This window comes from Paenibacillus oryzisoli (assembly GCF_001653565.1).
GTDB classification, from domain to species: domain Bacteria; phylum Bacillota; class Bacilli; order Paenibacillales; family NBRC-103111; genus Paenibacillus_E; species Paenibacillus_E oryzisoli.
The window spans coordinates 115343-230685 of sequence record NZ_LYPB01000048.1 but is presented as its reverse complement, the minus strand read 5'-3'; the positions used below and the strand labels follow the sequence as shown (position 1 = coordinate 230685).

The 115343-nt window shown below is 41.6% G+C and carries 117 protein-coding genes (1 of these 117 cut by a window edge); 114 read left to right on the top strand and 3 right to left on the bottom strand.

What is annotated here, in order from left to right:
* Nucleotides 1-137 precede the first annotated feature (137 nt).
* From hslV to A8708_RS05500, 99 genes are all read left to right on the top strand, one after another.
* On the top strand, nt 138-692 hold the full coding sequence (gene hslV, locus A8708_RS05990; RefSeq protein ID WP_057315711.1) for an ATP-dependent protease subunit HslV: 555 nt from the start codon (nt 138-140) through the stop codon (nt 690-692).
* Between the two features lie 88 nt (nt 693-780).
* Nucleotides 781-2178: an ATP-dependent protease ATPase subunit HslU gene (gene hslU, locus A8708_RS05985; RefSeq protein WP_068662585.1), complete on the top strand. Its 1398-nt coding sequence runs from the start codon at nt 781-783 to the stop codon at nt 2176-2178.
* 35 nt (nt 2179-2213) lie between these two features.
* Entirely contained in the window at nt 2214-2999 is a 786-nt protein-coding gene (gene codY, locus A8708_RS05980) for a GTP-sensing pleiotropic transcriptional regulator CodY (RefSeq protein WP_068662584.1), read from the top strand.
* 225 nt (nt 3000-3224) lie between these two features.
* Nucleotides 3225-3632: a flagellar basal body rod protein FlgB gene (flgB, locus tag A8708_RS05975; protein ID WP_068662583.1), complete on the top strand. Its 408-nt coding sequence runs from the start codon at nt 3225-3227 to the stop codon at nt 3630-3632.
* A gap of 6 nt (nt 3633-3638) precedes the next feature.
* Entirely contained in the window at nt 3639-4088 is a 450-nt protein-coding gene (flgC, locus tag A8708_RS05970) for a flagellar basal body rod protein FlgC (RefSeq protein ID WP_068662582.1), read from the top strand.
* An 11-nt stretch (nt 4089-4099) separates the two neighbouring features.
* The gene (gene fliE / locus A8708_RS05965; RefSeq protein ID WP_239696557.1) at nt 4100-4408 is read left to right on the top strand and encodes a flagellar hook-basal body complex protein FliE; all 309 of its coding nucleotides are present in this window, start codon (nt 4100-4102) and stop codon (nt 4406-4408) included.
* Between the two features lie 41 nt (nt 4409-4449).
* Entirely contained in the window at nt 4450-6021 is a 1572-nt protein-coding gene (gene fliF, locus A8708_RS05960; RefSeq protein ID WP_068662581.1) for a flagellar basal-body MS-ring/collar protein FliF, read from the top strand.
* A 12-nt stretch (nt 6022-6033) separates the two neighbouring features.
* Complete coding sequence (gene fliG, locus A8708_RS05955; protein WP_068662580.1) at nt 6034-7050, top strand: flagellar motor switch protein FliG; 1017 nt, start codon at nt 6034-6036, stop codon at nt 7048-7050.
* On the top strand, nt 7043-7864 hold the full coding sequence (locus A8708_RS05950) for a FliH/SctL family protein (protein WP_068662579.1): 822 nt from the start codon (nt 7043-7045) through the stop codon (nt 7862-7864). Before fliG ends, A8708_RS05950 begins: the two co-directional genes overlap by 8 nt.
* Nucleotides 7864-9192: a flagellar protein export ATPase FliI gene (gene fliI, locus A8708_RS05945; protein WP_068662578.1), complete on the top strand. Its 1329-nt coding sequence runs from the start codon at nt 7864-7866 to the stop codon at nt 9190-9192. The genes A8708_RS05950 and fliI overlap by 1 nt, the downstream gene beginning before the upstream one ends.
* Nucleotides 9193-9201: 9 nt before the next feature.
* On the top strand, nt 9202-9645 hold the full coding sequence (gene fliJ / locus A8708_RS05940) for a flagellar export protein FliJ (protein ID WP_068662577.1): 444 nt from the start codon (nt 9202-9204) through the stop codon (nt 9643-9645).
* 23 nt (nt 9646-9668) lie between these two features.
* A complete protein-coding gene (locus A8708_RS05935; protein ID WP_068662576.1) occupies nt 9669-10586 on the top strand; it encodes a MotE family protein in 918 nt (305 codons plus the stop codon).
* Between the two features lie 32 nt (nt 10587-10618).
* The gene (locus A8708_RS05930) at nt 10619-12055 is read left to right on the top strand and encodes a flagellar hook-length control protein FliK (protein ID WP_068662575.1); all 1437 of its coding nucleotides are present in this window, start codon (nt 10619-10621) and stop codon (nt 12053-12055) included.
* A 32-nt stretch (nt 12056-12087) separates the two neighbouring features.
* Nucleotides 12088-12531 carry a flagellar hook assembly protein FlgD gene (gene flgD, locus A8708_RS05925; RefSeq protein WP_068662574.1) on the top strand — a complete coding sequence of 148 codons (444 nt, stop codon included), beginning with the start codon at nt 12088-12090 and terminating at the stop codon, nt 12529-12531.
* Nucleotides 12528-12917: a TIGR02530 family flagellar biosynthesis protein gene (locus A8708_RS05920; RefSeq protein ID WP_068662573.1), complete on the top strand. Its 390-nt coding sequence runs from the start codon at nt 12528-12530 to the stop codon at nt 12915-12917. Before flgD ends, A8708_RS05920 begins: the two co-directional genes overlap by 4 nt.
* 101 nt (nt 12918-13018) lie before the next feature.
* Nucleotides 13019-13840 carry a flagellar basal body rod protein FlgG gene (gene flgG / locus A8708_RS05915; RefSeq protein ID WP_068662572.1) on the top strand — a complete coding sequence of 274 codons (822 nt, stop codon included), beginning with the start codon at nt 13019-13021 and terminating at the stop codon, nt 13838-13840.
* 62 nt (nt 13841-13902) lie between these two features.
* Nucleotides 13903-14124 (top strand): flagellar FlbD family protein, encoded by a 222-nt coding sequence (locus tag A8708_RS05910; protein WP_068662571.1) that lies wholly within the window; start codon nt 13903-13905, stop codon nt 14122-14124.
* Nucleotides 14125-14610, top strand: a complete 486-nt coding sequence (locus tag A8708_RS05905) for a flagellar basal body-associated FliL family protein (RefSeq protein WP_068662570.1) — start codon at nt 14125-14127, stop codon at nt 14608-14610.
* 35 nt (nt 14611-14645) lie between these two features.
* On the top strand, nt 14646-15644 hold the full coding sequence (gene fliM / locus A8708_RS05900) for a flagellar motor switch protein FliM (protein ID WP_057315694.1): 999 nt from the start codon (nt 14646-14648) through the stop codon (nt 15642-15644).
* Entirely contained in the window at nt 15637-16884 is a 1248-nt protein-coding gene (fliY, locus tag A8708_RS05895; protein ID WP_068662607.1) for a flagellar motor switch phosphatase FliY, read from the top strand. Before fliM ends, fliY begins: the two co-directional genes overlap by 8 nt.
* A 24-nt stretch (nt 16885-16908) precedes the next feature.
* On the top strand, nt 16909-17271 hold the full coding sequence (locus A8708_RS05890) for a response regulator (protein ID WP_028558282.1): 363 nt from the start codon (nt 16909-16911) through the stop codon (nt 17269-17271).
* 48 nt (nt 17272-17319) lie between these two features.
* Entirely contained in the window at nt 17320-17952 is a 633-nt protein-coding gene (locus tag A8708_RS05885) for a flagellar biosynthetic protein FliO (RefSeq protein WP_068662569.1), read from the top strand.
* Nucleotides 17949-18722, top strand: a complete 774-nt coding sequence (gene fliP, locus A8708_RS05880; protein WP_068662568.1) for a flagellar type III secretion system pore protein FliP — start codon at nt 17949-17951, stop codon at nt 18720-18722. Before A8708_RS05885 ends, fliP begins: the two co-directional genes overlap by 4 nt.
* A gap of 26 nt (nt 18723-18748) precedes the next feature.
* Nucleotides 18749-19018, top strand: coding sequence for a flagellar biosynthesis protein FliQ (gene fliQ, locus A8708_RS05875; protein ID WP_068662567.1), 270 nt, complete (start codon nt 18749-18751; stop codon nt 19016-19018).
* A gap of 12 nt (nt 19019-19030) precedes the next feature.
* Nucleotides 19031-19831, top strand: coding sequence for a flagellar biosynthetic protein FliR (gene fliR, locus A8708_RS05870; RefSeq protein ID WP_068662566.1), 801 nt, complete (start codon nt 19031-19033; stop codon nt 19829-19831).
* Nucleotides 19832-19841: 10 nt separating this feature from the next.
* Nucleotides 19842-20936, top strand: coding sequence for a flagellar biosynthesis protein FlhB (gene flhB / locus A8708_RS05865; RefSeq protein ID WP_068662565.1), 1095 nt, complete (start codon nt 19842-19844; stop codon nt 20934-20936).
* 21 nt (nt 20937-20957) lie between these two features.
* On the top strand, nt 20958-22991 hold the full coding sequence (flhA, locus tag A8708_RS05860) for a flagellar biosynthesis protein FlhA (RefSeq protein ID WP_068662564.1): 2034 nt from the start codon (nt 20958-20960) through the stop codon (nt 22989-22991).
* The gene (gene flhF, locus A8708_RS05855; protein WP_068662563.1) at nt 22988-24292 is read left to right on the top strand and encodes a flagellar biosynthesis protein FlhF; all 1305 of its coding nucleotides are present in this window, start codon (nt 22988-22990) and stop codon (nt 24290-24292) included. Before flhA ends, flhF begins: the two co-directional genes overlap by 4 nt.
* Nucleotides 24289-25158, top strand: a complete 870-nt coding sequence (locus A8708_RS05850) for a MinD/ParA family protein (RefSeq protein WP_068662562.1) — start codon at nt 24289-24291, stop codon at nt 25156-25158. The genes flhF and A8708_RS05850 overlap by 4 nt, the downstream gene beginning before the upstream one ends.
* A 47-nt stretch (nt 25159-25205) precedes the next feature.
* A complete protein-coding gene (locus tag A8708_RS05845) occupies nt 25206-26330 on the top strand; it encodes a protein-glutamate methylesterase/protein-glutamine glutaminase (RefSeq protein WP_157264555.1) in 1125 nt (374 codons plus the stop codon).
* A gap of 44 nt (nt 26331-26374) precedes the next feature.
* Nucleotides 26375-28447 (top strand): chemotaxis protein CheA, encoded by a 2073-nt coding sequence (locus A8708_RS05840; protein ID WP_068662560.1) that lies wholly within the window; start codon nt 26375-26377, stop codon nt 28445-28447.
* 71 nt (nt 28448-28518) lie between these two features.
* Nucleotides 28519-28980 carry a chemotaxis protein CheW gene (locus A8708_RS05835; RefSeq protein WP_057315684.1) on the top strand — a complete coding sequence of 154 codons (462 nt, stop codon included), beginning with the start codon at nt 28519-28521 and terminating at the stop codon, nt 28978-28980.
* A gap of 3 nt (nt 28981-28983) precedes the next feature.
* The gene (locus A8708_RS05830) at nt 28984-29604 is read left to right on the top strand and encodes a chemotaxis protein CheC (RefSeq protein ID WP_068662559.1); all 621 of its coding nucleotides are present in this window, start codon (nt 28984-28986) and stop codon (nt 29602-29604) included.
* A complete protein-coding gene (locus A8708_RS05825; protein ID WP_068662558.1) occupies nt 29601-30095 on the top strand; it encodes a chemotaxis protein CheD in 495 nt (164 codons plus the stop codon). Before A8708_RS05830 ends, A8708_RS05825 begins: the two co-directional genes overlap by 4 nt.
* A complete protein-coding gene (locus A8708_RS05820; protein ID WP_082927289.1) occupies nt 30095-30517 on the top strand; it encodes a hypothetical protein in 423 nt (140 codons plus the stop codon). Before A8708_RS05825 ends, A8708_RS05820 begins: the two co-directional genes overlap by 1 nt.
* 19 nt (nt 30518-30536) lie before the next feature.
* On the top strand, nt 30537-31325 hold the full coding sequence (locus A8708_RS05815) for a FliA/WhiG family RNA polymerase sigma factor (protein ID WP_068662557.1): 789 nt from the start codon (nt 30537-30539) through the stop codon (nt 31323-31325).
* 27 nt (nt 31326-31352) lie between these two features.
* A complete protein-coding gene (locus A8708_RS05810; protein ID WP_068662556.1) occupies nt 31353-32768 on the top strand; it encodes a FapA family protein in 1416 nt (471 codons plus the stop codon).
* Nucleotides 32769-32787: 19 nt separating this feature from the next.
* The gene (locus A8708_RS05805) at nt 32788-33108 is read left to right on the top strand and encodes a hypothetical protein (protein ID WP_068662555.1); all 321 of its coding nucleotides are present in this window, start codon (nt 32788-32790) and stop codon (nt 33106-33108) included.
* Between the two features lie 31 nt (nt 33109-33139).
* A complete protein-coding gene (locus tag A8708_RS05800; RefSeq protein WP_068662605.1) occupies nt 33140-33715 on the top strand; it encodes a hypothetical protein in 576 nt (191 codons plus the stop codon).
* Nucleotides 33708-34226 (top strand): hypothetical protein, encoded by a 519-nt coding sequence (locus A8708_RS05795; protein ID WP_068662554.1) that lies wholly within the window; start codon nt 33708-33710, stop codon nt 34224-34226. Before A8708_RS05800 ends, A8708_RS05795 begins: the two co-directional genes overlap by 8 nt.
* 247 nt (nt 34227-34473) lie before the next feature.
* A complete protein-coding gene (gene rpsB / locus A8708_RS05790; protein ID WP_056625008.1) occupies nt 34474-35172 on the top strand; it encodes a 30S ribosomal protein S2 in 699 nt (232 codons plus the stop codon).
* A 117-nt stretch (nt 35173-35289) separates the two neighbouring features.
* On the top strand, nt 35290-35940 hold the full coding sequence (gene tsf / locus A8708_RS05785; RefSeq protein ID WP_057315674.1) for a translation elongation factor Ts: 651 nt from the start codon (nt 35290-35292) through the stop codon (nt 35938-35940).
* A 92-nt stretch (nt 35941-36032) separates the two neighbouring features.
* A complete protein-coding gene (gene pyrH / locus A8708_RS05780; protein ID WP_068662553.1) occupies nt 36033-36758 on the top strand; it encodes a UMP kinase in 726 nt (241 codons plus the stop codon).
* 3 nt (nt 36759-36761) lie between these two features.
* A complete protein-coding gene (gene frr, locus A8708_RS05775) occupies nt 36762-37316 on the top strand; it encodes a ribosome recycling factor (protein ID WP_057315673.1) in 555 nt (184 codons plus the stop codon).
* A gap of 68 nt (nt 37317-37384) precedes the next feature.
* Nucleotides 37385-38158: an isoprenyl transferase gene (locus tag A8708_RS05770; protein ID WP_068662552.1), complete on the top strand. Its 774-nt coding sequence runs from the start codon at nt 37385-37387 to the stop codon at nt 38156-38158.
* Between the two features lie 74 nt (nt 38159-38232).
* The gene (locus tag A8708_RS05765) at nt 38233-39027 is read left to right on the top strand and encodes a phosphatidate cytidylyltransferase (protein ID WP_068662551.1); all 795 of its coding nucleotides are present in this window, start codon (nt 38233-38235) and stop codon (nt 39025-39027) included.
* A 27-nt stretch (nt 39028-39054) separates the two neighbouring features.
* Nucleotides 39055-40200 (top strand): 1-deoxy-D-xylulose-5-phosphate reductoisomerase, encoded by a 1146-nt coding sequence (locus tag A8708_RS05760; RefSeq protein ID WP_068662550.1) that lies wholly within the window; start codon nt 39055-39057, stop codon nt 40198-40200.
* Between the two features lie 273 nt (nt 40201-40473).
* The gene (rseP, locus tag A8708_RS05755; protein WP_068662549.1) at nt 40474-41733 is read left to right on the top strand and encodes an RIP metalloprotease RseP; all 1260 of its coding nucleotides are present in this window, start codon (nt 40474-40476) and stop codon (nt 41731-41733) included.
* A gap of 21 nt (nt 41734-41754) precedes the next feature.
* Nucleotides 41755-43203: a proline--tRNA ligase gene (gene proS, locus A8708_RS05750; protein ID WP_068662548.1), complete on the top strand. Its 1449-nt coding sequence runs from the start codon at nt 41755-41757 to the stop codon at nt 43201-43203.
* 66 nt (nt 43204-43269) lie between these two features.
* Nucleotides 43270-47580, top strand: coding sequence for a PolC-type DNA polymerase III (locus A8708_RS05745; RefSeq protein ID WP_068662547.1), 4311 nt, complete (start codon nt 43270-43272; stop codon nt 47578-47580).
* A 231-nt stretch (nt 47581-47811) separates the two neighbouring features.
* Nucleotides 47812-48276, top strand: a complete 465-nt coding sequence (rimP, locus tag A8708_RS05740; protein ID WP_275667871.1) for a ribosome maturation factor RimP — start codon at nt 47812-47814, stop codon at nt 48274-48276.
* 36 nt (nt 48277-48312) lie between these two features.
* Nucleotides 48313-49410, top strand: a complete 1098-nt coding sequence (nusA, locus tag A8708_RS05735; RefSeq protein WP_068662546.1) for a transcription termination factor NusA — start codon at nt 48313-48315, stop codon at nt 49408-49410.
* Between the two features lie 29 nt (nt 49411-49439).
* Entirely contained in the window at nt 49440-49757 is a 318-nt protein-coding gene (gene rnpM / locus A8708_RS05730; RefSeq protein WP_056625035.1) for an RNase P modulator RnpM, read from the top strand.
* Nucleotides 49747-50076 carry a L7Ae/L30e/S12e/Gadd45 family ribosomal protein gene (locus A8708_RS05725; protein ID WP_239696555.1) on the top strand — a complete coding sequence of 110 codons (330 nt, stop codon included), beginning with the start codon at nt 49747-49749 and terminating at the stop codon, nt 50074-50076. The genes rnpM and A8708_RS05725 overlap by 11 nt, the downstream gene beginning before the upstream one ends.
* A gap of 52 nt (nt 50077-50128) precedes the next feature.
* The gene (infB, locus tag A8708_RS05720) at nt 50129-52990 is read left to right on the top strand and encodes a translation initiation factor IF-2 (protein WP_420848534.1); all 2862 of its coding nucleotides are present in this window, start codon (nt 50129-50131) and stop codon (nt 52988-52990) included.
* 6 nt (nt 52991-52996) lie between these two features.
* Complete coding sequence (gene rbfA, locus A8708_RS05715; RefSeq protein WP_056625044.1) at nt 52997-53356, top strand: 30S ribosome-binding factor RbfA; 360 nt, start codon at nt 52997-52999, stop codon at nt 53354-53356.
* Complete coding sequence (locus A8708_RS05710; RefSeq protein ID WP_239696554.1) at nt 53353-54354, top strand: DHH family phosphoesterase; 1002 nt, start codon at nt 53353-53355, stop codon at nt 54352-54354. The genes rbfA and A8708_RS05710 overlap by 4 nt, the downstream gene beginning before the upstream one ends.
* Nucleotides 54351-55265 (top strand): tRNA pseudouridine(55) synthase TruB, encoded by a 915-nt coding sequence (gene truB, locus A8708_RS05705; protein WP_068662543.1) that lies wholly within the window; start codon nt 54351-54353, stop codon nt 55263-55265. The genes A8708_RS05710 and truB overlap by 4 nt, the downstream gene beginning before the upstream one ends.
* A 74-nt stretch (nt 55266-55339) precedes the next feature.
* Complete coding sequence (locus A8708_RS05700; RefSeq protein ID WP_239696553.1) at nt 55340-56260, top strand: bifunctional riboflavin kinase/FAD synthetase; 921 nt, start codon at nt 55340-55342, stop codon at nt 56258-56260.
* A gap of 155 nt (nt 56261-56415) precedes the next feature.
* Nucleotides 56416-56685: a 30S ribosomal protein S15 gene (gene rpsO / locus A8708_RS05695; protein ID WP_028558319.1), complete on the top strand. Its 270-nt coding sequence runs from the start codon at nt 56416-56418 to the stop codon at nt 56683-56685.
* Nucleotides 56686-56952: 267 nt separating this feature from the next.
* Nucleotides 56953-59055: a polyribonucleotide nucleotidyltransferase gene (pnp, locus tag A8708_RS05690; protein ID WP_068662541.1), complete on the top strand. Its 2103-nt coding sequence runs from the start codon at nt 56953-56955 to the stop codon at nt 59053-59055.
* Nucleotides 59056-59291: 236 nt separating this feature from the next.
* Nucleotides 59292-60284, top strand: a complete 993-nt coding sequence (locus A8708_RS05685) for a polysaccharide deacetylase family protein (RefSeq protein WP_239696552.1) — start codon at nt 59292-59294, stop codon at nt 60282-60284.
* Nucleotides 60285-60392: 108 nt separating this feature from the next.
* Nucleotides 60393-61649, top strand: coding sequence for a M16 family metallopeptidase (locus A8708_RS05680; protein WP_068662539.1), 1257 nt, complete (start codon nt 60393-60395; stop codon nt 61647-61649).
* Nucleotides 61636-62091: a dUTP diphosphatase gene (gene dut / locus A8708_RS05675; RefSeq protein WP_275667870.1), complete on the top strand. Its 456-nt coding sequence runs from the start codon at nt 61636-61638 to the stop codon at nt 62089-62091. Before A8708_RS05680 ends, dut begins: the two co-directional genes overlap by 14 nt.
* Before the next feature lie 151 nt (nt 62092-62242).
* Nucleotides 62243-63142: a dipicolinate synthase subunit DpsA gene (gene dpsA, locus A8708_RS05670; protein WP_068662537.1), complete on the top strand. Its 900-nt coding sequence runs from the start codon at nt 62243-62245 to the stop codon at nt 63140-63142.
* Nucleotides 63139-63732, top strand: a complete 594-nt coding sequence (locus A8708_RS05665) for a dipicolinate synthase subunit B (protein ID WP_068662536.1) — start codon at nt 63139-63141, stop codon at nt 63730-63732. Before dpsA ends, A8708_RS05665 begins: the two co-directional genes overlap by 4 nt.
* Before the next feature lie 36 nt (nt 63733-63768).
* Nucleotides 63769-64809: an aspartate-semialdehyde dehydrogenase gene (locus A8708_RS05660; RefSeq protein WP_068662535.1), complete on the top strand. Its 1041-nt coding sequence runs from the start codon at nt 63769-63771 to the stop codon at nt 64807-64809.
* A 41-nt stretch (nt 64810-64850) separates the two neighbouring features.
* Complete coding sequence (gene dapG / locus A8708_RS05655; RefSeq protein ID WP_068662534.1) at nt 64851-66068, top strand: aspartate kinase; 1218 nt, start codon at nt 64851-64853, stop codon at nt 66066-66068.
* 26 nt (nt 66069-66094) lie between these two features.
* A complete protein-coding gene (gene dapA / locus A8708_RS05650) occupies nt 66095-66958 on the top strand; it encodes a 4-hydroxy-tetrahydrodipicolinate synthase (protein WP_068662533.1) in 864 nt (287 codons plus the stop codon).
* 171 nt (nt 66959-67129) lie between these two features.
* Complete coding sequence (locus A8708_RS05645; protein WP_068662532.1) at nt 67130-68806, top strand: ribonuclease J; 1677 nt, start codon at nt 67130-67132, stop codon at nt 68804-68806.
* Between the two features lie 173 nt (nt 68807-68979).
* Nucleotides 68980-69714 (top strand): ClpP family protease, encoded by a 735-nt coding sequence (locus tag A8708_RS05640; protein ID WP_068662531.1) that lies wholly within the window; start codon nt 68980-68982, stop codon nt 69712-69714.
* Entirely contained in the window at nt 69711-69950 is a 240-nt protein-coding gene (locus A8708_RS05635) for a YlzJ-like family protein (protein ID WP_068662530.1), read from the top strand. The genes A8708_RS05640 and A8708_RS05635 overlap by 4 nt, the downstream gene beginning before the upstream one ends.
* Nucleotides 69951-70013: 63 nt before the next feature.
* Nucleotides 70014-72569, top strand: coding sequence for a DNA translocase FtsK (locus A8708_RS05630; protein ID WP_068662529.1), 2556 nt, complete (start codon nt 70014-70016; stop codon nt 72567-72569).
* Nucleotides 72570-72684: 115 nt separating this feature from the next.
* Nucleotides 72685-73464 (top strand): spore cortex-lytic enzyme, encoded by a 780-nt coding sequence (sleB, locus tag A8708_RS05625; RefSeq protein ID WP_068662528.1) that lies wholly within the window; start codon nt 72685-72687, stop codon nt 73462-73464.
* A gap of 95 nt (nt 73465-73559) precedes the next feature.
* On the top strand, nt 73560-74840 hold the full coding sequence (gene yfmF / locus A8708_RS05620; RefSeq protein ID WP_068662527.1) for an EF-P 5-aminopentanol modification-associated protein YfmF: 1281 nt from the start codon (nt 73560-73562) through the stop codon (nt 74838-74840).
* A gap of 3 nt (nt 74841-74843) precedes the next feature.
* Nucleotides 74844-76133, top strand: coding sequence for an EF-P 5-aminopentanol modification-associated protein YfmH (gene yfmH / locus A8708_RS05615; protein WP_068662526.1), 1290 nt, complete (start codon nt 74844-74846; stop codon nt 76131-76133).
* The gene (gene ymfI, locus A8708_RS05610) at nt 76130-76885 is read left to right on the top strand and encodes an elongation factor P 5-aminopentanone reductase (protein WP_068662525.1); all 756 of its coding nucleotides are present in this window, start codon (nt 76130-76132) and stop codon (nt 76883-76885) included. The genes yfmH and ymfI overlap by 4 nt, the downstream gene beginning before the upstream one ends.
* A 97-nt stretch (nt 76886-76982) precedes the next feature.
* Entirely contained in the window at nt 76983-77234 is a 252-nt protein-coding gene (locus A8708_RS05605) for a DUF3243 domain-containing protein (RefSeq protein ID WP_068662524.1), read from the top strand.
* Between the two features lie 92 nt (nt 77235-77326).
* Nucleotides 77327-78178, top strand: coding sequence for a hypothetical protein (locus tag A8708_RS05600; protein ID WP_068662523.1), 852 nt, complete (start codon nt 77327-77329; stop codon nt 78176-78178).
* Between the two features lie 143 nt (nt 78179-78321).
* A complete protein-coding gene (locus A8708_RS05595; RefSeq protein ID WP_420848533.1) occupies nt 78322-79065 on the top strand; it encodes a DUF3388 domain-containing protein in 744 nt (247 codons plus the stop codon).
* Nucleotides 79066-79116: 51 nt separating this feature from the next.
* Nucleotides 79117-79992 carry a helix-turn-helix domain-containing protein gene (locus A8708_RS05590; RefSeq protein ID WP_068662521.1) on the top strand — a complete coding sequence of 292 codons (876 nt, stop codon included), beginning with the start codon at nt 79117-79119 and terminating at the stop codon, nt 79990-79992.
* A 145-nt stretch (nt 79993-80137) separates the two neighbouring features.
* Nucleotides 80138-80629 (top strand): YajQ family cyclic di-GMP-binding protein, encoded by a 492-nt coding sequence (locus A8708_RS05585; RefSeq protein WP_056625112.1) that lies wholly within the window; start codon nt 80138-80140, stop codon nt 80627-80629.
* A gap of 128 nt (nt 80630-80757) precedes the next feature.
* Nucleotides 80758-82086, top strand: coding sequence for a 30S ribosomal protein S12 methylthiotransferase RimO (rimO, locus tag A8708_RS05580; RefSeq protein WP_068662520.1), 1329 nt, complete (start codon nt 80758-80760; stop codon nt 82084-82086).
* Complete coding sequence (gene pgsA / locus A8708_RS05575; protein WP_056625118.1) at nt 82083-82667, top strand: CDP-diacylglycerol--glycerol-3-phosphate 3-phosphatidyltransferase; 585 nt, start codon at nt 82083-82085, stop codon at nt 82665-82667. The genes rimO and pgsA overlap by 4 nt, the downstream gene beginning before the upstream one ends.
* 85 nt (nt 82668-82752) lie before the next feature.
* The gene (locus A8708_RS05570) at nt 82753-84003 is read left to right on the top strand and encodes a competence/damage-inducible protein A (RefSeq protein ID WP_068662519.1); all 1251 of its coding nucleotides are present in this window, start codon (nt 82753-82755) and stop codon (nt 84001-84003) included.
* 170 nt (nt 84004-84173) lie between these two features.
* Nucleotides 84174-85217 carry a recombinase RecA gene (gene recA / locus A8708_RS05565; RefSeq protein ID WP_068662518.1) on the top strand — a complete coding sequence of 348 codons (1044 nt, stop codon included), beginning with the start codon at nt 84174-84176 and terminating at the stop codon, nt 85215-85217.
* A gap of 75 nt (nt 85218-85292) precedes the next feature.
* Nucleotides 85293-85985 (top strand): regulatory protein RecX, encoded by a 693-nt coding sequence (locus A8708_RS05560; RefSeq protein ID WP_068662517.1) that lies wholly within the window; start codon nt 85293-85295, stop codon nt 85983-85985.
* Nucleotides 85986-86364: 379 nt separating this feature from the next.
* Nucleotides 86365-87906, top strand: coding sequence for a ribonuclease Y (gene rny, locus A8708_RS05555; protein ID WP_056625130.1), 1542 nt, complete (start codon nt 86365-86367; stop codon nt 87904-87906).
* Between the two features lie 100 nt (nt 87907-88006).
* Complete coding sequence (locus tag A8708_RS05550; protein ID WP_068662516.1) at nt 88007-88801, top strand: TIGR00282 family metallophosphoesterase; 795 nt, start codon at nt 88007-88009, stop codon at nt 88799-88801.
* A gap of 118 nt (nt 88802-88919) precedes the next feature.
* On the top strand, nt 88920-89180 hold the full coding sequence (locus tag A8708_RS05545; RefSeq protein ID WP_028558349.1) for a stage V sporulation protein S: 261 nt from the start codon (nt 88920-88922) through the stop codon (nt 89178-89180).
* Nucleotides 89181-89326: 146 nt separating this feature from the next.
* Nucleotides 89327-90268 (top strand): dipeptidase, encoded by a 942-nt coding sequence (locus A8708_RS05540; protein ID WP_068662515.1) that lies wholly within the window; start codon nt 89327-89329, stop codon nt 90266-90268.
* Nucleotides 90269-90476: 208 nt separating this feature from the next.
* A complete protein-coding gene (locus A8708_RS05535) occupies nt 90477-92225 on the top strand; it encodes a 2-oxoacid:acceptor oxidoreductase subunit alpha (RefSeq protein ID WP_068662514.1) in 1749 nt (582 codons plus the stop codon).
* Complete coding sequence (locus tag A8708_RS05530; protein WP_068662513.1) at nt 92213-93079, top strand: 2-oxoacid:ferredoxin oxidoreductase subunit beta; 867 nt, start codon at nt 92213-92215, stop codon at nt 93077-93079. The genes A8708_RS05535 and A8708_RS05530 overlap by 13 nt, the downstream gene beginning before the upstream one ends.
* Before the next feature lie 97 nt (nt 93080-93176).
* Nucleotides 93177-93746, top strand: coding sequence for a phosphate propanoyltransferase (gene pduL / locus A8708_RS05525; RefSeq protein ID WP_068662602.1), 570 nt, complete (start codon nt 93177-93179; stop codon nt 93744-93746).
* Nucleotides 93747-94029: 283 nt separating this feature from the next.
* On the top strand, nt 94030-96468 hold the full coding sequence (locus A8708_RS05520; protein ID WP_068662512.1) for a bifunctional diguanylate cyclase/phosphodiesterase: 2439 nt from the start codon (nt 94030-94032) through the stop codon (nt 96466-96468).
* A 148-nt stretch (nt 96469-96616) separates the two neighbouring features.
* Entirely contained in the window at nt 96617-98203 is a 1587-nt protein-coding gene (miaB, locus tag A8708_RS05515; RefSeq protein WP_068662511.1) for a tRNA (N6-isopentenyl adenosine(37)-C2)-methylthiotransferase MiaB, read from the top strand.
* Between the two features lie 35 nt (nt 98204-98238).
* Nucleotides 98239-98703 carry a YlbF/YmcA family competence regulator gene (locus A8708_RS05510; RefSeq protein WP_068662510.1) on the top strand — a complete coding sequence of 155 codons (465 nt, stop codon included), beginning with the start codon at nt 98239-98241 and terminating at the stop codon, nt 98701-98703.
* A gap of 117 nt (nt 98704-98820) precedes the next feature.
* Nucleotides 98821-99555: a phosphonate ABC transporter ATP-binding protein gene (locus tag A8708_RS05505; RefSeq protein WP_068662509.1), complete on the top strand. Its 735-nt coding sequence runs from the start codon at nt 98821-98823 to the stop codon at nt 99553-99555.
* Nucleotides 99552-100040 carry a low molecular weight protein-tyrosine-phosphatase gene (locus tag A8708_RS05500; RefSeq protein WP_068662508.1) on the top strand — a complete coding sequence of 163 codons (489 nt, stop codon included), beginning with the start codon at nt 99552-99554 and terminating at the stop codon, nt 100038-100040. The genes A8708_RS05505 and A8708_RS05500 overlap by 4 nt, the downstream gene beginning before the upstream one ends.
* Nucleotides 100041-100111: 71 nt before the next feature.
* Here the strand turns inward: A8708_RS05500 and A8708_RS05495 are convergent, their stop codons facing one another.
* Entirely contained in the window at nt 100112-101359 is a 1248-nt protein-coding gene (locus tag A8708_RS05495; RefSeq protein WP_068662507.1) for a sensor histidine kinase, read from the bottom strand.
* Between the two features lie 212 nt (nt 101360-101571).
* On the opposite strand from A8708_RS05495, the gene A8708_RS35255 reads away from it, so the two are divergent.
* The 9 genes from A8708_RS35255 (at nt 101572) to mgrA (ending at nt 110281) form a co-directional block, all read left to right on the top strand.
* On the top strand, nt 101572-101739 hold the full coding sequence (locus A8708_RS35255) for a hypothetical protein (RefSeq protein WP_157264553.1): 168 nt from the start codon (nt 101572-101574) through the stop codon (nt 101737-101739).
* Between the two features lie 113 nt (nt 101740-101852).
* Nucleotides 101853-102863: a 2-oxoacid:acceptor oxidoreductase family protein gene (locus A8708_RS05490; RefSeq protein ID WP_068662506.1), complete on the top strand. Its 1011-nt coding sequence runs from the start codon at nt 101853-101855 to the stop codon at nt 102861-102863.
* Between the two features lie 34 nt (nt 102864-102897).
* Nucleotides 102898-105201 carry a thiamine pyrophosphate-dependent enzyme gene (locus A8708_RS05485; RefSeq protein ID WP_068662505.1) on the top strand — a complete coding sequence of 768 codons (2304 nt, stop codon included), beginning with the start codon at nt 102898-102900 and terminating at the stop codon, nt 105199-105201.
* 92 nt (nt 105202-105293) lie between these two features.
* The gene (locus A8708_RS05480; RefSeq protein ID WP_068662504.1) at nt 105294-105590 is read left to right on the top strand and encodes a hypothetical protein; all 297 of its coding nucleotides are present in this window, start codon (nt 105294-105296) and stop codon (nt 105588-105590) included.
* A 140-nt stretch (nt 105591-105730) separates the two neighbouring features.
* Entirely contained in the window at nt 105731-106690 is a 960-nt protein-coding gene (locus tag A8708_RS05475; protein ID WP_068662503.1) for a C40 family peptidase, read from the top strand.
* An 82-nt stretch (nt 106691-106772) separates the two neighbouring features.
* Nucleotides 106773-107390, top strand: coding sequence for a ribonuclease H-like YkuK family protein (locus A8708_RS05470; RefSeq protein WP_082927286.1), 618 nt, complete (start codon nt 106773-106775; stop codon nt 107388-107390).
* A 160-nt stretch (nt 107391-107550) separates the two neighbouring features.
* Nucleotides 107551-108057 (top strand): ADP-heptose synthase, encoded by a 507-nt coding sequence (locus A8708_RS05465; RefSeq protein ID WP_068662502.1) that lies wholly within the window; start codon nt 107551-107553, stop codon nt 108055-108057.
* A 24-nt stretch (nt 108058-108081) separates the two neighbouring features.
* Nucleotides 108082-109110 (top strand): phosphotransferase, encoded by a 1029-nt coding sequence (locus A8708_RS05460; protein WP_068662501.1) that lies wholly within the window; start codon nt 108082-108084, stop codon nt 109108-109110.
* Between the two features lie 181 nt (nt 109111-109291).
* Nucleotides 109292-110281 (top strand): L-glyceraldehyde 3-phosphate reductase, encoded by a 990-nt coding sequence (mgrA, locus tag A8708_RS05455; protein ID WP_068662500.1) that lies wholly within the window; start codon nt 109292-109294, stop codon nt 110279-110281.
* Between the two features lie 104 nt (nt 110282-110385).
* On the opposite strand, the gene A8708_RS36970 is transcribed toward mgrA, so the two are convergent.
* A complete protein-coding gene (locus A8708_RS36970) occupies nt 110386-110736 on the bottom strand; it encodes a hypothetical protein (RefSeq protein WP_338044181.1) in 351 nt (116 codons plus the stop codon).
* Between A8708_RS36970 and A8708_RS36965 the strand changes: the two genes are divergently transcribed.
* From A8708_RS36965 to A8708_RS05435, 4 genes are all read left to right on the top strand, one after another.
* Nucleotides 110720-111130: a YjgB family protein gene (locus tag A8708_RS36965; protein WP_338044180.1), complete on the top strand. Its 411-nt coding sequence runs from the start codon at nt 110720-110722 to the stop codon at nt 111128-111130. The genes A8708_RS36970 and A8708_RS36965 overlap by 17 nt on opposite strands.
* 99 nt (nt 111131-111229) lie before the next feature.
* Nucleotides 111230-111793: a TetR/AcrR family transcriptional regulator gene (locus tag A8708_RS05445; RefSeq protein ID WP_068662498.1), complete on the top strand. Its 564-nt coding sequence runs from the start codon at nt 111230-111232 to the stop codon at nt 111791-111793.
* Nucleotides 111794-112069: 276 nt separating this feature from the next.
* On the top strand, nt 112070-112963 hold the full coding sequence (locus tag A8708_RS05440) for an oxidoreductase (RefSeq protein WP_068662497.1): 894 nt from the start codon (nt 112070-112072) through the stop codon (nt 112961-112963).
* A 71-nt stretch (nt 112964-113034) separates the two neighbouring features.
* Nucleotides 113035-113364, top strand: coding sequence for an antibiotic biosynthesis monooxygenase family protein (locus A8708_RS05435; RefSeq protein WP_204787472.1), 330 nt, complete (start codon nt 113035-113037; stop codon nt 113362-113364).
* Nucleotides 113365-113368: 4 nt separating this feature from the next.
* On the opposite strand, the gene xerS is transcribed toward A8708_RS05435, so the two are convergent.
* On the bottom strand, nt 113369-114451 hold the full coding sequence (gene xerS, locus A8708_RS05430; RefSeq protein ID WP_068662496.1) for a tyrosine recombinase XerS: 1083 nt from the start codon (nt 114449-114451) through the stop codon (nt 113369-113371).
* 156 nt (nt 114452-114607) lie between these two features.
* On the opposite strand from xerS, the gene A8708_RS05425 reads away from it, so the two are divergent.
* Together A8708_RS05425 and rsiV are read left to right on the top strand one after the other, a co-directional pair.
* Complete coding sequence (locus tag A8708_RS05425) at nt 114608-115117, top strand: RNA polymerase sigma factor (RefSeq protein WP_068662495.1); 510 nt, start codon at nt 114608-114610, stop codon at nt 115115-115117.
* A gap of 2 nt (nt 115118-115119) precedes the next feature.
* Nucleotides 115120-115343: the beginning of an anti-sigma-V factor RsiV gene (rsiV, locus tag A8708_RS05420; RefSeq protein WP_068662494.1), read on the top strand. 664 nt of this gene lie beyond the right edge of the window; the window shows 224 of its 888 coding nt (coding positions 1-224); it begins with the start codon at nt 115120-115122; the stop codon falls past the right edge of the window.

Here is a 115343-nt window from a genome sequence, read left to right as displayed (position 1 = left end):
GTTTGATCATACATTTACCTCTAGATGCGGTCTGCTCAACCTTTAGACCTCGCTAGAGGTTTCTCTCATTTTTGCGACTCAACTGCAAAGGAGAGAACTCTTTAACGGAATTAATTCTTATAGAGGGGTGAATCGAAATGGAGCCCAATCAAGCAACGTTTCACGCAACAACCATATTCGCAATTCGTCATCAAGGTAAGGGAGCTATAGCCGGTGATGGTCAAGTGACATTTGGCAATAGTATGATTATGAAGAGTACGGCCAAAAAAGTGCGGCGTTTACATAGAGGGAAAGTCATTGCTGGATTCGCCGGTTCTGTTGCTGATGCAATAACACTCTTTGAGAAGTTTGAAGGAAAACTGGAAGAGCACCATGGTAATCTTCAACGTGCCGCGGTTGAGTTAACGAAAGATTGGCGGCAAGACCGTGTGCTTCGTAGATTAGAGGCGATGATGATTGTTATGGATGCATCAGGCCTATTGTTGCTTTCTGGCAATGGAGAAGTCATTGAACCAGATGATGGCATTTTGGCAATTGGTTCTGGCGGAAGTTTTGCACTATCAGCAGGAAGAGCGTTGCACCGTCACGCACCTCAACTTAGTGCAAAGGAAATTGCCCATGCGGCGTTGACGACAGCGGCAGAAATTTGTGTGTTTACCAACCATAATATTATTGTTGAAGAGATTGAATAGACTAGAACGTATGTTTACATAGAAACACTAGCACACGCTCTCAATTGATCAATTAACTTTAGCCTACATTATAAGGAGGGTATCACAAATGGCAAACAGCTCTCTTACCCCTAAGCAAATTGTCCATGAACTGGATCGCTACATTGTGGGGCAGAAAAAAGCGAAGAAATCCGTTGCAATTGCACTGCGTAATCGGTATCGGAGAAATCTCGTTGAGGAAAGCATGAGAGATGAAATTGTGCCCAAAAACATCCTCATGATTGGACCTACCGGTGTTGGGAAAACGGAAATTGCGCGGAGACTTGCGAAGTTAGTTGGCGCACCTTTTATTAAAGTTGAAGCAACGAAATTCACTGAAGTTGGTTATGTGGGTCGTGATGTAGAATCAATGGTCCGTGATTTAGTTGAGACATCTGTACGTATGGTCAAAGCAGAGCGAATGGAAAAGGTCAAGGATCGTGCAGAGAAGCTCGCTAATGAGCGTTTAGTTACTTTGCTGGCACCAAGTCCTACTCGTGCCAAAACACAGCGTAATCCGCTTGAGATGTTGTTTGGCGGGCAAAATAAAGATGAGCAAGAAGAAATGCCGCCTGATTCAAATCTGGCTTCTAGAAGAGCTCAAGTCGCCGAACAATTATCCAATGGTAAATTAGAAAATGATCATGTGGAAATTGAAGTGGAAGACGCAACACCTTCCATGCTCGATATGCTAGGTGGTCAGGGTAATGAACAAGCAGGAATGAATATGCAAGAAATGTTCGGCAGTTTGCTGCCCAAAAAGATGAAAAAACGTAAATTGCTTGTGAAAGAAGCTAGAAAAGTTTTAACACAAGAAGAGGCACAGAAATTAATTGATATGGATGATGTCATCCAGGAGTCGATTAACCGCGCTGAACAAAGTGGGATTATTTTTATTGATGAAATTGATAAAATAGCAAGCAGCAGCCGCGGCGGAAGTGGGCCAGATATCTCGCGCGAGGGCGTTCAAAGAGATATTTTACCTATTGTCGAAGGATCTACTGTAGTGACGAAGTACGGTCCTGTTAAGACAGACTATGTATTGTTTATCGGGGCAGGAGCATTTCATATTGCAAAGCCATCAGATCTTATTCCGGAGCTACAGGGCAGATTCCCAATTCGTGTCGAGTTAAGTGATTTAACGTTAGAAGACTTTGTTTCGATTCTAACAGAGCCTAAGAATGCTTTAACTAAACAGTATACAGCCTTATTGCAAACTGAAGGTATAACAGTTGAATTTGCAGACGAAGCTATTCATGAAATTGCTCGTATTGCTGTTGAAGTTAATCAACAAACAGAGAACATTGGAGCTCGTCGTTTACATACAATTTTAGAGAAATTGTTGGAAGATTTATCTTTTGAAGCGCCAGAAATCACATTAGAGTCACTTGTGATTAATCCAGCTTATGTACGCGAGAAACTAAGCAGTATTGTTCAAAATAGAGATTTAAGTCAGTATATCTTATAAGAAATAAGCAGGTGCAGGTAGTAGGAGGCAGTTAGATGAGTTTATTAAATAAAACAAGAAGGCTGAATCGTTTGCTCCAAAAAGAAGCGGGCAATGCGGTTAGCTTTATGGATATGGCAGAAGTACTTAGAGATGTCGTAATTGCAAATATATATGTAGTTAGCCGTAAGGGTAAAATTTTGGGCTACGCAGTTACGAATGATCCTGTTTCTCCAGAAATGAATCAAACAATTCTAATCGAGCGCAGATTTCCAATTGAATCTAATAATTTATTGTTAAAAATTGAGGAGACATCATCTACATCGGAACCTGACAGCCCATATTTTTACTATACCGATCAGATGAAAGATATGTTTCCAGCGACGCATACAACATTAGTCCCAATTATTGGTGGAGGCGATCGCTTGGGCACTTTGATTCTCAGTCGAAGTGAAGGTCACTTTATTGATGATGATTTGGTTCTTGCAGAATATGGATCAACGGTTATTGCAATGGAGATATTAAGAGAGCGCGCAGAAGAAATTGAAGAGGAAGCACGCAGCAAAGCTGTTGTTCAAGTCGCCATTGGCTCATTGTCTTTCAGTGAGATGGAAGCTGTTGAGCATATATTTGAAGAGTTGGATGGCAAGGAAGGATTACTGGTGGCGAGTAAAATTGCAGATCGCGTGGGGATAACTCGTTCAGTTATTGTAAATGCGCTGCGTAAACTGGAAAGTGCTGGCGTGATTGAAACGCGATCACTTGGTATGAAAGGCACTTATATCCGTATTCTAAACGAACAGCTTATGCAAAGTATTGAACAAATGAAGTCCAAAATGTAAAAAAATATGGCAAAGCCCTATCTGGTAAAAAGATAGGGCTTTTTTCTTATTGAAACTTATCGTAATATCTTAGATGATAAAGAGTATAAGTCAAAGGTTTACATAATTCTACATATAGAACTATTTTGTATCGGAAATTGAGAATTATGTCGAAACAAGAAGGAATCATTTCTTCCGATGTTGAAATAGTAACTGAATATTTTTATGTGTGAAGGGGAATCGTTTATGTCTTTATTAGACAAGCCTAGTTGGAATATGATGGAGCGTTCGCTGGATGCATCGACGCTAAGACAAAAAGTAGTAGCGAATAATATTGCCAATGTGGATACTCCTAACTTTAAACGTGCTGATGTTGTGTTTGAAGAGCTATTGCAAAATCAGTTGAGTTCGAGAACACCGGCTATATCAGGATATCGCACAGACCCAAGACATTTCGTTATAGGTAATTCTTCAAAGTTACCGTATTCCGAGGTGAAAACAGACGAATCGACAGCAATCAACATAAACATGAACAATGTCGATATGGACTATGAAATGTCATTAATGGCTAAAAACCAACTTAAATACAATGCAATGATTCAACAATTGAACAGTGACTTCAAAAAAATGCACACAGTCTTAGGGGGTAAGTGATAAGGAATGAGACTTACTAACGGATTTGACATTAGTTCATCAGCATTAACTGCACAACGACTCCGCATGGACGTTGTCTCCTCCAATATAGCTAATGCCGATACTACGAGAGCGAAATTTGTAGATGGGAAATGGGTGCCATATACGAGGAAGCTAGTCTCATTTGAAACAAAGTCACAACCCAGTTTCGCGCAATCGCTTAACTCTGCTATGGCGGATGGAACGGGCGAAGGTGTCAGAGTAAAAAAAATATTTGAAGATAATTCTCCAGTTAAGCAAGTTTATAATCCTTCACATCCCGATGCAGATACGAATGGCTTTGTTTATATGCCAAATGTGGATATTACCAAAGAAATGGTTGATATGATCTCGGCTACGCGATCTTATGAAGCCAATGTAACAGCACTAAATGCAAGTAAAGCCATGATTACCAAAGCATTGGAAATTGGTAGATAGGAGGTTATGGAGTGATTGATAAAATTAGTTATAGTCCGTTAAATATTATGAGTTCCATTCAACCAAAGGATAATACGGGTGAGGGCGCAGATGATCTTGGTAAGAAATTTGGTTCGTTTCTGAATGATGCCATGACTAATCTGAATGCGCAGCAAAAGCAGGTTGATCAGTTGAACGAAAGCTTCATTAAAGGGGAACTTTCCGATGTTCATCAATTGACAATTGCCTCTGAAAAAGCTTCATTGGGACTTGAGCTTACTGTTCAAGTTAGAAATAAAGTTTTAGAGGCGTACCAAGAAATTATGAGAATGCAGCTTTAAGTATAGAGATGCTGCTAAATTTGGGTCAATGAGGTGACAGAGTGAACGAGAACCTGCTCCAGTACTGGGAAAAGGTGAAGCAATACTGGAATCGTTATAATCGAACGACGAAAATAATTTTTATAGCTACTGTGTTCCTTCTGGTCCTGACAGCCGCCATTATTAGTGTGAATTTATCCAAGACTGATTATTCACTGGCTTATACAGAACTTCAGCCAAGTGATGCAGCTAATATTAAATCATATCTGGATACAGCGAAAATTCCCTATCATTTAAGCGCGGACGGTAAAAGCATCGAAGTGCCGACTAGTGAAGTCGCTAATGTAAAGCTTGCTGTTGAGTCGCAAGGATTGAATAAAAACGGCTCCTTAGGCTTTGAAGCTTTTAGCGGCAGTAGTTCATTCGGTATCACAGATAATGAATTTAAAGTAAAATATTTGAGTGCCATTCAAGGAGAGCTTCAACAGCTTATTAATGCGAACCAAGCTATCTCAAGCTCTAAAGTGAATATTTCACTTCCAGAGGAAGGTCCATTTTTACAACAACAAGCAGAGAAAGCTACAGCCTCAGTAGTACTACAAGTAAAACAGGGGTACTCACTAGATCAAGCTAAAGTGGACACGATTTATAATTTAGTATCACATAGTATTAAGAATCTACCGATTGAGAATATTTCCATTTCTGATCAAAATTTACTCTCCTATAAGTTTAGTGGAGAATCAAGTAATGGGCAGATTGGAAATACGGACATTAATACGCAGTTCCGAAATGACTTGCAGAAGAACATCAACTCCATGCTAGGAACGATGTTTGGACGCGATAAAGTGAGTGTCAGTGTATTTACAACCTTGAATTTTGATCAGAAGAAAACGAAGGAGCAACTTGTAAGGGCCCCAAATCAAGTTGATCAAAAGGGAATTGAAATATCCCTGCAAGAAGCGAATGAGTCTTATCAAAATAAAGGCACCGAAACAGGCGGTGTGCCTGGTACTGGCGAAACGGATGTGCCTGGCTATCCAGGAGCCTCTAACAATGGGAATTCCACATCAGAGAAAAATAGCAAAACAGTCAATTATGAAGTGGACCGCATTACCAATGACATTATTTCAACGCCATATGTAGTAAAAGATGTCAGTATTAATGTCGGAATTGAGCCCCCTGTAAGAGATGATCCAAACTCATTAACTGCAGAAACGAAAACAGCTATTCAGAATGCGCTAGTGAATATCGTGAGAACAGCGCTAGCTGATAATAAGACAACTTATACAGACGAAGATTTACAGAAAAAAGTTACGGTTTTTGCTCATTCATTTGCAAGAACTTCCGATGCGGGTACAACGAAGACGTCTACTTACTTGACGTATGGTGCACTTGCGTTAGCGGCGCTAGCAATTGGTGCTTTGATTGGATTCGTTATTAGAAAACGTAAGAAGGCAGCGCAACAATTACTAGACCAGGAAGTGAACCTTGCATCTCAAAAGGCAGAGCTTCCGACGATTGATATTGAAAATGTAACGAATGACAATCAAGTGCGTAAGCAACTCGAAACGCTTGCAAAAAAACGGCCGGAAGAATTTGTGAACTTGCTGCGTACTTGGTTAGTAGACGAATAGAGGTGCACCTGTATGGCCAGAGCCGCATTACAAGGGTTGACCGGACGACAAAAGGCAGCCATTCTTTTGATCAGTTTAGGGCCTGAGGTTTCTGCACAAATTTTCAAACATTTACGGGAAGAAGAGATTGAGCAACTAACGCTTGAGATAGCGAATGTGCGTAAAGTAGATACCCTAGAAAAAGATTCAATTCTAGCCGAGTTTCATCAAATTTGTTTGGCGCAAGAATTTATCTCTCAAGGTGGTATTGCCTATGCCAAAGATATTTTGGAGAAGGCACTAGGTTCTCAAAAAGCGCTGGATATTATCAATCGATTGACAGCTACGCTTCAAGTAAGACCCTTTGACTTTGCACGGAAAGCGGACCCTGCGCAAATTCTCAACTTTATTCAGAATGAGAATTCACAGACAATTGCACTAGTTTTGTCCTATCTGCAAGCTGAACAAGCGTCTATCATTCTGTCTTCACTCCCTCAGGAGAAACAAGCTGATGTTGCTAAACGGATTGCACTTATGGATAGCACATCACCAGAAGTTATTTCACAGGTTGAACGGGTACTAGAACAGAAGCTTTCTTCGACTGTTACGCAAGATTACACGAATGCTGGTGGTATCGCATCTATCGTTCAAATCTTGAATGGTGTCGATCGTGGAACTGAACGTACAATTCTCGACTCTTTAGAAATCCAAGATCCAGAACTTGCTGAAGAAATTAAGAAACGGATGTTCGTGTTTGAAGATATTGTTAATATCGATAATCGTTCCATTCAACGAATAATTCGCGATATTGAAAATGCAGATTTGCAGCTTGCTCTTAAAGTTGCGAGTGAAGAAGTACGCGATGTTTTGTTCAAAAACATGTCTAAGCGTATGGCGGAAACTTTCAAAGAAGAAATGGAATTCATGGGACCCGTTCGATTGCGTGATGTTGAAGAAGCACAAACCCGGATCGTGGCTACGATTCGTCGTTTAGAAGAGTCGGGTGAAATCATCATCGCACGTGGTGGAGGAGATGATATTATTGTCTAATGTCATTAAATCATTTGCATATTATCCTCTTGAAGATAAGAAGATTGTTGAAACGCTTTTAGCATTTTCATCACAAACTACGAACTCACCAACTGTTGATGAAGGTATTTCTGTGGAAATGCAATCGGAGATTAATGATGCAACCTCACTAAAGAATCAAATAATCGAGGATGCAGAAGCGTTTGCCAGCGAACAGATCGAGGAAGCCAAACGTGAATGTGCTCTAATCCGTGAAGAAACGGAACGAGATATTGCAAGTTGGTGGGAAAGTAAGCGAGCTGACGATGTAGAGGTAGTAAACGCATCTATGCAGACGGGATATGAGGATGGATATCGTCAAGGTCTAGATCAAGCGGAAAGTACCCTTCGTAAAGAATATGAAGATATGCTCACAGAAGCTCGTTCCATTCTTGAACAATCCTACAAACTTAAGCAACAAATCATTCAGGAGTCAGAGCCTTTTCTTATTGATTTAAGCACCTCAATTGCAGAGAAAATTATTGCGCGGCAACTTTCTCTCGAACCTGGTTGGGTGATTGAGTTCATTCAAAAAGTACTTGCTCGTAGACGGGAAAAAGGAATTATTACTTTATGCGTAGCTCCTTCTCAATTTGCATATATCCAAGATGCGAGAGAAGAATTGATCACTTCAATTGATTCACAGGCTGAACTCGAAATCATTCCTGATTCCTCAGTGCAAGATCAAGGCTGCGTAATTCGGTCTTCGTACGGAAGCATTGATGCTAGACTCGATACGCAACTGAAAGAAATTAAGTCAGCGCTGCAACTGGCCTTACAAAGTGAGGAAGCATAATGGAACCGATATCGATCCCGAAGGTGGATAAATACAAGGAAGTTCTACAAACGATTGATCCAATTAGGGTAAACGGTAAAGTGACGCAAGTCATTGGACTTACAGTTGAATCTGAAGGTCCTGATGTAAGTATAGGTGATCTCTGTTACATCTATCCGCATAAGTCAAATAAACCATTAAAAGCAGAAGTAGTCGGTTTCCGAAGCAACAAAGTTATTCTTATGCCACTTGGTGATCTCGATGCCATTGGCCCTGGTTGTGATGTTGTTGGCACAGGTAAACCGTTAACCGTTCAGGTAGGACATGAGCTATTGGGGAAAGTCCTAGATGGTCTAGGTCAACCATTGGACGGCTCATATCTGCCATCTAGGATGGCGCAATATTCGACAAATAATTTACCGAGTAATCCCTTATCGCGGCCCCGTGTACTCCATCCAATTTCAGTTGGTGTTCGGTGTATTGATGGATTATTGACAATTGGTAAAGGTCAACGTGTAGGTATTTTTGCTGGCTCTGGTGTTGGTAAAAGTACGCTGATGGGGATGATTGCCCGTAATACTTCAGCCGATGTCAATGTGATTGCACTCATTGGAGAGCGTGGTAGAGAAGTTCTCGATTTCATTGAACGTGATTTAGGACCAGAAGGTTTGGCTCGATCGGTAGTTATTGTGGCGACTTCTGACCAACCTGCTTTAATTCGGATTAAAGGCGCAATGATAGCGACTAGTATTGCTGAGTATTTTAGAGACCGCGGCTTAAATGTCATGATGATGATGGATTCTGTAACACGATTTGCTATGGCACAACGTGAAGTCGGGCTGGCTGTTGGTGAACCACCAGCGACACGTGGTTATACACCATCTGTATTCGCAATGCTGCCTAGGCTGCTGGAGAGATCCGGGACAGGTGCTAAGGGCTCTATTACAGCGTTTTACACGGTACTTGTAGATGGTGATGATATGAACGAACCCATAGCTGATGCGGTCCGTGGTATCCTGGATGGCCACATCGTCTTGAATCGTAGTATTGCAAACAAGGGCCATTATCCTGCGATCGATGTTTTATCAAGTGTAAGCCGCGTTATGAAAGAAATAGTACCGTCAGAGCATATGGAAGCTGCCGATCAACTTAAGCGTCTTCTCTCTATTTATAAAGATTCGGAAGATCTTATCAATATCGGGGCGTATCAAAAAGGTTCTAATCCAAATATTGATATTGCAATGGATAACATCGAAGCAATTTGGAATTTTACGAAACAACGAACAAGTGAAAAGCTCACCTACGAAGAAGCTCAAGCGCGATTAATTCAAGAATTTTATAAGGGATGAGGGTCCTAGATGAGTTTTCGCTATTCTTTCCAGCAAATTGTCGATTTGAAGAACAATGAGCGAACACAAGCAGAGTGGATTTTATCTGAGGCAATGGGGCAGTTAAGGATTGAAGAAACGAGCTTAAATGGATTATTCGAGCAGAAGGAAAACTTACACAATGAAATGATTCAAGCAACTAGCGATTCTGTGTCGATATCGAACATGCTTCTCATGCAGAGCTATATGAATCATGTGGATAAACAAATAGCACGCAAACATCAAGATGTTAAACATGCTATGCATATCGTTACGGAGAAACAAGAACATTTATCTGTGAAAATGATCGATGAAAAAGTGTGGACCAAGGCTAGAGAGAAAGCACATAACCAATTCCAGGTTATGATCGCAAAAAAAGAGCAGGATGCACTCGATGAAATGGCTACAAATCGTTTCAGACGTTTATCGTATTAAGCTAGAAAAGGAGGGACGAAGAGATGGCCGATACAAGCGTAGAGGGTGCATCTTATAGTGCACTGGAGCGGTTTTTAATATGGTTTGTCATCCCCTTTGTGTTTACGGCGGTTCTACTCTTCGTGCTGCTTTCCATTTTTGATTATGATATCAAAAGTAGTATTCAAAAAGCATTGCACAATACACCTGTCGTTGGATTAATAGTGCCAGCTCCAAAAGAAACTGCACCTGTTACAACAGAAGGTAAAGCTGTGACTTCTGAGCAAAGTGTGAAATTGAAAGAAGATGAAATTGCAAAGTTGAATGCCAGAGTAAATGAATTGACAACAGCATTACAAAAAGCGGATTCGACGACTGAGAGTAAGGACACTTCGCTTAAGGCTGCAGTAGCTAAGGTTACCGAACTTGAGGAGAAGTTAAAAGACAAAACGCAATCAGAAGAAGAGTACACGAATCAAATTACACAGCTAGCCAATATGTATGCCAAAATGACGCCTAGTAAAGTTGCTCCAATCATTGAAGCATTAACGCCAAATGAAATGGTACTAGTGTTCTCAATGATGAAAGCAGATAATCGTGGAGCAATTCTTGAGAAGATGGATGCTGCTAAAGCAGCGGCTGCTTCTATTGGTTTGAAAGATATCGTACCCGTTCGTGATAAACAAATAGCAGCATTACAAGAAAGATTAGCTACGAATAATACGGCGGATGCCAAAGCAGCGACAAGTACGGTAAGCACTTCTGATCTTGGACAAACTTTTGCCAATATGACACCAAAAAGTGCTTCTAACGTTCTGTTAGAGATGAATAAATCTAACCCTGCAAAAGTGTTATCTATATTAAGTGGTATGGATAATTCATCTCGTTCTAAGGTAATGTCGGCGCTATCAGATGCGAATAAGGAAATTGCTGCTTCAATTGCTGCAAAGCTTGTACCGTAATTTGTAGTGAATTTAGGAAGGGAGGTGAAATAATGGACGTACAGATGACTTCATTACCAGTCGCTCAACAAGGAGCAACAGTTGCAGGTAAAGGGACTTCCAAAGGAGCAGGAACGACGGATAGCTTCTCAGCACTTCTTTCTGGCCAAACCACACAAGAAAATGCACCCTTGATTGAAGGGCAACCGTCAGAAACTGAGCTTTCCATGAGTATGATGTTACAAATGCTTCAAAGTTTGGTTATGCCAGTTCAAACGGATGCCGTTCAAAAATCAAAAGTGTCTACGTCGGATGATACTTTACCAGAATTACTTATTGAAGCTATGAATAGCAATTCGGAACTTGCTGACAAATTACTGCAAGAACCTAAAGTGAAAAAATGGTTTGAAGATGCAGAAGATATTTTGGCTGCTCTAAGTAACACGTCAAACCCACTCGCGGCAGGTAATCTTGCAATGTGGCAACAACCAACAAGCAATTCACTGAATCTGAAAGCACAGAATACTTTGTTAACACTGTCTACTTTATCCAAGCAGCAGCCTGACAATTCGATTCTAAACTTCTTGAATTCAGAGCTTGCCAGCACAATTCAACCCTTACTTCCAGATCTTCTAGCAGAAGTAGGAAAAGCTCAGAAGCTTACTCTCTCTGATGTTGCTGCTGCAATTGAGACTACTGTACCTTTGACTGGAGCGAAGGAGCACATTTCATCGAATGGAAGACTTAATTCCACTAAGTACATAAACAAACGTGATAATGACCCATTAGATAATAATCTTTCCCTAAATCTTCAATCACTGCAGCCAAAACAAGAGAAATTTGCAATTAAGCACATTCCATTAGTTGTTAGTGAGCTGTCAAGTAACTTGTCGGAAAAGACAACTGGACCACTGGTTGATCTGCCGATTGAGCCAGCTACAGGAACGAATTCGATCGTTACGATAGGTGATCTACAGAAGTCACAGCAGTTGACGAATGCAGCAGATAAAACACAAGCACCTGTTCTAACTTCCGCTAACTTCGCGGATGAGATGACAACGCACGTTCTCAAAAACATGAAAATTACGATGTCTGAAGGATTCTCTGAGGCTAAGTTATCCTTGTTTCCTAAGAATTTAGGACATGTAGATGTGAAAATTTCTATGCATGACGGACAACTCTTTGCCCAGTTTGCAGCTGATACCTTAGCAGGTAAACAAATGTTAGAAAGCCAGTTGCCTCAATTACGTCAAGCACTCCTTATGCAGGGTTTACAAGTTGAGAAACTAGAAGTTACGCAAAGCCAAAATATGTCTTCGAACATGTTCCAAGAACAACGTCAACCGCAAACCTTCAATCAATCACAACAACAATCCAAGAATCGATCAAGTGAAATTGAAGTGGATGCTATTGAACTTAAAGAAGATATGGAACAAATCACACAGATACGCAATCATACAGACGGTAATTCCTTCGATGTCATTGCCTAAACTGAGTTGAATGAAGTGGTGGAGGTGAACGTATGGCTACAAATCCAATCGTTGGCAATGTTGCTGACCTGATCAATCAAGGGACAAACGCGAAATCCAAGGAGAAGAACAGCACTACCCTAGGTAAGGATGATTTCCTTAAAATTTTGATCACACAGCTTCAGAATCAGGACCCTACACAGCCTTTGCAAGATAAAGAGTTTATCGCTCAAATGGCTCAATTTACATCCGTTGAGCAATTGACGAATATGGCAAGTGAAATGAAGCTGATGAGACAATCTTTAGGTTTCGTATCAGGATTAATTGGTAAGTCAATTTCATGGACTGGAACAGATGCATCAGGGGGTTCAACTGAGATGTCTGGCGTAGTAGATTCGATAACTTTCAAAGATGGAAATCAATTTGCCACTGTGAATGGTGTGGAAGTTTCCCTTGATAAGTTAAAGAAAATTGAAAACGCTGGAGAACCAAAATGACAGAGCGAGTATCCATAGGACAACTTTATCCGAATCCAGTTTCTCCAACGAGAAGAACTACATCCCAACAGGTACTGGTTACAGGGAATGTAAATCCAAATCCTACTTTTCAGAAACTTTTCCAAGATCAATTTGTGAAGTTTAGTCATCATGCTGAAGTCAGATTGAAAGAACGAGGCATTCAACTCAAACCTGAGCAAATTGAGAAAATGAACAATGCCATTGATAAAGCTGCATCCAAAGGTGCCAAAGACGCACTTCTGATCTTAGCAGGGAATGGATATATCGTAAATGTACCCAATCGAACTGTAGTGACTGCGCTAGATGGCCAAGCTATGAATGATCATGTGTTTACACAGATCGATAGCGCAATGATAATATCATAGATTTATAGGGCTCGACCGTTTAGGAAGCCTGGAGTTGTGGATCGATAGAAGCAGCTCACATTCAAATTCATATTCTTACATCCGATTTAGGAGGCCATTTCATGTTAAGATCTTTGTACTCAGGCGTTTCAGGTATGCGTGGTTTTCAAACAAAGTTAGACGTTATTGGTAATAATATCGCTAACGTTAATACCATCGGATTTAAAGGTAGCCGTGTTATGTTTAAAGACATTCTTAGCCAGACGGTCGCTGGCGTTAGTGCGCCAGACGAAAACCGAGGTGGCGTGAATGCACAGCAAGTTGGTTTGGGTGTTAGTTTAGCTGCTATCGATACTGTGCACACAGCTGGTAGTGCAATGACAACTAACGTTCCAACTGATTTACGTGTAAATGGCGATGGATTTTTCGCAGTGGGAACTCTCGATCAGGTTGATGCTCCATTTTTGACAAGAGCTGGTAACTTCACAGTAGATCCGACTCGGAATCTGGTAAATGCTGAAGGGCTTCATGTTATGGGCGCTGATAATGCAGGACCCATCGTAATTCCAGATGATATCGTCTCTTTTTCGATTTCACAAAATGGTGACATTATTGGTGTAAATGCAGATGGTGAAACGGTTAATACCGGGCAAAAGATTGGCGTTGTTAAAGTAGTTAATCCAGCTGGTCTTGAAAAAATCGGTGGTAATTTGTATCAAATGACCGCTAACGCTAATCCTGAGCCTGAGATTGTAGTTGGCGCTCCTGGTGATCCCGAAACGGGAACGGGAACACTTGTTTCAGGACAACTAGAAATGTCGAATGTTGACTTAACTGGTGAATTCACTGAAATGATTATTGCACAACGTGGTTTCCAAGCGAACTCCAGAATTATCACAACTTCAGATCAAATCCTGCAAGAGGTTGTAAATCTTAAACAGTAATAAGTAATTGAATGAATGATGGGGGAGCATAGCTCCCCTTACCCTGATTCAGGAGGAGAATGATGATTTCTCTCACTCGTTTGAATGGCAAACCACTTATCTTAAATGCCATATTAATTGAGCTTATCGAAGAAACTCCGGATACGATGATTACATTGACAACAGGCAAGAAAATCACAGTTCTCGAAAAGGCAGAGGTTGTGGTAAGCTTAGTGCGGACCTACATGCAAGAAATTGGTTCCGTCCGAGCGACAATACAGTCCAGGGATACGGAGGGTTCATAAGTGTTTAAGAACAAAATATTTATACTCATTGTTTCCATCCTTATTGCGATCACACTAATTCTTACTGCAGCTTTCGTGTTGTGGAACTTTATGGAGAAAAATAATGAATCCACAGATCCAGCTGTGAAAGCTCAGGATGCTGTAGCGAGTGTGAAACCGACGAAAGCACCTTCAGCGGAAACCGTTAAGGCGAATACTTCAATCATTAAGGACATTTTAACTAACTTATCAGGCAGCCAGAATTTCATTAAAATAAGTTTTGCTTTCGAAATGGAAAATTCTAAAGCTAAAGTTGAATTCGATAGTTTGCTCGATTCTGCCGTTAAGGGAACGATTGTCCAGATTCTTGGTGACATGACGAAGGAGCAAATTGAAGGAAGCAAAGGTTCAGATAGTTTAACTTCTACAATAATGAACAAACTAAACCCATTATTGCATGAAGGTAAAATTAAACAAATTTGGATAACTGATAAAGTGCTTCAGTAACTCATAAATGATTTTGCTTAAAGGAGGTGACTCGAATGGTTGATGTTTTATCGCAAAATGAGATCGATGCCTTACTGGCTGCGTTGTCCTCTGGGGAAATGGATGCAGATGAACTTAAGAAGGAGGATACTCAGAAGAAGGTAAGGGCTTATGACTTCAAGAGAGCAGTACGTTTCTCGAAGGATCATATTCGTAGCTTAACTCGGATTCATGAAAATTTCGCACGGTTTCTAACGACATATTTCTCAGCGCAGCTGCGTACTTTCGTGCAAATCAGTGTAGTTCAGGTTGAACAATTGCCCTATGATGAATTTATTCGTTCGATCCCGAAAATGACCATTTTGAACATCTTTGAAGCAGAGCCTTTAGAGGGTCGAATGGTACTTGAGGTACATCCCAATGTTGCCTTTGCTATGTTGGATCGATTACTAGGCGGAGCAGGAACGACGCCAACCAAAATTAACGCATTAACCGAGATTGAAACGATTGTTATGGAGCGTATTTTTAGTCGAGCATTTGATAGCTTACAAGAAGCATGGAAGACTGTTATCGATATTCAACCTCGTTTAGAGGCACTAGAGACGAATCCGCAGTTTATGCAAATTGTTTCTCCCAATGAAACGATTGCATTAATATCGCTGAGTACCAAAATCGGGGACACAACAGGAATGATCAACTTATGTATTCCTCATGTTGTTATTGAACCAATCATGCCTCGGCTTTCTGTTCATCACTGGTTTGTTTCCCAGAAGAAGACGAGAGCACCTGAAGAAGTGGAAGCACTTCAATCCCGCTTGGAGAAAACCAAGCTACCTCTCATTGCAGAATTGGGATCGTCTGAGATTTCAATCCGTGATTTCTTAGGATTAACAATAGGCGATGTAATCCCACTGCATAAATCCGTCGAAGATTCGCTTCAAGTCAAAGTGGGCGAGAAGCTGAAATATCTCGGAAGCCCTGGTACCGTAAAAGGGAAGATGGCTGTACAAATTACAGAAATCGTGAATGAAGGAGAAGAAGAATATGATGAATAACAGAGATTATTTGTCGCAGGAAGAGATCGACGCTTTATTGAGACAATCATCTGAAGAAAGTTCTGTCTCTTCATTTCATGGGCCTCCGCAAGTAGAAGATTTTTTATCCCCGTTAGAACAGGATGCACTTGGGGAAATCGGTAATATTACATTCGGTAGCGCGGCGACAGCGTTATCGACTCTATTGGGTAAGAAAGTAGATATAACAACTCCTAAGGTGTCTGTTATTGGCAAAGAAGAATTGGAAGAACAATTTCCAAGGCCTCATGTTGCCGTCCACGTAAATTATGTTGATGGATTCGATGGTATTAATTTGCTTGTTATCCAAACCAAAGATGCTCAAGTTATTGCTGATCTAATGATGGGTGGAGACGGCACCGGCGGTGATGAAAATCTTAGTGAAATTCATATCAGCGCAGTGCAAGAAGCTATGAATCAGATGATGGGTTCATCTGCAACATCCATGTCTACTATCTTTAATCGATTTGTCAATATCTCTCCACCAGGAATCGACATATTAAATTTGTCGAAAGGAGAAGGAAAACTGCCTGATGAGGACGTATTTATAAAGATATCGTTCCGACTTGCCATTGGTGATCTTATTGATTCCAATATTATGCAGTTGTTACCTGTTCCTTTCGCCAAAGAAATGGTATCGATCTTAATGGGTGGTGGTGATACTGAATCAGCAATGGAAGCTGCACCGGCGGCACAAGCACCTCCTGTGGTAGCTCCACCAGTACAAGAAGCTCCTATTTCGCAACCTGCACCAGTATATGAGCAACCTGTTTACCAACAACCGATGTATGAGCAGCCGATGTATCAGCAGCCTCCAATGGGTCAGCCGATGTATCCACCGCAGCAACCTATGTACCAGCAACAGCCTCCAGCTGCGTTTGGAGGGATGCCAAATCGTAATGTGAATGTTCAACCGGTTCAGTTTGGTAATTTACAATCAGGCTCGTACGCGCAAGCTGATGATACAAACCTGAATTTACTTCTCGACATACCACTCAAGGTAACCGTAGAATTAGGCAGAACGAATAAGGTGATTAAAGACATCTTAGAACTGTCTCAGGGGTCCATTATCGAATTGGACAAGCTTGCTGGTGAACCGGTAGACATCTTGGTGAATAATAAGTTGATTGCCAAAGGTGAAGTTGTAGTTATCGATGAAAATTTTGGGGTTCGCGTAACTGACATTGTTAATCAATGGGAACGAATTCAAAAATTACAATAATTTAATTTTAGGGGGATATTTTCAATGGCTAACCGTATTCTAATTGTGGATGATGCAGCTTTTATGAGAATGATGATTCGTGATATTTTATCTAAAAATGGGTACGAAGTATGTGGCGAGGCGAATGATGGAGCGCAAGCTATTGAAAAATATAAAGAGTTAAAACCAGATCTAATTACGATGGATATTACGATGCCTGAAATGGACGGAATTCAAGCGTTAAAAGAAATTAAGAAAATTGAACCTAACGCGAAAGTGATTATGTGTTCTGCGATGGGTCAACAAGCAATGGTTATTGATGCCATTCAAGCAGGAGCGAAAGACTTCATTGTTAAACCATTCCAAGCTGACCGTGTTATCGAAGCTATCAAAAAGACTCTAGGTTAAACCGTACGGATTCGGTTGAGTCTTACATAAACCGAAAGGGTTGTTCTTATGAAAAGATTTCAATCGAATAAAGCATTCTTACCAATTTTCACTTTTTTGGTCATGCTAAACACAAGTATAGTTGTAAATGCCGAAACGGAATCTACGAATAACGATTCATTATCTGATTACCCAGGTTCCCTGAGCTCAGGGGACTCCTTATTTATGGTTGTTAAGGTGATAGCAGTTCTTGCGTTTATCATTATTCTTTTTTATGTGTTGATGAAATATGTGGCAAAGAAAAACAAAGGCTCATTGTTCGGGAACTCAATTCGTTCTTTAGGTGGAGTTCCCCTGGGTCAAAACAAATCTATACAGATTGTAGAGATTGGGCATTCGCTCTTCGTTGTTGGCGTTGGTGAGAATATTCAACTACTGGATAAAATCATTGACGCCGATGAAGTGGCCTATATCACTGAACTTCTACAGTCATCTCAGGATGATCGAATGGGATTTGGTACACTTAGTAAGTGGATCAATAAGCTACCCAAAAAGAAAAGCGATATTGAAGAGGAAGTAGAGCTTACTTCTTCATTTCAACAAGTTTTCCATGATAAATTAAAGCGTGTAACAGACCGAAACAAGCATGTAGAAGAATGGTTGTCTGATAAAAAACAAACAGATCGGTTGAATGAAGAATGAAAAGAAACAAGTTCATCGGCATACTGCTACTCATTGTGATATCTATGTTCCTACTGTCATTGACCGCTTATGCTGCCGAAACGGATGTTACAAATCCGATTCCAGGATTAAATGTTAATATTGGGACAAGCACGGCATCTGGGGGATCATCGAATACCGTAACTCTTCTTTTGTTGCTAACGGTATTAAGTTTAGCCCCATCTTTTCTTATACTAATGACTAGTTTCACGCGAATCGTTATTGTTTTGGGTTTTGTTCGAACATCATTAGGAACTCAACAAATGCCACCTAATCAGGTTTTAATCGGACTCGCTCTGTTTTTAACCTTTTTTATTATGTCTCCAACTTTAGGGGAAGTTAATCAAACAGCACTTCAGCCTTACTTAAAAGGTGAAATCAATCAAACGCAGGCTTTTCAGTCAGCATCACTGCCCATGAAGAAATTTATGTTTAAACATACGAGGCAGAAGGATTTGAAACTGTTTCTTGACTATTCCAAGGCCAAAGCACCTACAGGTGTTGAAGATATACCGCTTACTTCACTCGTGCCTGCCTATGCCATAAGTGAATTGAAATCAGCTTTCCAAATGGGATTCATGATATTTATTCCATTCCTGGTTATAGACATGGTGGTTTCTAGCACGTTAATGGCAATGGGGATGATGATGCTCCCGCCCGTGATGATTTCACTTCCATTCAAAATCCTTCTTTTTATTCTGGTAGATGGTTGGTATCTTGTGGTGAGATCGTTACTCTTAAGCTACGGTTAATAACCAAGATATCGGAGGGAATCTAGATGGGTTCGGAATTTGTAATACGAATTGCTGGCGAGGCCGTATATACCGTTCTTAAAGCTAGTGCGCCAATGCTAATTATTGGATTAATCGTTGGTTTAGCCATTAGTATTTTTCAAGCAACTACACAGATTCAAGAGCAGACCCTTGCTTTTGTTCCCAAAATCGTTGCCGTATTGCTTTCGATCCTTATCTTCGGATCATGGATAATGAATACTTTAGTTGATTTTACCTTTAATCTACTCAACAATCTTTACAAATTCGTTGGTTAGGTTGTGAGTGAAATGCCAACATTTATTCAAATGATCCCTGTTTTCCTGCTTATTTTTTGTCGAATTACATCATTTTTTGTCGTGGTGCCCATTCTATCTTCGAGAAATATACCAATGGTATTCAAGGTGGGACTATCCATTTTTATATCATTGATCATTTTCGCGACGCTGGGGATGGATAAGTCCATGCCGATTGATGGTGTTTACTTGCTGTTAATTATTCGTGAAATGCTCATTGGGATCATATTAGGTTTTATCGCTTATCTATTTTTTACTGTTGTTCAAACAGCGGGTTCATTCATGGATATGCAGATTGGATTTAGTATGGCAAGCGTAATTGATCCGTTGACAGGTGCTTCAACACCGATGCTTGGTAATTTAAAATATATGATTGCTGTTCTCTTGTTTCTCACTTTTGACGGTCATCATTATTTACTAAGAGCGATCATTGATAGTTACAAATGGGTGCCAATTGATAATGCATTATTCAGCCGCATTTATGAAGGACAAATTTCAGATTTTTTATTTAAATCGCTGTCCAAAATGTTTTACTTGTCATTCCAACTCGCTGCTCCCATCGTAGTTGCCTTGTTTCTAACAGATTTAGGTTTAGGATTACTGACAAGGGTCGCACCGCAATTCAATATTTTTGTTATTGGTGCACCACTTAAAATGATACTTGGATTTTTCCTCCTTGTTATTGTGTTCCCTGAGTTAATTTCACAATTTCAGCAATTGTTCGGAACAATGTTTGATTATATGGAGAAAATGTTGCATATCATGGGCGTTTCGCCGCAGACAACACCTAAGTAGGAGGAGAACCGTGTCCCAACACCTTCGTTTACATCTTGATTTACAATGGTTTGCTGGGGAAAAAACGGAGCCTGCTACTCCTAAGAAAAGACAGGAGGCCAGAAAAAAGGGTCAAGTTGCAAAAAGTATGGACTTGCCCGCGGCTTCCATTTTACTTTTTTCTTTCGTGGCTTTTCTAATGTTTGGTTCTTTTATGAAAGGAAGGATAGTTCATATCTTTCGCAATGTCTATGAGAATCAATTACGTATGGATTTAACTATAGGCAATATACAAGTATTATTCACAGATTTAACGGTACAAGGTTTGATTATATTGGCTCCAATCTTTCTGTTGGTCGTTCTGATTGCTTTTATTGCGAATTATGCGCAAATAGGTTTTATGTTTATCGGTGAACCCTTGATGATGAAGTTCGACAAGATCAATCCAATCAGTGGGTTTAAACGGATTTTTTCGATGAGAACCTTTGTGGATTTTCTAAAGTCGACTTTGAAAATGTTGATCATTGGTTACGCTGTATACACAACATTGATGGGACAAAAAGCACGATTGTTGGGTTTAGGGCATACACCCTTGGAAAATACTTTTTCCTTTGTTGCCTCCGTAACTTTAGGTTTAGGGGTCAAAATAGGCGCTATTCTAATCGTTTTGGCTATTTTTGATTATATTTATCAAAAGTATGAACATGAAAAAAGTCTCAAAATGTCCAAACAAGATGTTAAGGATGAATATAAGAAAAGTGAGGGCGATCCTCTCATTAAAGGCAAGATTCGTGCCAAACAACGGCAAATGGCCATGCAACGTATGATGCAGGAAGTTCCAAAAGCTGATGTCATTATTACAAATCCAACTCACTTTGCAGTTGCTTTGAAATATGATGCCTCTAATATGCAGGCTCCTACGGTAATAGCAAAAGGGGCAGATTATGTTGCACTGAAAATTAAGGAAGTCGCCAAACAGAATGGCGTCATGACGATGGAAAATAAGCCGCTTGCTCGAGCGATTTTTGCACAGGTGGAAATTGGTGATGCCATTCCAGCGGATCTGTTCCAAGCTGTAGCAGAAGTACTAGCGTATGTATATAAGATGAAGGGTAAGACGAATTAATGTAGAGGGAGGTGCAATCTGATGAAAATTAAAGATTTAGTTGTTCTAATTGGTATTATTGGCATCGTGTTGATGATGATTGTACCGATTCCGATCCCTTTGCTAGACTTTTTGCTAATTATTAATATTTCCATAGCACTAATGATTATCTTGGTTGCTATGAATACACAAGAAGCACTCCAGTTCTCCATTTTCCCTTCTTTGCTATTGATCACAACCCTTTTTCGATTAGCGTTGAACGTGTCAACAACTCGTAATATTTTGGCACATGCGGAAGCAGGCGACGTGGTCAGAACTTTTGGTTCATTTGTTGCTCAGGGCAATATCGTCGTGGGATTCGTTGTGTTTCTCATCCTTGTCTTAGTTCAATTTATAGTTATTACCAAAGGTTCTGAGCGCGTGGCCGAGGTAGCAGCAAGATTTACATTAGATGCTATGCCCGGGAAGCAAATGAGTATTGATGCCGATTTGAATGCTGGCTTGATTAATGAGGTTCAAGCGAGAGAAAGACGTCAAAAAATTGAACGTGAGGCAGATTTCTATGGTGCTATGGATGGTGCCAGTAAATTTGTCAAAGGTGATGCGATTGCCGGGATTATTATCCTCGTCATCAATTTGATTGGTGGATTTATTATTGGGATGACAATGAAGGGGATGGATTTTCCTGAAGCATTGCAAACGTTCTCGATTCTGACAATTGGGGATGGATTGGTCAGTCAGATTCCAGCTCTACTAATTTCTACTGCCGCGGGTATTATAGTAACGCGAGCATCGTCTGAAGGAAACCTTGGACACGATATTACGAAACAATTAACAGCTCAACCTAAGTTACTGTACATTGTTGCAGGTACATTAGTCGTACTTGGTACTTTTACACCGATCCATTGGTTTACGACGTATCCGATCGCTGCTTTGTTGGTGTATGCAGCATTCAAAATGCAAAAGAATTTGGAAAAAGAAGCAATTAAAGAAGAACAATTGGTTGAAGAGCAGCAGATCGAGGAAGTTCGCAGTCCTGAAAGTGTCATTTCCTTGCTACAAGTTGATCCAATTGAGTTTGAGTTTGGTTATGGACTAATCCCACTTGCAGATACACAGCAGGGAGGCGATTTATTAGATCGGATTATTTTAATACGTCGTCAATGCGCTCTAGAGCTTGGTGTTGTAGTTCCTGTCATTCGTATTCGCGACAACATCCAATTAAGACCAAATGAGTATATCATCAAAATTAAAGGCAATACGGTTGCACGCGGCGAACTCCTTTTAAATCACTATCTGGCTATGAGTCCAGGCTTTGATGATGATTCCATTTCAGGGATTGAAACAACAGAGCCAGCATTCGGGTTACCCGCAATCTGGATAGATGAAGCAAACAAAGAGAGAGCTGAGTTGTCCGGTTATACGGTTGTAGATCCTCCTTCTGTAGTCGCAACACATTTAACAGAAATTATTAAGAAGCACATTCATGAGCTGTTGGGACGTCAGGAAACGAAGGCACTTATCGAGAATGTAAGAGAGTCCTACCCTGCTCTTGTCGATGATCTAATTCCTTCCGTGCTTGCAATCGGAGATATACAGAAAGTTTTATCTAAGCTTCTTCGTGAGAAAATATCTGTTCGCGATCTAGTCACTATTTTAGAAACACTTGCAGATTATGGTACGTATACGAAAGACCCTGAGATACTAACCGAGTATGTGAGGCAGTCATTATCTCGACAAATCACACAGCAGTTCACTTCTCATGGGGATTCACTTAAAGTTATAACAGTTGGACCATCCGTAGAGAAGAAAATTGCCGATTCTGTACAACAATCAGATCAAGGAAGTTATTTGGCTTTAGATCCTTCATCATCACAAATTATTTATCATCGTGTAACGGAACAAGTTACGAAATTGATTCAATCAGGACAGCAACCAGTCATTCTAACATCGCCAACGATTCGGATGTATGTGAGACAGCTTCTAGAACGTACATTGCAAGATATACCCGTACTTTCGTATAGCGAATTAGAGCCTAGCGTTGAAATCCAAAGCATGGGGGTAGTCAATTTATGAGAGTAAAAAGATATGTTGTTGATTCCATGCCAGACGCTTTGCAAAAAATTCGTACGGATCTTGGCAAGGATGCGGTAATTCTGAATACGAAAGAAATTCGAACAGGTGGATTTTTAGGGATGTTTGGAAAGAAAAAGATAGAAGTCATTGCCGCTATTGATGCTAGTAATGCCAAACCTGCACCTGTTCAGCAAAAAGTAGCACCACAGCCACCAGTGCAAACCAAATTGAGCAACCAGGTTGCTCAAATTAAAACTAATTATCAATCTGATTTTCCAGATGTTCCTGATGTACTAGCACAAGTAGCAATGAAGAGTGAGCCAGTAGCGGTAACCGCGGCTCCCCAACAAGTGAAAGCAATGAATTCTGCGGTGCATCAAGCCTATTCACCTAATACTGTGCAGTCATCAGCTAAGGCGTCGGTAAAAGATGAACAAGTGATGGACGAACTCAAACAAATGAAAGAAATGATGAAGAAGCTTACACAAGCGAATGACGGGGATAAGCTTCCGGAATCGTTACAGAAGCTTGAGCAGAGACTCTATGATCAAGAAGTGAATCCAACACTCGTGAGACAGATCATGGATGATGTTATGGCAGATTTCCAACTTGCAGATGAACCTGTTACAGAAGAAGCCGCTCATCAACTTGTCCGTTCAAAATTAGGTGAGATTTTTCAAACAGATCATAGTAAACATATTTCAACACAAACACGAGTTGTTCATTTCGTTGGACCCACTGGTGTTGGCAAAACCACGACGATAGCGAAGTTGGCCGCGGAGCAAGTGTTGAAATACCATCGTAAGGTGGGATTCATTACATCTGATACGTATCGGATTGCTGCTATTGAACAGCTCAAAACATATGCAACTATTTTGAATGTGCCACTGGAAGTTGTCTTTTCACCGCAGGATTTGACGAAAGCCTTTCAAAATCTTGCTCATTGCGACATAATTTTCATGGATACTGCCGGACGTAATTTCCGAAACGAAATGTATGTTTCCGAACTGAATTCGCTACTGAAAACGCAGGGGAGTAGTGAAACTATTCTTGTTCTAAGCTTAACAACAAAGTATCGAGATTTGAGGGCTATCACGAATAATTTCAGTAAGTTCAAATTAGATAAAGTTCTCTTTACCAAAATGGATGAGACGGATTCTTATGGTGCCATTCTGAATGTTGTTCATGAGTTTTCCTTAAAGCTTTCTTATGTGACAACAGGACAAAGTGTACCCGATGATATTGCAGAAATGAACGAGTGGCAAATCATTGATTTGTTATTGGAGGAGCCTAGATCATGAAGGATCAAGCAGAAGGGTTGCGGAATCTGGTTCAGACGCAAGGTGATAAAGGCACAAGAACAACCAGGATTATTACCGTAACCAGTGGAAAAGGCGGTGTAGGTAAATCCAATTTCACGCTAAACTTCGCTTTATCCCTGCAATCTTTGGGTTACAAGGTGCTTGTATTCGATGCTGATATTGGGCTCGCGAACATTGATGTATTGATGGGTGTATCTTCAACGTATAGTCTATATCACCTCTTAAAGAAAGATAAGACGATTTGGGAAATCATCCAAAAAGGATCGAATGATTTAGAGTTCATCGCAGGTGGTTCTGGTTTTAATGATCTACTACGATTAACGGAAGAAGAATTAGATTATTTTGCAGAACAAGTCATGCAATTGAACGGTTATGTGGATTTTATTATTTTCGATACTGGTGCTGGACTATCCAAAGAAACACTCAAATTCATACTTGCGGCTGAAGAAGCCATCGTGGTTACGACCCCTGAGCCCACATCAATTACCGACGCCTATGCGATTATCAAAATGGTGAATTCAATGGGCCATGATGTTTCATTTAAACTCGTTATCAATCGTGTCACTGATGCACGAGAAGGCAAACAAACAGCTGATAAAATTTCTCTAGTAGCTCAACAATTTTTGAATATTCAAATTCCTACCCTAGGGTTTGTTGATGATGATCCTGTTGTTTCGAAAGCAGTGAAGCGGCAAATTCCATTCTCAATTGCATTTCCATATTCAACGGCAACGAAGAGTATCAAAACACTTACGGACAATTACATCAAAGGATATCGTGTAATTGAAAAGCCCTCCACTGGTGTCAAGAGCTTTTTAAATAAAATGTTGAAACTTTTGAAATAGGAATTTTGAAAAACATGTCGAATAAGCACATAGAGGAGGGAAGCAACTTGGCAATATATAACATTCTTGTCGTAGATGACTCCGTCTTTATGCGAAAAATAGTAAGTGATTTAATATCAGAGAATCCGCAGTTTAAAATCATTGGTACTGCTAAGAATGGTCAAGAAGCAATCGAACAAGTTAAGTTGCTTCGGCCGGATGCTGTAACAATGGATATCGAAATGCCTGTTATGAATGGGTTGGATGCGCTTAAGCACATTATGGAAGAGCAACCTACTCCCGTTATCATGCTGAGTTCTTTAACGCAAGAGGGTGCTTCTGAGACGATTAGAGCTTTGGAGCTCGGGGCAGTAGACTTTATTCGAAAGCCGTCGGGGTCAATCTCACTCGATTTGTATAAAGTAAAGTTATTACTGCAAGAGAAGTTACAAATGGCTGTACGGTCAAAAATGAGCGTTACCCAGCCTTCTAATGCACAATCGTCAGTAGTAAAGGCTAATCCGTTGTCTTTGAGATCCAAGATGCTGAAAGACAATTTGAAACAATCAGATTCAGTTGCTCAGACGATCCCAAGTACGACACACTTTACTCATCTAGTTGCGATCGGGACATCAACTGGTGGTCCAAGAGCATTGCATCAAGTTATCTCCAATATTCCTGCAGGATTTCCAGCACCGATTCTAATTGTTCAACATATGCCGCCTAACTTCACTAAATCACTTGCTCAGCGTTTGAATGATATTTCTCAAATTCGAGTTGTGGAAGCTGCTGATGGTGAAGTACTTCAAACAGCGACTGCATATGTGGCTCCGGGTGGCTGGCATATGGTTGTACAGAAAGACGGAAACCGAACTTATAAGATTAGATTAACTAAAGATGAACCTGTTTCTGGTCATCGACCCTCGGTAGACGTAATGTTTGAATCCTTACTAAGCTTGAGTGAGTTAAAGCGACATGTCGTCTTGATGACTGGTATGGGAAGTGATGGAGCCAAAGGGATGCTTGCTTTAAAACAATCGGGGGCTATAACAACTATTGCGGAAGCGGAAGAAACTTGCGTCGTATATGGGATGCCAAGAGCCGCTGTAGAAAATCAAGCTGCAATGCATGTGTTACCTCAGCAGGAAATTGCAGTTCGTTTATCAAGGTGCGTACAGAATGAACTGAATTGAAGCAAACATTGGGTACTGGATGATTCTATTGGAGGTGTGTGGAAGTGGAACTTAGTCAATATTTATCGATGTTTATCGATGAATCAAAAGAGCATTTGCAATCATTGAATGAAAATCTTCTTAATTTAGAAAGTAATCCGAAAGATATAAGCATTGTACATAACATTTTTCGTTCAGCTCATACGTTAAAAGGGATGTCTGCAACAATGGGCTTCGAGGACATCGCAGCACTAACGCATGATATGGAAAATGTGCTCGACCTTGTTCGTAATAGCAAGATTGATATGGATTCTTACATATTTGATTGTATTTTCAAAAGTTTGGACTCCTTGGAATCTATGGTTGAAGATATTATTCAAGGCGGTACAGGTAAGGCGGACGTAAGTCCAATCGTTGCCTCGCTAAGATCCATCGTGACAGGTGATTACAAAAAAGGCCCAGTAGCTGCAACGACAGTAGCCGTAAAAGAACCTGCTAAAGGCATTGAAGTGGATGAGTTTCAATATTCGATTCTTCAACAGTCAATTGATTCTGGCTTTCTCGTTTTTTATATCGAAGTTAGCGTGAATGAAAACTGTGTGTTAAAAGCTGCACGTGCTTATATGGTGTTTGATGCGATGGAAAGAATGGGCGAAATTATTAAGTCGACGCCTTCCGTACAAGAAATCGAACAAGAGAAGTTTGATCGCTCATTTTCATTGTATTTTATCTCACAAGTTGATCAAGCAACGCTTGAGAAAGAAATTTTAAATGTTTCAGAAATTGCTTCTGCAGTTATTATAACCGTAGATACAGAGTCTCTTTCAGAATTATCGCGTCCGATCACAGAAGTTGAAACAGCTCGTCAAGAAATTGCAGCTGCTGTTGCAGCTGCAGTTCCAAACCTTGAAGTAGCTGCACCTAAAGCTTCAGAATCAGCTGCGAATGCAGGTGTTGCTAAACCAGTTGCAGGTGGAGCCCCTGTTGCTAGCCGAACGATTCGTGTCGATATTGAGCGTCTAGATACACTGATGAATCTATTCAGTGAGCTACTAATTGATCGTGTTCGACTAGAGCAATTAGCAAGTGAAGTGAAACGGAATGATTTAACTGAAACTGTCGAACATATGTCCCGTGTCAGCAGTGATTTGCAAAATATCGTTCTGAAACTTCGCATGGTTCCTGTGGATTCAGTATTCAACAGATTCCCGCGGATGATTAGAGATCTTGCTAAATCCCTAGATAAAAAAGTGGACCTTGTGATTACAGGTGCTGATACAGAACTTGATCGAACTGTTATTGATGAAATTGGTGATCCACTAGTCCATTTATTACGTAATGCTGTTGATCACGGCATTGAATCGATTAGTGACCGTATAGCAGTAGGTAAACCAGAACAAGGTACAATTCAACTTCGTGCATTCCACAGTGGGAATCATGTTTTTATTGAAATTGAAGAAGATGGTAAAGGGATATACAGAGATAGAGTTTTGAAAACTGCATTGAAAAATGGTCTGGTTACGGCAGAACAGGCAGCTAAATTAACCGATCATGAAGTGTATAACTTACTCTTTGCATCAGGATTCAGTACAGCGGAGAAGATCTCCGACATTTCTGGTCGTGGCGTAGGCTTAGATGTCGTGAAAACAAAAATTCAAATGCTTGGCGGACATGTACAAGTGGATTCAAAGCCAGGCTTTGGAAGTAAGTTTTCCGTACAGCTGCCTCTAACACTCTCCATTATTTCGGCAATGTTAGTACGTTTAGGCAATGAGAAATACGCAATTCCATTATCTTCTATTGTTGAAACTTCTGCTATTCAGAAGTCGCAAATTCGCAACATTCAAGGTAGTAAAATGATCGATTATCGCAAAACGGTCATTCCTTTGTTGTCCTTAAGCACATTATTCCAAGTGCCTGATTTTAATGAGGATTTGGAAGAAGAGACAGAAATCGTTGTTGTGCGTAAAGGTGATAAGCAAGTAGCTCTTATGGTGGACGAATTTATTGGACAACAAGAAATCGTATTAAAAACACTAGGTAAATATTTAACGGGTATTTTTGCAATATCTGGAGCAACCATTCTTGGTGATGGACAAGTTGCTTTGATCATTGATCCTAATGCATTGATTAAATAAACCATATTCGAATTAAAGCTGATGCTTACGAAGTCAGTTTTCTGACGAAAACTTTGAGGAGGATTTGAACAATGGGAGAAGAAAAGAAAGTAATTGTCTTCGCACTTGGATCGGAAGAGTATGGTGTTGAAGTAGAAAAGGTTAGAACGATTGAAAGAATGCAACCAATGACACGTGTTCCTAAAGCGCCCGAATTTATTAAAGGTGTAATTAATTTGCGTGGTATTGTTATTCCAATTATCGATCTTCGTGCTAGATTTGGACTTGAAGAGGTAGCAAGTACAGATGCAACTCGTATCATTATCGTGTCAGCAGCTGAGTTTGAAGTAGGATTAATTGTTGATTCGGCAAATGACGTTATCGATGTTGATACGGATAACATTAATACACCTCCAGAAGTTGTTGGTGGCATTAAAGCGAAATACTTAGATGGCATCGCGCGTGTAGGCGAGAGTCGACTTCTGGTACTCCTAAACCTTGAGCAAGTTTTGAATCGTAGTGAAATTCAGCAGCTTGAAAGATTTGAGGAATAGCTTGTGGACGTTTTTAGCCAATTAGAGGATTTTCAATTAGATGTGCTTAAGGAAGTAGGGAACATTGGCGCAGGGCATGCAGCGACTGCGCTTTCTACCTTACTGGATAAGCCGATTGATATGTTGGTTCCAAAAGTAAGAATGCTGCCTTTCGAAGAAATCTGTGAAAGTGTCGGCGGGGCTGAGACAGTCGTACTCGCCATCTTCTTACGAGTTGAAGGGGATGCCCCGGGAAATATGTTTTTTATTCTTGATTTGGATGCCGCCAAAAACATGCTTCATGACTTAGTTGGTTTATCCATTGCTGATCAAGAAGAGTATTCCGAGTTAGAATTATCGGCTCTGAATGAAATAGGAAACATACTTGCCGGTTCTTATTTATCCTCACTTGCTGATTTTACGAATTTAAATATGCAGCCGACGGTTCCAGCGCTGGCGATCGACATGGCTGGTGCAATTCTAAGCTATGGTTTATTGCAATTTGGTCAAATGGGAGACCAGGCTCTTCTCATTGATACTAAATTTTTGGAAGGGGAGAATGAAGTGCAAGGGCACTTTTTCTTAATCCCTGATCCGGAATCGTTTGGTAAAATCTTTTCGGCATTAGGGGTAGTCTCTCCATGACGCTAGAAAACTTAATTAAAGTAGGAATGGCTGATTTGAATGTTGCTCATCAAATTGGTGTTTTGAAGACAACAGGATTAGGTTCATGTGTAGGGGTTACCTTATACGACAGCCGATCAAAAGTAGCAGGAATGGCTCACGTCATGCTGCCTTCATCTGAAATAGCAAGAGAAGGTTCATTGAACATAGCTAAGTACGCAGACACGGCGATTCCAGAGCTTATAGCAAGGATGGAGAAGCTAGGAGCCAATATAAGTAAGCTTGAAGCTAAGCTGGCTGGTGGTGCTCAAATGTTTGCATTTGCCGGAAATAATGATACGATGAGAATCGGACCGAGAAATGTAGAATCTTGTAAAGAAATGTTGAATCGGTACAAGATCCCAATTCTGGCAGAGGATACAGGAGCTAATTATGGTCGCACGATCGAGTTCTTTAGTGCGACAGGAATCCTCCAGATTCGTAGTGTTCAATTAGGAGTAAAGGAAATTTAATGATGATTGGAACTATACGAATAAATCTCATCGTAGCTCTGTTAGCTGGTATTTTCACGTTTGCTTTATCGATAGGCAACAATTTGTTTTTGTCATCCTGTATCAAAGCAGGATATAGTTTTCTTATTTTATTCGTTGTAACTTTTGGATTTAGATGGGTCTTAGGCTTATTGATTGGTCCTGTTTCCTCAGTTGAGGCTTCTTCACTCGAGAATTCCTCATCCGCGGTAGGTCAAAACTTAGATTTAAGTACACCGGATGAGGATGAAGAAACACGCCAATTAATGAGATCGAATCACGCAAAAGATGCACATTCCAATGATATGCAATTTTCACCATTGAATCCACCTAAGCTAGTCACCAAGAATAATTTGGACCCTGAACAACTGGCGGGTGCCTTGAGGCGAATGTCTGAAGATTAAGGATGGTGTATCATTAATTATGATTGAACAAAAGCAAGCTCAGCTTGCAAATATTGAGTTGTGGAAACAATGGAAAGAGCAAGGTGTTATTTCAGCAAGACAAGCACTGATTGAGAACTATTTGCCATTAGTGGAATATGTCTCAGGTAGGTTAGCCATTGGTCTTCCCAAAAGTGTTTCCAAAGATGATTTGTCAAGTTTCGGTGTAATGGGATTAATTGATGCCATCGAGAAGTTCGATTATGCAAGAGGATTACAATTTGAGACGTATGCTTCATGGAGAATTCGGGGCTCAATCATTGATGGTTTACGTCAAGGAGATTGGGTTCCAAGGTCTGTCAGAGAAAAAGCTAAAAAAGTCGAAGACGCTTATCAAAAGCTTGAACAACAGTTTCTTCGATCTGTTACTGATTCGGAGATAAGCTCATTTTTACAAATAAGTGAACAAGATTTTCAACAAATGTTACAGGATATTTCTGTTACAACGATTTGTTCGATTGATGATCCTATACGAGAAGAAGAATCAGAGACAAGATTATCACTTATTGTTGATGAGAAAGCCAAGAACCCAGAGTCTCAAGTTAACGAGTTTTATCTGAAGGAATCATTGGCCAAAGCAATAGATCGCTTGACAGAAAAGGAACGAACGGTTGTTTCACTTTTTTATTTCGAAGAGTTATCTTTAAGTGAAATTGCAGAAGTTATGTGTTTATCACCATCACGTATTTCTCAATTGCATTCCAAAGCAATCTTAAGACTTAAAGGTGTACTAGGTCGATTTAAAAATCAACTTTTTCAAGATAATTAACTCAATCTGAAAGTATGGAAAGGTGGTATGTCCGTGAGTGAAGGGAACATGCCTTTAGATTTCTTCATTGATATTACTGTATCGGATGATAAGTTATCAGCTCATCTTCTCATCAGTAATACGGATGATTCGTTTAAAGTCTCGGTTGGCCAATTGTTAGACTTAGTTCAAAAGAATCGTATTATTCATGGAGTTAATCAAGTAGTACTAGCAGAAATTGCAGCAAACCCAAAATCGTTTTCAAACAAAAAGACATTAATTGCAACGGGAACAAATCAGATTGATGGTCAAAATGGGTATATTAAATTATCCTTTGACTTCGATGACATTGAAAAAAAACCCTTGGAGCTAGAGGACGGCCGGGTCAATTATAAAGAAGTCGTATCTATTCATAATGTTCGTAAAGGTCAATTGATTGGCCAAAGATTTTTAGCTACAGCAGGCACTCCTGGTCGTGCAGTTACGGGTGAAACGCTCTTTTCCAAATCAGGCAAAGAAGCTAGATTCAAAGTAGGCAAAAATGTTGTAACGGATGCTGAACAGATGGGGTTATACGCAACGATTGATGGCATGGTAGTCCGAACGGATCGAGATAAGATCAATGTATTCCCCGTTTACGAAATAAATGGTGATGTGGATTACAACATAGGTAACATTGATTTTATCGGAACAGTTGTTGTTCGAGGAAACGTTTTGCCTGGTTTTAAAATTCGTGCATCTGGAGACATTCGTGTAATCGGTGGCGTTGAAGCCGCGGAGCTAGAAGCAGAAGGGTCGGTAGAAATTTCGGCTGGAATTGTTGGTCAGAATAAAGCATTGATTAAAGCTGGTAAGAATGTAAAGAGTTCATTCATCCAAGATGCTACAATTGAAGTTTCTGGGGAGTTAATTGTCTCGCAAAGTATTATGCACTCCACCGTGAGGGCTGGAAAAAGCGTTAACTGTATAGGGGCAAAAGGCTTGATCGTAGGTGGGACCATTCAAGCTGGAGAGCGTGTTACGGCTAGAACTATTGGGAATTCTATGTCAACGGCTACTATTATTGAAGTTGGCGTTCTGCCGGAATTGCGCAATGAAATGATTCAACTTCGTAATCAACTTAAGTCACTGTATGAGAATATGGAGAAAACGAGTAAAGCGCTTACTTTGTTGGATCAACTAGCTGCTGCAGGTCAATTAAGTCCAGATAAACTTGCCATGCGTATCAAACTTAATAATACAAAAAAGCAATCGGTTGATGAACAAGTGTTGATTAAGGATCGAATTCTAGACATTGAGAAGTCACTGGAGGATTCTGAAAACGCTAAGGTTCAAGTGATTTCGACGATTTATGGGGGCACCAAAATTGTCATTGGTCGTTACACGAAATTTATTAAAGATCCAACGAACCGAATGACATTCCACTTAAATGAAGGCGACATTGTCATGAGTGCAAATGTGTAAGTGTGGGAGGGAGTAGACGATGAGTTTTAAAGCCATCGATTTACAATTCGCTGTACACAAGAACGATGAGGCTGGTATTAAGCAGAATCAATTAATGCAGAAGCCGCGGCAAGATGGCACGATACTTGAGAATCAAGCTGTACAAACGACGGAACGTGATCGAGGAAGAGCTAATAAACTCGAAGAGAGTGCACGCGCTGATATTTTGGATCGTCGTGATCAGAAAACAACGCAAATAGGTAAAAGTAAGAAAAGAGGACAAGTAAATAATCTTTCTAAGGAGCCGGAACATCAACCGGAACATCCATATAAAGGTCATTATATTGACTTCTCCCTCTAACTTGCTATAGGAAAAGGTGAACTTTATGGTTATGCAGCCGGTACTATATGTCATCCTTCTCGGTCTTGTGATGATTGTTTACGCTAGATTCATACCGAAGGACCAAACGACGGCTTCATCCGCAAACGCTACAGTTGTGCAAGAAATCGAAGATACAATAGAACACTTCGCCGCTGAGATGGATGAACAGAATCAAGCGATGCTTGATCTATTTTCAAAGACAAAGCAAGATTATGAAGTGGAGCTAGCTAAATTAGCCGGACGTTTGGAAACTTTGGAGAAACAGAAGCACGAACTGTCCAAAGAACTTACGACACTTCATGTGACGCAGCAACAAGCTCTTTCACCCGCTGAAATGCTTAGTGCGCTAAACACACCTAATCATGGGCTTTCTACACCTGTAAACGTAATCGAAGATACTCCTGATCCTCTTCCTGAGGAGCCACTGTATGCCGGATTAAGTATGAAGAGCAGATATGCAGAATTATTTAGCTTACATGATCAAGGGAAAAGCGTGGAGGCAATTGCCAAAAAGCTAAGCATGAATAAAGGCGAGGTCAGTTTGATCCTTCAGCTTTCAAGACAGGAGGAACGGACTCGTGTTTAAAAATAGAGCTTTAATTACTGGTATTGGGGCAGGTATTATTGTTGGCGCTTTGCTTCTTCAAGTGATGCTGATTCGTCCTAGCAGTCCAAGTAATTCAGGTATATCTCTGGAGGAGATGGATCCTCAGAAACTTAAGGACGAGGCCTCTAAATACTATTTAGTGCTTGAGAAAAACGTGAAAATGTACACGCAAGCGGAATTAGATGCAGCCATCCAGAAGAGACTAAAAGAAGAATCTGATAAGTTGGCAGCAGCGCAACCACAAGACCAGCCTAAATCATCACCTCCTCCTGTAGCTTTATCTAAGATTGTCATTTATGTTCAGCCAAACTTAGACGCTACGGCAGTAGCTGAGTTACTGTATCGGGCTAGTGTAATTTCGGATCGTAAGGCATTTGTTACTGAACTAAACAAACAAGGTGGTAATTACAAAATACAAGTCGGATACCATGAGTTTGAAGGTAACTTGGACATGGCAACAATTGTGACGAATCTTATTACAGCACAATAGATACTGGGCAAAAGGATCTTTATAAAGAGATCTTTTTTTGTTTGTTTACACATAAACGTTCCAATTCAAGGGAAGAATGACTTTCAGGATTAAAGGTTGCACCTTGTTTTCAGTTGTGGTATATTTATTCACGGTGTTAAAAACTCACGCCCGTCAATTTGCATAATGGTGCTTACTTTGGTAAGTTTTATGCGAAGATGCGAGGGGCGGCGGATACCAAATAAACCATTTAGAGGAGGGATTGGGGATGGCAGTTATCTCCATGAAACAGCTTTTAGAAGCTGGCGTACATTTCGGTCACCAAACACGTCGTTGGAACCCGAAAATGGACAAGTATATCTTTACTGAAAGAAACGGTATTTACATCATCGATCTTCAAAAAACAGTTAAAAAAGTTGAGGAAGCTTACAACTTTGTTAAATCTGTATCTGAAGACAATGGTACAATCCTTTTCGTAGGAACTAAGAAACAAGCACAAGATTCCGTTGCTGAAGAAGCAGAACGTTGTGGCATGTACTTCATCAACCAACGTTGGTTGGGTGGTACATTGACTAACTTCCAAACTATTCAAAAACGTATCGATCGCTTGAAAACTCTTGAAAGATGGGAAGAGGATGGCACTTTCGAAGTTCTTCCTAAGAAAGAAGTTATCATTCTTCGCAAAGAGAAAGAGCGTCTTGAGAAATTCCTAGGCGGAATCAAGAACATGAAAGGTTTGCCAAGTGCACTTTTCATTATCGATCCTCGTAAAGAGCGTATTGCTGTAGCAGAAGCTCGTAAATTGGGTATCCCAATCGTTGGTATCGTAGATACAAACTGTGATCCAGACGAAATCGATTACGTGATTCCTGGTAACGATGATGCAATCCGCGCGGTTAAATTGTTAACAGCGAAAATTGCTGATGCAGTTATCGAAGCACACCAAGGCGAGCAAACAACAGCTTAAATTATAGCAATGTGAAAAGGGTGGTTGGAAGGTGTAACAGCCTGTCACCACCCTTTTTTTAGAGAATAAACTAGTGTTACATATAAACAATAAACATTTAACAGGAGGTTTCTTCTAATGGCAGTTACAGCAGCACAAGTAAAAGAATTACGTGAAAAAACAGGTGCAGGTATGTTAGATTGCAAAAAAGCACTTGAAGAAGCAAACGGCGATATCACGAAAGCAGGCGAACTTCTTCGAGAGAAAGGCCTTTCCGCAGCAGCTAACAAAGCTGGACGTATTGCTACAGAAGGCGCTGTAGAATCTTACATTCACGCTGGTGGTAAAGTTGGCGTTCTTGTTGAAATTAACTGTGAAACTGACTTCGTTGGTAAAACAGAGCAATTCAGAACATTCTGCAGAGACATTGCTATGCACATCGCTGCAGCAAACCCATCTTATGTTCGTCGTGAAGAAGTTCCAACAGAAGCTTTGGAAAAAGAAAAAGAAATACTTCGTAACCAAGCTTTGAACGAAGGTAAACCAGAGAAAATTATCGATAAAATGGTTGAAGGTCGTATTGGTAAATACTATGAAGAGTTCTGTCTAATGGAGCAAGCATTTATTAAAGATCCAGACAAAACAATTGACCAATTGTTGAATGAGAAAATCGCTGCTATCGGCGAGAACATTTCCATTCGTCGTTTCGTTCGTTTCGGTCTTGGTGAAGGTCTTGAGAAAAAACAAGAAAACTTTGCGGAAGAAGTTATGTCCCAAGTTAAACTATAATATATGTTCAAAAAAAGTTGGAACACTTGGTGTTCCTTCTTTTTTAGCCCTTAAAGATTTGGATTTACGCATGGAAACGGAGGTCATACAAGTTGGGTCAACCTTATTATAAAAGAATAGTGCTTAAATTGAGCGGCGAGGCTTTAGCCGGACAACAGGGATATGGCATTGATTCAGAAGTGATTACCTCCATTGCTCAACAAGTGAAGGATGTTGTAGAGTTAAATGTTGAAGTTGCTATCGTTGTTGGTGGCGGAAATATATGGCGTGGTATTGCTGGTAGCGAGAAGGGAATGGATCGCGCAACAGCGGATTACATGGGAATGCTAGCTACTGTCATGAATTCACTTGCGTTGCAGGATGCATTGGAAAACATTGAGGTACCAACAAGAGTGCAGTCTTCCATTACGATGCAACAAGTTGCTGAACCTTACATACGTAGGAGAGCTATGCGCCATCTCGAGAAGGGTAGAGTAGTTATTTTCGCTGCGGGAACAGGTAATCCTTATTTCTCCACGGATACGACGGCTGCCTTGAGAGCTGCAGAAATTGAAGCTGAAGTTATTCTAATGGCCAAGAATAAAGTGGATGGTGTCTATTCAGCTGATCCATTCAAAGATCCAACAGCGAAGAAATTCGAAACGTTAACCTATATGGAAGTTATAAGCAATAATCTTGGTGTCATGGACTCCACTGCATCTTCCCTTTGTATGGATAACAACATTCCGTTGGTTGTGTTTAATATCACGGAAAAAGGGAATATCAAACGAGTGGTCCTTGGCGATAAAATTGGGACTACAGTTAAAGGGAGCGTATAAACCATGCCTCAATCAGTGAAAAAGAATGCAGAAGATCGGATGGACAAAGCAATCGGAGCGCTAAGAAGAGATTTGACTTCTCTTCGTGCCGGTCGTGCAACGCCATCGTTGTTAGACCGAATTCAAGTGGAATATTATGGCGCTATGACGCCTGTTAATCAATTAGCTAACTTGACAACGCCAGATTCACGTACCCTTCTTATTCAACCATGGGATAAGAGCTCTATGTCTTCTATTGAGAAGGCGATTATGAAGTCGGATTTAGGCTTAACACCATCGAATGACGGTATCGTTATTCGTATTGTTATCCCTGCCTTAACAGAAGAACGTCGTAATGATTTGGTAAAAATGACTAAGAAATTTGGCGAAGAAGCCAAAATTGCGATTCGTAATATTCGCCGTGATGCGAATGACGAAATCAAAAAGCTTGAGAAAGCTGGTATTTCTGAGGATGAGTCCCGTAAACACCAGGAGGACATTCAGAAATTTACAGATAAATTTGTGGCTGAAGTTGAGAAAGTTTTGGCTGCTAAAGAAAAAGAAATCATGGAAGTATAAGATAGATATGCCCCCGGGTATTCATTTGCTGGGGGTTTTTCATCTTTCCCTAGTTGGGAGGAACAACTGTGCTCAAGCTATTTAAGAAATGGTTAAATCCAACAAATAAGCCTGTAAAGACATCAGCAGCTGAGATAGAGCTGGACAAAGTACCTGCACACGTTGCGATTATTATGGATGGAAATGGTCGATGGGCCAAACAAAGAGGCTTGCCTCGGGTAGCTGGACACCATTCGGGCATGAAAAATGTAAAGAAAATAACAATGGCAGCCAATGATATTGGTGTCAAAGTATTAACGATGTATGCTTTCTCAACGGAAAATTGGAAACGACCTAAAGAAGAAGTTGATTTTCTAATGAAGCTTCCACAAGAGTTTTTTCCTTTGGAAATTGAAGAATTAATTCAGAACAATGTGCGTATTCGAATGACCGGTTGGAAAGATGGTCTACCTGACTATACGCTGAAAGCTATAGAAGGTGCGATCGAGCGAACAAAAGATAACACGGGTCTTATTTTGAATTTTGCATTAAATTATGGCGGACGTAAGGAAATCATTGCTGGTGTTCAGGATATGATGAAGGACCTGCAAAACGGAAACCTAAACCCGGATGAGTTGGACGAATCACTCTTTTCATCCTATATGCTAACGTCAGATTTGCCTGACCCTGATTTGCTGATTCGTACGAGTGGAGAATTGCGATTGAGCAACTTTTTACTATGGCAATTAGCTTATTCGGAACTATGGTTTACAGATGCCTATTGGCCCGAATTCACAGAGGACTTATTTATGCAAGCCATTGCTGAATATCAGCGCCGCGGAAGAAGATACGGTGGTATTTAACATCCCATTGTGTAATCGTTTTTCACTAAAAGGATGGTTTAGAGATAAACGTTGTTCATCTAGGGGGATTCAACTTGAAACAAAGGATCATAACAGGCGTTATAGCTGGTCTTGCTTTTATTACACTTCTCGTACTTGGTGATTTATGGTATGCGGGTTTAATTGTACTCGTTTCAATTATTGGATATCGTGAGTACCTACAAATGAATGGCTATATGCCATTTAAACTCACAGCAGTAGCCGGACTTTTAGCCCTATTATGTTTGACGATCCCTTGGGGTTTGTTAGGCATAACTTGGTCATTTTCGTTTACCGCTGTGATATGGTTTGTCATGTTTTTGCTACTTTTCATTACGGTAGCTTCTAAGAACAAAATAACGATTGATCAAGTTTCTGTGATTTTACTTGGTGTCGTATACATTGGATTAGGCTTCAATTATATGATTGAGGCACGATTGGCGGATAATGGATTGTTTTGGTCGATTATGGTGTTTGTATGTATATGGGCATCCGATGCAGGTGCTTATTTTGTCGGATCGAAATTAGGCAAGCATCCTCTATGGCCCCAAATAAGTCCCAAAAAGTCGATTGAGGGCGCAATAGGTGGCGTTGTTATTGCAATGATATTGGCAGTCTGTTTCGCTTTGTATGAGCCAGATCTCTTAGGTGTAGGGAAGGCACTGTTATTAGGATTTGTTATTGCTGTAGTAGGTCAAATTGGTGATTTAATACAATCCGCCTATAAGCGTGTGAAAGGAATTAAAGACACGGGAACTCTGCTGCCAGGACATGGTGGCGTACTCGATCGGATGGATAGTTGGTTAATCGTATTTCCTTTTATCTATCTATTGAACTTGATTCCTAACTAATTCTCATGAGCGGGGGATACAGGATATATGAAGAAAATTGCCATTTTGGGGTCGACAGGATCCATTGGTACGCAGACTTTGGACCTTGTGAAGCATTCACCAGAAAAGTTTCAAGTTGAGGCGATCTCGGCAGGATATAACAGCGATCTTGTTATTGAACAAGCGAAACAATTTCAACCTAAACTTGTATCTGTTGCAACAAAGGAATTGGCTGAAACAGTTGCTAGTCAGCTACCATCAAACATAAAAGTTCTATATGGTGATGCCGGATTGTTGGAAGTTGCAGCTGCCACAGACGCGGATTTGTTAGTAAGTGCATTAGTTGGGAGCCAAGGTCTAAGACCGACACTAGCTGCGATTGAAGCTGGTAAAGATATTGGACTAGCCAACAAAGAGACCTTAGTGAGTGCGGGGCACATTGTAACCGAAGCCGTTTCACGCAAAGGTGTTGCTTTATTACCCATCGATAGCGAGCATTCTGCGATTTTTCAATGTCTGAATGGTGAGAAACGTTCTCAAGTTTCTCAGATTACGATTACTGCTTCAGGTGGTTCCTTCCGTGATCGTACGCGGGAACAACTAATTGGTGTAACAGTGGAGGATGCATTAAAGCATCCGAATTGGTCAATGGGTGCCAAAATTACAATTGACTCCGCTACGATGGTGAACAAAGGTCTTGAAGTAATGGAAGCTCATTGGCTATTCGGTTTGGGATATGAGGATATCAAGGTGCTGCTTCATCCGGAAAGTGTCATTCATTCCTATGTTGAATTTGTAGATCATAGCGTTATTGCACAGTTAGGTAATCCTGATATGAGGGTTCCCATACAGTATGCGTTAACTTATCCAAATCGCTACACAACTCCAACAACGAAATTAGACCTAGCTGCAATTGGTAAACTTCATTTCCGAGAAATGGATTATACACGATTCCCCTGCTTGCGCATGGCATTTGAGAGCGGTAAACAAGGAGGAACTACACCTACTGTTTATAATGCTGCTAATGAAATTGCGGTGGCGCGTTTCCTTAAGGGGGATATTTCATTTTTGCAAATTGAAGACATTATCGAGGCGTCACTGCACAAACATGAATCATTTGCAAATCCAACAATAGAGGTTATTCACGAACAAGATCAGTGGGCTAGAACGTTTGCAGCGTCTATCCGTTTCTAGAAGTCAGGAAGAGATGAAGTCAGTTTGCATGACTCACCTCTTCTTTTCAATTTCCGACACCGAGGTTGTAAAGCGAAGTCTACATATTTCATTTATTTCGTATAATGACCTGTACGGGCATAGCTTGTATTCAGCTGTTCAAAAGTGGTAATCTAAGAACAAGAACAGTTGATCTTAAGTAGATGCTTAGAAGGTAAGCGTGCTTATCGAAAGTGTTAGGTCATTGATACATAAGGTAGTTTTCTGAAGAAAACCCGAAGGAGGAAATACGACTTGTCGGCTATTGAAGTTGGATTAAAGGTTATATTGCTGTTTTTCGTACTCGTTACGATTCATGAATGGGGTCATTTTTACTTCGCAAAACGCGCAGGTATTTTAGTTCGTGAATTTGCGATTGGCTTCGGTCCCAAAATATTCTCATATAAAAAAGGGGAGACCCGTTACACCTTACGGATCTTACCCATTGGTGGATTTGTCCGCATGGCGGGAGAAGACCCGGAAATTGTTCAAGTAAATCCTGGACAGACGGTTGCTATTAAATTAAACAAACAGAATGATGTGACATCGTTATATCTGGATCAACTTGATCGTCGTTCTAATGTCATTATGGGTGTAGTGGAACAAATTGATTTAGAAAGAGCACTTCGTATATCCCTTGATGTCGATGGTGAGAAAGTCACATATCCAATTGATCCGCAAGCCATGATGGTGACCAAGGGAACTGAAACGCAAATCGCGCCATATGATCGCCAATTTGGCTCTAAATCTGTAGGGAAACGTGCCCTTGCTATCGTGATGGGACCCGTTATGAATTTTATTTTAGCCATTGTCTTGTTCTTCATTGTGGTGATTATGTCAGGTGTATTCACGAATGTAAAGCTGGATTCCGTTCTCGCAGGTAAAGCTGGTGAAAAAGCTGGTTTGCATAAAGGTGATGTTATCATATCCATAGATAAGCAACCAATTGGTGATGATAGAGAGAAAATGGTTACAGCGATTCAATCTTCAGCAGGTAAACCAATGACTTGGGTCATTGATCGCGCTGGCAATCCCCTTACACTACAAGTTACGCCAGAAATGGAAGATGGATCTGGCAAACTAGGTGTTGTTATTAGTGGAGATCGCAGAAGTGCTACCTTAGGTGAAGTTTTCACAGGTACTTATGATTCAGTTGTTGGTACTACTATAGGGATTGTAACAGGCTTGCAAAAACTTGTTATGCTTCAGTTTAAACTTGATGATTTGGGTGGGCCAGTTCGGACTGCTCAGGTGTCTGCGCAATTTGCCAAAATGGGACTGAGCTCTTTAATTGCCTGGGCGGCCACTTTAAGTTTGTATCTAGGGATATTCAATTTATTGCCAATCCCCGCATTAGACGGAAGCCGTTTGCTATTTATGGGTTTAGAAGCTTTGAGAGGGAAACCAATAGACCCGAATCGAGAGAGCATGGTTCACTTTGTTGGGTTTGCACTCCTAATGCTGTTGATGGTAGCTGTTACATACAATGATATTTTACGATTGATTAAGGGCTAGGCCTAATTTGTGGGAGGGTATATGTCAAACGAGAAGCAATTTGTTAAAGAGATTACACCACAAGGAGAAGATTTCTCCAGATGGTACATAGATGTTATTAAGAAAGCTGATTTAATGAGCTATTCTCCGGTACGCGGCTGTATCGTATTTAAACCGGATGGTTATGAAATCTGGGAAAATATTCAACGTGAGTTGGATAGCAAATTTAAAGAAACAGGTCATCGCAATGCGTACTTCCCATTATTTATTCCTGAGAGCTTTTTTCAGAAGGAGAAAGAACACGTAGAAGGCTTCAATCCAGAGCTGCCGTGGGTAACAGAAGCTGGTGGTGAAAAGTTAGAAGAACGTCTAGCTATTCGTCCAACTTCAGAAACGATGATTGGGCATATGTATTCAGAGTGGATTAATTCCTATCGTGATCTCCCTTTGCTCATCAATCAGTGGGCAAACGTAGTGCGTTGGGAGAAGCGCACATTGCCGTTCCTTCGTACAACTGAGTTTTTGTGGCAGGAAGGGCATACTGCGCATGAAGATGAGCAAGATGCACGCCGCGAAACAATGCAGATGCTGGATGTCTATCGTCAATTTGCCGAAGATTTCCTTGCTATTCCAGTCATCGTTGGTCAGAAAACGCCTTCTGAGAAATTTGCAGGTGCGATTGATACTTTCTCTATTGAGGCCATGATGAAGGATGGCAAAGCTGTTCAAGCCGGAACATCTCATTACCTTGGCACGAATTTCGCAGTTGCTTTTGACATTAAGTTCCTAGACCGTGAGAATCAACATCAGTTTGCACATACAACGTCATGGGGAGTAAGTACCCGATTAATTGGCGCGCTCATCATGGTTCACGGAGATGACCGTGGATTAGTATTACCACCGAAGGTTGCACCTACACAGGTCATTATGATTCCAATCGGACCTCCAAAAACGCGTGAGCAAGTAATTGGACGTGTTGACGAGCTGTTTGCGGATCTGAAGAAAGCAGGCGTTCGCGTTAAAGTGGATGACCGTGCTGATCAAAGTCCTGGTTGGAAATTCAACGAGTACGAAATGCGCGGCATTCCAATCCGTGTAGAACTAGGTCCTCGTGATATGGAGAATGGTGTGGTAGTTCTTGTTTCTCGCGTAAGCGGGGAGAAGAAAATTGTTCAACAAGCTGACTTCGTGCAAGAAGTTCAAAATTTACTTGCTGAGATTCATCAGCAGATGTATGATAAAGCGAAGCAATTCCGTGACGAGCATTATATTGCGGTAGATACGATCGATGAGTTTAAGACATTTTTGGAGACGAAACGCGGATTTGCCTTGGCTGGCTGGTGTGGATCTAACGCTTGTGAATCGCAAGTGAAGGAAGAAACAGGAGCAACAAGTCGTAATATCCCGTTCACACCATCCGAAACCAAATCGACTTGTCTTGTATGTGGCGATCCTTCTATGCATACAGTTGTTTTTGGTCGAAGCTATTAATTACAATCAAGGGCATATGGAGATCTTACTCCATTGCCCTTGGTATGTTTTATGGGGAGGCTGTTCATGAGTAATTTGGCTGATAAACGGAATCGCTTTGAGCTTTTGATGCAGCAAGCCGAGATTCCAGCCGATGTTGTACGGTCATATTTTACAGAAGGCTACATTGATCAAGTCGAAATAAGTCGGAAAAATCGCGACTGGACGTTCTATTTGGTGAAAAATGAGCTTGTGCCTCTGGCGATTTATCGTTCATTTTGTAAAATGATTCAAGAGAAGTTTGCACAGATCGCAAAAATTCGCTTTATATGGAAATATGAAGGGGCAGAACCAGCAGCTCTTGTTGAGGAATACTGGACTTTATTCATGGAATGGTTGCAGCGTGAAGTCCCTTCTATTAATGGATGGATGTCGAAAGCTAGGTTTGAGGTACAGGGAAACGCTCTGTCGTTGATCATGTTGGATGCTATAGGCCTAGAATTAGCGAAGAAAAAGAATATTGATATGTTTATTCGGAATTTTTTTCATAATTTTTTTCAAACAGAATTATCTGTTAAGTATGCAATAAGTGATACTACGGAAATCGTTGCAGAATATGAGAAGTTTGCAAAGCAGCGTGAGCAAGGTGAAAAATCATTTACACAAGAAATTATGATGTCCATCGACATGGAGGAAGAAGAGACTTCCCTGCCTGAAGGTGAACTGAAACTAGTCATGGGCATTGATATAAAAGAAGTTCCTACGCCACTAAAAGATATTCAAGAGGAAGAGAAGAAAATTACTGTACAAGGTACCGTATTTGGTTTGGATGTCAAAGAATTAAGAAATGGAAATACGTTATTTACGTTTAATATTACGGATTTCACAGATTCGTTAGCAATGAAGGTTTTTGCGAAGACGAAAGAAGACGTAAAGATTATGAGTTTGCTTGCTAATGGTACGTGGATTCGCGCCAGAGGTAAAGTAGAGTATGACCGGTTCATGCAAATACCAGAGCTAGTAATGATCCCGAATGATCTGTATGAAGTTATGGCACCAAGGGATCGTATGGATGACGCTGCTGAGAAGCGTGTAGAGTTTCATTTGCACACGACAATGAGTACGATGGATGCACTGACGCCGATAGACCAATATGTGAAAATGGCGGCTAAGTGGGGCCATAAAGCCATAGCTGTTACCGATCATAGTAATATTCAATGTTTCCCTGACGCTGGTAAAGCGGCCAAAAAACATGGCATTAAAGTTATATACGGTGTTGAAGCGAATGTCGTGAATGATTCTGTCCCCATTGTTATGAATGGTCGTGATCTCGATCTGAAACAAGCGACATATGTTATTTTTGACGTGGAGACCACAGGGCTTTCGGTCATTAACAATCGAATCATTGAGTTAGCTGGCGTGAAGATGCAGGACGGCAAAGAAATTGATCGCTTCGCCACTTTCATTAATCCGCACGAGAAGATTCCTTATAACATTCAACAGTTGACGAATATTAATGATGATATGGTGAAGGATGCGCCAGATATTGAGGATGAGCTCCCTAAGTTTGTAGAGTTTATTGGCGACTGTGTGCTAGTTGCACATAATGCGCGTTTTGATATGGGGTTCCTGCAAGCGAATTTAAAGCGCATGAATCTGCCAGAGGTTACGAACTCAGTACTCGATACATTGGAACTTGCTAGATTTCTCTTCCCATCTATGAAAAATCATCGATTAAATACATTATCTGATAAATTTAAAGTAGGTCTCGATAATCATCACCGAGCGATTGATGACTCGATTGCGCTGGGTTACGTGCTTTATCATTTAATTAATGAGGCTAATGATCGTCAGATTACGAGCCTAGCAAAATTGAATGATTATGTTGGTAAAGATTTATCCAATCAGCGTCCTTTTCATTGCTGTATCTATGCATTGAACCCAGTGGGTAAGAAAAATTTGTTTAAACTGATCTCTCTGTCTCATACCACTTACTTGCAGCGAGCTGCGACGATTCCCAAGAGTGTGTTGGTAGAACACAGAGAGGGGCTCTTAATCACATCGGGTTGTGAAAAGGGTGAGTTTTTTGAAGCCGTACTCAACAAATCTGTTGAAGAAGCTGAGCAAGTTTCCGAATTTTACGACATTCTCGAAATCCAGCCTGTTAGTTATAATATGCATCTCGTCGAAAAAGGCTTGGTCGGTTCGAAAGAAGATCTAGAGGATGCTGTTCGTCGAGTATGTGAAATTGGTTATAAAACAGGTAAGCCGGTCATCGCGACAGGAAACGCTCATTATCTGAATCCACGTGAGAAAGTGTGCCGGGATATTACCATCAATGGGATAACAGGCTTTAGTCCGCTGAAAGCGATGAAGAAGCCTGATGCACATTTCCGCACAACGAAAGAGATGCTTGAAGAGTTTAAATTTTTGGGTGAAGAGAAAGCGATTGAAGTTGTTATTCGTAGCACAAATGAGCTTGCAGATCGTTTTGAATCCATTGAACTTTTTCCAGATAAGCTATTCACGCCTATCATTGAAGGTGCTGATGAAGAGATACGTACGACTTGCTATGATACTGCCAAAAGTATGTATGGTGAGGAGCTTCCCGAAGTCATTATTGCTCGATTAGAGAAAGAGTTAGTTCCGATAATTAAATTTGGATTCTCTGCCAACTATTTGATATCAGAACGGCTCGTTAAGAAATCCAATGCAGATGGTTATCTAGTCGGTTCTCGGGGTTCCGTTGGTTCTTCCGTCGTTGCGATGATGCTAGGGATTTCGGAAGTTAATCCTTTGCCACCCCACTATATATGCCTTTCCTGCAGACATAGCGAATGGTTCCTTGACGGAAGTGTACCGAGTGGTTTCGATCTGCCGAATAAGGTATGTCCTTCCTGTGGCGGAAATTTAAAAGGGGATGGCCATGACATTCCGTTTGAAACATTCCTAGGATTTAAAGGGGATAAAGTTCCCGATATCGACTTGAACTTCTCAGGTGTTTATCAGCCAGTTGCGCATAACTTCACGAAGGAAATCTTTGGACCTAAGAATGTGTTCCGTGCAGGGACGATCGGTACTGTTGCTGAGAAAACGGCTTTCGGATTCGTGAAGAAATATGAAGAAGAGCAAGGTCAGAAGTGGCGCGGTGCAGAAATTGCGCGATTGGCATCAGGTTGTACTGGTGTCAAAAGAAGTACCGGGCAGCATCCAGGCGGTATTGTTGTTGTTCCTGATTACATCGAAGTCGATGATATTACACCGGTTCAATTCCCTGCAGATGATAAGAATTCAGAATGGATGACGACACATTTTGACTATCATGCTTTCGATGCGAATTTGCTCAAATTAGATATTCTGGGACACGACGATCCGACGATGATGAGAATGCTTCAGGATTTAACGGGCGTCGATCCCACGACAATTCCTATGAATGATGCGAAGGCAATGAGCATTTTCAATTCAACAGAAGCATTAGGTGTAAGGCCAGATCAGATTCGTTCGCCGGTGGCAACGTATGGCGTCCCCGAAATGGGAACCAAATTCGTTCGCCAGATGCTTCAAGAAACACAGCCATCTTCATTTGCCGATCTATTGCAAATCTCAGGATTGTCACATGGAACAGGTGTTTGGTTGGGGAATGCGCAAGAGCTTATCAAAAAAGGGATTTGTAACATTAAGACAGTTATTGGTTGTCGGGATGATATCATGTTGTATCTGATCTATAAGGCTGGAATGGATGCAGGTCTTGCTTTTAAAATAACGGAGAGCGTTCGTAAAGGAAAAGGCCTGACCGACGAGTGGAAAGAGGAGATGAAGCGTTGTAATGTGCCCCCTTGGTACATTGAATCCTGTGAACGGATTGAGTATATGTTTCCAAAAGCGCATGCTGCCGCTTACGTTATCTCCGCAGTTCGTACGGCTTACTTCAAGGTGTATCATCCGATTGCTTACTATGCTACTTACTTTAGTGTGCGGGCCGCTGATTTCGATCTCGAACTGCTTTGCCAAGGATATGACGCGATTCTCAGACAATTAGTAGAAATCGAAGCCAAAGGCTTCCAGGCTCTGCCGAAAGAGAAAGCCATGGTGTCCATTCTTGAGATGTCTCTAGAAATGACGTCTCGCGGTTTCAGTTTCAAACCTATTGATATTTATCGTTCAGATGCAACGAAGTTTATCATTGATGGTAATTCATTGATTCCTCCGTTTGCTGCGATGTCAGGGATTGGTGAAAATGCTGCTAAAAACATTGCAGCTGCCAAAGAAGAAGGCGATTTCCTATCCGTTGAGGACTTCCAGAATAAGTCGAAGGCTTCTAAAACCGTCATAGAGCTGTTGACTGCTATGGGTTGCTTCCGCGGTATGCCTGAATCCAATCAGCTTTCCTTGTTCTAGAAGTAGATGCTTTCGAAGAGAGTTTTCTAATGAAAGCTTTGGGGCTGTCAAGTGAAAATGATTAACAAGTTTGCTATTGTAATGCAAAGAATGGTTATGGTATAATTTTTATTGGCAATAATGAGGATATCATCTTGTGATTAAAGAGTGGGGAAACCCACTCTTTACATTTTGATATAGGACTTTTCGGGATACGTCAAGGAGAAGTCAATTTAGGAGGTACACATATCTGTGGCTACACAAGAACAAATCAAATCCATCATTGAGGACATGCTGAAGGATTTTGTTGAACAAAATGGGTTTGAAATCGTGGATATTGAATATGTCAAAGAAGGCAGCAATTGGTTCCTTCGCGTCTATGCTGACAAAGAAGGCGGAATTGATATAGATGATTGCGGCCGCATCAGTGAGTTCTTAAGTGTTCAATTGGATGAGAAAGATCCGATTACTGATGCTTATTTCTTAGAGGTTTCTTCTCCTGGAGCAGAACGTCCGCTTAAGAAAACTCAAGATTTTTATAAAGCCGTAAATAGTCACGTATTTGTTACCTCGTATGAACCAATCGAAGGTTCTAAAGAGTTTGAAGGGTTGTTGCAGTCTTATGACGAGGAAGTACTCGTGATCGAGATTGGTAAAAAGAAAATCAGCATTCCGGTTGCCAAAGTAGCTAGTGCACGTCTTGCTATCGTATTTTAGTAATCGTTACTTATTGAAGGGGGGGACTCAGTTCAAATGAACACGGATTTTATTGAAGCGCTGTCGGAAATTGAACGAGAGAAGGGTATCTCCAAGGAGCTACTCATTGATGCTATTGAAGCGGCGATGATTTCAAGTTATAAACGTAATTTCAACACGGCACAGAACGTTCGTGTAGATATCAATCGACATACGGGTCTTATTAAGGTGTATGCACGGAAGACAGTTACAGAAGACGTTTTGGATCCGAGATTGGAAATTTCTGTGCATGCTTCGCGTGAAATTAATCCGAATTACCAATTGGATGATATCGTTGAAATTGAAGTAACGCCTCGTGATTTTGGACGTATTGCAGCACAAACCGCTAAACAGGTTGTAACGCAACGGATACGCGAAGCCGAGCGTGGCTTAATTTATAATGCATTTATCGATAAAGAGGAAGATATCGTAACAGGTATCTTACAACGTCAAGATCAACGAAATATTTATGTGGATCTTGGCAAAGTAGAAGCCGTTCTTCCATTGACAGAGCTTATGCCTACGGATAAGTTCAAACAGGGAGACCGTATCAAAGCTTATATTACAAAAGTCGAGAACACGACAAAGGGTCCTCAAATTATTCTGTCGAGAACACATCCAGGCTTGTTGAAACGTCTATTTGAGCTTGAAGTTCCTGAAATTTTCGATGGCGTGGTAGAGATTCGCTCCGTTGCACGTGAAGCAGGCTTCCGTTCAAAAATTGCTGTTCACTCTCGCAATCCAGAAGTCGATCCCGTTGGATCATGTGTAGGTCCGAAGGGACTTCGTGTTCAAACGATTGTAACTGAACTGCGCGGAGAGAAAATTGATATCGTTCGCTGGATGGAGAGTGTAGAAGAGTATGTAGCGAATGCGCTAAGCCCTTCTAAAGTGCTTGAAGTTCAGATTCATGAAAATGAAAAAATGGCTCGAGTCATTGTACCTGATTATCAGCTTTCTCTGGCAATTGGGATTAAAGGACAGAACGCCCGTCTAGCTGCTAAGCTTACAGGCTGGAAAATCGATATCAAGAGTGAAACGCAAGCAGAACAAGAATATGGCAGAGTGAAAACTTACTCGGAAGAGATGCACCAAGATTCTATTAGCATCGATTAAGTTTATGTTTGGAACAAGGGGTGATCGGAATGAAGCAGAGAAAAATCCCTCTGAGAAAATGCGTTGCCTGTCAGGAAATGATGCCGAAGAGGGAATTGATCCGCGTCGTCAAAACGCCTGAGGATGATATTCTCATTGATCTTAAGGGGAAGAAGTCTGGGCGCGGTGCCTACCTGTGCGGTAAAGTTTCTTGTTTTAAATTGGCAAAGAAAAGCAAAGCCCTGGATAGAGCTCTGAAGCATGCTGTAGGCGCAGACATTTATGACCAACTGGAACAAGATTTCATTCGTGTTGAAGATGAATTCCTTTCTTCGAAAGAAGAGGAGGAATCAGAAGATGAATCCTAAATTTCTAAATCAATTAGGATTGGCGATGAGAGCCGGGAAACTCGTTACGGGTGACGAAGGTGTATTCAAAGCTATTCGCGCGGGTGAGGCCAAGCTAGTTATTATGGCGGAAGACGCTTCTGCTAATACACGTAAGAAATTTCAAGATAAATGCCTTTTCTATGGGGTTAAACTCATGGAAGTGGGTACTAAGTATGAATTGGGCCGCAGCATTGGGAAAGAAATGCGTGTCACCATAGGTGTATTGGACGGAGGCTTCGCGCAGATGCTGCAGAAGAGTCAAGAAAATCCTGCGGAGGTGAAACATATTGACCAATAAACAAGATAATAAAGACAAGACACGCGTGTACGAATACGCGAAACAGCTCAATATGAGCAGCAAAGAAATTATCACCATTCTCAAACGATTAAATATACCTGTTAACAACCACATGAGTGTAATGGAGAATGACGCGGTTAGCAGTGTGGAAAAGTTCTTTAGAGATATCAAAGCTAATGCAGCTGCCAAACGAGCAGCTACGGACGGAGGAAATGTGAGTTCATCTACGACGAATCAGAATCCTGCATCGCAGGCTCCAGCACAAGAGAATAAAGGTGCAGTAACCCCGGCGGCTAAGCCAGTTACTAATGAGCAACAATCTGCTAGTAGTCAACCGACTACATCAACTGGAGCTACGACTCCTCAACAAAGTCAGTCTACACAAAATTCATCAAGTCGCCCACAACAGTCACGCCCAAGTGGCCAAAGCAGTAACTATCAAGGAAATCGTTCTAACAACTCTCAAGGTGGTCAGCGTACGGGCTATCAAGGTTCTAATCCAAATGGTGGACGTCCAAGTGGTCAAGGCTCCAGCCAAGGCGGCCAGCGCACAGGTTACCAAGGTTCCAATCCTGGTGGCCAACGTCCTGCAGGTCAAGGTTCCAGCCAAGGTGGCCAACGTACAGGTTATCAAGGATCCAATCCTGGCGGCCAACGTCCTGCAGGCGGAAGCAGTGGTGGATACAACAACAGTCGTCCAGCTAGTCAAGGATACAGCCAAGGCGGCCAAGGACAGGGCGGAGCGCCACGCTCGAACAGCAACTATGCAGGTTCACGCCCAAATCAAGGGGCAGGCGGACCTGGAGCAAGCAGTGGTCAAAGCGCGAACAGTGGGCGTCCTCAATCTAGTCCAAATCGTAGTGCTGGCCCTAATCGCCAGTCCAAGCCTTTCGAGAACCGTAACAATAACCAAAGTGGAAGACCAGTTGTTCAAGAAGCTAAACCACAATTTCATGTTGGTGCAACAGCGGCTGAGTTGGATGATGCAGCAGCAAAAGCTGGTGTCATAACAACAAAAAAATCCAAACCAACACCAAAACGTTTTGATGATAATAGATCTGGTGGTAATCGTGGTCCTGGTGGAAACAACAGAGGCAACCAACGCGGAAACAACAGAGGTCGTTACCAACAAGACATAGTTAAGAAAGAAAAAGTGGATAACACACCTAAGAAGATCATTGTTCGTGGTAACATGACGGTTGGTGAAACAGCGAAATTACTTCACAAAGATGCTTCTGAAGTAATTAAGAAGCTCTTATTCCTTGGCACAATGGCTACGATCAACCAAGAGCTAGATTTGGAAACTATTCAATTGATCGCGACTGAATTTGGTGTTGAAGTTGAAATCAAAATCAAAGTCGAAGAAGATAACTTCGAAACATTCGAAGAAATCGATGACGAGGCTGACTTGCTCGAACGTCCACCTGTTGTAACAATCATGGGTCACGTCGATCACGGTAAAACAACATTGCTTGATGCCATTCGTAAAACGAGTGTTACTGAAGGCGAAGCAGGCGGGATCACTCAGCACATCGGTGCTTATCAAGTCGAAGTTAATCATAAGAAAATTACTTTCTTGGATACACCTGGTCACGAAGCATTTACTACGATGCGTGCTCGTGGTGCTCAAGTTACGGATATTACAATTATCGTTGTTGCAGCAGATGACGGTGTAATGCCACAAACCGTAGAAGCGATTAGTCATGCTAAAGCGGCTGGCGTACCAATCATTGTAGCTGTGAACAAGATTGATAAAGAAGGCGCTAATCCAGACCAAATTAAGCAAGCTCTTACAGCTTACGAGTTAGTTCCGGAAGAGTGGGGCGGCGATACGATTTTCTGCGAAATTTCCGCAAAACAACGTATTGGTCTTGAAAACTTGCTTGAAATGATCTTGCTGGTAGCTGAAGTACAAGAGTACAAAGCTAATCCAAACAAACGTGCTAGAGCGACTGTTATTGAGGCTGAGTTGGATAAAGGAAGAGGCCCAGTGGCTAGAATCCTAATTCAACATGGTACCTTAAAAGTTGGAGATAGCTTCGTTGCCGGTGTATGCTTCGGTCGTGTGCGCGCGATCGTTAATGATAAAGGTAAACGTTTGAAAGAAGCAGGTCCTTCAACTCCGGTTGAAATTACGGGTCTGACAGAAGTTCCACAAGCTGGGGATCCATTCTTGGCTTATGAAGATGAGCGCAAAGCAAGAGATATTGCAGATCGTCGTGCGATTGCACTTCGTCAATCCGAGATGACAGCTAATTCCCGCGTCACATTGGAAGACCTCTTTAAGCATATTAAAGACGGTGAAGTGAAAGATCTGAATGTAATTATCAAAGGTGACGTTCAAGGTTCCGTAGAAGCACTGAAAAGCTCTCTTGAGAAAATTGAAGTTGAAGGTGTACGCGTTAAGATTCTTCATAATGGGGTTGGCGCAGTTACAGAATCTGATATTATTCTGGCTTCTGCTTCCAATGCGATTATTATTGGATTTAACGTTCGTCCTGAGCCTGCTGCGAAAGCAACGGCTGATCAAGAGAAAGTTGATATCCGTCTGCATAACATCATTTACAACGTAATCGAAGAAATCGAGCAAGCGATGAAAGGCATGCTGGATCCAATCTTCAAGGAAGTTGTTCTTGGTCAAGCTGAAGTACGTAATGTTTTCAAAATTACTGGTTCAGGAACAATTGCAGGTTGTTATGTAACTTCAGGTAAAATTGCTCGTAATGCACAAACTCGCTTAGTTCGTAGCGGTATTGTTGTTCACGAAGGCAAAATTGATTCCTTGAAACGATTCAAGGATGACCAAAAAGAAGTTGCACAAGGTTATGAGTGTGGTATATCTCTTGAGCGTTATCATGATATTAAAGAGGGCGACATTATTGAAGCCTTTATCATGGAGTCCGTTGAGAGGTGATAATAAATGGCTAGAGTTCGTGTAGGTCGAGTTGGCGAACAGATTAAGAAAGAGCTGAGTCAGATTATTCAAGCTGAACTGAAGGATCCTCGTATTGGTTTTATGACCGTTACAGGTGTTGAAGTGACGAATGATTTGTCACTTGCTCGTGTGTATTTAAGCGTAATGGGAACTGAAGAAGAAAAAGCGGCCACTCTTAAGGCTCTTTCTGTTGCTTCAGGGTATATTCGCTCTGAATTAGGCAAACGAATTCGTTTGCGCAAGATTCCAGAGCTTCAGTTTAAATTTGATGCTTCGATCGACTATGGTAGTCACATTGACCAATTGTTGTATAAGCTCAATCAGGAAGGAAATACAAACGTATGAATAACGGAATGAACCATGCCACCGAATACTGTCAGCAGCTGGCAGCAGCAGCTGCATTTATCGAGCAGCATGATGATTTCCTGGTTGTATCTCACATCCAGCCGGATGGAGATGCTGCCAGTTCAACGTATGCAACAGGTTGGATATTAAGTCAGCTTGGAAAGTCATTCACAATGATCAATGAGGGCGCAATGCCCTCTAAATTTTCCTACTTAGCAGGTAGTAAACAAACGATTGATTATAGTGAACAGGCACCGAGTCGACTGTATCAAACCATCATAAGTGTTGATTGTGCTGATTTCTCCAGAATGGGTAGGATCAGCACTCTTTTTGATGAGCAGGTAAACCTACTCAATATTGACCATCATCCAACGAATGATGAATTCGGTTCCTGTCATTTAATCAAATATGATGCCGCGGCAACCGTTCAAATTTTGTATGATTTGGCACAACATATGAAACTTCAACCTGACATTTCTTTCGGTGAATGCATCTATACCGGCCTGCTGACAGATACAGGTGGTTTCCGTTATTCGAATACTTCTTCAGAGGTTATGAAAATCGGGGCTTCTATGTTGGAGTTAGGGGTCAAGGGTGCAGAAATTGCTGAACTTGTACTTGAACGGATGACGTATGCACAGATTGTACTTCTCCAAAAAGCACTATCAACACTTTCCTTTGCCTATGATCGCAAGTTAGCCTGGCTTGCTGTGTCACTTGCAGATTTGGAGTTGACAGGTGCTTCGAGTGATGATTTGGATGGATTAGTGAATTATCCTCGTAATGTTGAGGGTGTAGAGGTAGGCATGCTGATTAAGGAGAAGGCACCAGGCGTCATTAAAGTAAGTCTGCGTTCCTCCGGATTAGTCGATGTTGCTGCGATTGCACAGTCACTTGGTGGAGGAGGGCATGTTCGAGCATCGGGATGTACGATTCATGGTACGCTAGATGAAGCAATTGCTAGAATGGTTGGGGAAGTAGGGGACAAGCTGAAATGACGCTAGAAGGTATACTGCCTGTTTGGAAACCAGCGGGCTTTACATCCCATGATGTTGTCGCCAAAGTCAGAAGAATTTTAAGTATTAAGCGTATTGGTCATACGGGTACCCTTGACCCGCAAGTGACAGGTGTTTTGCCACTTTGCATCGGTCGTGCTACACGGATGGTTGAATATATTCAAGAGTTGCCGAAGGAATATGAAGCTGTTTTACGTATTGGGTTATCGACAGATACGGAAGACATGACAGGGACTGTCCTGGAAGAAGTATCACAGGTAACACTCGGAGAAAGTCAACTACGTGGTGTGCTTGAATCCTTCTTGGGAGACATCGAGCAAATTCCTCCTATGTTCTCAGCTGTTAAAGTAGATGGCAAACGACTTTACGAATTAGCGAGAGAAGGTAAGGAAGTTGAACGAAAATCAAGGAAAGCTACGATTTACGAACTTGAGATTCTCGAGCTCAATATGGATCAGAAGCACCCTGAAATTCGTTTTCGTGCCGTATGCTCCAAAGGTACCTATATTAGAACTTTGTGTGTAGATATAGGGAGAGCACTGGGGTATCCAGCTGTCATGGTAAGTCTAATACGTACGTCTACAGGTAATATTCGTAAGGAACAATGTTTAACCTTTGAGCAAATTGTTCAATTGAAGGAAGATGGATCATTGCAACAACATATGATTCCGATGGATATAGCCATCTCACATATGCCATCTATTACCCTCAATGATCAAGAAGCGCTTCATTCCTTGCAAGGTAAGAAAATAGCTCTAGCTGCGAATCGAGTGGCTCATGCAGATGCTTCACAAACCATATTTCGGGCCTATTCACCAGATGAACGATTTCTTGGTCTGTTTGAATGGAAAAGCACTAGCCAGGTCTTGGTCCCGGCCAAAGTATTCCTTTAATCATAACGTCGCGGGACGGTTTGAAATAGGTAGGTGAGACGGAATTTATGCAAATAATACCAATATCATATCCGATGGATTTGGATGAGTTAGCGCAGATTGTTGGGAAACAAGTGGTAGCTATTGGTGACTTTGATGGTGTACATCTAGGACATCAAGAGGTAATAGGTAGGGCTATGCTTACGGCTAAGAATCTTGGGCTAAACTCAGCCATCATGACCTTTTACCCTCATCCTAGAGCGGTAATGGGGCAAGATAAATATATAGATTCGTTGACGCCCACGAAGAAGAAGATGCAAATCTTTGAAAGTATGGGCATCAATCACGTTTATATTGTAACGTTTGATGCATCGCTGATGCGCTTAACGCCCGAACAATTCGTGGATGGAGTCCTTGATCGGCTTGGCGTAGATAGCGTCATATGCGGTTTTGATTTTACCTTTGGATTTCAAGGTAAAGGTACTCCGGATTCACTCTGTGAGTTGAGTCACGGGAAATTCTCTGTTGAAGTGGTGAGACCTTTTCATATGAATGGTGAAAAAGTGAGTAGTACACGTATACGCGAAGCATTGCAGCTTGGCGAATTGGAGACAGTGACTAGGTTGCTAGGACGTCCATATAGCATAAGTGGTACTGTTGTTGATGGTGCGAAGAGAGGGAGAACACTTGGATTCCCCACAGCTAATCTTCAATTGGAAGAACCGTATGTCAGTCCAAAGAATGGTGTATACGCTATTCAAGCGACTGTCCGTGGAGAAAAATATCAAGGTGTCATGAATATTGGTGTGAAACCAACATTTGAGACAGGAGAACTCAAACCATCATTTGAAGCGCATTTATTCGAATTTTCCGAGCAAATATATGGAGAAACTGTTGTGGTTGAGCTTATTGCTTTTCTTAGACCAGAACGTAAATTTACTTCATTAGAAGATTTAGTTGCTCAAATTAAACTTGATTCCTTAGAAGCAAAACAGAAATTGACGTTAGAGATGTAATCATACGTTTACTTCTTCTGGTCAATTGTGTTATACTGAATAACGTTGCCGAATGGACGTGTTCATTTGGCATGAACCTTAGCTTGGATTGACGTTTTCATCGGCGCTTTCTAGGCTAGCGGGGATACTAATTAGAATTTAGGAGATGAACGATTATGGCAATTACGCAAGAGCGCAAAACGCAACTGATTCAAACACACAAAGTACACGATACCGACACAGGTTCACCTGAGGTACAAGTAGCAATCCTTACAGAAAACATTGTTAACCTTACAGACCACCTTCGTACACACAAGAAAGATCACCACTCCCGTCGTGGTTTGCTTAAAATGGTTGGACAACGTCGTAAGTTGCTAGCATATGTTAAAAACAAAGATGTAAGCCGCTATAGTGCTTTGATTGCAAAGCTTGGTTTGCGTCGATAAAACAGACAATGAGAAGCAACCTGTTGCTCGTTTGCTAGGCTTGATAAAGCTCTGGCAAAGAGCAGCAAAAGGTTGCTTTTTCTTGTATTTTTAAAACGGGAAAAGAAGGAAATACTAGTCATAACGCAGAAATAGAGGATAACTCCATAGCTTGTCTATTTTGCATACATACGGAGTAGATTCGGATTGGTCTCTGGATCTTATGATTTCTGTACATGTTTATCAAACACATATTTTGAAGTTCAAACCATGCCTTAGGAGGATATTATGGAGACAAGGGTACAAATGGAACTTGGCGGTAAGCCGTTCATTCTTGAAACAGGCCGACTAGCCAAACAAGCCAATGCAGCAGTAACTGTTCGTTACGGCGATACGGTTGTGCTTAGCACAGTAACGGCTTCCAGCGGACCGAAAGATTTAGATTTCTTTCCGTTAACAGTGAACTATGAAGAGAGATTATACGCGGTAGGTAAAATTCCTGGTGGTTTTATTAAGCGAGAAGGACGTCCTAGTGAGAAAGCGATTCTTGCGAGTCGTTTAACGGATCGCCCGATTCGTCCACTTTTCCCAGAAGGCTTCCGTAACGATGTTCAAATCGTGTCGATCGTCATGAGCGTGGATCAAGAATGCCCACCTGAAATGGCTGCAATGATCGGTACGTCTGCTGCACTTGCGATTTCCGATGTTCCTTTTAATGGACCTGTTGGAGGCGTAATTGTTGGTCGTGTTGACGGGCAATTCGTTATCAATCCTACGGGCGAAGTAGCAGAGAAGAGTGATCTTCACTTAACTGTTGCTGGTACCAAAGATGCGATTATGATGGTTGAAGCTGGCGCGAAAGAAGTTTCTGAAGAAGTTGTTCTTGAAGCAATTATGTTCGGTCATGATGAAATCCGTAAAATTGTTGCAACAATTGAGGAACTGGTTGAGCAAGTGGGTAAACCCAAAATGGAAGTTAAACTGCATGCTGTTGATGCTGAAGTAAATAGCGCGGTGCGTGAATTTGCTCAAGCTAGATTAGTGGATGCAATCAAAATTCCTGAAAAGCATGCTCGTCAAGAAGCAATCGATGTTGTCAACGCGGATGCTGTTGAGCATTTCACTGCTTTGTACGTAGAAACACCAGGTCTTCTTGGTGATGTGAAAGAAACCTTGTATGATATCGTGAAAGAAGAAGTTCGCCGCTTAATCACGCATGATAAAGTAAGACCTGATGGTCGTAAACCAGATGAGATACGTCCAATTGAGTGCGATGTCAACTTGTTGCCGCGTACACACGGATCAGGGTTGTTCACACGTGGACAAACTCAAGCGCTTAGCATCTGTACATTAGGTGCGCTTGGCGATGTTCAAATCTTGGATGGTTTAGATTTGACTGAAACTAAACGTTTCATGCATCATTATAACTTCCCACCATTCAGCGTTGGGGAAGCTAGACCATTGCGTCCTCCAGGCCGTCGCGAAATTGGACATGGTGCGTTAGGTGAGAGAGCTATTGAAGCGATCATCCCGAATGAAATTGAGTTCCCTTACACAATTCGTCTTGTATCAGAAGTGTTGGAATCGAACGGTTCAACTTCTCAAGCAAGTATTTGTGCAAGTATTCTTGCACTTATGGATGCCGGTGTTCCGATTAAAGCACCAGTGGCAGGTATTGCAATGGGTCTTATCAAAGACGGTGATCAATTCTCCATTTTGTCCGATATTCAAGGGATGGAAGATCACCTAGGCGATATGGACTTTAAAGTTGCTGGTACTGCAGAAGGTATCACAGCACTTCAAATGGATATCAAAATTGACGGGATTGACCGCAGCATCTTGCAACAATCGTTGCAACAAGCGAAAGAAGGCCGTTTGCACATCTTAGGCAAAATGGTATCCCGCATTTCGACACCAAATAAAAATCTTTCTAAATATGCACCTAAAATTCTTACAATGAATATTAATCCGGACAAAATCCGTGATGTTATTGGTGCTGGTGGTAAAATCATCAATAAAATCATTGAGGAAACTGGCGTGAAGATCGACATCGAGCAAGACGGCCGCGTATTCATCGCATCGTCCAATCAAGAAATGAACGAGAAAGCGCGTTCCATTATTGAAGGTATCGTGCGTGAGGTCATCGTTGGCGAAACTTACCTTGGTACAGTGAAACGCGTTGAGAAATTCGGTGCTTTCGTTGAGATCCTACCAGGCAAAGAAGGTCTTGTACACATTTCGCAAATTTCTACAGAACGTGTAGCCAAAGTAGAAGACGTTGTGAATGTTGGAGACCAAATTACGGTTAAAGTTACTGAGATTGATCAACAAGGAAGAGTAAATCTTTCACGCAAAGCGACGCTAACTTCACAGGTATCTGCACAAAGCTAGAGATTTGTAAGTACGTTTCATTCATAGTTCAGGATAAAGAGTCAGATCTATCTGTCTCTTTTTTGCTTTTCCTCTATTCCGTGGACATGCACAGTTCTACTCTTGTCCCAACCTTCATACAATCAGGAGACAAAATAAACAGCTACACCTTCTTCAGAAGGTTGGGAGCGTTTATGGAGAAGGGGGACCTGTGTATGCTCCACAGAAAATGGATGTTACTTGGGAGTTTTTTTGCTATGGTTCTATTTACAGTGAATGCAATTCCAAGTGTTGAAACCTATATTAAACAAGTTAAAAATAATCAACATGCTGAACATGAACTTGTTGAAGAACATGAACTTGTTGATACGAAGGCTGAGATACGTCCAGCGTTTGCATCTGCCAATAAATCTATTTTATTAGACACGATAACCAAAGAAGCAGAGAAACGTAGAATCGCTCCAATAAATGCGAAAGTCGATTCCGTATGGAAAGCGATCCCTGGCTATAATGGTCTGGAAGTGGATATTGAGGAAACGCTGAAGTTAGCGGAGCATCAATTAACGCCTAATCAAATTAATTATGTGATGAAAGAAGTAGAGCCAAGTATTCAATTGGATGATCTTGGTCCTAATCCTGTATATAAGGGCAATCCGAAGAAGCCAATGGTTTCTATTATGATCAATGTCGCATGGGGCAATGAATTTTTACCGAGTATGTTAGAGACACTTCGGAAAGAAAATGTCCATGCGACTTTCTTTTTCGACGGTTCTTGGTTAAAGAAGAATACAGAAATGGCCAAACGCATTCTAAGCGAGGGACACGAGGTATCGAATCACGCCTATTCACATAAAGACATGCGCACGATTTCGCGGAGCAAAGCAGTAGAAGAAATTTCGAAAACAGAAGAATTACTGAAGCAGCTTGGAGTTAAAAACGTTCTATTTGCACCTCCTTCAGGTTATTTTAATCAGGAGACCGTTCAAGTTGCCTCCGAATTTAAGCTGCAAACGATATTGTGGACTTTTGATACGATCGATTGGAAAAATCCAGGTGCTGGTCGCATTCTTGAGCGATTATCTAATCAAGTTGAACCAGGGACACTTATTCTGATGCATCCTACCGTTTCATCAAGGGATGCGTTGCCAGGAATGATTAGTCTCATTAAGAAAAAAGGATTAGTAGTAGGTACCGTCTCAGACCTTTTATCTTCTAAAAGGATCACTGGACAGGGGCAAATCACGAAATAATCATGATTTTCTGGAGCTAATTTGAGTCCTAGGCACATTTTTGTTAGACTGAGGAAGTATAATAGGAGAATTGGACTTATAGGTGTACCATTTCGAGGAGGAACCTTGGTGATCAAATATCGCTTACATAATGGATTAAGAGTGGTTATGGAACAAATCCCTACATTTCGCTCGGTAACATTCGGGATTTGGGTAAAAACAGGCTCACGTAATGAATCACAAACAAACAATGGTATCTCGCACTTTATTGAACACATGTTGTTCAAAGGTACGGAACGTCATTCGGCGAAAGATATTGCTGAAATCTTTGATGGTATCGGCGGAAATGTGAATGCTTTCACTTCCAAAGAATATACGTGTTATTATGCCAAAGTATTGGATGAGCATTTGCCTTTAGCCATGGATGTACTCTCGGATATGTTCTTCCATTCCACATTTGATGAAGGTGAGCTTGAAAAAGAGAAGAATGTGATTTATGAAGAAATTTCCATGTATGAAGATACACCGGATGATCTCGTACATGATTTGTTAGCGAAAGCTTCGTATGGCACACATGCTTTGGGTTATACGATTCTAGGTACGCAAGACAATTTGTCCAAAATGAAGTCAGATGATCTTCGTTCCTATCTCAAACAAAATTACAACACAGAGAATACTGTACTAAGTATTGCGGGAAATATTGATGATAGCGTTAAGGATTTAATTGAAAAACATTTCGGCAATTTCTCACAATCCGGTGTTGAAACAAGCTACGATGCACCCGATTTTCTTAGTGAGTTGATTTTCCATGCGAAGAAAACGGAACAAAACCATATTTGTTTGTCATTACCTGGATTGTCCCTGCAAGAGGAAAATTTGTATCCGATGGTTTTATTGAATAATGCCATTGGTGGTGGTATGAGCTCAAGATTGTTCCAAGAAATTCGAGAGAAACGTGGATTAGCTTATTCCGTGTATTCTTATCACTCTTCTCATATTGACAGCGGGATGTTTACCATATATACAGGTACGGCACCTAAGCAAACAGAAGAAGTATTGAAAGTGACGATGGAACTGCTTCATGATATTGCTGTAAATGGAATGACAGATAATGAACTCAAGAAGGGTAAAGAGCAGCTGAAAGGCAGCCTAATTTTGAGTTTAGAAAGCACTAGCAGTCGTATGAACCGTTTTGGTAAAAATGAATTGATGACTGGCAAGCATTATAGTTTGGATGAAATGATTGAACGTATCGAGAGCGTAAATATGGATCATATTCGCCAACTAACGAAAAATCTATTTGCTACACCGTTTGCTCTATCCATGGTCGGGAATGAGGATGATGTTATCAGTGGCTTCAGGAGGGATCAGCTTGTCTCTCTTTGATTTTGAAGTCCATGTGAAAAGAATGGAAGGTCAGGAAGACATTCTCTTACCACAGAAAATGTCTGAAGCAGCAAGTGGCTATGATTTACATGCTGCAGTTACAGAGCCAGTTGTACTCGCACCTGGTGAACGTCGATTGATTCCAACGGGCTTCGCGTTAAGCATGCCACCTGAACTTGAAGCACAAATTCGTCCTAGAAGCGGCCTGGCGTATAAACATGGCATTACAACGCTTAATTCCCCCGGCACCATTGATGCGGATTACCGCGGCGAGGTTAAAGTATTGTTAATCAATCATGGTCAGGAAGCCTTCGTAATACAGAGGAATGAACGAATAGCTCAGATGGTATTCCAACGTGTACCACAAATTCAATTAACATTGGTTAATGAGTTGTCAGAAACAATACGTGGGTCAGGCGGCTTCGGCCATACTGGGCGCTAATACTGTCTTATCACATAATAAACGAGAAAGAACCTCTTCTTAGGAAGGGGTTCTTTCTCGTTTCAGAGGATGCAAAGTCAGAAGTCACCCATCCTTAGGCGAACGCATACTATAACGTATCGAACGGACCGAGGAAGGGGTGTAAGCAAGAATGCTTACTGGGATTTCGGTTGCTATTATGGGAGGAGACGCCCGGCAACTTGAAGTAATTCAGAAATTTACTGAGCTAGACGCTACCGTTATTTTACTCGGATTTGACAATCTCGGGAGGCAATTTCACGGTGTAACGAATGTGAAGTTAGATCCGGAGTTGTTTGGGCATGTGGATGCACTTATATTGCCAGTTGTAGGTACGGATGAGACAGGACAAGTGGAATCTATTTTCTCAAGTGAAGAGATGATTTTGACAGATGAGCATATATCTTCATTGCCGAAACATGCCAAGGTTTACACAGGTATGGCGAAGAGCTATCTGAAGAAGCTCGTATCGGCACATGACATTGAGCTTGTAGAGTTATTAGATCGTGATGATATTGCCATCTATAACTCGATTCCTACTGCAGAGGGTGCGCTTATGATGGCCATCCAGAACACCGATATTACAATTCATGGGTCCGTATGTATGGTATTAGGGTTTGGTCGAACAGGGTTCACCATGGCCAAAACATTGCAAGGATTAGGGGCAACCGTCAAGGTTGGTGTCAGGAAACCGGAGCATTATGCAAGGGCGTGGGAGATGGGTTTTCAGCCTTTTTATACGAAGGATCTGTACCCGGAAGTGGGGAATATTGACTTGCTTTTTAACACAATTCCGACTATGATAGTCACAGCGCAAGTTATTACCAATATCCCACATCGCGCGCTTATTATCGATTTAGCTTCAAGACCCGGTGGAACGGATTTTCGATTTGCCGAGAAGAGAGGCATTAAAGCGATGCTAGCGCCCGGTTTACCTGGAATCGTCGCCCCCAAAACAGCTGGCCGTATTATGGCTAACACCTTAAGTCAGCTGATCGAGGAAGACTTCAAAGACAGGAGCGATGTGGAATGAATTGGCAAGGGAAAACAGTCGGTTATGCATTAACCGGTTCTCACTGTACACTTGAAGAGGTCATGCCTCAAATTAAGAGATTTGTAGATGCGGGTGCTCGCGTTATTCCGATTGTATCGAATACAGTCATGACGACAGACACACGGTTTGGGAAGTCTGCTGACTGGCAGCAAATGCTGAAAGATATTACGGGGAATGAGATTATTTCTACGATTGTAGATGCGGAACCGCTAGGTCCTTCCAAGTTATTGGATGTGATGGTGATTGCTCCTTGTACGGGGAACACAACTAGTAAACTAGCAAATGCAATGACAGAAAGTCCCGTTCTAATGGCAGCTAAAGCACAAATGAGAAACTTGAGACCGCTCGTCTTAGCGATTTCAACGAATGATGGTTTAGGTTTAAATGCAATGAATATTGCAAAGTTATTGGTGACCAAGAATATTTACTTTGTGCCTTACGGTCAAGATGCTCCTGGAGCTAAGCCAAATTCGTTGGTGGCCCGGATGGACTTGATAATGGAAGCTTGTGAAGCTGCACTGGAAGGCAAACAATTGCAACCCATGATTATTGAGAGATTTCAGTACTAACTGATAGATGTCAACTTGAGGGGGAGAAACCAGATTATGTCCAACCAGAAGCTGTTCAACGTTGCAGTTGTAGGCGCTACAGGCGCTGTCGGCGAGCAAATCATCCGTCTACTAGAAGCACGGAATTTCCCCATCAAGGAATTGAAATTACTCTCTTCTGCTCGTTCAGCTGGTGTAAAGATTGCATTCAAAGGCCAAGAAGTAGTTGTGCAAGAAGCTACTCCGGAGAGTTTCGAAGGCGTAGACCTGGCGCTCTTTAGTGCTGGTGGCGATGTCACCAGAGCATTGGCTCCGCATGCCGTAGAAGCCGGTACGATTTGTATTGACAATACGAGCGCGTACCGTATGGACCCGGATACACCACTTGTTGTACCCGAAGTGAATGTTGAGAAAATCAATGAACATAAAGGGATAATAGCCAATCCGAATTGTTCTACAATCCAAATGGTTGCAGCGCTTAAACCGCTATATGACCGTTATGGAATTTCACGTATTATCGTATCCACGTACCAAGCCGTTTCTGGTGCTGGTGCTAAAGCCATTAATGAAATGCTGCGACAATCCAAAGAAGTGCTAGCAGGCAATGAGGCAAATCCGGCAATATTGCCAGTGGGCTCTTTACCGGTTAAGCATCAAATTGCTTTCAATGCGATTCCGCAAATTGATAAATTTTTGGATAATGGTTTTACGAATGAAGAAATGAAAATGATTCTTGAAACGAAGAAAATTATGGGTGATGAGTCCATTGAAGTCACAGCTACGTGCGTGCGAATTCCTGTTGTTTACGGGCATTCAGAATCCGTCTATGTAGAATTGAAAAATGATTTTGATATTGATGAAGTCAAGGATCTACTAGCGAATGCACCTGGTATTGTTCTTGTTGACAATCCATCAGAGCAACTGTACCCACTTGCTACGGATGCTGCGGGTAAACTCGAAACTTTCGTCGGCCGTGTTCGTCGGGATTTGAGTAACCCTAAAGCGCTTAACCTGTGGATTGTGTCAGATAATTTGTTAAAAGGTGCTGCTTGGAATGCCGTACAAATTGCTGAATATATTGCTATAGAGCAACAATAATCAGCATACTGCCTTTCGAGCAGTGAAATTGGAGGATACTCATGCGAATTCTAGTTCAGAAATTCGGAGGTACTTCACTTTCCACCGCGCAAGCTAGAGAACACGTTATTGGACATATTCAAGACGCACTAATTCAACATTATAAACTAGTTGTTGTTGTTTCTGCGATGGGAAGAAAAGGGGAACCCTATGCAACTGATACGCTTCTAGACCTCGTTCGGAAGAATGGGGAAGGGCTGCCAACAAGGGAACTCGATATGCTAATGGGCTGCGGAGAATTAATTTCTGCAGTGCTTTTGTGTAGTTTGTTGAACAAAACAGGGATTCGATCTACAGTTTTGACGGGTGGGCAAGCAGGTCTAATTACGAATGAGAATCATGGGAATGCTCAGATCATTGCGATGAAACCGAATCGGATTTTTGAATTATTAGAACAAGACCAGGTCGTCATTGTCACTGGTTTCCAAGGGAAAACAAGTCATGATGAGTTGACGACTTTAGGCCGCGGGGGCAGTGATACTTCAGCAACAGCACTTGGCGCCGCACTGAAAGCAGAAATTGTAGATATTTTTACAGATGTTAATGGTATTTTGACAGCGGATCCAAGAATTGTTGAAGATGCTAAACCATTGCAGCGAGTGAGTTTTAGCGAGATTTGTAATATGGCTCATAACGGTGCTAAAGTTATTCATCCACGCGCTGTTGAAGTTGCCATGCAAGCCAATATTCCCATTCGTGTGAGATCAACTTTCACTAAGGAAGAAGGGACGCTTGTCACCGCTTCTGACAATGTGTCAACAGACGTTAACCATGTTAAGGATCGCTTTGTTACAGGGATTGCACATTTCACGAATATAACACAGATTCAGGTTGCTGCCGTTGATGGTGAATTCGATCTTCAACTTCGGGTATTCAAAACAATGGCTCAACATCAGATTAGTGTTGATTTTATTAATGTAAACCCTTCAGGCGTTGTATATACGGTCTTTGATCATGAAGCCGAACGCGCAGTCCAATTACTGAAGACGCAGGGTTACGAGCCCAAGTACACAAGCGGCTGTGCGAAGGTGTCCGTGATTGGTGGCGGAATGAATGGTGTACCTGGTATTATGGCGCATATTGTTGAAGCATTAACAGTGGAAGATATCCGAATTCTTCAATCAGCGGATTCGAATACAACCATTTGGGTGCTTGTCCAAGGTGTCGACATGATTAAGTCAGTGCGTGCACTTCATCGAAAATTCAATTTATTCAAATAAATCAAGAAAGTCAGGAGGCGTACCAAGTGAGTTTTGGAAGAGTAGTCACAGCAATGGTTACTCCATTTGATGATCAGTTACAAGTTAACTGGGATCAAGTAGAGCCATTAATTAATTATCTAATTGAAGAACAGCATTCGGATAGCCTTGTGATATGTGGGACGACAGGCGAGTCGCCAACGCTATCAGAAGACGAAAAGTTGCGTCTTATTGAACTATCGGTTCGTGTTGCGGCAGGACGTTGCAAAATTATTGCAGGTACCGGCAGCAACGACACTGTTCATACAATTGATTTTTCGCGTAAAGTAGCCCAGCTTGGTGTGGATGCTTTACTTCTAGTTGCGCCGTATTACAACCGACCATCACAGGAGGGCTTGTATCAACATTTCAAAGCAATAGCAGAAGCTGTTACTACTCCTGTCGTGCTATATAATGTGCCTGGCCGAACAGGTGTGAACTTGGATGCGGATACAACCATTCGTCTTTCCCAAATACCGAATATCGTGGCGACCAAAGATTGCTCGAATACGGATCAAATGACACGTATACTTACACATGCTGCACCTAATTTCCTTGTATACAGTGGTGATGACAGTAATACTTTGCCTTCATTAGCTATTGGATGTGAAGGGATTATCAGTGTCGCGAGTCATGTGATTGGAAAAGAAATGCAAACTATGATAAAGTATTATTTAGAAGGCAACATTCAGCAAGCTGCAGAGCTTCATCGTAAGCTTCATCCAGTATTCACTGGTATCTTTTGTGCACCGAGCCCTGCACCAATCAAATATGCTTTGGCACTTAAAGGCATTGAAACAGGCGGCGTTCGACTTCCGTTAGTTCGTGTAACCGAGCAAGAAGGACAATTCATTCAATCACTTTTTGTATGATCATGCCTAATGAATCGGTGCTTCCGGCATCGGTTTTCTTTTTTTGGGAAATCTAAACGTATTCAGTATTAACTTGTATTTGCTGTTTTTTTTCATGTATAATGGTTGCAAGTGACTAGTTCGGTTTATTCATTTAAAATTCGTCGTCCAATCTATGAAGGAGGTATATTCTTGTCCAAAAAAAATATTGATAAACTTTTGATCTTCGCTCTTGGCGGCGTGGGCGAAATCGGAAAAAATATGTATTGCGTTCAGTATGCGAACGATATTATTGTTATTGACAGTGGTTTGAAATTTCCAGAGGAGGACATGCTCGGAATTGACATTGTCATCCCAGATATCGGGTACTTAACAGAAAATCGGGATAAAGTACGCGGCATTATCATCACGCACGGCCATGAGGATCACATTGGTGGCTTACCTTACGTGCTTAAACACCTCAATGTTCCCCTCTATGCTACGAAGTTAACGATGGGACTTATCGAGGCTAAGCTGAAGGAAGCGAACTTGCTCGGAACGACGAACCGAATTCTAATCAATTCGGAATCTGTTCTTCCACTGGGCGTTCTTACGGCAACTTTCTTCAAAACCAATCATAGTATTCCGGATTCTGTTGGTGTCGCACTTGATACGCCAGAAGGTGTTGTTGTTCATACAGGAGACTTTAAGTTCGATCAGACTCCAGTGAATGAGCAATATGCAGATTTACATCGTATGGCTGAGATCGGTAAGAAAGGCGTTCTTGCCTTGCTTTCAGACAGTACGAATGCTGAACGTCCTGGCTACACGGGCTCTGAGCGCGGCGTAGGGATTGAAATTGAAGAAGTATTTCGTAAAGCGAAGCAGAGAGTTGTTATTGCGACATTTGCATCGAATATTCACCGTGTACAACAGGTGTTTGATGCAGCTGCAGCAACGAATCGCAAAGTAACAGTTATTGGTCGTAGTATGGTCAACGTGGTTTCGATCGCTAGTGAATTAGGCTATTTACACATTCCAGATGGCATGTTGATTGAACCAGAGGAAGTAAATAAGCTTGCAGCTGATCGTGTCGTAATCCTATCCACGGGTAGCCAAGGCGAACCGATGTCTGCTCTAACAAGAATGGCACGTTCAACCCATCGTAAAATTGATATTTTACCAGGGGATACGGTTATTATTGCGGCAACTCCGATACCAGGGAATGAGCGTTACGTAGGCAGAACAGTTGATGAGCTTATGCGCATTGGTGCCCACGTGATTTACGGCCCAGGTTCAGTAACGGGTGTTCACGTTTCAGGACACGGTAGTCAGGAAGAATTAAAGCTTATGCTGAACCTGATGAAACCTAAATACTTTATTCCAATTCATGGCGAATATCGCATGCTGCGTCAACACGCTATCCTTGCCGAAACTGTCGGTATTCCTAAAGAAGACATTTTCATGTGCGATATTGGTGATACGGTAGAAATTCAAAATGGATCTGCACGCAAAGGTTCGAAAGTCCAAAGCGGCAACATCCTAATTGATGGACTAGGTGTAGGGGATGTAGGCAATATCGTATTGCGTGACCGTAAATTACTGTCGCAAGATGGAATTCTAGTTGTCGTGGTTACACTTAGTAAGCAAGATGGCAAAATTTTGTCCGGCCCAGATATTATTTCACGCGGATTTGTTTATGTTCGTGAATCCGAAGGACTTCTTGAAGAAGCCAATCGAATCGTAACAAATACGTTAACTAAGCTAATGAATGAAAATGTAAACGAATGGGCATCTTTAAAAACAAATGTGAAAGATGTTCTCGGACGCTTTTTATATGAACAAACCAGAAGAAGACCAATGATTCTTCCAATCATTATGGAAGTTTAGGTACTCGAACAAGTCACTTGAGCCTATGCAAATAGTAAAGCTCTCTCCTAACGGGGGGAGCTTTTTCTTGTTACTGCAAAGTGAAGTATGCATGAAAGTATAGAAGTTTATTCATACTATGGGGGATCTTGATCAACTTGTCATTGTAGCTTAATTTGAAAGGGGAATACCAAGTGGCATCAGTACCAGGCTCCAAAGAACAGGAACAAGGGACAGAGGAAGCCAAGAAGAATGCTGTTCTCGAGAATATTCAACAATTAGGACAGACGAATACGGTCTCTGGTGAATCAAACATTTTCTGTCTAACGATTATCGGGCAGGTAGAGGGGCATATCGTACTACCGCCTCAGAATAAGACGACCAAATATGAACATCTCATTCCTCAGCTTGTAGCAGCGGAGCAGAACTCCAAAATTGAAGGCGTTATGATCATTTTAAACACAGTTGGAGGAGATGTCGAAGCAGGTCTAGCGATCGCAGAAATGATTGCAACGTTATCGAAACCGACGATTGCTTTGGTTCTAGGAGGCGGGCATAGTATTGGCGTTCCTATTGCGGTATCTGCAGACTATTCGATTATTGCCGAAACTGCGACCATGACGATTCATCCGATTCGATTAAACGGCTTGGTAATTGGCGTCCCGCAGACCTTTGAATATTTGGATAAGATGCAAGAGCGTGTTGTACGCTTCGTAACGAAGCATTCCAACGTCACAGAAGAAAAGTTTAAAGAACTTATGTTTAAGACTGGTGAACTTACGAGAGATATCGGCACAACGGTAATTGGCGGCGACGCCGTCAAGTATGGGTTAATCAATCAGGTCGGTGGTATCGGTGATGCCATTCGTGAGTTGAACAGCCGGATTGAAGCCAAGAAAGTGGCGAACTCAGGGGGGCTTGTTCAGTGATTCACTATTCTGTGATTCCGATGGAAGTTATTTTTGAAGGATTTGAGGCCTATTCCCCAAAGTATTTAGATATTGAAGTAGATGGTTTGATGGTGCAAATTGAGCCGTTAAGTGGTTATCAAGCACGTATTGTAAGACTATACAGCTGTAATCCTCAAGACTATTTGAATGAACACTATTCGCCTGGTAACATCATTTCATATCAACCGCAACTAGCGGTTAATTCAACTCGTTAGGTCTTGTTCCCGTATCATCCCTCGAGTCAAATATGGTATAATGTGGACTTGGGGGTGACATTCTTGGCGAAACGCAAGAAAAAGACGAAGGCTGTAAAGACCAGCTTATTATTCGAGCTGTATGGAATCCTCATCTTGATTTTCTCGGTCATTGCCCTTGCTCATCAAGGTCATGTCGGAAATTCATTGGTTTATTTGTTTCGTTTTTTTGTGGGGACTTGGTATTCACTCATACCACTAGTTTTCATTTACGTGGCCTTATACGCCATGATTAAACGAGCTTGGCCACAAATGGTAACGCCCAAAAAAGCGGGTATTTTGTTGTTCGTTCTTGGATTGTTAATCAAGAATCATATTGATTTATTTGCTCAACTGTATCCTAACAACGACTTTACGTCGGGAAAAGTCATTTCTTCGACATGGTCTGCCATGCTAGAGGGATTGCATCCAACTGAAGCTGGAAGAGCAGCCCTGGAACATGGGATTGGCGGAGGGATGGTAGGCGCTTTTTTATACAGTATTCTCTATTTCTTGTTTGATTACCTCGGTGCCAGATTAATCCAATATATGCTTTTTGTTATGGGTTTTATTCTAGCGACAGGTGTTTCCTATGTGGATCTAGGTAATATTGTGAAGGGTCGTTTCAGTAATGTAGGACAAACCTTTAAAGAAAGAATGAAGGAATGGTTGCAAGATCGAGAAGGGCGCCAACCACAGCCACAGACAGCATCTGCTGGAAGTGCACCTACGAAGGTGAAGAAGCCAGCCTATGTACCTGTGGATGATGAATTTGACGAAGAAGTCTTCCAACCAATTAAGAAAGCGAAGAAAACGCCATTGTTTATGGAACTCCTCCGTCCCATTAAGGAGAACCGTAAGAAACAATCTGTAGGAAGAGAACAAGATGATATCGAGGATAATTTGTCAGATGGAGAAGCTGAAGTAGTCGGGGAGGAAGTTGTTTACTCGAATACTGTAAATCCAACGGCTGAACCCATACATAACACAGGTGATCCAGCAGGTGCACCTATTATACGTGATTTCCAAGAACAGGTTATACAAGAAGCGCAACATGTGGTTAGACCTACAGTACCCATCGTACCCAATAGTCCGACAACTGTTCCAACTAGTATGGAAAATGATGAGAATGAGCCAGTAACACTTGAGTTTCAAGATGCTCCAGCTATTGTAACTCGTCCTTATGAAATACCGTCGCTTGATTTGTTAGCAAGACCTGCCCTAGGCAAGGGAAGCGAAATGGCGGACTACAAGGCTAATGCTAGGAAACTTGAGGCTACGTTAGAAAGCTTCGGTGTTCGGGCTAAAGTTCTTGAGGTCGTAAGAGGTCCAGCAGTAACCCGATATGAAATTCAACCTGATGTTGGTGTGAAGGTTAGCAGAATCGTTTCTTTGACTGATGATATTGCACTAGCACTAGCAGCAAAGGATATTCGGATGGAGGCGCCTATACCGGGGAAATCAGCCATTGGTATCGAAGTGCCGAACTTAGAAGTTTCCATTGTTACGATGCGAGAAGTTATGGAAACGTCTGCTTTTCAGGAGTCTAGCTCACGCTTATCTGTCGTTCTTGGACGAGATATTTCGGGTCAGCCAATTGTCGGAAACTTAGCAAGGATGCCCCATTTATTAGTTGCTGGTGCTACCGGATCAGGTAAATCGGTTTGTATCAATGGGATTATCACAAGTATTTTGTATAAAGCTAAACCAAACGAAGTGAAGTTCCTCATGATTGATCCGAAAATGGTAGAGTTGAATGTGTACAATGGTATTCCACATTTATTGGCTCCTGTAGTCACGGATCCACGGCGAGCATCACTTGCACTCAAGAAAATCGTTGTCGAGATGGAGAAACGATATGAGTTGTTTTCTAAGAGTGGGACGCGAAATATAGAAGGTTATAACGCCATGTTGACAGAGAGCGGAACAGCACCGCCGTTGCCTTACTATGTGGTTATTGTGGATGAGTTAGCGGATCTCATGATGGTAGCAGCTAATGATGTTGAGGATTCAATCTGCCGTCTTGCTCAAATGGCCCGTGCCGCGGGAATTCATTTAATTATTGCGACGCAGCGGCCCTCTGTCGACGTTATTACAGGTGTTATCAAGGCTAACATTCCTTCTCGTATCGCTTTTGGTGTATCGTCGCAAGTGGATTCACGAACGATTTTGGATATGGTTGGAGCTGAGAAATTACTAGGTCGTGGAGATATGCTTTACTTGCCAGTTGGTGCATCAAAGCCAGTACGTATCCAAGGGGCATTCCTTTCCGATGGAGAAGTTGAACAGGTTGTTGGGTTCGTACGAACGCAGGAACAAGCGAATTATCGGGAGGAACTCGTACCTCAAGTTGAAGAAATGCCAGAGCAGCAGAATGAATTTGAGGATGAATTGTATGATCAAGCCGTTCAAATTGTTTTAGAAGCGAAGCAAGCATCAGTATCCTTACTACAACGGCGTATGAGAGTTGGTTACACACGTGCTGCTAGGCTCGTTGATGCAATGGAAGCTAAAGGAGTAGTTGGCCCTTATGAGGGCAGCAAACCACGTGAAGTACTGATCTCACTCGAACAATATCATCATAACCGGATTAGTTCTTAATCCGTATTGGATAAACACTCTCCTAGGAGAGTGTTTATTTTGTATAATCATGGACTCACTTTCTCATAATAAGCAAGAAAAGGTTGTAATTTGAAAAGTGAGGTTGAGAAGGGGAATGAATAAACGACTAATTGTCATTACATTTTGTATTGTATTTGTTTTGGTAGTTTCTTTTCAATTGAAGGGCAAATTCAATCCACCAACGGAAGAAACATTTAGTAAGAATGAAGTGCGATATGGCGCCACCGGTTCGGATGTGAATGAATTACAAGGCAGGTTGAAATTCATTGGATTTTATAACGGCAGCATTGACGGTGATTACGGTTACAAGACTTTAACCGCAGTGAAGCGATTCCAAGGTGAGTTTGGCATGAAGGTGGACGGTATCGTTGGCCCGAAAACTAAACTGAAGCTCTGGGAAGCAACGAAAAACTGGAAACCTTCGGCTCCGGAAACGGCTAATAACAATCAAGGTACGAATAATACAGGTACAGGTACAGACACTCCTGCCAATCTGACTCCCTCCAACAATCTTGGATATTCAGAACAGGATATTAACCTAATGGCGAACGCCGTCCATGGTGAAGCGCGTGGTGAGCCATACATAGGACAAGTAGCGGTGGCAGCAGTTATTTTAAATCGAGTGAAATCGGCCAGTTTTCCGAATACAGTTTCTGGTGTGATTTTTCAACCAGGTGCTTTCACAGCTGTTGCTGATGGGCAAATTTGGTTAACGCCAGATGAAAACTCCAAAAAAGCCGTTAGAGATGCCTTGAATGGATTGGACCCAACTGGCGGCTGTATCTATTACTTCAACCCAGAAACGGCAACGTCCAAATGGATTTGGACAAGAAAACAAATCAAAAAAATTGGTAAGCACATTTTCTGTGTGTAAAATGGACAAGGAGAAGGGGCCACATGTGGTTGCTTCTCCTCTTCGTATAGGAATATAATGGATTTATTACACGGACATAGAAGGGAGACTGACCTTTGAAGCCTACTCAATTTGAGCGCAGCAGCTGGAAACATATCCGAATACACGTTCTACCAACAGATCGTTTCAAAACTTTTGCCATCTCCGTATACATAGGACGTCAATTAGATGAAGAGACGGTCACGAGTACAGCATTAACACCATTTATTCTTCGCAGAGGTACAGAGCTACGTCCAGAAACGAAGCAATTCCGGGAGTATCTAGACGATTTGTATGGCGCTGGATTTGGCTTTGATATTTATAAACGAGGCGATTACCAAATCGTTCAGCTCCGCATGGACATTATCAATGATCGATTCGTCAAATCAGCGGATTCTTTGTTGAAACAGGGACTAGAATTTGTGGGAGAAACGTTAACTCGTCCAGCGTTAGAGGATCAACATTTCCGTACGAAATATGTTGACGCAGAGAAACAAACCCTTCGCAAACGAATTGAATCCGTCATTAACGATAAGATTCGCTATGCGGCTGAACGGTGTATGGAAGAAATGTGCAGTGGAGAACCCTATCGTCTTCATCCATTAGGTAAAATAGAAGATCTCGACGGTATGAATGCGGAGCAGCTTTACGAACAATATAAAGAATGGCTCCAAACATCGCCGATGGATATCTATGTTGTTGGCAATACAACGCTTAGTGAAGTCGAAGAAATTGTGAAGCAATCGTTCGCCATTGAGCGGAATACTGAAACAAGTTATGTCACATCTGCGCCGCGTGGCGTAACTGGTGAAGTGAAAACGATTGTAGAACGTTTGGATGTTAACCAAGGTAAGCTGAATATGGGTCTACGAACGAATCTTTCATACAGCGACGATCAGTATCCAGCCGCACTTATGTATAATGGGGTTCTAGGTGGATATCCTCATTCCAAATTATTTACAAATGTTCGTGAGAAAGCGAGCTTAGCTTATTATGCTTCTTCTCGTTTTGATGGACATAAAGGTATTTTGACGATTCAGTCAGGTATTGAAATGGCGAACTATGAGAAAGCCGTAGATATTATTCGTAAGCAACTGAAAGCTTTGGAACAAGGAGAAATCACTGACATTGAATGGAGTCAAACAAGAGCGATGATCTCCAATCAATTGCGGGAAATACAAGATTCAGCATTCGAGCTGATCTCATTTGATTTTAATGCTATTTTGTCAGGAAAAGAACGTACGGTAGCGGGTTTGATCTCGGCAGTCGAGCAAGTGGATATCCCTGCTATAGCAGAGGTTGCGAAACGGGTCCAATTGGATACGATATACTTTTTACGGGATCAGAAGGGGGAGTAAACCATGCAGAGTATGCCATATTCACATCTTGATGAAACGATTTATCATGAAAAGCTTGATAATGGGCTGCATGTGTTTGTGCTACCCAAAGCAGGTTTCCAGAAAACATACGCGACCTTTACCACCCAGTATGGGTCTATAGACAATCACTTTCAAGTTCAAGGTAAAGACGAAGTGCGCGTTCCCGATGGTATTGCACATTTCTTGGAGCACAAAATGTTCGAGGAGCCCGAAGGGGATATTTTTGCAACATTTGCTACGAATGGCGCATCTGCCAATGCATTTACAAGCTTTGATCGGACCGCATATTTATTCTCATCAACTGACCGCTACTTAGAAAATTTAACGACATTAATTAATTTTGTGCAGAATCCTTATTTTACAGATGAGAATGTTGAGAAGGAAAAAGGGATTATTGGGCAAGAAATTAAAATGTACGAGGATAATGCGGATTGGAGAAGTTATTACGGCTTGATCGAATCCTTATATGCCAAGCATCCGATTCACATTGATATCGCGGGTACTGTGGCATCTATCGCTGAAATTACCAAAGAAACATTATACGAGTGTTACAACACATTCTATCATCCGAGCAACATGAGTTTATTCGTTGTTGGAGGCGTAGATCCACAAGAAGTTATAACGCTTGTTAAAGATAATCAAGCAGCCAAAACTTTTCCACCCCAAGGTGAGATCCAAAGATTCTTCCCAGATGAACCAAATGAAGTCAAGGAAGCTCGGAGGATTATTTTACTTCCAGTTTCATTGCCGAAATGTTTAATGGGCTTTAAGGAAGCGGCACCTGCCGTCACAGGTAAGCCTTTATTAGTGCGAGAATTAACGACCAAATTAATGTTGGATATCTTATTCAGTTCCAGTTCTGATATTTATCAAACACTCTATGACGATCAGTTAATTTCGGATAATTTCGGTCATGAATATAACTGCAGCGATGGTTATGCGTTCTCTATTGTTGGTGGGGATACCAAGGATCCGGAACAGCTTATTGCTAGAATTCGTGAAGTGGTGGAAAAAAGAAAAGAGCCTGGGCTCGATCTTATCACTTTCGAACGTAGTCGGAAGAAGAAAATTGGCAGTTTCTTGCGAATGATGAACTCACCTGAATCAATTGCAAATGAATATACCAAATACCGGTTCAAAGGGATTGATCTCTTTGATATCTTGCCGGTGTATGAACAGTTAACATTAGAAGATGTGAATCGTCGTTTCCGAGAGCATTTTGATTGGAGTAAGCTCGCAGTATCCATCGTACAGAGTCGTGAACCATCGTGAGTACAGGTAAACCCTTTAGCGAACAGACTGTGCTGATCACTGGAGCTAGTAGGGGGATAGGGGCTGCAATAGCCCAACGGTTTGCCGCGGTAGGCATGCAGATTGTTATTCATTATCGGGATTCACATGAAGCAGCCAATGAAATTGCTCGTTCTTGCATGAAGCAAGGGGCGAAGGTATTAACCATTTCAGCGGATATCCAATCACATGAGCAGATTCTCAAAATGAGAGATAAGCTTGAACAAATGAACATGATACCAGATATTATCGTTAATAATGCAGGTATTTCTCATTATGGCATGCTTGCTGATGTGACGGAAGAAGAGTGGGATCGTGTTATGAATGTCAATCTTAAAGGCTCATTTCTATGTACACAAACGTTTATGCACGCCATGGTCAAACAGAAATACGGCAGAATCATCAACGTATCCTCCATATGGGGCATCTCAGGTGCCTCGTGTGAGGTTTTATATTCGACGGCCAAGGGTGGCCTTAATGCGTTTACGAAAGCGCTAGCCAAAGAACTCGCTCCTTCAGGTGTTACGGTAAATGCCGTAGCACCTGGGGCAGTACAGACTGATATGATGGCCGGGTTCCAGGCAGATGAAATCGATGCCATTACGAACGAAATTCCTGTTGGTCGGCTTGCATCTCCACATGAGGTCGCATCACTTGTCTATTTCTTGGCATTGCCCGAGTCAGGTTATATTACTGGACAAATTATTTCTCCTAACGGAGGTTGGCTGACTTAGTATCTATGGTAGAGAAGTCCACGCATAATTCTGTTTTGAGAAGCGCATATTACGTATGTAATGACCATTTCTCATAACTCAAAGGAGGCTTCTTACAATGGCTACTGTACTTAAGGTGTTCGACAAATGGAAAGAATTTTTGGCTGAACGCGTGAGTCAGGCGGGACATGCAGGGATGAGTGATGAAACCATCTCCAAGCTGGCTTTTCAAATTGGGGAGTTTTTGGCAAACAAAGTGGATCCTCAGAATGAGCAAGAACGAGTTCTCAAAGAGTTGTGGGATGCTGGGGATGAACAGGAAAAGCATACTCTTGCCCGCCTCATGGTAAAATTAGTAGACAAAGGTTAATAACCGTTTTACAATTCAATAGGGTATGATGTGAGAGCCTCCTCTTTCGGAGGCTTTTGCATGCTTTATAAGCTGGAAAGGAATTTTCAATGATGACGAACACTCGTTTACTATTTATTTTAACCTTAGTAATATTATTGCTTGCTAGTTGTGGAAATCGTGGAATACCAGTTATAAAACAAGAACTTCTTGATCAGAAAATGTCTGTTTTAATGCTATCAAGCAGTGGAATGCCGGCTTCAGCAAAGGACGTGCTAGGTCAAACCCTAAAGAATTGGCGAGACGCTGATTCGATTGCGTATGACTGGGTTAAAGATTTGAATGCGGTGGATGATAATGTGGTTTCGAAATTGAAAACGAAAACATATGATTACATATACGTTATTGGAAATGAGTTATTTCCTTCTGCAAACGAGACGATGGCATTAGGCATTACTACGAGTAAATGGACTTTTATACAAAGTCAGCCATGGGCAGTGGGTAGTGCGGTTAGTGTGAATGAGCAAGCGTCTTTGCTCCAATTGGATTTGCAACAGATGGAAACCATGAAAAACAAAGCAATTCAAGATCTTCTATTGCAAAATGCTGTTATCGAATGGGTGACGCAAAGCGACCGTCCAATTCCATCTGCATGGGCCCCTTCGGAAGAAGCTGATCATATTGTATTGCTAAACAACAATAACCAATGGTTTCAACAGTTGACCTTTCAAGTTCACCAACACCGCGCGACATGGGTTATTTTCTACAGTCCTGTGAGTGAAGAACAGTTGCAAAAAACCAAATCTTTAGGTGTATCGGTCATGGATTTTTCAGGGGCATTGACTGCCGATCTTAACTGGACGCAAATTTTTGAAAACCGCCTTGCTATGATGAAAACACATACTTGGCAAAAAGGGATCCAAAATTACAATCCGCAAGAGCTAAAAGAACTAAAAATGAAATAATGTCATGGTTGTTAACATTGCGAGAAGGATTTTGGCGGAATTTGTAGAATTTAATTATAGGATGATGAACAACTGGTTCGTTTATAGACCAGTGTGACAGAGATGATGATGAGGTGGAAGAATTGGACGTTAAAGAATGGTATATGGAGTACAAAATTCATAAGAACCGTCCCGGTTTATTAGGTGATATTGCATCACTGATGGGGATGTTGGATATTAACATTGTGACGATTAATGGGGTTGAAGATCGTACACGTGGTATGCTTCTACAAACGAATGATGAAGAAAAAATTGATTTGATGGGTAAAATGTTGAGAAAAGTAGATAATATTACTATTACTGCTTTGAGACCCCCAAAATTAGTGGATATTTTGGCTGTTCGCCACGGCAGATATATAGAACGTGACTCCGACGATCGCAAGACATTCCGTTTTACACGAGATGAGTTAGGTTTGTTAGTTGATTTTCTTGGTGAAATATTCAAACGTGAGGGAAATCAAGTTGTTGGACTTCGTGGCATGCCTCGTGTTGGGAAGACAGAGTCTATTATTGCAGGCAGCGTGTGTGCGAATAAACGGTGGACGTTCGTTTCTTCAACTTTACTGAGACAAACTGTTCGTAGTCAGCTTTCTGAGGATGAAATGGCTCCTAACAATGTCTATATCATTGACGGTATTGTTTCGACGATTCGTTCCAACGAGAAGCATTACAGTCTTCTGCAAGATATTATGGGTCAGCCATCAACAAAAGTTATCGAGCATCCGGACATTTTTATTCGCGAATCGGAATACACCTATAATCACTTCGATTATATTATCGAGCTACGGAACAGTCCGGATGAAGAAATCAATTATGATTCATTTACGTATACGTCCGAACCTTTTTAATGTTTGAAACGTCAATAACAGGATGAATAATTCCTTCGGGGAGGTGACCATATGTCTGACTTAGGCTACATTTTGCGCAAAACTCGACTGGAAAAAAAGATTTCGTTGGATGATCTTCAGGAAGTTACTAAGATCCGCAAACGTTATCTAGAAGCTATTGAAGAAGGAAATTATAAGGTGCTCCCAGGGAGTTTCTATGTGAGGGCTTTTATTAAAAGCTACGCGGAAGCATTAGGACTTGATCCGAATGAAGTTCTGAATATGTATCAGTCCACGATTCCTGCCCCAACGATTGAGAAACCTGTTGTGGAAGCGATTCGCAAGAATAGATCAAGTGTTCGCAATACAGAAAAGATGAGCCGCTGGGCTTCAAGCCTGATGTTTGTCTGTTTTATTTTGCTCATATTCGGGATCGTATACTACTATACATATAAGAATTATAAGGGAACGCCAGCGGATGAGAAACCAGCGCAAACGCAATCACCGCGCATTACTGACTCGACGAACCCTTCGCCGAGCACATCTGTGAATGCTACCGGGGATGGTAAAGCAACAGTGCTTGCAACGCCAACACCAACCCCAGCGCCGACACCAACACCGCCTGCTGTCCAGGTGAAATTTAGTTCTAATGAAAAAGGTGTAGATAATTACATCATTACAGGTACTGCGAATTTGAAAATCGAATTCAAAATTACCGGTTCTTGTTGGATCGCTGTTAATGCACTAAGCCCTGAGGGGGAGAAAGGTGCATTGCTAAGACAGAAACTTTACAATTCCGGTGATACGGATACATTTGATATAGCAACTTCAGCATTTTTGAATGTTGGTGCAGCTAGTGCTTTGCAGCTCATGGTCAATGGCACTCTCGTACCTGTTGGCGATACGCCGAATCCGAAGCGGGTTCAACTCAACTTGCAGAAAAGCTAGCTTTTTGCCAGTTCCTGCGCTTTCCCGGGTAATGAAAATAGTGTGATGGGAAATATTCGAAGCCATTGGCGGTTGGATATTTCCTTTTTTATGCGTTCTTGCTATAATGCTATTGTAATTTGATGGAAAGGATGTTGGGATGTAGATGAGTTCAGAGAGTTCGTTTGATATTGTATCCAAAGTTGATATGCAAGAACTAAATAATGCGATTCAACAAGCGGAGAAAGAGATGTTGACCCGTTTTGATTTTAAAGGAAGCAAGAGCAGCATTAAACTAGATAAAGATCAGCTCGTTGTCACGTCAGATGATGAGTTTAAGCTTCAAAATGTCCTTGATATTATGCATGCCAAAATGACCAAACGTGGAATCTCGATTAAAAATCTCGAATATTCCAAAGTAGAGCCAGCTGCTGGTTCCACTGTTAGACAGAAAATCAGCATGAAACAAGGGGTTGATCAAGACAACTCCAAGAAGATTAATATACTGATTCGCGATTCTAAATTGAAAGTGAAAACTCAAATTCAAGGGGATCAAATTCGTGTAACCGGGAAGAGTCGTGACGATTTACAGGCGGTTATTGCTCTACTTCGGAAAGCAGATATTCCGTTGGATTTGCAGTTTGTTAATATGAAATAATCAGTAATATAAGGTTACTTGAAGGAAAACCCCCTGGATCAAGGGGGTTTTTACATTTTGACACCCCAATTGGCTTGTATTATACTGGTAGGGAGTGTTTTTTAGGACTATTGGAGGTTGTTTCTTTCATGACAGAAAAGGTTAAAGTAGTTACTCTCGGATGCGAGAAGAATTTGGTTGATTCCGAGATTATGTCAGGTTTAATTCATGGCCGTGGTTTCCAACTTGTAGACAACAAGGAAGATGCGACAGTCATTATCGTGAACACTTGCGGGTTCATTGATGCTGCTAAAGAAGAATCCGTAAATACAATTTTGGATATGGCAGAACTGAAGCAAACTGCGAATCTCAAAGCGCTAATCGTTTCAGGCTGTTTAACACAACGATACAAAAAGCAGTTAATGGAAGAAATGCCTGAGATTGATGGGATTGTAGGTACAGGTGATTTTGACAAGATTAATCATATCGTGGACGAAGCGCTTAGAGGTAAGAAACCGGTTCTGGTAGGGAATCCGGTATTTAATTATGACGCGGATCTGCCTCGACTGATGACGACACCTCGTTACACAGCCTATGTCAAGATTGCAGAAGGGTGCGATAACGCATGTACATTCTGCTCTATTCCAATTATGCGCGGTGCTTTCAAAAGCAGAAGTATGGAATCGATCGTTGCTGAAGTTGCCAATCTTGCCGCTCAAGGCGTTAAAGAAATTAGCTTAATTGCACAAGATTCAACAAACTATGGAACTGATATCTATGATAGCTTCATGCTTCCTACTTTGCTGAACAAAGTGAGTGAAGTAAAAGGTATTGAGTGGGTGCGTCTGCACTATGCATACCCAGGCTTCTTCAGTGATGAGTTGATTGAAGTCATGGCAACGAATCCGAAAGTGTGCAAGTATATCGATATGCCCTTACAGCATAGTGAAGATTCTATTCTTAAGCGTATGCGCAGACCAGGCCGCCAGAAAGATACGCGTGAACTCGTTCGCAAAATTCGTGAATCTATTCCGGATGTTGCCTTGCGTACTTCCTTGATTGTTGGATTCCCTGGCGAGACTGAACAAGATTTTGAGAACTTGAAACAATTCGTGCGCGATGTTCAGTTCGATCGCCTTGGTGTGTTCGCATACTCAATGGAAGATGATACACCTGCATCAAGACTGCCGGATCAAGTTCCAGATGATGTGAAAGAATACCGTGCCAATGCGATCATGGAAATACAACGTGAAATTTCAAATATCCGCGGCGGTCGCCGAATCGGGCAAGAAATTGACGTGCTTATTGAAAGATATGATGGAAGAAGCGACGTTTATATTGGTCGTTCGCAATTCGACGCACCTGAAATTGATGGTGAAGTATTCGTTTCGAATGCGAAATTAAATATTGGTGAACTTGCGAAGGTTCGTGTTACTCACTCCTACGAGTTTGACTTATCAGGGGAGGTAATTGCATGAACTTAGCTAACCGCATCACCGTAGCGAGAATTTTATTAGTACCTATCATCATGTTCTTTTTGCTGATTAAGGTAAAATTCCCTCAAATACGGATTGAGGAGTTTAGCATAACGTATAATCAAATTATTGCTGCTTTAATTTTTATTATTGCTGCGAGTACAGATAGCTTAGATGGTTACATTGCTAGGAAACGTAATCTTGTTACGAATTTGGGCAAGCTGTTGGATCCTTTGGCAGACAAGCTGCTTGTTACCGCTGTACTTGTTTCATTAGTAGAAATGGATAAAGTTGATGCTTGGATTGTTATTGTCATTATTAGCAGAGAATGGGCAGTGACTGGTCTTCGTCAAATTGCTCTCCTAGAGGGGACTGTTATGGCTGCTAGCAAATGGGGTAAAGCGAAGACGGCGGCTCAGATTACAGCCATAATTGCACTGCTGATTAATAATTTTCCATTTACGTTCCTAGATTTTCCCTTTGATGTTATAGCTAGTTGGGCTGCAGCAATTATTACTGTTTATTCTGGTGTGGAATATTTCGTCAAAAATAAACACGTCATCGATTTTTCGGAAAAGTCATAGTTCCATGTAACTTACCTCTAAACGCGGTCGATCTATAACGAGCGATCACGTTAGAGGTTTTCTCATTTTAAGGAGGGACTCATAGATGAAAGCAGAAATTATTGCAGTCGGGACAGAGTTGCTGTTAGGCCAGATTGTGAACACGAATGCGCAGTTTATTTCGAGAGAATGTGCAGCGCAAGGGATTGATATGTACTTTCAAACGGTTGTTGGTGATAACGAACAGCGCTTGTTAGACAGTCTACGATTAGCTGCATCGCGTGCTGATGTTGTGATTTGTACAGGCGGACTAGGGCCAACGCAAGATGATTTGACCAAGGATGTATTAGCATCACTAACAGGATGTAATTTGGTGCTTCATGAGCCTTCCATGGAGGCTATTTCTGCGATGTTTGCTTCTAGAGACATTCATATGGTGGAAAGCAATCGTCGTCAGGCACTTATGCTAGATGGCAGCGATCCCTTACATAATGAGACTGGTCTAGCAGTGGGGAATGCACTCACCTACGAAGGGACACATTTCATACTATTGCCAGGACCACCTAAAGAAATGAAGCCAATGTTTACGAAGTATGCTGTGCCGTGGCTTAAATTACGAATGAATGATGAAGTTCCACTATATTCGAAAATGTTGAAGTTTGCTGGCATAGGGGAGTCAAATTTGGAACATCAGTTGATCGATTTGATTCAATCGCAAACTGACCCGACAATTGCCCCATATGCTAAAGAAGGGGAAGTGACAATTCGGTTAACAACTCGTGCACATTCAGCAGCAGAAGGTGAGATGAAGCTAAAAGCGACAGAGGATGAAATTGTTAACCGCTTAGGTGAGTATCTTTATGCGGCTCAGGATGTCCCTATTGAGACAGTTGTCTTGCGATTGCTCAAGGCTAATAAGAAGACACTGGCAGTTGCTGAGAGCTGCACAGGAGGTTTACTCAGCGATTTAATAACGACAGTCCCAGGCAGTTCAGAGTCATTCTTAGGCGGTATTATCGTTTACTCGAACGCTTTAAAACATGGGCTGCTCGGTGTGCCAATGGATATTTTGGAGGGGGAAGGTGCTCCGGGTGCCGTTAGCAGCGAGACAGCTGTTATTTTAGCCGAGCAGTTGCTTGTTAGGACCGGAAGTGACTTTGGCATCTCTGTGACCGGTGTGGCTGGTCCAAGCCCGTCTGAGGGGAAGCCTGTTGGTCTTGTCTATGTGGGATTAGCGCAAAAGCAAGCAAAGACTGAAGTGTATACTCTTCAACTATCAGGCAATAGAGAGTCAATTAAACATAGGGCCGCCAAGCGTGCACTCTATCAATTGTGGAAACAGTTGAAAGAAAACTAGAAATCCTCTATAATCATAGGTAGTTAACGGAAGAACCGTAACAAAGCGATAACTTTGTTACGGTTTTTTGTTTGTTCGCAAAAAAAACGAATGTATGTTCGAAAAAATGCTTGGCAAACATGCCAAAACAAGTTATCATATACCTATAATGATAGAAGGAAGTGGTCGTTTTGTCAGATCGTCGTGCCGCATTAGATAATGCATTACGTCAAATTGAGAAACAGTTCGGAAAAGGCTCCATTATGAAACTTGGAGAATCTACACATATGCAAGTTGAAACGATTTCTTCGGGGGCCCTTGCCTTGGATATCGCACTTGGAATAGGTGGATTCCCGCGCGGAAGAATTATTGAAGTTTATGGACCAGAATCATCAGGTAAAACAACAGTGGCTCTACATGCGATTGCTGAAGTTCAGAAAGTAGGCGGACAAGCTGCCTTTATCGACGCAGAGCATGCGTTGGATCCTTCCTATGCAAGCAAACTTGGTATTAATATAGATGAACTATTGCTTTCTCAACCAGATACAGGTGAGCAGGCACTTGAGATCGCTGAAGCACTTGTTCGTAGTGGCGCTGTTGATATTATTGTTATCGACTCCGTCGCAGCACTAGTACCGAAAGCGGAAATTGAAGGTGATATGGGGGATTCTCACGTAGGTCTTCAAGCACGTTTGATGTCACAAGCACTTCGTAAATTATCCGGTGCAATCAACAAATCGAAAGTTATCGCTATATTCATTAACCAATTGCGTGAAAAAGTTGGGGTTATGTTCGGGAATCCAGAGACAACTCCTGGTGGTCGCGCATTGAAATTCTATTCTTCCGTACGTTTAGATGTTCGTCGTATTGAAACCATTAAGCAAGGTAATGACATGGTTGGTAACCGTACGAGAATTAAAGTAGTTAAGAATAAAGTAGCGCCTCCATTTAAACAAGCTGAAGTCGATATTATGTATGGTGAAGGGATCTCACGCGAAGGTAGTATTATTGATATCGGAACTGAACTGGATATCGTTAATAAAAGCGGTGCTTGGTATTCCTATGAAGGTGAACGTCTTGGTCAAGGTCGCGAGAATGCTAAGCAATTCTTGAAAGATAATAAAGCGATCTCCGAAACGATCGAACTTCGCATCAGAGAAAATAGCAACTTGATTAAAGTAGTTGGTCCGAACACAGATGAAGAAGAAGATGAGTTGGAAACAGCTTTTGAATAGGTTTGAAAACTAGGATAGATGAAGCACCTTAACCTTGTGTTGGGGTGTTTTTTCTTCATTTGGAGGATTGTTGAAATGAATAACGAAGAGCAAGAATTACAAGTAATTACCAAAGTAGAGAAACAAAAGCAAGGAAGACATCGCTATAATATCTATCTGAATGAGGAGTACGCTTTTTCTGTTCATGAAGATATCCTGATCAAGCATCGATTAAACAAAGGGGAATCCTTATATCAGCAAGCGATTGAAGCTATTATTCTAGATGAAGAACGAAATATGGCCTACGTTAAGGCTCTTCATATGGTAGGAAGACGTCCTCATTCTCTCACAGAAGTCAAACGTAAATTGAAAGAGAAAGGGTTTGAAGCACCTACTATAGCATGGACGTGTGGTAAGCTTGTTGAAAACAAATACATCAATGATGAAGAATTCGCTAAGATGTGGACGGACAACCGCGTGATTTCACAACGTAAAGGACGTAATCTAATTCGACAAGAACTTCAACAAAAGGGCATACATCAAGATGTGGTTAAAAGTACGATGGAGTCAATTAATCCAGATGATGAGTACGAAGGGGCATTGAAGGTAGCACAAACGAAATGGAAGCAAACCTCAGGGAAGTTAATGGATAGAAAGCGTAAGACTGCGGCATTTCTTATGCGAAGAGGTTATACGGGTACTATAGTTACTAAGGTCTTGAGGGTCATAAGTACTGAATCAGATGAGGAGGAATTGGACTATATAGAAGATGAATTGGATTTTAATTAATGCCATTAATTAGTTTCTGGAAACTTAATGACATTAATTATTGACGTTTGCCATTTGGGTCTAATTGATCAACTCTAGGACATTCGCTTGACAAGCTTCTTCGACAAAAGATAAAATAACAGTGTATATTTTCATAATGTATTCAAAATCATACTAATTTCATTGATTTTGAGAAGACAGCTGTAAAAACCGCCAATTTTTACACTGTTGATTATGGATTATTAGCACTATAGTGCCCTAACGCACAGTGCGCATTCATTTAAAAGCCATACTCTTACATTTAAGGGTATGTATGACTAGTCAAACAATTGAATCGGATTAAAAAACCGAAGGTACCCCAGGCTAACAACTTGGAGAAACCAACGAGGAGGTGAACAAGATGATGACTGCCATCTGGATCGCGATCATTCTCGTTGTTGGAGCTGCATGCTTAGGGATTGGTTATTTTATCCGTAAATCTCTTGCAGAAGCGAAAATTTCCAGTGCTGAAACAGCCGCTGAGCAGATAAAAGAATCTGCCAAAAAGGAAGCAGAAGCACTGAAAAAAGAAACGGTTCTGGAAGCAAAGGACGAAGTTCACAAACTACGCTCCGAAGCTGAAAAAGACATTCGTGAACGTCGGAATGAAATTCAACGACAAGAAAGACGATTGTTGCAAAAAGAGGAATCGCTGGATAAAAAATTAGAGTCTCTCGAGCGTAAAGAAGAACTAGTAGCCAACAAAGAGAAGCGAATCGAGGATACACAAACACAAATTGATCAGCTATATAAAAGTCAAGTTTCCGAATTGGAACGAATTTCTGGTCTTACTATGGAAGAAGCGAAGAGTATCATTCTTACTAATGTAGAGCAAGAAGTTCGTCATGAGACTGCTCAGCTAATCAAGGAGATTGAACAACAAGCCAAAGAAGAAGGCGATAAGAAAGCACGTGAGATCATCACACTTGCTATTCAGCGTTGTGCGGCAGATCACGTAGCGGAAACCACGGTATCCGTTGTCTCGTTGCCTAATGAAGAAATGAAGGGTCGCATTATCGGTCGTGAAGGTAGAAATATCCGAGCTTTGGAAACTTTGACCGGTATTGACCTTATTATTGATGATACGCCTGAAGCAGTAATCTTATCTGGTTTTGACCCAATCCGTCGTGAAATTGCTCGCACATCACTTGAGAAACTTGTAGCGGATGGACGTATTCATCCCGCACGTATCGAAGAGATGGTTGAGAAGTCTCGCAAAGAAGTGGACGAACGTATCCGCGAATATGGGGAACAAGCGACATTTGAAGTTGGGGTACATGGTTTGCATCCTGACTTGATCAAAATTTTGGGCCGCCTAAAGTTCAGAACAAGTTACGGACAAAACGTTTTGAAACATTCCATGGAAGTAGCGTATCTGGCTGGTTTAATGGCCGGAGAGCTCGGGGTAGACGTAACTTTGGCGAAACGTGCCGGGCTGCTTCATGACATTGGTAAAGCGTTAGACCATGAAGTGGAAGGGTCTCACGTCGAAATCGGTGTTGAGATAGGCAAGAAATACAAAGAGCATCCAATTGTAATTAATAGTATTGCTTCACATCATGGTGATGTGGAAGCAACTTCTGTAATTGCCATGTTAGTCGGAGCTGCGGATGCATTATCAGCGGCAAGACCAGGTGCTCGAAGAGAAACGCTAGAAACATATATCAAACGTCTTGAGAAGCTGGAAGAGATTTCAGAATCATTTGAAGGTGTTGAGAAATCATATGCCATTCAAGCAGGTCGTGAAGTACGTGTCATGGTGCAGCCAGAGAAAGTGGATGACACTGAAGCGTTCCGTTTAGCCCGTGATATTACAAAGAAAATCGAGGGTGAACTCGATTATCCAGGACATATTAAGGTTACGGTCATTCGTGAAACAAGAGCAGTTGAATACGCTAAATAAGAATCAAATGCGAAAAGTGGCTATTATAGCCACTTTTCCTTATTTTCAAGGCCGAATGAAACAGAAGAATTGGGTCATATAAAGGAGCTCGTTTTAGGTTATGAAAATTGTGTTTATTGGTGATATCGTAGGTTCTGTTGGAAGAAAAGCTTTGAAAAATATCATGCCAAGATTAAAGCAATTACATCCACATGCTGTCTTCATTGCGAACGGTGAGAATGCTGCCGCGGGAAAAGGGATAACCCAAGCAATTGCCAAAGAAATATATGAAATGGGCATTCAAGCTATTACGATGGGAAACCACACATGGGATCAGAAAGAAATTTTCGATTTTATAGATCGTGACGATAAAATGGTGCGTCCAGCGAACTTCCCTCCGGGTACGCCAGGCAAGGGTCATACCGTCATTAAAGTGAAAGACCAAGAACTTCTTATTATAAATTTACAAGGACGAACATTTTTACCGCCAATTGATTGCCCATTCCGTAAAGTGGATGAAATACTAGATGGAGATAAGAAGAAACATAAATTTGTTTTTGTCGATTTCCATGCGGAAGCAACTTCAGAAAAAATCGCAATGGGTTGGCATTTGGACGGTAAGGTGTCTGCGGTCGTAGGAACCCACACACATGTTCAAACAAATGATAATCGCGTATTGCCTCAAGGTACAGCGTATGTGACGGATGTAGGGATGGTAGGGCCTCGTGATGGCATTCTAGGGGTAGAACGCAACGCTGTGCTTCAGAAGTTTAAGACGCAGCTTCCCGTTCGTTTCATTACCGATGAAGGAAAATGGCATTTCCATGCCGTTGTTATAGAATTAAACGATCAAACTGGGCTTGCCAAAGGGATTAATTTAATTAGATACGATGAGGATCAAGTATTTATGGATTAGTTGTAAGGTAAATGAATGGTATCTGTCTGAATGACATGTGGTAGGTAGCATGTTTCGTGTACCTAGTGAATATGATGGGTATTGGAAGCTATCCATCATTTCCGAGGAGGTACTATTCATGGATGTGTTAAAAGTTTCAGCAAAATCCAATCCAAACTCCGTAGCAGGTGCATTGGCAGGCGTATTGCGTGAGCGTGGAGCCGCTGAGCTTCAGGCGATAGGTGCAGGCGCATTGAACCAAGCCATCAAAGCAGTAGCTATCGCAAGAGGGTTTGTGGCGCCTAGTGGAGTCGACTTAATATGTGTACCAGCCTTCACGGATATCGTTATTGATGGGGAGGACCGGACAGCTATTAAATTGATTGTCGAGCCACGCTGACTGGTAAGACAACTGTATAAGTGTTGACTTTTCATGACTGACTGCCAGTTAAATCGAAATGTTATCACAGTACCTATGAAACCTCTGTATAGAGGTTTTTGTGCTGTTTGGACATAATGTGCGCTTGTTAGGAGGAGGGCAATATAATGAAGATTGTAGATGGACATTGTGATGCGCTTACGAAACTATTTCAGAATGGTAAACTGGAATTTAATCAGGATGTATCTGAGTTAGATGTATGCATACCCAAGTTGCAGCAGGCAGGAGTTAAAGTGCAATTTTTTGCGATCTACCTGTCAGAATCCATTCCTAATCCTAGCTTTGAGCATGTTTTGCAAATGATAGATATTTTTCATCGTAAGATCCTTAATCATCCGCAAATGAGATGGATTCGAACGGCTTCAGATTGGTTACTCATTGAGCAAACACAGGAAATAGGGGCTGTTCTCACCATTGAAGGCTTAGATGCGCTTGCTGGGAATCTGACCCATTTACGGATCCTTGATTATCTAGGCGTACGTTGCGCAGGGATTACTTGGAATTACGCGAATTGGGCGGCGGACGGTGTCATGGAATCAAGAAAAGGCGGGTTTACAAAAAAAGGGAAGCTAATGTTAAAAGAAATAGAAACTATGGGTATAATAGTCGATGTGTCCCATCTTTCTGTTGCAGGCTTCTGGGAACTTGTAGACGTTTACAGAAAACCGTTTATCGCTTCACACTCAAACGCTTATCACGTATGTCCTCATCCAAGAAATTTATCAGATGATCAGATTAAAGCTATCATACAATGTAAGGGTATGTTGGGAATTACATTTGTTCCTTACTTTCTAGAGAACTTGTATTCGTCCGCACAAATTTCAACGATACTAAAGCATATTGATCATATATGTGCATTAGGCGGAGAATCCCAAATTGGTTTTGGTTCAGACTTTGATGGGATCGATCAGTGGGTCAAAGATTTAAGACATGTTGGAGATTACGGAAATATTATAGAAGCTTTGTGTAAAAACTATTCAGAGTCGCAAGTGGAGGCGTTTTTGTACGGGAACTGGCGCAATTTCATGTTGCAGAACCTTCCGCAATGAATAAGTGAGAATCGATCTAATATTGATATGGATACAATCTAAAAACTCTATCTGTTAGAAACGGTTAAACCCCTTGCAATTTACTCTGTAAAGGCATAGAATTTGGATGACAAGTGAAAGAATTTTTTTATTGAAAATCTTATTTTACTTTACAATCAGCTTATCAAATTTTCTTCACGCAGCTACAATTAAAAGGAGTGGACGTACGGTGATTAGTCAGTTATCTTGGAAAATCGGAGGTCAGCAGGGTGAAGGGGTCGAAAGTACAGACCGCATTTTCTCTACTGCATTGAACCGTCTCGGTTACTATTTGTATGGGTACCGTCATTTCTCTTCACGGATTAAGGGGGGACATACGAATAACAAGATCCGCATCAGCACCAAACCGATTCGCGCAATTTCAGACGACTTGGATATTCTAGTTGCTTTCGATCAAGAAAGTATCGATTTCAACGCACACGAACTTCGCGACAATGGTGTAATCGTTGCGGACGCTAAATTTAACCCTGTTTTACCAGAAGGAATTAAAGCTAGATTGTTCCCGGTACCCATTACTGCAATTGCAGAGGAATTAGGAACTTCCCTATTTAAGAACATGGCCGCGTCAGGCGCTTCATGGGCTCTACTTGGCTTGCCGATTGACGTGTTTAATAAAGCTGTTGAAGAAGAATTTGGCCGCAAGGGCGCGGCAGTCGTTGAGAAGAATATTGAAGCAGTTCGCAAAGGTGCAGAATCTGTGCTTGAACTAGCTGGCGGACCTATCGCTGATTTCCAACTTGAGCCTGCTGATGGACAACAAAAATTGTTCATGATCGGAAATGATGCAATCGCACTCGGTGCTGTCGCAGCAGGTTGCCGATTCATGCCGGCTTATCCAATTACACCAGCTTCCGAAGTTATGGAGTATTTGCAAAAAGTACTTCCTAAATTGGGTGGAACGGTTATCCAAACGGAAGATGAAATTGCAGCGTGCACAATGGCTATCGGCGCTAACTACGCAGGTGCTCGTGCGCTTACAGCTTCAGCAGGTCCTGGTTTGTCTCTTATGATGGAAGCTATTGGTCTTGCAGGAATGACCGAAACTCCAGTAGTAATAGTTGATACGCAACGTGGTGGTCCAAGTACAGGACTTCCTACTAAACAAGAGCAATCAGATCTAAACGCTATGGTATACGGAACACACGGTGAAATTCCAAAAATCGTATTGTCCCCAAGTACAATTGAAGAATGTTTCTATGATACGATTGAAGCTTTCAACCTTGCTGAGCAATACCAAGTACCTGTTATTCTAATGACAGATCTTCAGCTTTCCCTAGGTAAACAATCCGCAGAAATGCTGGATTATAACCGTATCGTGATTGATCGCGGTGCACTTGTAACTGAAGCACCTGAACAAGAGCCTAATCAATTGTTCAAGCGTTATGAGTTCACGGAGAAAGGTGTTTCTCCTCGTGTAATCCCTGGTGTTAAGCACGGTATTCACCATGTTACAGGTGTCGAGCATGATCAAACAGGTCGTCCATCCGAAAGCACTGAGAATCGCCAACGTATGATGGATAAACGTCTTGAGAAGTTGAAACATATTCAAGTTACAGATGCGATCAAATTTGATGCACCTCACGAGAATCCAGATCTTCTTATTATTGGTATGGGTTCCACAGGTGGAACAATTGACGAAGCAAGAAGCCGTGTTGAATTGGAAGGTATCAAAACCAACCACGCCACTGTGCGCTTGATTCATCCGTTCCCAGCTGACCAACTTCGCCCGCTTGTTGAGAAAGCGAAACAAGTTATCATAGTTGAAAACAATGCGACAGGTCAATTAGCTGATCAAATTAAATTGCATGTTGGTCATGCAGATAAAATCAAAAATGTACTTAAATATAACGGCAACCCATTCTTACCAGCAGAAATCGAACAAAAATGTAAGGAGTTGACTTTAGCATGGCAACATTAAAAGACTTTCGTAACAATGTAAAGCCTAACTGGTGTCCAGGATGCGGAGATTTCTCCGTACAAGCAGCGATTCAACGTGCTTCAGCTAACGTTGGTTTGGAGCCAGAAAACCTAGCTATCGTTTCAGGTATCGGATGTTCTGGACGTATTTCTGGTTACATCAATGCATACGGATTCCACGGTATTCATGGTAGATCTTTGCCAATCGCACAAGGCGTGAAAATGGCTAACCGCGATTTGACAGTTATCGCATCTGGTGGAGACGGAGATGGCTTTGCAATTGGTATGGGGCATACTGTTCATGCTATTCGCCGCAACATTGATGTGACTTATATCGTAATGGACAACCAAATCTACGGTTTGACAAAAGGTCAAGCATCTCCACGTAGTGCTGAAGGGTTCAAAACGAAAAGTGTACCATCTGGTACAATTGAAACGGCAATTTCACCACTTGAAATTGCAATGGCTGCAGGTGCTTCTTTCGTAGCACAATCATTCTCCAGTAACTTGAAACAGTTAACAGCTGTTATTGAAGCTGGTTTGAATCATAAAGGTTTCTCCTTAATTAACGTATTCAGCCCATGTGTAACTTTCAACAAAGTAAACACATATGACTGGTTCAAAGAGAATATCGTTGATTTGGATGAAATTCCAGACTACGATTACACGAACCGTGTGATGGCGATGACGAAAATCATGGAAACTAATTCCATGCTAACGGGTATCATCTACCAAAACAAAGACAAAAAGAGCTATGAAGATTCCATCCCTAACTTTGCTAAAGAAGGTCTAACGAAACAAGATCTTAAACTTTCCGAAGCTGACTTCAGCAAACTACTTACTGAGTTCAAATAATGATTTATTAAAAAGGCATACGGTGAATATCCGTATGCCTTTTTTGCTGAGCGGTAATACTGACAAGTATGATTTAAATGAGAGGATGCGAACGAACATGCCCATGATTCCAATTGGTGTTTCAGCAAGACATATCCATCTTTCACAAAAAGATGTATTCGCACTATTCGGAGAAGGATATGAGTTATCTAACTTCAAGGATCTATCGCAGCCAGGTCAATTCGCTGCGCAAGAAACGGTAGCAGTAGTAGGGCCGAAAGGACAATTCGATAAGGTTCGGATTCTTGGTCCAATTCGTCCGCAAACGCAAATTGAGGTTTCACGCACAGATGCTTTCGCGTTAGGCATACATCCACCAGTACGGGAGTCAGGTCACATTGAGGGGACTCCTGGATTGCGTGTTATTGGCCCGCAAGGGGAAATTACATTGGAGCAAGGAGTTATAGTCGCGGCAAGGCATATTCACTTTCATACCTCAGATGCGAAGGAATGGGGAATTCAAGATAAGCAACTTCTACGCGTTCATATGCGAGGAGAGAGGCCTTTAGTATTTGAGAATGTAATTGCCCGAGTATCAGACCAATTCGCGTTGGACATGCATATCGATACAGACGAAGGCAATGCAGCGGGTGTAAAAACCGGTGATAAAGCGGAGCTCTTACTGTAAAGTTAATGGCACTAATTATTAATTAGGTTAAATTGAAATATGGAGCATCCTTTACAATGATGTGTAAAGGATGCTTTTTTGCGCATTTTTTACATGGAATTACGTTGAGATGTAAAAAAATACATTTTTCGAGAATATTCGACGTAAACATATAGAGGCTCTAAGTAAATCATGGTAAAATGAATTCTAATAGATTCATATAAAAGTTTACTTAGGCTTATCGATCTGATTCAATGGCTCCTGTCGATATCATAATCATTGCCTTAAGTTAGGAGACATCACTGTGGAAACGATCTCAAGCACGTATCACATTCCCTTTGTTATTTTTTCAATTTTAATTGCTATCATTGCTTCCTTTGCTGCTTTGGATCTCGGAATAAGAATCCATAAAGCCAAAAGTTCAGCAAGGCAAGCCTGGTTAGCTGGTGGTGCCTTTGCAATGGGAATGGGCATTTGGTCCATGCATTTTGTAGCAATGCTAGCGTTCCATTTACCAATAACGGTCACATACCAATTATCTACGGTCATTTATTCCATAGTTCCAGCGTTGCTTGCGTCTTGGTTGGCATTATATATCATCAGTAGGCCGGTTATGCGTAAGCCCCATGTTTTTATTGGAGCTACTTTTATTGCTACTGGGGTCGTATCGATGCATTACATTGGCATGGAAGCGATGGTGATGGGAGCAACTATTGAATATAATCCTTATCTATGGGCGCTTTCTGCAATTATTGCCTATGTTGTCTCATTAGTTGCACTACTGTTGTTATTTTCGGTTAAACAAAATGCAAGCTCTCCACGCATAATGTTGCGAAAGCTAGGAAGCTCGATGGTCATGGGCATAGCAATAAGTGGTATGCACTATACAGGTATGGCAGCAGCAACTTTCAAGCATGATCATTCACACATCGCAGCAGACCTTACATTTGACTCGAAACTGTTAGCGTATTTGATAGGTTTTGGTATTTTATTCATTCTGGGCCTAGCGTTTATTAGTACATTCATTGATAAACGATTTGAATCACAGATGATGATGTCGGAGAAAAGATTTCGCTCTGTTGTAGAATCGGCTCATGATGCAATTATCCTAACTGATCATAATAGGACGATCATCTCTTGGAATAAAGGTGCACAACTCATATTTGGCTATGAGGAACAGGAACTAATCGGAGAAAGATTACATCGTATTTTTCCCGAGCGGTTTGTAGCCTCTCATAAAGAACGGTTGGAGAAATTTCTCGCCACGTCCACTGTTGACGCGAATGAGATTGGAATGACTTATGAATTACTAGGGGTACGTAAAGATCAAACCGAGTTTCCAATGGAACTCTCACTTGCTGTTTGGAAAGAAGAAGAGGGGATGTGCTTTAGCTGCATAATTCGTGATATCTCTGAAAGAAAAAGGACAGAGGAACGAATTAATCGGATGGTATATCGTGATCCATTAACTGGTTTGCCGAATCGGTTACTATTAAATGATCGTCTTGAACTTGCGTTAGACCAAGCGCATGAAAACCAACAAAGCATGGGAATCATGTTTATTGATTTGGATCGCTTTAAATTTATTAATGATACACTTGGCCATGCGATGGGAGATAAATTATTAATTGAGGTAGCAAAACGATTCGAAGCATGCATTGGTAAAGGTGATACCGTTTCCCGCCAAGGTGGGGATGAATTTATTATCCTTTGGGCGCATACAACTACGGATGACATGATAAAAAATGCGAATAAAATTATTCGTATTTTCTCACAATCTTTTATCATTCTTGAACACGAGTTATTCGTTACACCTTCCATTGGAATTAGTCTCTATCCATCGGATGGAAGCGATATAGAGACACTCATCAAAAATGCAGATACCGCGATGTATCGTGTGAAAGAACAAGGTAAGAATAATTTTCAGTTTTATACACCGGAGATGAACGAAGCGGTAACCAAAAAGATGCAGATGGAAATTGGGCTTCGCAAAGCATTAGAGCGAAATGAATTTAAAGTGTTTTATCAGCCACAGATTGATGTGAATACAGGTAAGATAACTGGTGCTGAAGCTTTAATTCGTTGGCAGCACCCCGAGTGGGGGCCGATATCACCAGCTGATTTTATTCCACTAGCAGAAGAAACGGGATTAATCATTCCAATTGGGGAATGGGTTCTAAATGAAGCTTGCCGCCAAAATAAAGAGTGGCAGAATCAAGGTTATTCGCCATTTCGGATCGCTGTAAATATTTCTTCTAGACAATTTAAGCAGAGTAATTTGATTGAAATGGTGAATAGTGCCTTAGAAGACTCCGGATTAGAGCATCAGTATTTAGAACTTGAGCTAACGGAAAGTATTATTCAAGATTCCAAGTATGCCATTGAGACGATGCATAAATTAAAAGCTATGGGTATCTTTTTATCAATTGACGATTTTGGAACAGGTTATTCATCATTGAATTATTTGAAGTTGTTCCCTATTGATAGTTTAAAGATTGACCAATCTTTCACACGAAACATGTTTGAAGATGCGAAAGATGCTGCACTCGTACATACGATTATTTCAATGGCACATAATTTAGATTTAAAAGTTATCGCAGAAGGAGTGGAAACGAGGGAACAACTTCAATTCTTACTCTTGAAAGAATGCAATGAAGCACAAGGATATTTATTCAGTCGTCCATTGCCTGCTCAAGAGATGACGGGTATCATTATGCAGCAATATTCATTTGGGAAACAATGATTTCAGAGCCTTCTCTTTGGAGAAGGTTTTTCACTTTATACAGAAACGGAAGCCAATATGGATATGCAGGTATCTTTTGTGCTATAATTTGATATTGGGTCAATACAAGTTAGAGCTATATTTATAGATAAAGGGAAGTGAATTCATCATGTCAAAGGAGAACCAAAATACATCGGACTTAAAATCCGACAAGGTTAAGGATTACTCCAAATACTTTGACTTCTCGGATGCGAAGGTGTTAAGCCAAGAAGAGGGCAAAACGACGTATCGAATTAAAGGTAGGAATATCCAAATCAATTCCGCACCTAACTACAAGGATGAGAAGCAACGTGGGAAAGAGGACATTCAGGTTCACTACGATTTTGCGATTCCAGAAGATATGCAGGAGTTTGGTAAGGACAAATTTTATTTAATCACGACTTACGGCTGTCAGATGAATGAACATGATACCGAAGTCATGAGAGGTCTTTTCGAGCAAATGGGTTATACGGCCACGGATGATAAACAGATCGCTGATGTGATTCTCTTGAATACGTGTGCGATACGTGAGAATGCCGAAGATAAGGTGTTTGGTGAACTTGGTCATTTGAAGACGCTGAAGGCGCAGAAGCCAGGACTTATTCTTGGTGTATGTGGTTGTATGTCGCAAGAAGAATCCGTGGTTAATCGCATTATGCAGAAACATGCCTTTGTCGATATGATTTTCGGAACACATAATATTCATCGCTTGCCAAGCCTTTTGAAAGATGCCTTCTTCAACAAAGAAATGGTTGTGGAGGTATGGTCTAAGGAAGGCGATATCGTAGAAAATCTCCCCAAAAAACGGGAAGGTATCCGTGCTTGGGTTAACATTATGTACGGTTGCGATAAGTTCTGTACCTACTGTATTGTTCCCTATACAAGAGGTAAGGAGCGAAGCCGTAGACCGCAGGACGTTTTGGCAGAAGTCAGAGACTTGGCTCGTCAGGGCTTTCAGGAAATTACGCTACTTGGACAGAATGTCAATGCCTATGGCAAAGACTTTGAAGATATAACGTACACGTTCGCTGAGTTGATGGACGATATTCGTAAGATTGATGTTCCACGTATTCGTTTTACAACTTCACATCCGCGAGATTTCGATGATCGTTTGATTGAAGTGTTAGGGAAACGTGGCAATCTCGTTGAGCACATACATTTACCTGTACAAGCTGGTAATACAGATGTCTTAAAACGGATGAGTCGGAAGTACTCGAGAGATCATTATTTGCAACTTGCAGGTAAAATCAAGGCTACGATGCCAGACGTCGTGTTAACGACAGATATTATCGTTGGTTTTCCTGGTGAGACGGACGAGCAGTTTGAGGATACAATGACGCTGTATGAGGAAGTTGGTTTTGACTTTGCATTTACTTTCATCTATTCACCAAGAGTAGGTACACCAGCAGCTGAAATGGAAGATAATGTTCCAATGGAAGTGAAGAAGCAGCGTTTATATCGGCTGAATGAGCTAGTGAATAAGCTAAGCAAAGACAGCAATGAACGCTTGCTAGATCAAACTGTCGAAGTGTTAGTAGAAGGCGAAAGCAAGAACAATACAGATGTGCTAGCTGGCCGTACACGGACGAATAAGCTAATCCACTTCACTGGGGATCCTTCTCTAATTGGCCAAATGGTACATGTCAAAGTTACTCATGCACAAACTTGGATTTTGAAGGGTGAAATTGTACATAAGCCTCTTCAATTGTCTGTATAAAATTACGAACAGGATAAATAGGAGCGTGTTAATAAATGTCCCATTGTGATCATGCACATGATGATAATCAGCCTCATGCCTTTAAAGTAGAGGAATTTACGAATACAGAAATGATCGTCCGCGATGATATTCTGGCGAAAGCTAAGGAACTAGCTGCCTTGCTAACAACTTCTAATGAAGTTCAGTTCTATCAAAAAGCTGAGAAGCAAATTGCAACAAATCCTGATATTCAAAGTTTGATAAGTGCGATTAAGAAGAAGCAAAAAGAGATCGTTGCTTTTGAAACGTTTCAAAATAAGAAAATGGTGGAAAAAATTGAGGGTGAAATCGAAGTTCTTCAGGATGAATTAGATGGCATTCCAATCATTAATGAGTTTAAGCAAACACAAGAAGATATTAACTATCTGCTTCAATTGGTCATGTCAGTAGTTAGAGACACGATTTCGGATAAGATTAATGTTGAAGCAGGCGCGGCAGAAGCGCCGACTTCATGCGATTAATTGGACCATGTAGATGAGAAGGAAATCGCCCTCAACGAGCAGTCCAACGGCCCAAGTTGAGCGGCGATTTACTATTTCAGATGAATGACCACTAGGCTTATGTGAAGGAGAGTAGTTATGCTGACAGTTCGAAATTTGAGTAAAGTATTCCCTCCGGACAATCAGGTCTTATCGCAAATTAGCTTTCAAGTAGATGCTGGAGAATTCATCGCGGTAATCGGCAGCAGCGGTAGTGGGAAAACAACGCTGCTTCGTTGTATTAGTCATCAAGAGAAATGGACAAGCGGTCAGCTCATATATAACTCGAATGATATAACGAAGCCAGGTCCGTGGGATCGTTTCAAATTGGGCAAGGATTTTGCATACCTAGAAGAGAAACCCTTTCTAAATCGGAATAAAAGCGCTGTCAAAAACGTATTGATGGGTAGGGTATATCAAGCTCCACTTCGAATGGTTACAGGATTATCGTCGCGTAATGAGAAGATTGACAGTATGGACTTCTTAGAGAAAGTTGGTCTTCTGGATAAAGGTGAAAAGAAGGTTGGTCAGCTTAGCGGTGGTGAGCAGCAACGTGTTGCCATTGCCAAAGCATTAATTCTTGGCCCTAAGGTGCTAGTGGCCGATGAGCCAGTATCTGGTCTTGATCCGAAGTCTACCGAGTACATTTTGCAAGATTTGAAGTCGTTGTGCAAAGACCGGAACATGACTGTCATTGCAACTTTACATAAGGTAGAACTTGCCGAACGATTTGCCACACGTATTTGGGGAGTTTCCGAAGGTAGAATTGTACTGGACATTCCAGCTAGACCGCTCACGTTAAATGAAAAAATGCTTGTATTTGGTCAAATATGATTAAGGTCTTGTTCGTTTGTTTGGGCAATATTTGCCGGTCACCTATGGCGGAAGCGGTGTTTCGTCATCAAGTAAAGGAAGCCGCTCTTGAAGATGTCATTGCAATTGATTCAGCAGGTACTGGGGATTGGCATATTGGTCATCCTCCACATCAAGGAACACGAGATATTCTTGACCATTATCAGATTAGTTATGAGGGCATGAAAGCCAGACAAGTACGTCCAGATGATTTCCATCAATTTACATATATCATCGCAATGGATGAAAGTAATATCGTCAATCTTGCTTCATTTGCACCAGAATTTATTGGTAGTGAAAAGCGCGCCTCCATACATAAATTATTGGATTTTTCTTGTAATGAAGCCCTTAGTGAAGTTCCCGATCCATACTATACGGGTAAATTTCAAGAAGTGTATGATATGGTTGAAGAAAGTTGTAGTCGGTTACTTACGCATATTGTGGATCAACATGGACTGATTAAGTAAGAGGCATACAACAGAGAAAAAGCAAGCTAGTTAAGAGACTATCTCTTGTCTAGCTTGCTTTTGCGTTATGTTCAGTATTGTTGGAAAATAATAGAACATTGCGTTCCGCGATTGAGGGAGCTTGTGAATGAAATCTTACCATTCATTTTCTTAATGAGACTCATGACGACAACAAGACCAAGTCCTGTACCGTGTTGTTTGGTCGTGTAGAAAGGTTTACCCAAGGAGTTTAGTTGCTTCTCGGACATGCCAACCCCCGTGTCGGTAATCGAGATCTGTACGGCGCTCGGATGTTTACAAGTTCGTAACGATAGCCTTCCGCCATTGGGCATAGACTCAATTGCATTCTTAATAAGGTTCAATAAACATTGCCGCAGCTTTTGAGACTCACCGAGAATATAAAGTGGTGTTTCACATTCATGCAGAATATCGATAGTAATTTGAAAATCATTTGCGTAGGGAGTAATAAATCGAATTGTATGTTCTAATTCTTCTTTAATATCAAGCTGCTCCTTCATGTCTAGGGGGGGCTTCGCATAGTTAAGGAAATCGGTCAATATTGTGATAGCTTGGTCCACGCCAGATAAGGCATGATCCACATACCGTCTACGATCCAATGTAGTAAGATCTGATCTTGCGAGTAGTTGTATAAATCCACGGGTAGATGTGAGAGGATTTCGAATTTCATGTGATATTGTTGCCGATAACTCAGCGAGCGTACGATTTTTCTCCAGATGAGTGATATGTGTTCTTTGGATCTCATATTTGTTAATAAAATGAAGTAAAGTAATCATAATCCATAACGAGATAAAAGCTAGGGCTAATACAAAGCCAGTGTATAAAGAAAATGCTGCTAAGGCATAAGGAGCAAGTGGTGCATACAATAATTCATAAATGATGAGGATTCCAGTTGCATACAGAAGTTTCACTTTCAAATCTGAGTTAGTTACACGATTTCGAACTAGAATTCCTAACATTAATAAGAAAGTGCTGCTTAGAAGCGCTGGCTCCCAATAGTAATTCAGTACGAACATGCATCCAATATTAAAGATGATCCATGTCATGATAGAAGGCGCAATGCCAATACCTAGTGTCACAAAAAGCAAACAGACCGGAACTAATTGTAAGGAGTAGATTAAGGGATCAATATCGCCAAAGTTCCAGTATAGGAAGATGAAGCTTCCAAGAATTAAGGAGAAGAAGAGATTGAAATGTTGTTCTTTATGTATGAAATGAGGAGCAAGAATGAGGTGGAGCAGAGCAGCACTCATGATATAGAAAAGGTTTTGTAATTCATTAGCTATAATGAAATGAAGCAATCCTATGCATCCTTTCCATATTTCGACAATCTAGTAATTATTTCTACATTATCTCACAAATGCGTTATGAATCAAGTAGAAGAGTCCATTTGGTATGCTAAAGATTTGATAAAGACTTATGGTCAATGTTGTATAAACCGCTGTATAATAAAGAAAACCTTACTTGCAAACGTTTACAATATGGAAGGATTTGAAGCCGAGGAGAGATGTGAATGCGGTTGTGCTCACAGGTGTGCGGTGTTGTGTTTAATCCGATTGAAGACGATTATGTAGACGTTTGTGAAGATTGCGAGGAGAGGCAAAAGGACATCGAAATCGAACGGGAATCACTGAGTTTTTATTTGGGGAAGTGTGGTTTAATCATGGATTACTTGCTTTAAATGGCCAATTTAAAAAAAGGTTGATTACCAGCCATTTCTTGTTACAATAATAGTAGATTTATTATTCACACTATTCTCTCTATATGCGGTTCATTTTTGAAAGGAGACCAAGCATGGTAACTTTACCTAAATTGAACGATCTCGGATTCTTCGAGATAAGACTGGAATCCATCGGCGGTCTAGGCGCGAATCTGGCGGGTAAAATGCTGGCTGAAGCAGGAGTCGTTGGCGTTGGTTTGAACGGTGTCAGTTTCTCATCCTATGGATCTGAGAAGAAAGGATCGGCAGTAAAAGCACACATTCGATTTTGTGACATGGATACGAAGATTCGGGATACATCGCCCGTTGAACGACCGCATGTTGTAGGTGTTTTTCATGAGTCTCTTTCCAAAACTGTAAACGTTATCAGTGGCATTTATGAAGATAGTACCGTGTTAGTAAATTCAACGAAAACGCCTGATGAATTGAAAGAGAAGATGAAGCTTAGAGGAGGAACGATTGCAGTAATTGATGCAATTGGTATCTCGCTCGAAGAAAAGAATCGTGTAAATATGGCCATGTTAGGAGCCATGTTCCGATTGTGTGATTTTCTAGATCCGGATGTTATGCGAGGCGTTATTAGAAAGTCTTTAGAGAAGAAATACCCACTAGCTGTTGCACCCGCATTACGTACATTCGATCGTGGATTTAACGAAGTCGTTTTCCAAACGTATACGCTTCCAGAAGGTGAAACTATGCCAGACTTTGTTCGGTATGATACACCAGTTCTGGGCTTTGCTACACAACCTATCGGGGGAGTCGTTACGAACCCAGGTAATAGTATTCTCAAAGATTTGAGCATTTCTCGAGCAGGGATGATGCCACATTTTCATGAAGATTCCTGTATTCACTGCGCATCTTGTGATAATGTATGTCCTGACTTTTGTTTTGTGTGGGATGAGCTCCCTGATAAAAAAGGCCGTCCCCAAATGTTCCTGCAAGGCATAGACTATCAATACTGTAAAGGTTGCCTTAAATGTGTACAAGCTTGTCCAACCGATGCGCTCTCCAGTGAGCGTGAAGAAGATGGTTATGCGGATCAGAATCGCATGCCTCATCGATTCAATCTAGCTATAAACTCTTAGAGAGTATTTATGGGAGAAGGGTGGAACTACACGCATGGCCATTGATATTAAGCAGGAATTAGAGCTAGCCAAAGTCGAACAGCGCATCGTATACGAATCAGGGAATGAGATGGCTGCCTATGCGGCGCATCAAATTAATTATCATATTATGGGATACTTTCCGATTTCACCATCGACAGAAGTAGCTCAATTTCTAGATCTCATGAAGTCTAACGGACAGCATGATATTGTATTAATCCCTGCCGACGGTGAACATGGTTCAGCAGGCATATGTTATGGCGCATCAACTGCTGGCGGCCGCGTATTTAACGCGACGAGCGCCAACGGTTATTTGTATATGTTGGAGCAAATGCCGGTACAATCGGGGACTCGATTTCCGATGGTGCTGAATTTGGTATGCCGTTCCGTTTCGGGGCCTCTGAACATTCATGGCGATCATTCCGACCTTTATTATGCCTTGAATACGGGATGGCCGATCGTGATGTGTCGTGACCCGCAAGCCGTCTATGATATGAATATTATGGCGCTCAAATTAGCAGAGGATCCTGAGGTGCGTTTGCCAGTTATGGTCGCATCCGATGGATATTTCACCTCTCACCAGAAGCGCAGAGTGCAAACCTTCGCACATCGGGCTGATGTGCAGGCTTTCGTAGGTGAGAAGCCACAGGGCTATCCAGATACCTTGGATCGTAATAATCCGATTACTGTCGGACCTTATATGAATGAGCCGGATTACATTAATAATTGTTATCAACAGTCGGTGGCGATGTATAACGCCGAAGGCGTATACGACCGCATTCGGCAGGAGTATGCCGATTTGACGGGTCGTGACTATCCGATTCTAGAATTGTATCGGATGGAAGACGCGGAAGTCGCGGTATTCCTGATGAATTCGGCATCCGAAATCATCAAAGATGTCGTCGACCAGCTTCGCGAGAAGGGCATTAAAGCTGGTTCGATTGCACCGAACCTCATCCGACCTTTCCCAGCGCAGCGGATCGCTGAAGCGCTGAAGAATGTCAAAGCGATCACGGTTGGCGATCGCGCGGACTCTTATGGCGGACATGGCGGCAACATGGTCAATGAAATTAAAGCGGCATTGTTCACGCATGGGAACAAGGACACGCTTGTTATAAGCCGAATCTATGGCTTAGGTGGTAAAGACTTTTATGCCGAGGATGGGCATAATCTGTTCCAATTCGCCATTGACGCGATGGAGAGCGGCAAGGTTGACGTGCCTTTCGATTACTACGGCCATACGCCGGGGGATCCATCGAAAGCGCCGAAGCGGGTATTGACGCCCATGAAGTATGAAGACCTGAAGACGGGTCTCATCACGGTTACGCCAGATGAGAATACGGGGAAATTAAATGTACGCATACCACCGCTGCGTTCCTTGACGAAAAAACCGAAGCGAATTGCGCCAGGTCATGGTGCTTGTCCTGGCTGCGGAATTTTCTCAGGACTCGAACTGTTTTTCAAAGGCATAGAGGGAGATATTGTCTCTATCTTCCATACAGGTTGTGCGATGGTTGTAACAACGGGTTATCCGTACTCGGCTCATAAGGCCACTTACATTCACAATTTGTTCCAGAATGGGGCAGCAACCCTGTCAGGTGTTGTAGAGATGTTCTGGGAGCGGAAGCGTCGCGGTGAACTTGATCACTTGGGATTGAAAGATGACTTTACCTTCGTTATGATCACAGGCGATGGCGGTATGGATATCGGTATGGGGCCAGCAATCGGCGCTGCTCTGCGGAATCATAAAATGATTATTCTTGAGTACGATAATGAAGGGTACATGAATACAGGTGCACAGTTGTCGTATTCAACGCCTATGGGCCATCGGACATCGACTTCCAATGTAGGTAAACATCAAGGCGGCAAGGTATTTCATCATAAGGATACTGCGCAAATTATGGCAGCGACGCATATTCCGTATGTCTTTACGGGGTCCGAGGCGTATCCGCAAGACTTGGTCAAGAAAGCGGCGAAGGCGCAATGGTATGCGCAGCATGAGGGGTTAGTGTATGGCAAGATTCTCATTGCATGTCCATTGAACTGGCTGTCTGATGACCAAGAGGGTTCCAACATCGTCGGTGCTGCGGTAGATTCTTGTTTCTTCCCGCTCTATGAAGTGGAGCATGGCGTAACTTCGATTACCTATAATCCAGAAGATAAGAGTAAGAAGATCCCGCTATCGGATTGGTTGAAAACGATGGGGAAAACGAAACATCTTACGAAGCCCGAATATGAGGGTTCACTGAAAACGTTCGAGACCGAAGTTGAGCGCCGTTGGAATATGCTGAAAGCGAAACATGAGAATGCGTATTTATAAGATGATGTAACCATGAACTGTGAAGCTCGATTACAAACAAAGGCCCATTCCCATCATGGCGAATGGGCCTTCGTATGAGGAGGGGGAGCAAGATGCCTTATGTACTGCAGCAGAAAGAGTCTGGGCAGATTTATACGACTACGCTCGTTAACCATTATGGACTCGCATACTATGGTGTAAAATTCTGGCATGAGCTAGAGGAAGCGAACGAGCACGCTTTAGCTTTTTTAGAATCGCAAGCCGTTCTAGATCCCAACAGTTGGCATGTTATAGAATTGGAAGAAAATGAGATGAAATTAGGGAATGTAAAGCTCAAAAATTCCCCGCAATGGCGCCTGTTTTGGTCATCTTTAACACGTAAAGCCGAAGCGCATAAATTGGAAAATTAAACCTAGCCGTCAATAGGCTATTCGCCACGCATGTGATGGCAAGAATCGCTACCATTCACCTATATTCGCGTTAGACCCCCTCAAACTATAATAAGGGTACGAAAGAAAATTTTAACATCAAGAGGGTGGAGGGTAAGACGATGAATAAGTTGACAATGGTGATTGTGGTCTTGCTAGTATCCTTCATGGCTTTACTTCCCAAAGAAACGCATGCTGATGAGAAGGTCGTGACAAGAGCTCAAATTGTAGCAGGTGTAAGCTTCCGAGATCAAGCCAGTACGTCAAGTAACGTTATCCGCATGTTGAAAACTGGTGAAGTGGTCACGGTGACTGATTATACGACTACCAATTGGTTCCAAATTAAGGATGCGCAAGGTGTAAGAGGATATGTGTCAACAAACAGTAAGTACATAGCGATAGTTAGTAATGCTCAAATCATGTATGGTGTAAATTTCCGTACTTTACCATCCTCTGACGCTAGCTCAGGTTCCAAAGTTATTCGAATGTTGGCCAAAGGCGAGGAAGTCCTGGTCACAGATAAAGTGAATGATAGCTGGTATAAAGTAAAAGATGCTGATGGTGTCAGTGGGTATATAAGCACTAATTCCAAATACATTACGGCAGACTTCACCGTAGTGAAGCCAAACATGCCTGTAGCAGATGAGATTGAAGCGGTAATTGAAGCGGGACAAGCGTACCTGGGTACTCCTTATGAATTCGGCTCAACTCGCAATGATCCTACTACGTTTGATTGCTCAGACTTTGTGCAAACGATGTACTGGGATGCGCTTCGACTTTCCTTGCCAAGTGATTCTGCTGCGCAAGGCAGCTATGTGAGATCCTTGGGATCAATTGTGAAGGATTGGACGAAGTTAAAGCGCGGAGATCTCATGTTCTTCAGCAGCTACAAAGGATCTAAAGCATCGGATTACGATGGCATTAATGTCTTGACGGAGCCGATTACTCATGTAGGTCTGTACTTAGGCAATGGTCAAATATTTCATACCTATTCCGTCGAGTCAGGCGGAGTTCGTGTGGATACGATTGATGGCAAGCAATGGGAAAATCGATTTTTGTATGGCGGTCCTGTTTTAAAATAAGTTGATGGTTCGAACAGGCAAGGTTTGCCATATACTATAGAAGAGGCGGGTGCTGCCCCAGCATCCGCCTCTTCTATAGTATATGGAGAAAGGGAGAGCCTTGTCTGTGAAACCTTCGACGATGAACCATCCATTGGAATTTAGGAACCGGGCGGAAAGAGGACTTGACCTGGATACCGTGCACGAGCGCATTCTTCATTTTATGCGTCTTGACCCTGTGGCAACCTATAAATTCATTATAGGGACGGATTGTCAGGTACACACAGGCCATACGAAATTTATTACCGGTGTAGTGATCCAGCGGCTAGGGAAAGGAGCGTGGGCTTGTTATCGTCAAGTCATCGTACCAAGAGCGCTTCACTCAATTAAAGAAAAGCTTTCAATGGAAACTACGTTAAGTGAAGAGATTGCGATGTATTTTGACGAAAACAAACGATTAGATATGGAGAATATTATTCTTCCTCATCTGTATCAAGGTGCCACTTTCGAGATGTTTATTCATATTGATGCAGGGGATGACGAGAATAGAAATCGGACGGCCAAATTCGTCCAAGAGATGGTACAAAGAGTGGAGACTGTCGGTATGGTACCTGTCATTAAGCCAGATTGTTATGTGGCCTCCGCGTATGCGAATCGCTTCTCGAAGAAACCATATCGACCTCAGTATGAAGATAATGAGGTGTTCGATGGCAGTTTATAAGAAGAGTATTAAACCGTTAGCTCGAATGGTCAAAGCGATCTTGGGAGCTGACGGTTTTGTTTTAAGGAATGGGTAGGGGATGCTCCCTTATAAAAAAGGGTTTCTGTGTATGTTTAGCGAAATATTGCTGAATAAAGTTTGTAGCATTAGGGGGGACACCATGAGCAAAACGTTTATTATCGAAGCTGTGATGTTAGCCGTGCATGGCCAGCTCATGCTGCCATCTAAGCCTGTGACTTATCTAATTCCTTATACAACCATTCAAGAGCTTTACGAACTACATAGTAGTTCCGAACCCATAATGCTTGAAACTGAGGATGATGGATTCGTCAAACAAATGATTGGTGAGCTGATTGCTTTTTTCGAAGAGTCATTTAATAAGAAAAAAATTGAAAAAGCCTTGTCCATGCCTTGGGGCAAAAGTCCTCCGTTACCCATTAATGAGCATGTGACTTTGCAGATCGTTTTTGCAATAGATAATGAAGCTTATGGGGATCAGTTTGACCCGATTGAAACAGAATTAATTTTGACTGCGATCAAGGAGAAAGCGGAGCTATTGACGGATCAATTCGATTTTATTGAGCGTTTAGTGGAGTTTGCCATCCCAGTTGAAGCTTTCGATGTAGAGGATTTTGAATTCGCGGTAGAAGGTGACAATCAAGTTTAAGAAGAGGAGTTGAGTCAGGGTATTATGCGAGTCATTGAGAAAGAGGACCAATTAGCATTACTCCCAGCTAATTGGTTCCCCACCCAAACATGGACACTTCGTGTTGGTGCAGGCGGGATGAATAATACAACACGATTCGTCGAGGTAAATGAGCGTACATATGTTCTGAGACTGTATGAAACGCATCGTGACCGTAGCAAAATTAATTTTGAGCATAACGTATTGCTTCGTTTGGCTGACAGGAAGGAGGAGCTGCCATTCGAAATTCCAATGCCACTAGAGTTGCCAAATGGGAGAACTGTGGTGACATTAGGGAATGATGAGGACGGAAAGCTTGCTGCTTTGTTTACTTTTACGGAAGGACATAATCCCATCGAATTAAGTTTACATCAGCTGAAAGAGATGGGGAAAGCAGCGGGACAACTCTCTGCCTCCTTAGCCAAGATTGCAATTTCAGATAAACCGGAGTACGCTCCTTATTATGAAATAGAACATATTCATCCTAGCTGCAAGCCAGATGCGATTCGGGCGTTTTCGCTGCAACCACCCGAGCCTTTCATCGCACAGCAGGACGAACTTGCTTATATATTTGATCGTTATATGGCTTTGTACAGTGCGATCCCCCACATTAGACAATTACCTCATCAACTCGTTCATGGTGATATTAATGGTTCGAATATGCTGGTTGATGACGATGGTCGTTTTGTTGCCATTCTGGATTTTGAGTTTGTAACGATCGATGCAAGGGTAATGGAACTTGCGGTCTGCTTATCCGATTTGATTGATCCGACGCTTACTGAGGAAAGACTAAGAAAGAATAGCCAAGTATTCTATGAAGGTTACCGTCAATTTGTCCAGTTAACACAGGAAGAAATTACAATGTTACCCTTGCTAATAGAACTTCGTAGATTAGATGTCTTCATACATTTCCTTGGTCGATACTTGGATGGCGTGGACCCACAAGGAGTGCTGGTTGATATTATTGGCAATACCTATGAGAAAACGAAATGGCTTCAAGAACACAATTCTTTACTACAGTTTGATCTAAAATAAATAAAAAAACGTGCCATACTAACCTTAAGGTTAGTAAGACACGTTTTTTTCAGTTCTTTTTTTGTTGAGAAGCTTGAACTATACTGGTACATAGGAAGCGGGATAGTTGTGAAAACTTTAGTGAATACATCCGATTCTTGCCAAATAACAATGTTTCTTAGGAATATGAAGGAGGACAATTATGGTCTATCAAGCAAGTTCAACTCGCTATGCAGAAATGAAATATAATCGTACAGGGAAATCGGGGCTTAAGCTTCCAGCTATTTCACTTGGCATGTGGCATAATTTCGGAGGGTTAGATTACCATGAGAATGGAAGAGTGATGCTGCTTCGTTCATTTGATTTGGGTATTACACACTTTGACTTAGCGAATAACTATGGACCGCCTCCAGGTTCTGCCGAAGAATTAATGGGGCGAGTGCTGAAAAGTGATCTTGAGGCTTATCGCGATGAAATCATCATTTCGACAAAAGCTGGTTATCACATGTGGGAAGGTCCTTATGGCGAATGGGGCTCCAAGAAATACTTGGTCTCTAGCCTTGATCAAAGCTTGAAAAGAATGGGACTAGACTACGTAGATATTTTCTACTCGCACCGTCCGGATCCTAACACACCGTTTGAAGAAACAATGGCAGCACTCGACCTAATTGTCCGCCAAGGCAAGGCGCTCTATGTTGGACTTTCCAACTATTCAGCTGAGCAAACGAAAGAAGCGGCATCTATTCTCAAAGAATTGGGAACACCTCTTCTTATTCATCAGCCTTCTTATAGCATGATGAACCGCTGGATCGAAGAAGGATTGCAGGATGTATTGGATGATTTCGGTGCAGGCAGTATCGCATTCTGTCCGCTTGCTCAAGGTTTGCTTACGAATAAATATCTAAACGGAATCCCAGCGGATTCAAGAGCTGGCGGGAAGAGCCAATTCTTGAAAGAAAAAGATATTACTGAAGAGAAGCTCAACCAAATTATTCAATTGAATGAGTTGGCGAACGCGCGTGGTCAAAGCTTAGCACAGATGTCGCTGGCTTGGGTGCTTCGCGGCGAACGTGTTACATCAGCTTTGATTGGTGCAAGCCGCGTATCACAAATTGAAGAGAATGTTGCTGCACTCAAAAATCTTGAATTTACACAGGATGAATTAGCAACAATTGAGAAAATTCTAAAGTAAGCTGTCATATCGACGTATGGTCAGAAATGAACTGACACATACTTATATCAATCAAATGATATGAACTAAACAAACCATAGGGGATTAATCCCATATGGTTTGTTTTATTTCATGAGTTGCAACATTTCATGTCGGTACTTCGTTAGTAAACTGTAACTAAAACGATTAAAGGAGATTACGATGAAAACATACAAGAGAAAAACTACGCTATATACACTGATTTTGTCGACAATGCTATTAGCATCGGCATGTTCTTCCACACAAAACTCAGCGTCCAATACGACGACTCCAAGTCCGAGCTCGTCACCATCTCCATCCGCTTCACCAGTTGCAACATCAGTTGCTAGTCCCACTGCTAGCCCTTCTGCGGCGCCTACTACTTCGCAGGCACCTTCGTCTTCTGCAAGTGCTAGTACGGTAACTAAGGAGTTAAAAGATATGTATGAGCTTGCCAAATCGGGTAAAGTTAACGGCATTCCATTTGCAGCAAATACTGGACTTACAGATAATGTCGAGAAAACGTGGGGCAAGGCAGATAAGACAGAATCAGCAGGTAGTGGCTTATACGCGACTTATTCAAAGAAGAATGCTGTTATCGGCTTCAATAAAGGAAGTCAAATCATAGATATCCGCTCGAATGATCCGAAGTTGCACACATTGACGTTAAGCCAAATTGAACAAGCCTTAGGAAAACCAACTGACACCAAAGTTAATGGTGATGATACCATTTACATTTATAAGGCTTCACAAGAATTTCAACTGAAATTTATTATTCCCAAATCCACGGGAAAAGTAGATCATATTTCTGTATTTGATACCATTCATTCGATCAATAATATGGCTGGGTAAGGTTAATGATATGAGCGTGTGCGGCTATTTTGATATTTCCTGCGAAACTTGACATTAGCCTCAAGATCATACTAATGTTAGTGTCAAGAGGTGTAAACAATGAGTAAGAAACAGGATATTATGGTCGCCACCCTCGACTTAATTCATGAAGAGGGGCTTCAATCAGTTACCTTCTCCAAAATATTTAAGAGAGCAAATGTAGGATCTGGCACGATATATAACTATTTTGTTAATAAAGAGGAAATAGTTCATGCTGTCTATAAAGAAGCTCGGTTGCATATGGGTGAATACCTGGTACAAGGGTTCATACCTGAAGCTAGCCTATATGAGCGCTTTAAGCGCCTTCAGTTGAATAGGCTTCAGTTTGGCATAGATTTTCCGAAAGAGTATCTGTTTATTGATAGCTTTTCCTTTTCGCCGTATATATCACCTGAGGTTCGGAATATGGATGATGCCCATAATTCTCGAGATGTTGTTCTTTCCGTTATTATCGAAGGACAGAAGAATGGTATCTTTAAGGAAATGGAATCTCATTTATGCCACCAACTGATTCACGGCATCATTACTTCCATCCTGAAAGGATATTATGTGCAGAAGTATCCACTGAACGAGATTCAGATTCAACAGATTCTGGAAGCATCGTGGAAAGCAATACTTGTATAGAAACAGCCATTTGGTAGACTATGATCCGCGGTCACAAAGGGCCGTTTTTTTATATTAGATCGGAATTAATATTCCATTATAGAGTTAGTTAGAGATAGCGAGTCATAAAGTGTTTTCTAATATATAAAGAAAAACTGTATCTCACTAGATCTATAACTCGAATAGTAATATTTGGAGTGGAATAATAATTCCAAAATCTATTGACGAGAGGTGCGTGCAAGAACTATACTAACTCATGGAATAAACATTCCAAACACAGCTGAGGAGGAACATGATATGTCTAAAGTTTGGTTCATTACAGGAAGTTCACGAGGTTTTGGCCGAAGTCTTGCGGAAGCGGTCCTGGCTAATGGAGATCGACTAGTTGCGACTGCCCGCAAAACAGAGCAACTTGACGACCTTTCAGCGCGTTACGTTGATCAGGTTCACATCGTACAATTGGATGTAAATCGATTTGATCAAGCCGAAGCAGCCATTCAAGCCGCTTTCGATACATTCGGACGTCTAGATGTCCTTGTAAATAATGCAGGTTACGGGAATGTTTCTTCGATTGAAGAAACCTCTATGGAAGATTTTCGTGCTCAAATAGAAACGAATCTTTGGGGGGTCATCAACGTAACCAAAGCTGCGTTGCCCAAGCTGAGAGAACAGGGTTACGGCCATATCGTTCAATTTTCTTCTATTGGAGGCCGAACTGGTGCTCCCGGTCTTGGAGCTTATCAAACGGCAAAATGGGCAGTAGAAGGTTTCTCTGAGGTATTGTCCAAAGAAGTGAGTCCGTTAGGATTAAAGGTTACGATTATCGAACCAGGAGGCTTCCGCACGGATTGGGCTGGTTCTTCTATGCAGCATATCGATCCTCGTGATGAGTACAAACAAACGGTCGGCGGATTACTGAAGCATTTGCGCAACACAACAGGAAAAGAGAACGGTGATCCGGATAAAGCGGCACAAGCCATCTTAACGATCGTAAATGAAGATAATCCACCTCTTCGGTTGTTGCTTGGAAGTGATGCTGTTAACATTGCTAACGCGGTAGACGAAGGGAAATTAGCTGAAACGAAGCGTTGGGAGAAGCTTAGCCGCTCAGCAGACTTTGAACCAAAAGAGTTAGACCCAGCCGTATCGCAAATGTACGATGAGATCGAAGAGCATAGGAATTTAAAATAAATCAAAAGATAAGTAAAAAAACTTATCCATCTGGATAAGTTAATTGAATCTACGATAAAGGAGAAAACAAAATGACACATATTTTAGCAAATACTGAAATGGTTACACTCATCAATGTATTTACAGTAGAACCGATTAATCAGGATCGTTTAATTGAGTTGCTTACTCAAGCGACTGAAGTTTCTGTGAAATATGCTCCTGGATTTGTTTCTTCGAGTCTTCATCGAAGTCTAGATGGCACCAAAGTAACCATGTATGCACAATGGAGAAGCGCCGAAGATTACCAAGCTATGCGAAATGATCCTAGACCTCTTCCTTATTTGCAGGAAGCTATGACGTTCGCTACGTTTGAACCCGGTATGTATGAAGTCGTTAAAACATTTGAACCAGCTAAGGAATAAGGTATTAAGACTCCGCGCGTTTATCAATCGCTTCAGACATCGTACGATCCGTGAGATGCGCATAAATTTGCGTAGTCTCTGGAGAAGCATGGCCGAGCTGTTCTTGCGTTTTATACAAGTCGTTCTGCAAGTAATAATCGGTGGCGAAAGAATGCCGCAGCTTATGTACAGATAAGTATGGCTTTCCAAATCGTTTCGCGTATTTAATCACGAGTTCTTGAATCGCTCGTTTCGTCATACGTTCGCCTTCTTTTTTGCCATTGGCCATGGCAACGAAGAGGGCTTTTTCTTTTTTGGCCGGCTTATATCGGGAAGAGCGAATATTCAAATAATCCGTCATGGCTTGAATAGCATCGAGGCGGAAGTAAACGGGTGTTTTGAACGTATCGTCATTCTTACCTTTGCGGTACACATGAACAAGCTTCAATTTCATATCGATATCATCGACATTTAGGTTAAACACTTCAGATACGCGAAGGCCAGAATTAAGGATGAGGGTCACGATACAGGTATCCCTGACTTTATTTAACTCATAGGCGTACAGTGCTTGTTTATTCGTTGCGACATCATGTTCGTAGCCTTCCTTGACATAAGCAATGAACTCCGCGATTTCTTCTTCTTGCAGCAACTTACCTTCGAGCTTCGCTGCACTGTCTTTGGCTTTGTGCGCGCGCTTAATCTCAACCTTGGCCATCACATTTCGTTTCAGTAACGGGTAGAAATTGTCATCTTCAGCAATTTGGCTCAAATAGTGAAACAAGGAACGAAGAGCCGATAATTTGCGGTTAATCGTTGTTTTACCATTAGTTTGTGCTTTACGAGTCGCAAGGAACATGCGAAAATTATTCACGCTGTCCATATGTAATCGCTCTAAGTCCTCAAGGGGAACCTGATTCATTGCAGTCGCTGTACTTAAACCTTCGGCTAGAAGCCACGAGAGGAAAATTTCGTAATCACGTACATATTCAAGCAGAGATGAAGGAGACAGATCTGGTAGTTTATAATTAATAAATTTCTCAATATACCAAGGCATCGAAGGGACACGTCGATCTAACTCATGGCGGTCTTTGACTTTAATAATATTCATTCTGGTTCACCTCACAAGCGTCTTGGTGTTAGTATACCAGTGGATTCTCGAAATTGGTAGGCATCGCAATCAAACTATTTGGCATCCTGTGACGTCTTAGCTACAACATGATTCAATTCTGATTAACCGCGCGGTAAAAGGAGCGTCATCAACGATATGACTACGAATAGGAAGCTTGAAGCTGAACTCATTGCCTGTATAACTGAACATAAGGAACATGTATATCGACTTGCTTACAGTTATGTGAAGAATCAGGAGGATGCACTCGATATCGTGCAAGAAGCCATTCAGAAAGCTTTTGCAGCCGCAGATTCATTGAAAAGCCATGTGGCCATTAAAAGCTGGTTTTACCGTATTGTCGTCAATACGTCATTAGATTTCTTACGTAAACACAAGAAGCTTACTGTTATGGACGATGTGACGATGGAAGCGATAATGCCTGGCAGTGAAGATGCCTATTCGAATATTGACTTAGAGAGAGCGTTAGACGATTTACCGACCATTTATCGCTCTGTGATTACGCTTCGCTATTTTGAAGATTTGAAGATCGATGAAATTGCAGATGTGTTAAAAGAAAATTCGAGTACGATTAAGACGCGGCTTTACCAAGCACTGAAGCTTTTGCGGATTAAAATGAACGATGATACGCTAGTGGAGGTTAACTAACCATGGACGAGAAGTTAGAACAAATGAAACAAACCTATATGGACATACCTATTCCTGCAGAGCTCGATTTCATAGTCAATCAAGCGATCAAGCAACATAGTAAAAAGCCGAGAACTCATCTGAAATGGACCTCCATAGCTGCCGCGGCAGCGGTTATCCTATTTGTTGCGGGCCTTAATACGAGTCCAGTATTCGCGGGGTCGTTAGCAGATGTACCTGTCGTAGG

What these genes read in the sequence shown, in the direction of transcription:
- A8708_RS05825 (WP_068662558.1), top strand. Translation starts at nt 29,601, where the DNA reads ATGACGCTAGAAAACTTAATTAAAGTAGGAATGGCTGATTTGAATGTT.
- nusA (WP_068662546.1), top strand. Translation starts at nt 48,313, where the DNA reads ATGAACACGGATTTTATTGAAGCGCTGTCGGAAATTGAACGAGAGAAG.
- frr (WP_057315673.1), top strand. Translation starts at nt 36,762, where the DNA reads ATGCCTCAATCAGTGAAAAAGAATGCAGAAGATCGGATGGACAAAGCA.
- A8708_RS05850 (WP_068662562.1), top strand. Translation starts at nt 24,289, where the DNA reads ATGAAGGATCAAGCAGAAGGGTTGCGGAATCTGGTTCAGACGCAAGGT.
- fliJ (WP_068662577.1), top strand. Translation starts at nt 9,202, where the DNA reads ATGAGTTTTCGCTATTCTTTCCAGCAAATTGTCGATTTGAAGAACAAT.
- A8708_RS05590 (WP_068662521.1), top strand. Translation starts at nt 79,117, where the DNA reads ATGTCTGACTTAGGCTACATTTTGCGCAAAACTCGACTGGAAAAAAAG.
- A8708_RS05725 (WP_239696555.1), top strand. Translation starts at nt 49,747, where the DNA reads ATGAATCCTAAATTTCTAAATCAATTAGGATTGGCGATGAGAGCCGGG.
- fliQ (WP_068662567.1), top strand. Translation starts at nt 18,749, where the DNA reads ATGGGTTCGGAATTTGTAATACGAATTGCTGGCGAGGCCGTATATACC.
- A8708_RS05745 (WP_068662547.1), top strand. Translation starts at nt 43,270, where the DNA reads ATGAGTAATTTGGCTGATAAACGGAATCGCTTTGAGCTTTTGATGCAG.
- A8708_RS05710 (WP_239696554.1), top strand. Translation starts at nt 53,353, where the DNA reads ATGAATAACGGAATGAACCATGCCACCGAATACTGTCAGCAGCTGGCA.
- fliM (WP_057315694.1), top strand. Translation starts at nt 14,646, where the DNA reads ATGGTTGATGTTTTATCGCAAAATGAGATCGATGCCTTACTGGCTGCG.
- rpsB (WP_056625008.1), top strand. Translation starts at nt 34,474, where the DNA reads ATGGCAGTTATCTCCATGAAACAGCTTTTAGAAGCTGGCGTACATTTC.
- A8708_RS05500 (WP_068662508.1), top strand. Translation starts at nt 99,552, where the DNA reads ATGATTAAGGTCTTGTTCGTTTGTTTGGGCAATATTTGCCGGTCACCT.
- A8708_RS05530 (WP_068662513.1), top strand. Translation starts at nt 92,213, where the DNA reads ATGGCAACATTAAAAGACTTTCGTAACAATGTAAAGCCTAACTGGTGT.
- A8708_RS05595 (WP_420848533.1), top strand. Translation starts at nt 78,322, where the DNA reads ATGGAGTACAAAATTCATAAGAACCGTCCCGGTTTATTAGGTGATATT.
- proS (WP_068662548.1), top strand. Translation starts at nt 41,755, where the DNA reads ATGTCAAACGAGAAGCAATTTGTTAAAGAGATTACACCACAAGGAGAA.
- A8708_RS05570 (WP_068662519.1), top strand. Translation starts at nt 82,753, where the DNA reads ATGAAAGCAGAAATTATTGCAGTCGGGACAGAGTTGCTGTTAGGCCAG.
- flhF (WP_068662563.1), top strand. Translation starts at nt 22,988, where the DNA reads ATGAGAGTAAAAAGATATGTTGTTGATTCCATGCCAGACGCTTTGCAA.
- A8708_RS05550 (WP_068662516.1), top strand. Translation starts at nt 88,007, where the DNA reads ATGAAAATTGTGTTTATTGGTGATATCGTAGGTTCTGTTGGAAGAAAA.
- infB (WP_420848534.1), top strand. Translation starts at nt 50,129, where the DNA reads ATGAGCAGCAAAGAAATTATCACCATTCTCAAACGATTAAATATACCT.
- A8708_RS05605 (WP_068662524.1), top strand. Translation starts at nt 76,983, where the DNA reads ATGGCTACTGTACTTAAGGTGTTCGACAAATGGAAAGAATTTTTGGCT.
- A8708_RS05835 (WP_057315684.1), top strand. Translation starts at nt 28,519, where the DNA reads ATGGGAGAAGAAAAGAAAGTAATTGTCTTCGCACTTGGATCGGAAGAG.
- fliI (WP_068662578.1), top strand. Translation starts at nt 7,864, where the DNA reads ATGGAACCGATATCGATCCCGAAGGTGGATAAATACAAGGAAGTTCTA.
- A8708_RS05920 (WP_068662573.1), top strand. Translation starts at nt 12,528, where the DNA reads ATGACAGAGCGAGTATCCATAGGACAACTTTATCCGAATCCAGTTTCT.
- flgD (WP_068662574.1), top strand. Translation starts at nt 12,088, where the DNA reads ATGGCTACAAATCCAATCGTTGGCAATGTTGCTGACCTGATCAATCAA.
- fliR (WP_068662566.1), top strand. Translation starts at nt 19,031, where the DNA reads ATGCCAACATTTATTCAAATGATCCCTGTTTTCCTGCTTATTTTTTGT.
- fliP (WP_068662568.1), top strand. Translation starts at nt 17,949, where the DNA reads ATGAAAAGAAACAAGTTCATCGGCATACTGCTACTCATTGTGATATCT.
- A8708_RS05510 (WP_068662510.1), top strand. Translation starts at nt 98,239, where the DNA reads ATGTCCCATTGTGATCATGCACATGATGATAATCAGCCTCATGCCTTT.
- pduL (WP_068662602.1), top strand. Translation starts at nt 93,177, where the DNA reads ATGCCCATGATTCCAATTGGTGTTTCAGCAAGACATATCCATCTTTCA.
- A8708_RS05505 (WP_068662509.1), top strand. Translation starts at nt 98,821, where the DNA reads ATGCTGACAGTTCGAAATTTGAGTAAAGTATTCCCTCCGGACAATCAG.
- A8708_RS05685 (WP_239696552.1), top strand. Translation starts at nt 59,292, where the DNA reads ATGGTTCTATTTACAGTGAATGCAATTCCAAGTGTTGAAACCTATATT.
- A8708_RS05910 (WP_068662571.1), top strand. Translation starts at nt 13,903, where the DNA reads ATGATTTCTCTCACTCGTTTGAATGGCAAACCACTTATCTTAAATGCC.
- A8708_RS05600 (WP_068662523.1), top strand. Translation starts at nt 77,327, where the DNA reads ATGACGAACACTCGTTTACTATTTATTTTAACCTTAGTAATATTATTG.
- flgB (WP_068662583.1), top strand. Translation starts at nt 3,225, where the DNA reads ATGTCTTTATTAGACAAGCCTAGTTGGAATATGATGGAGCGTTCGCTG.
- flgC (WP_068662582.1), top strand. Translation starts at nt 3,639, where the DNA reads ATGAGACTTACTAACGGATTTGACATTAGTTCATCAGCATTAACTGCA.
- hslV (WP_057315711.1), top strand. Translation starts at nt 138, where the DNA reads ATGGAGCCCAATCAAGCAACGTTTCACGCAACAACCATATTCGCAATT.
- A8708_RS05805 (WP_068662555.1), top strand. Translation starts at nt 32,788, where the DNA reads ATGAGTTTTAAAGCCATCGATTTACAATTCGCTGTACACAAGAACGAT.
- A8708_RS05800 (WP_068662605.1), top strand. Translation starts at nt 33,140, where the DNA reads ATGCAGCCGGTACTATATGTCATCCTTCTCGGTCTTGTGATGATTGTT.
- pgsA (WP_056625118.1), top strand. Translation starts at nt 82,083, where the DNA reads ATGAACTTAGCTAACCGCATCACCGTAGCGAGAATTTTATTAGTACCT.
- rbfA (WP_056625044.1), top strand. Translation starts at nt 52,997, where the DNA reads ATGGCTAGAGTTCGTGTAGGTCGAGTTGGCGAACAGATTAAGAAAGAG.
- A8708_RS05470 (WP_082927286.1), top strand. Translation starts at nt 106,773, where the DNA reads ATGGAGAAAGGGAGAGCCTTGTCTGTGAAACCTTCGACGATGAACCAT.
- A8708_RS05435 (WP_204787472.1), top strand. Translation starts at nt 113,035, where the DNA reads ATGACACATATTTTAGCAAATACTGAAATGGTTACACTCATCAATGTA.
- fliG (WP_068662580.1), top strand. Translation starts at nt 6,034, where the DNA reads ATGGCCAGAGCCGCATTACAAGGGTTGACCGGACGACAAAAGGCAGCC.
- A8708_RS05815 (WP_068662557.1), top strand. Translation starts at nt 30,537, where the DNA reads ATGATTGAACAAAAGCAAGCTCAGCTTGCAAATATTGAGTTGTGGAAA.
- A8708_RS05460 (WP_068662501.1), top strand. Translation starts at nt 108,082, where the DNA reads ATGCGAGTCATTGAGAAAGAGGACCAATTAGCATTACTCCCAGCTAAT.
- dapG (WP_068662534.1), top strand. Translation starts at nt 64,851, where the DNA reads ATGCGAATTCTAGTTCAGAAATTCGGAGGTACTTCACTTTCCACCGCG.
- pnp (WP_068662541.1), top strand. Translation starts at nt 56,953, where the DNA reads ATGGAGACAAGGGTACAAATGGAACTTGGCGGTAAGCCGTTCATTCTT.
- rny (WP_056625130.1), top strand. Translation starts at nt 86,365, where the DNA reads ATGATGACTGCCATCTGGATCGCGATCATTCTCGTTGTTGGAGCTGCA.
- A8708_RS05585 (WP_056625112.1), top strand. Translation starts at nt 80,138, where the DNA reads ATGAGTTCAGAGAGTTCGTTTGATATTGTATCCAAAGTTGATATGCAA.
- A8708_RS05560 (WP_068662517.1), top strand. Translation starts at nt 85,293, where the DNA reads ATGAATAACGAAGAGCAAGAATTACAAGTAATTACCAAAGTAGAGAAA.
- miaB (WP_068662511.1), top strand. Translation starts at nt 96,617, where the DNA reads ATGTCAAAGGAGAACCAAAATACATCGGACTTAAAATCCGACAAGGTT.
- A8708_RS05540 (WP_068662515.1), top strand. Translation starts at nt 89,327, where the DNA reads ATGAAGATTGTAGATGGACATTGTGATGCGCTTACGAAACTATTTCAG.
- A8708_RS05480 (WP_068662504.1), top strand. Translation starts at nt 105,294, where the DNA reads ATGCCTTATGTACTGCAGCAGAAAGAGTCTGGGCAGATTTATACGACT.
- A8708_RS05820 (WP_082927289.1), top strand. Translation starts at nt 30,095, where the DNA reads ATGATGATTGGAACTATACGAATAAATCTCATCGTAGCTCTGTTAGCT.
- A8708_RS05930 (WP_068662575.1), top strand. Translation starts at nt 10,619, where the DNA reads ATGGACGTACAGATGACTTCATTACCAGTCGCTCAACAAGGAGCAACA.
- A8708_RS36965 (WP_338044180.1), top strand. Translation starts at nt 110,720, where the DNA reads ATGTATGAGCTTGCCAAATCGGGTAAAGTTAACGGCATTCCATTTGCA.
- A8708_RS05810 (WP_068662556.1), top strand. Translation starts at nt 31,353, where the DNA reads ATGTCCGTGAGTGAAGGGAACATGCCTTTAGATTTCTTCATTGATATT.
- tsf (WP_057315674.1), top strand. Translation starts at nt 35,290, where the DNA reads ATGGCAGTTACAGCAGCACAAGTAAAAGAATTACGTGAAAAAACAGGT.
- A8708_RS05465 (WP_068662502.1), top strand. Translation starts at nt 107,551, where the DNA reads ATGAGCAAAACGTTTATTATCGAAGCTGTGATGTTAGCCGTGCATGGC.
- yfmH (WP_068662526.1), top strand. Translation starts at nt 74,844, where the DNA reads ATGCAGAGTATGCCATATTCACATCTTGATGAAACGATTTATCATGAA.
- A8708_RS05485 (WP_068662505.1), top strand. Translation starts at nt 102,898, where the DNA reads ATGGCCATTGATATTAAGCAGGAATTAGAGCTAGCCAAAGTCGAACAG.
- rnpM (WP_056625035.1), top strand. Translation starts at nt 49,440, where the DNA reads ATGAAGCAGAGAAAAATCCCTCTGAGAAAATGCGTTGCCTGTCAGGAA.
- flgG (WP_068662572.1), top strand. Translation starts at nt 13,019, where the DNA reads ATGTTAAGATCTTTGTACTCAGGCGTTTCAGGTATGCGTGGTTTTCAA.
- xerS (WP_068662496.1), bottom strand. Translation starts at nt 114,451, where the DNA reads ATGAATATTATTAAAGTCAAAGACCGCCATGAGTTAGATCGACGTGTC.
- A8708_RS05475 (WP_068662503.1), top strand. Translation starts at nt 105,731, where the DNA reads ATGAATAAGTTGACAATGGTGATTGTGGTCTTGCTAGTATCCTTCATG.
- truB (WP_068662543.1), top strand. Translation starts at nt 54,351, where the DNA reads ATGACGCTAGAAGGTATACTGCCTGTTTGGAAACCAGCGGGCTTTACA.
- A8708_RS05425 (WP_068662495.1), top strand. Translation starts at nt 114,608, where the DNA reads ATGACTACGAATAGGAAGCTTGAAGCTGAACTCATTGCCTGTATAACT.
- A8708_RS05660 (WP_068662535.1), top strand. Translation starts at nt 63,769, where the DNA reads ATGTCCAACCAGAAGCTGTTCAACGTTGCAGTTGTAGGCGCTACAGGC.
- hslU (WP_068662585.1), top strand. Translation starts at nt 781, where the DNA reads ATGGCAAACAGCTCTCTTACCCCTAAGCAAATTGTCCATGAACTGGAT.
- A8708_RS05890 (WP_028558282.1), top strand. Translation starts at nt 16,909, where the DNA reads ATGGCTAACCGTATTCTAATTGTGGATGATGCAGCTTTTATGAGAATG.
- A8708_RS35255 (WP_157264553.1), top strand. Translation starts at nt 101,572, where the DNA reads ATGCGGTTGTGCTCACAGGTGTGCGGTGTTGTGTTTAATCCGATTGAA.
- A8708_RS05700 (WP_239696553.1), top strand. Translation starts at nt 55,340, where the DNA reads ATGGATTTGGATGAGTTAGCGCAGATTGTTGGGAAACAAGTGGTAGCT.
- sleB (WP_068662528.1), top strand. Translation starts at nt 72,685, where the DNA reads ATGAATAAACGACTAATTGTCATTACATTTTGTATTGTATTTGTTTTG.
- A8708_RS05490 (WP_068662506.1), top strand. Translation starts at nt 101,853, where the DNA reads ATGGTAACTTTACCTAAATTGAACGATCTCGGATTCTTCGAGATAAGA.
- fliY (WP_068662607.1), top strand. Translation starts at nt 15,637, where the DNA reads ATGAATAACAGAGATTATTTGTCGCAGGAAGAGATCGACGCTTTATTG.
- rpsO (WP_028558319.1), top strand. Translation starts at nt 56,416, where the DNA reads ATGGCAATTACGCAAGAGCGCAAAACGCAACTGATTCAAACACACAAA.
- A8708_RS05545 (WP_028558349.1), top strand. Translation starts at nt 88,920, where the DNA reads ATGGATGTGTTAAAAGTTTCAGCAAAATCCAATCCAAACTCCGTAGCA.
- mgrA (WP_068662500.1), top strand. Translation starts at nt 109,292, where the DNA reads ATGGTCTATCAAGCAAGTTCAACTCGCTATGCAGAAATGAAATATAAT.
- flhA (WP_068662564.1), top strand. Translation starts at nt 20,958, where the DNA reads ATGAAAATTAAAGATTTAGTTGTTCTAATTGGTATTATTGGCATCGTG.
- A8708_RS05935 (WP_068662576.1), top strand. Translation starts at nt 9,669, where the DNA reads ATGGCCGATACAAGCGTAGAGGGTGCATCTTATAGTGCACTGGAGCGG.
- A8708_RS05665 (WP_068662536.1), top strand. Translation starts at nt 63,139, where the DNA reads ATGAATTGGCAAGGGAAAACAGTCGGTTATGCATTAACCGGTTCTCAC.
- rimO (WP_068662520.1), top strand. Translation starts at nt 80,758, where the DNA reads ATGACAGAAAAGGTTAAAGTAGTTACTCTCGGATGCGAGAAGAATTTG.
- A8708_RS05440 (WP_068662497.1), top strand. Translation starts at nt 112,070, where the DNA reads ATGTCTAAAGTTTGGTTCATTACAGGAAGTTCACGAGGTTTTGGCCGA.
- A8708_RS05885 (WP_068662569.1), top strand. Translation starts at nt 17,320, where the DNA reads ATGAAAAGATTTCAATCGAATAAAGCATTCTTACCAATTTTCACTTTT.
- A8708_RS05760 (WP_068662550.1), top strand. Translation starts at nt 39,055, where the DNA reads ATGAAGAAAATTGCCATTTTGGGGTCGACAGGATCCATTGGTACGCAG.
- codY (WP_068662584.1), top strand. Translation starts at nt 2,214, where the DNA reads ATGAGTTTATTAAATAAAACAAGAAGGCTGAATCGTTTGCTCCAAAAA.
- A8708_RS05445 (WP_068662498.1), top strand. Translation starts at nt 111,230, where the DNA reads ATGAGTAAGAAACAGGATATTATGGTCGCCACCCTCGACTTAATTCAT.
- dpsA (WP_068662537.1), top strand. Translation starts at nt 62,243, where the DNA reads ATGCTTACTGGGATTTCGGTTGCTATTATGGGAGGAGACGCCCGGCAA.